Origin of the sequence: Enterobacter sp. MGH119 (assembly GCF_001037675.1) — a bacterium.
In the GTDB taxonomy this organism is placed as follows: Bacteria; Pseudomonadota; Gammaproteobacteria; order Enterobacterales; family Enterobacteriaceae; genus Enterobacter; species Enterobacter hormaechei_C.
The window spans coordinates 226,041-323,867 of the sequence record NZ_KQ089933.1; the positions used below are offsets into that span (position 1 = coordinate 226,041).

Sequence of the window (97,827 nt, forward strand, 5' to 3'; positions counted from 1 at the left end):
GTGACGCCGGAAAATAACCCGCAACGACCGACTCAACATTTAGATTATGAACCCATCAAAAAGATGGATAACGAGCCTGAAGCGCCGAAAGAGCCTGGAACGGCCAGCAAAGCGCTGGGCACCGTGACCGGCATAGCCGAAAAAATTCAGCAGATACCCGCGATTGCTCACCTGATACGCGCCGCTGAGCGCTTTAACGACCGCATGGGAAATCAGTTTGGCGCGGCGATTACCTATTTCTCGTTCCTGTCGATGATCCCCATCCTGATGGTGTCATTTGCCGCCGCCGGTTTTGTGCTGGCGTCTCACCCGACGCTGTTGCAGGACATCTTCAATAAGATCCTGACCAACGTCAGCGACCAGACGCTCGCCACAACGCTCAAAAGCACCATCAACACCGCCGTGCAGCAGCGTACCACCGTGGGTATCGTCGGGTTGCTGATTGCGCTCTATTCCGGGGTGAACTGGATGGGCAACCTGCGTGAGGCTATTCGCGCCCAGTCGCGTGACGTCTGGGAGCGTAGGCCGCAGGATCAGGAGAAGATATGGGTGAAGTATCTGCGCGACTTTATTTCGCTGATTGGGCTGCTGGTGGCGCTGGTCATCACGCTCTCTATCACCTCGGTCGCCGGTTCCGCGCAGCAGATGATTATCTCCGCGCTGTACCTGGATTACATTGAATGGCTGAAACCGGCCTGGCGCGGTATAGGGCTTGCCATCTCCATCTTTGCTAACTACCTGCTTTTCTTCTGGATCTTCTGGCGTTTGCCCCGCCATCGGCCGCGCAAGAAGGCGCTGATCCGTGGGACGTTGATTGCCGCCATTGGCTTTGAAGTGATCAAAATTGTGATGACCTATACGCTTCCGTCGCTGGTGAAGTCGCCCTCCGGCGCGGCCTTTGGTTCGGTGCTGGGGCTGATGGCTTTCTTCTATTTCTTCGCTCGCCTGACGCTGTTCTGCGCCGCGTGGATCGCCACGGCTGAGTATAAAGATGACCCGCGCATGCCGGGTAAAACCCACCGCTGATGTCCTGTCGGGCTGATATTTCAGCCCGATCCGCCATTTCAGCATATAAATCCAGTCCGTAACTTTTATTTAACGCAAAACCAGTTTTAATGACTAATATTTAAAAAGTGTGAAGCATTTCATAGAAGTGTTTTCGCTGGTCTGAAAATTATCCGCTTTTTGTTGCTTTTATGACCACGCCACGCCTTTGTTACAGATTGAAATGTCGCTTTTGCTATGCCTAATATGGCCCTTCGTTCGTCCAAAAATAAGAAAATATTATGCAAGCAACAGCCACCACACTTAACGAAGGGGCGGAACACGTTCCGGTCAACTCGCGCAATAAAGTCGTCGTCGCATCGCTGATTGGCACCGCCATTGAGTTCTTCGACTTTTATATTTACGCCACCGCTGCGGTCATTGTCTTTCCGCATATTTTCTTCCCTCAGGGCGACCCGACGGCAGCCACGCTACAGTCTTTAGCCACCTTTGCTATCGCCTTCGTTGCGCGTCCGATTGGTTCAGCGGTCTTTGGGCATTTTGGCGATCGCGTTGGCCGTAAAGTGACGCTGGTTGCCTCGCTGCTGACGATGGGGATCTCCACCGTCGCCATCGGCCTGCTGCCGACCTATGAAACTATCGGCATTCTGGCGCCTGTGCTGCTGGCGCTGGCGCGCTTTGGTCAGGGTCTGGGGCTGGGCGGGGAATGGGGCGGCGCGGCACTGCTGGCGACCGAAAACGCTCCGGCGCGCAAGCGTGCCCTGTATGGCTCTTTCCCGCAGCTGGGCGCACCGATTGGGTTCTTCTTTGCTAACGGCACCTTCCTGCTCCTCTCCTGGCTGCTGACCGATGAACAGTTCATGAGCTGGGGCTGGCGTATTCCGTTCGTCTTCTCTGCTGTGCTGGTGCTGATTGGCCTGTACGTGCGCGTGTCGCTGCACGAGACACCGGTCTTTGCTAAAGTCGCCGCGGCGAAAAAGCAGGTTAAAGTTCCGCTGGGGACGCTGCTGACCAAACACCTCCGCGTGACCGTGCTGGGCACGTTCATCATGCTGGCGACCTACACGCTGTTCTACATCATGACCGTTTACTCCATGACCTTCAGTACTGCCGCCGCGCCGGTCGGCCTGGGCCTGCCACGTAACGAAGTGTTGTGGATGCTGATGATGGCGGTCATCGGATTTGGTGTGATGGTGCCTATCGCGGGCCTGCTGGCGGATAAATTTGGCCGTCGTTCAAGCATGATCGTCATCACCTCCCTGATTATTCTGTTCGCGCTGTTTGTCTTCCCGCCGCTGCTGGGTTCAGGTAGCCCTGCGCTGGTGATGGCGTATCTGCTGATTGGCCTGAGCCTGATGGGGCTGACCTTTGGCCCAATGGGCGCGCTCCTGCCGGAGCTGTTCCCGACTGAAGTGCGTTACACCGGCGCCTCGTTCTCCTATAACGTTTCGTCGATTCTGGGCGCCTCGGTAGCCCCGTATATCGCCACCTGGCTTCAGGCAAACTATGGCCTGTTCTATGTGGGTGTCTATCTGGCGGCAATGGCAGCGCTGACGCTGATTGCGTTGCTGCTGACGCATGAGACGAAGCATCAGGCGCTGTAAGTGAATGCCGGGGCGAGGCGCGGGGATGCGCCGAGAGGGCGGGTCGCCAGGGTGGTGGCGACTGAGCCACCCTGGCACGTTCACCGGTTATGTTGTGACAGAGTAGTAAGGAACATAACGTGAACGGAATGACCACCAGAGCCGTATGTTCCCCCTCACCCCACCCCTCTCCCTCAAGGGAGAGGGGGCCGTCGGTGCAGGCATTATTTTGTGGGGATCCCTCACCCCACAGGGAGAGGGAGAAACGGGACTACTTCTTCATCTGCGACAAAATCGTCCGACACTGATTCGCTTCGCCTTCTGACGGCGAAATCAACGCCAGCAGCGCCGCCGCAGGGGTGACCAGCGTAGCGAGCGCGGCGGCGACCGCACCACGCGCAATCAGCGGCCCAGCCTTCACGCCCGCCTGCGGATCTTTGAAGGTTCCGCGAACGTACAGCGGCGAGCGCAGGGTGATGATACGAATGCCTTTACTTTCCGGATCGATGGTTAAATCGAGCTGCTCGGACGCCATGCTGGCGGTACCGGTGACGTTGATAACCGCGTTTTCCGTGTCGAAGGCGAAGATCTGCGGACGCGCCACGCCGTTGACCAGATCCAGATTTGCCGCCGCGCAGTTAACGCGTACTTCGTCGTCACCGAAGATTTGCCCGATGATAAAGTTCCCGACGTTCAGCCCCAGGATCTCCATCAGGTTACGGCTCACCAGCCCGTCGTTCATCAGCAGTTTCAGGTTGCCGTTTCCGCTGCCCAGCAGCGCCGCTACGGAGTTACCCGTGCCGCGAATATCCGCGTCGCCGTTCATCTCACCGAGGGTTTTCTGCATCAGTTCCACGTCCGGCATCAGCTCTTTCAGCTTCAACCGACGCGCCTGGATCTCCGCCCTTCCCTGCATCGGCTTTTTATCCCCCTCCAGGTGGATATTCGATGAAATGGTTCCCCCGGCCATGCCAAACTTCAGCGGTTGCAGGCGCAGGTCGGCGTTTTTCAGGATGATATGGGTCGAGAGGTTGCTCAGCGGCAGCGTGCTGCCATGCTCGATTTTACGTCCTTTGAAGCGCACATCCGCATCCATCACGTCCCATTTGTCGGTTTCGAAGCGGTCATAGGGCAGCACTTTACCCGCAGGCTGAACGTCCTTTTTAACCTCTTTAGACTTCGTGCCTTTGCCCGAATCTACGCCAATCAGCGGACCAAGATCGGCCAGACGCAGCTGGCGGGATTCAACGTCCCCCTCCAGTTTCGGGCGCGGTTTACCGGTGGTGTAGGTCAGCGTGCCGTGGATATCGCTGTCGCCGATGCGGCCGTTGAATCCACGGTAGTCAAAGACGGACGATTTTTCGGTGTTGATTTTGGCAACCAGGTGCCCGTCCGTTTCAAACGGCGGAGTATCCGGCAGCAGTACGCCGGTGAGATCGTACAGTTCCCCCAGCGAATCACCGGCAAACTTAAGCTGGAGGTCGACGCCGCCCATGTTCATCGGGTCGTTAACCGTGCCCACGAACGCCACGCGGGTATTGCCGGAGCGAAAATCCGCCTGCACCGGGAACGGCGTGCCCTCGCTCCTGAGCGCCAGCATGCCGCCGATTTTGCCTTTACCGGTGAGCGGCTGGCCGTTGTAGCGCCCTTTCGCCGTCAGGCCAAAGACGTAATCGCCCGCTTTGCTGTCATCGCCTTTGGCTTTGCTGCCCGTTACTTCGCTAAACGGCAGCGGCTTGCCCAGCGGATCGACGAGGATCTCCACGTCAGCCTTACTCATTTTATCGTCAATGGCGATCCGCCCCCGATCGAACAGAATATTGTCGAGGCGGAAAGACCACGAAGAGGGCTGCGCATTCTGATCTTTATCGCCGCTGCTGGCGAGATCGAACGTCCAGTTGTTGTTTTTCTCTGACAGGCGAATCAGCCGCGCGTCGGGCTGCTGGAGTTTGATCCACGGCAGATACACCGTTTTGGTTAACAGGGCTAACGGCGCCAGCGTGGCTTCCACTCGCGGCAGGTGGATCATGGTTACTTCGGGGATGTCGGGCGGGTTACCGAGAATAATATCGTCGGCATGAACGTGCGGCCAGGGCACCCAGCTCCGCCAGCCAGTTTCCTCTTTCTGGCGCTCCCACACGACGCCCAAATCGCCACGTATTGCGAAGGGGCGGTTCAGCTCGGTTGAGACTTTCTGGTTGATGGTCGGTTTGAGGCGGTTCCAGTCAAACGTGGCGATAATGATGATTAAGACCACGATCAGCAACAAGAAAATCCCTGCTGTCCAGGAAATCACCCTGGTTGTTTTTGTCATTGTTGTCCCCTTTCCTGATGAACTTGCCTCTAAAACTATAGTTCAGACAAAGGGAAGCGGGCAGATCAGAGGCTGGTTATCACCTTTTCCAGGGTATCCATGGGGACAGGACGAGAGAGGAAATAACCCTGTGCCGCCGCTGCCGGGGAATTTTGCACGTCGCGCCACTCCTCCAGCGTTTCTACGCCTTCCACAATGACGCCCTGGCAATAGCGGTTCATCAGTTGCAGGAGCATCGTAAACAGGTTCCGTCCCTCCGGCGTCTGGCGCAGCATGATAAACAGATCGCGGGCCACTTTGATGTAGTCATAACGCACTTCGCTCAGGGCGGAGAAGTTGGCCATACCGGTACCGAAATCATCCAGCCACAGCGGGCCAAACTCACACATCGAGGCAAACGAGGAGTCCTGCGGCAGCTGAACATGTTCCACCAGCTCGAAGCGCATCCACGGCAAGGTAGCAATCAGCGCCTGCAACGTCGCATTCTGACGTAACGCCATCAGGGTGGGGCCATCCACGTTCACCGACGCCAGAATACCGTGCTGCTCGAAGAACGCCTGCTTCGTCGCCAGCATTCTCAGCTGCTCTTCCAGCACGTCGATACGCTGACGCACGGCAACCTCCGCAAAATAGCGGTCCGGTGCAATACGCTTTGAAGGATTCGATGGATGAGTGACGACCGTTAACACCTCAATCGCCATTAACCGACCGTCGGTACGGTAGATGGGCTGATAAGTGTACGCTCGCTCACATTGCAGCCAGTAGCGATGCTCCTGCAAGTTCTCAATACTTGCCTCAGGCGTAGTGCTCAGCCGCTGGATAACCTGCTCTGACTTCATTTCGGATGTCCTGTTGTATGGGATAGCCTTTCTGGACTCGTCACTGAGTTATCGGCCCGCCAGGTGAGAACTTTATGTTCAATTCACCGGGAAAATGAAATTAAGATGACAGAAATATGCCGGAATACGCGCTGGCTCAAAAAAAATAATGGAACGTCGTTTTAATATAGTTGACCATAAAAAACACACAGCGCACACTACCCTTAATTACTTTGTTCAGGTTCACGACTATGTCTAAAAAAATTGCCGTGATTGGCGAATGCATGATTGAGCTGTCCCAGAAAGGCGCGGAAGCCAGCCGCGGTTTTGGTGGCGATACATTGAACACCTCCGTTTACATTGCCCGTCAGGTCTCCCCCGACGCGCTGAGCGTGAGCTACGTTACCGCGCTGGGAACGGACAGCTTCAGCCAGCAGATGCTGGAAGCCTGGCAGGGTGAAAACGTTGGGACCTCGCTGATCCAGCGAATGGAAAACCGCCTGCCGGGTTTGTACTACATCGAAACCGACAGCACCGGCGAGCGCACCTTCTATTACTGGCGTAATGAAGCGGCCGCCAAATTCTGGCTGGAAAGCGAGGCCGCCGCTGCCATTTGCGAAGAACTGGCGACCTTCGATTATCTCTACCTGAGCGGGATCAGCCTGGCGATCCTGAGCCAGGAGAGCCGTGAAAAGCTGCTGTCACTGCTGCGCGAATGCCGTGCCAATGGCGGTAAGGTGATTTTCGATAACAACTACCGTCCACGTTTGTGGGCCAGCCGCGAAGAGACGCAGCAGGTCTACCAGCAGATGCTCGAATGCACCGATATCGCCTTCCTGACGCTGGATGATGAAGATGCTCTGTGGGGCGAAAAACCGGTTGATGAGGTCATCGCCCGGACGCAGGCTGCCGGGGTCAGCGAAGTGGTGATCAAGCGCGGGGCGGAGTCTTGCCTGGTGGCGGTTGCAGGTGAAGCCGTGACAGAGGTCCCGGCGGTGAAGCTGGCGAAAGAGAAAGTGATCGATACCACTGCGGCGGGAGATTCTTTCAGCGCGGGGTATCTGGCGGTACGTCTGACGGGAGGTACGCCGGAAGCGGCGGCGCAGCGCGGTCATTTAACGGCCAGCACGGTGATTCAGTATCGCGGAGCGATTATTCCGCGCGAGGCGATGCCTGCTTAAGGACTGGGCGGGCTGATGCCCTCACCCTAACCCTCTCCCACAGGGAGAGGGGACGCAGGGCTTACTGGCCCTGCGGAATATCGCTCGCATCCTGATGTAAATCATCGGCTGCCGTTTGCGCTGGCTGCGGCGCCGTCGCCATGATGGCGTTCCAGGTGGCCTTCAACTCTTTCATGTCATATTCCGGCTCACCTTTCGGCTGTAACAGAATCAACGCCATATCCTGCGACAACTGCTGGCGCAGATCCTGATTCAGCATCTCCACGGTCAGACCGTTCAGGAAGTCCTGACGCAGTTTCTGATACTGCTCCGGCGCGATATCCACCACCTGATTCTGCAAGGAGCGAATGCGCTGGCTGATTAAGATATCGGTATCGGCGCGGGCATAGGTGGCGAACAGTTTCTGCAATTCAAGGGATTTCTGCGCCACCAGCGCGTTAAACTCCTCTTCAGACAGGCCCTCTTTACGCACTTTAGCCAGCTCTTTCGCCACCACGCCGAGATTGGCATTGAGCTTATCGCCCGGCGATTCCACGTTAATGGCGCACTGGGCGCGCTGGAACAGCACACGGCAGTCAAAGCCCAGGCCAATATCTTTCACGTTGTTCTTGCTGAGCGTCTGCTGAACGTGCCAGAACAGCGCTTCACGCGCGAGATCCGCACGCCAGTAACGCAGCAGCGCAGAAGACTCGCGGATCGGCTGCCAGGCCGTATCCCACATCATTGAAAGACGATCCTGACGCACGGTATCCGTCATGATGCTGACCGTCTCAGGACGCAGCGGGGACAAGGTAGGAACAGGGGCAGGCGTTTCACGCTTCCCTTTCAGATCGCCAAAGGCTTTGTTGATCTGCTCTATCACCGCACGGCTGTCCACGTTGCCCACTACAATGAGGGTCATGGCATCCGGGGTGTACCACTGCTGGTAGAAAGATTTCACCTGCTCTGCATCCACCGGCTGTTTCAGCGGTTCTGCCGGGTCGTGGCCAAGCAGCGTGGACCCTTTCAGGCGGTAGCGCCACCAGCCTTCTTTGGTATCCGTCGGCCAGGTCGCCACCATGTCGCTGTTGCTCAACGCATAGTTTACGGTCTCAGGCGTAATCGCCAGTTTGCCGGTGGCATCGGATAGATAGGTAAGCGCTTCTTTAAGCAGATCGTTACGGTTGTTGGGCAGGCTCAGGTTAAACATGGTGTAGTCATAGGAGACCACAGCCGGGGGCAGCGGGCGTTTCGGATCGATGGCCTGTTGCCATAAAGAACGCACCTGAACCGCCTGCAAACTGCCGCTCTGGGTGAGCGCCAGTCGAGGAATAAAGTGGCTTAAGCCGGTCTGCTGGGTGCTTTCAGTGAGGGAGCCGGTATTCACAGAAAGACGGATTTCAATGCGATCGCTCGGACGTTGCGGAGTGGATAATACCTGCCACTGGAAACCGTTCGCCAGTGTTCCCTGTTGCCAGGCCGGGTCTGGCTGGAGCGCATCTGCCTGCACATAACTGGCTGCTGCCATCATCAGCAAACCGCCGGTTAAGAGTCGAATTTTTGTGCCCTGCATGTGAACCCCTGATCAACATTCCTGGTTAAAGAGAGTGTCTCGCGACGTGAGCACTCAAAGATGACGATGAAAACCTTCCGATTAGACAGCGTGTTCAGCTAAACGTCACGGGCGGAAGTGAAATATACCCAAAAAAAATCTTGTCGAATTATGACAGGTATGAACGGTTATTATGCGCAGGTGCCCGCATCCCCACAAGGGAATACGGGCATTTATGAGGGATTAAGAGGATAAACCGGGGGTTTTGTCCTCAGATGTGCGGTTATTCAGCGTATCGTTAAGCTTCTTGTGATCCAGCTCTTTCACCCACTTCGCCACCACAATCGTCGCCACGCCATTGCCGACCAGGTTGGTTAACGCACGGGCTTCAGACATAAAGCGGTCAATACCGAGGATCAGGGCCAGGCCCGCTACCGGCAGATGGCCCACCGCCGAAATGGTGGCCGCCAGCACGATAAATCCGCTGCCCGTTACGCCCGCCGCCCCTTTTGAAGAGAGCAGAAGCACCACCAGCAGCGTAATCTGATGGAAGATATCCATGTGGCTGTTAGTGGCCTGGGCAATAAAGACCGCCGCCATCGTCAGGTATATCGAGGTGCCATCCAGGTTAAAAGAGTAGCCCGTAGGAATAACCAGCCCCACCACTGACTTACGGCAGCCCAGCTTTTCCATTTTATCGAGCATACGCGGCAGCGCGGACTCCGAAGAGGATGTGCCGAGGACAATCAGCAGCTCTTCACGAATGTAACGAATAAATTTGAAGATGCTGAAGCCGGTCGCACGGGCGATGGAGCCGAGCACCACCACCACAAACAGAATACAGGTGATGTAGAAGCAGACGATCAGCTGGCCCAGCTGTACCAGCGTGCCGACGCCGTATTTCCCGATGGTGAAGGCCATCGCGCCAAAGGCGCCAATCGGGGCCAGACGCATAATCATGTTGATGATGCCGAAGATAACCTGCGAGAAGCTTTCAATGACGTTAAAAATCAGCTGGCCTTTGCTGCCAAGACGGTGCAGGGCAAAGCCAAACAGCACGGCAAACAGCAGTACCTGGAGGATGTTTCCGCTGGCGAACGCGCCAATCACGCTGCTCGGGATCACGTCCAGCAAGAAGGCAACAATCCCCTGATCTTTCGCCTGTTCAGCGTAAACCGCCACCGCTTTCGCATCCAGCGTGGCCGGGTCAACGTTCATGCCCGCGCCAGGCTGTACCACGTTGACAATAATCAGGCCGATAATCAGCGCGATGGTACTGACAATCTCGAAGTACAGCAGGGCAACCGCCCCCGTACGCCCGACCGCCTTCATGCTTTCCATGCCAGCGATACCGGTCACCACGGTACAGAAAATGACCGGCGCGATGATCATTTTGATGAGCTTAACGAACGCGTCGCCAAGCGGTTTCATCTGCGCGCCCAGCTCCGGGTAGTAGTGACCGAGCAGAATACCGATGGCGATGGCTGTCAGGACCTGGAAGTAAAGACTTTTGAAGAGTGAGGTTTTCATAGGGTGTCCCTGGAAAGAAAAACTACAGGCTTTGTAAGGTTATGGTTAACCTGCGGCTTTAAAATAACACCCACATAACAGGACAGAAATAAACGGGGTTCAAATTTGAAACACAAATGTTAAGAACTTTGAGCTGGCTCGCACAAGCCAGCAACAAAATTACACTTTTGCGTTATTGCCAGCGTCGGCGAGATAGCGTTGCTCAAAGATATCCGTCGGTACGGCGCGATCAAACAGGAAGCCCTGTCCGCTCTCTACGCCCGCCGCAGCCAGCCACTCACGCTGGGCGTCGGTTTCAATACCCTCGGCAATGACGTGCAGATTCAGGCTGTGCGCCATCTGAATAATGGCCTGCACCAGGCTGCAATCCTCCGGCAGCCCTTCCACAAAGGTTTTGTCGATTTTCAGGACGTCCACCGGCAACGTTTTCATGTGCTGGAGCTGACGCAGGCCGGAATACCCCATACCGAAATCGTCCAGCGCAATGCGGATCCCGGCATTACGCAGCGGTTTCAGGATGGCGACAGCGTCGTCAGGATTATCGATACAACGGCTCTCGGTGACTTCCAGGATCAGCGTGTGGGGCTGGATGCGGTAGCGATGGATCAACTCAAGCATCTCCGGCACCATGGTCGGGTGCATCAGCTGTAGCGCAGAGAGATTCACCGACAGCGGCAGCGTGATGCCCCGTTGTTGCCAGGCCGCAAGCTGGCGGCAAGACTCTTCCAGCACCCAGTAGCCGACGGTGACCATCAGGCCGCAGGACTCGATACGTTCGATCATCCCTTCAGGCAGCTCCCACGTGCCGTCCGGCTGTTGCATACGCAGCAACGCTTCGGCGCTGGTCACTTCACCCGTGCGCAAATTGACCTGCGGCTGTAACCAGAGCGCAAACTGGCGATTGTCCATCGCCGTCAGAATGTCGCTCTCTTCCGTCAGGCGCTGCTGGGCTTTTTCCATCTGCTCCGGATCAAAGAACTGGATCTGGTTTTTCCCTTTCCGCCGCGCGGTGAACGCGGCCGAGAAAGCCCGACGATAAAGCTGCTCGGCGGTCAGCCCCCCGGAGTACATCGCAATACCGATGCTGGCGCTCGGGCGAAGCTGGATACCCTGAATGGGCAGCCGCTCATTAATGACAGTAAGTACTTGCTGACCTAGCGTAATGGCGTGCCACGGCTCTTTAACACCGTGCGCGATCACCACCAGGTCATAGCCGCTGACCTGGGTGAGCACCATGCGCGGCGCCAGAACGGATTTCACCTTTTCCACCAGCGTCAGTAACAGCATTTCGCGCTGGCTCTCTTTCAGCACGCCCGCCGTGTCCTGCAAGGTTTCGCAGGCAATCACCATCAGCGCGGTGGTCTGCTGGCGGGCGACGGTCTGCTCCAGCAAGGCCATTAAAAACGCTTTGTTTGGCAGATCAGATACCGGAAAACGGGTGGCGTTGCTACTGAGCTCTTCCTGCTGACGCAGGACACGCTGCTGGTTGATATTGTAACTGCGGACCAGCATGCCAATTTCATCATCGTGATGCAGGCGCGGCAACGGAAGCTGATGCCCCATGTGCTCCTGTGGAGAGAGGTCGTTCAGCTCCCGGGCTATGCGGCGCAACGGATGCACAATTAACCGGTTGATACACCACGTCAGCGCCACGCTCAGCATTAATGTCAAAAGTAAGTAAGTGGTCACTAATGTAGCAACCCAACTCATGACGAATTTATACATGCGGTACGAGTCGGCCTGTAGCACCAGGTAGGCCAACGGTTGCGGGTTAGCCGGTCTTTCCAGGGAATAGAGAGGCAGGGAAATTTGCACCGGCAGTTCAAACAGGCGCATCACCATCATCGGGACGGAACGCTCCGGGATAAAGCTCATCCGCAGCGCCTGGAACTGGTTCGGCAGTACAACATCCGCGCGGCTCACGATACCAGCGGGCTGAATGCGCTTCAGGATGGATTCCGCCTCGGGGATATCCCCTTTCAGAATCGAGGCTGACAGGGGTTCCCGCACCGAGCGGGCAATACTTTCCAGTTGCGAAGCCGTGTTGTAGCGATTCTGCTGTACGGAGTGAAACAGCAAAATGACGCAGAAGATGAAGACAAACAGCATTGTGACGGCAGACACCATCGCCATCTGTTTGATCGTTAAGGAACGGCTGACACGCAAAATGACTCTCCACAAAACTCGAAGCGCAGGGCGCACCAGGGTGTAAACCTGGTGCGTCCGAGTATACCCGATAGCTGCACTTTTAAGAGAGACTTACAATTAGATTAAGTAAAAATCCGATCACCAGTCTGCATAAGGCACCAGCGGTTCCGGTGGTAAGTCCATATCACCCTGCCAGCCCGCGGCAGAATACCGAACGTAGAGCAGCGCATGGCTCGGGGTATAGTCTTTTGCTTCCTGAATATCGACGCCCAGACCGACAAACCAGTTGGACGTCACGCGGCGTTCAACAATCGCCCTTGCGGTATAACCCGTGCCTGACGAGCTACTTCCGGTTTCCATCACATCTTTATCGGTATAACGGCCTGGCTCATTGTCCGGGATCAGCCCCTGTAACGGATAACGCATCACATCTTTTGTTTTTGAATGAGACCAGGAGACGGAGCCGCCCAGCTCCCATGACCAGTTCTCTGTGCGTTTACGCCAGTTCACCGGTAAGGCGAACGACACATACTCCTGGGGACTGTAGTAACCGCCCTGGCCCAGCGAATAGCCACTTAAATCCTTATCGTAATGCCAGAGCATGTTGGACACGCCCACCGTCAGGCGTTCGTTGTTCTGATTGATGAGCTTGTAGTAATAGCCGGTCATCCAGCGGACGCGCCAGTTATCTTCGACATTCTTCCCGGTGAGGCTGTCGGCACTCAGGCTTGACCAGATACCGTTAGCTTCGCCTTTGTCGTAGCTCATGCTCACGCCGCCACCGGTGGCACGCACGCCGCCCCAGGTGGTGTCGGTATTGGGATCTTTTTGCCCGGCGAAGGCCAGCACCGAGCTGGAAATCGGACGGCGATGGGCGTTCAGGGTGTAGCCAATCGGCCCTAAATCGTTGCTGTAGCTCAGGCTGCCCACCACATCGACCACGTCGAAGCCCATCGGCGTTGTACCGATATCCCACGCCCAGGTTTTGTTCTGCCAGCCGACGGCCACGCTGGCGCCGTTGGCCGACTGGTTCGTGCTGCCGTGACATGGCGTTTCGGCACAGGTACCCCATGTCGGATCGTAAGTTCCGTTATCGGTGTCAAAGGAACCGGCGTTCATATTGACCAGATCGCTACGGAAGAACATACGTCCATCCGACAGCGGCGCATCAACCTGGAGCATGGTGGTGTGCGCTTTCAGGTCGGAATAGCCTCCCGTGCCGCTGGAGCCCCAGTAGTCGTGTTGCAGCGTGACGTTCAGATCCTGCTGACGATAAAGATCGCCTGCATCGCTGCGCACGCCGCGCTTCAGCCAGTCATCTTTCTCATCGTTACGCGTGAGTCGCGTAAAGCTGTCGTTATCGGTGGGACGGGTCGTTGTGATGCCCGATGAGACCATCGCATCTTTCCAGGTGTCCAGCGCCTGCTGAGGCTGACCATTTTGTGCCTGGAAACGGGCGGCATCGCGCATCACCAGCGCACTTTCCATCGAAGGCGGCTGCGATTTGGCCTGCGGAAGAATGGCGTTGAAGGTCTTTTCTGCCGCGGCAGGATCACCCAGTCCGGCCTGCGCCATGGCAAGCCGGCGCTGCATATTGATGGAGAGCGGTTCGCCGTTCTGTGCCGCGGGCAGTTTCGCCAGCGCCGCGCGCGCCGCGTCCTTGTTGCCCTGAGCAAGATAGACCTCGGTCAGGCCGAGGATCGCGTCTTCGTTCTGCGGTTCGCGTTGCAGAATGGTGTTGTAGGCGGTTTTCGCGGCCTCATGATCGCCCCGCTGTTCAGCCCAGTCCGCCAGCGTCAGGTCGATACGGGTGGACGGAGGCTGCTGGCGAAGCAACGTTTCCGCCTCCTGCTCTTTTCCACTGTCGCGCAGGCGGTTGGCGGTTTCCAGCACCTGGTTACTTTGCAGGCGGTCCGCCAGCGCCTGAATGTTGCCGTTCCACTTGTCGCGCGGCAGCGTGTTCAGATGCGCCAGCGCCGCCCGGTCCTGATCGTTACCGGACAGGTACAGCCCGCTGGCGTAAACCTGATCCGGATCGCCCGGTTTCTGACTTGCCAGCTGACGCATCAGGTTATCCGCCTGGCTGCGCTGACCCGCGCTATACAGATCGCGTGACAGTCGGTAGGTGATCCACACGTCGCCCGGGGAAAGCGCAAGGCGTCGGCGCTGAATTTCTGCGGCCTGCGCATATTTCCCCTCGCTTTCCAGCTGTTCAGCCTGGGCTGACAGCTGCTCGTTCGTCAGGCTACGTTCAATATCATCAATGCTGCGGCGCTGACTGGCAGAGAGCGACTGAATAAACTGCGTCGCCTTCTCCGGAGACTGCGCGCGATAAATATTGGCGAGACCGCGCACCGCGTTGCTGTTGCCGCTGTCCATCCGCAACGCCTGGCGGTAATAGCGTTCGGCCGCGTCGTTATCTTTGCGCGCCGCCGCCGCATCACCGAGCCCCAGAACCGCGTAGCTGTCAGTATTGTCGATATTGCGCGCCTGCTGGTAATAGCGTTCGGCCTGGGCCGTATTGTTGGCTTTCAGGGCGTTATCCCCCTGCTGGATCAGCAGCCAGTATCGGTTGACCTTCAGCAGGCTGTCCCATTTGCCCCGGTTATCGCTCTGCGGATCGAGGGCGATCGCCTTTTCAAACTGCGCAACCGCACGCGCGCGATCGCCTTTCTGAGAATAGGCCTGCCCCAGCGCGCCTACAGCTTCACTGTCAGCGTGGTTGGCGCTGACTGCTTTTTGCAACTCCGTTACCGCTTTACTGCCCTGCCCGGCATCCACTGCGGCTAACCCTTCGGCTTTGGCGCGGAACGCCGGATCGGCGAGCTGTTTTTGCTGTGCTTCAAGCTGGGTGCGCGCCGCCGTCACGTTATCGCCATCGCTGAATACGCTCAGGTATTGTTGCAGCGCGGTGACGCTGGCGCTGCTGACCGGCTGATCTTTGATCTGCTGGTACCACATGTCCGACGCCTGACTGCGGCCATTATTCGATTTGGCCATCTCCTGCAACACCGCGAACCCTTCATCGCGCCGTCCGCTCTGGAACAGAAGCTGTGCCAGCGAGGACTGTAGCGGGACGTTGCCCGGACTGCTGGCGTTTATTTTCTTAAGCTGATTAATGGCCAGGTTGCGGCGGGCTGGCTCTTTCGCCACCACGTTCCAGTACTCCGTCGCGATGTCGCCGCTGGGCGGCTTACCGTCAAACAGTTTGTCATACGCAGCAATGGCTTCCTGCGTGTGCCCGGTGGTGGCAAGCAGGCGAGCCTGCTGGAGGGCCTGGCGACCATCCGGCGTGGAGAGCAGCATGGTAGTACGGGAGGACTGGTAGGCACTGGAATCGGGTGCCATTCCTTTCAGGCGATCCAGCTCTTTTTGCGCGCCCGCCGTATCGCCCTGTCGTAACAGGTAGCGGAAGCGCGCGGCAATCACGTCCGGGTTGTTGGGGTCGATCAGCTCAAGGCGATAGAGCGACTGGCGCACTAAATCCTCACGCTGGGTGGATTCCCCCAGACGGACCTGTTCCAGCAGCTGTCTCTGCTGCGGGGAGTTGGCGGCCTGGGCCAGGGGCATTAGCGCCAGGCCAAGCGATAAGGTGAGTAGATTCAGTGTGAACGTGCGCATTCCTGGCCCCAATCCGGTAGTAATTCACCTTGCACGGTGAAACGAAAACGATGCTGATCCCACCCTTGTCCAAAGAGGGTCAGAACGTAGCTGTAATAAGCATTGTTATCGGGAAAACGATCGGCGACGTGCTGGCGTTGCACCGCCTGCGCGTCCCGGTTTTGTAAAAACGGAAGGAGAGAGGCAGAAAACCCTACCGGCCCATCTCCGGTGCGTTTCCCGGTTGCTACATCCACTTTCTCCGGCGGCAAGCCTTGTTTGATTGTGGTGGTCGCCATGGGCTTGAAACGCGCCAGTAGCCGGGCTTTCTGCGGATCGTTATCGTTCATCATCCCTACCCACAGATAGACGCGAATCGCATCGTAGCTGCCGATCAGGGATGCATCCTGCGACAGCTGCCAGCCGCCCTTTTTTTGGTATTTCACCCAGTTCGGGGAAAATCCTTTAGGCGCGGTCTCCAGCAGCAGACGCAGGTTAGTTTCACGGAGCGTCGTCCACGGCGCGCCAAAACGGGTGAAATAGCTCGCAAGCTGCGGCGGCAGGTAGCTGGGGTTAAAGCGCCAGACACTCTCTTCGGCAAAACCGACTTTACCCGGCAGCAGCATAGAACCCAGCCCCGGCACCTTCACCACTTCCTCACTGGCAATGCGCGTCAACAGCGCCTTACCCGTGCGCGTGTAATCGGGATTTTTCCACAGCCGCCCGGCTTCAAGCAGCGACCAGGCAATCCAGATATCGGCATCAGACGCGGAGTTAGGGTCGATAACCGCCCAGGTTTCGTCGTCCTTTTTTCCCCACAGCCAGGCCGGGAGATGTTGGGCTAAATCTCCCTCGGCAAGGTTATCGCGCGTCCATGCCAGCAGCAGATCGAACGCCTTGCGATCGTTTGCCGCGAGGGCAAAGAACAGCCCGTAGCTTTGCCCTTCGGAGGTGGTGATTTTGCGCGCGTCACTGGGATCAATGACCCGCCCACTTTCGCTCATATAATCCTGCTTGAACGTCTCCCAGGCAGGCCAGCGACAGGCAGCGTGAAGATTCGCCGCCGCCAGCATCAACGCTGCGACTACACACCCGCGAAAGATTTTCATCACCGCTTACTCATGGTCCGGGTTAAGACGACGACGGCTGATGATTCGCAGCAGACGCCACAGTACCCACGCCAGCAATACGACGCTGAGCGCAGCCAGCACGGCCAGCAGCACCGGGTGGTTAGACAGGGCGTACCACAGGCGTTCGAACCACGGCAGATGACCGACGTAGTAGACATCCCCCACGCGCAGGCTGTTTACCCCCGACTCACGGATCACCGAGACGGAACCGAACATTGCTGCCCGTTTACCGCTGTCGTTCATGGCCGTGTTGAGCAGCTCATAGCCGCGTGGGCTGTCCGCCAGCAGGGCGATAACGCTGCGCTGGTCGTTATACGGCGACTGGAAGCCGACAATCGCGGCCATCGGACCCGTTGAACTTACGGTCGTCCTGATATTGGCCTGACGATCGCCGCTGTCCGGCATGATGCTCGGGAACTCGGTCTGACGCAGCGGCGTGTTGACCCATGACTGAGCCGCCTGCACCAGCAGATCGACGCGCTTCTCGTCTTTCAGCTTGTCCGGAATGTTGCCGATGACCATGATATCGGCATCTTTGTTCTGGATCTGACTACCGTCATCCGTCACCGTCACGTTGATAGCCGGCAAGCCGGTTTGCGCCCCAACGGTACCCATGGTGTCCAGCAGCGTGGCAACCTGACCTTCGTTGGCCGCTTTTGGCATCACGACAATCGATTCAGAGAGATCAGCCATGCGGCTGAACGGGAAGCTGGCGTTAGCAAAGGCACGCAGATCCGGCATCGCGATAAAGTGGTAATACTTCGAGAAGTCGATCGTGGAATCATCGCCAATCACCACGTGGTTTTGCACCGGCTGGAAGGTAATACAGTTTTCCACCGATCCACCCGGCATGGGGTTCATATACTGGAAGTTAAACCGCAGCTGGTTCACCGCACCGAGCTTCAGCGCCGGGATCGACACATCGGTTTTGCCATCCAGCAGCCCCTGCAATACAGGCAGACGAAGCATCAACCGGTTTGTCTCCTGGCTGCTGGTCAGGCTGAACGATTGCAGGAACTGGTTGTTGAGGCTGATATCCATGCGCGAGCTGTCTTTGGTTGCCGGCGCGGTGTAACGGTAGTTCAGGTTGATATCAATGCCGTTGGTGCGCAGCAGATAGAGATCCGGCGGCAGGTTCAGCGACAGGCTGACAGGAGAAGGTTCAAGCCCGGTTGACTGCAATTGCTCTTCATAGGTTTTCAGCTCGCCAAAGGTGATTGCCCGGTCGGTACGTACCCAGTTCGGCGCATCATAAGGCTTACGCGCCAGCAGCGGTTTCACCTCATCCACCACAACGCTGTTACCGCGGAACAGGATATTTCCCTGCGCAATGCCCTTCGCCGCCTGCACCAGATCTTTGTCATCACGGCCGAAGATCACCAGCAGCTTCACGTACGGATTGTCCGGATGGCTGATCATCTCGATGGTGGGCGCTTTCACCTCCGGATGGTCACGCAGGAAAGCCGGACGTTTGGCGTTGGTGGCAAACACGATCGCGTTTTTGTCCGGCATTTTGTCGTACATGACCGGGAAACTTTGACCACGCCAGCCGGAGCGGGAACCAAACCAGGATGCCACGATAGAGGCCGCCAGCTGTTCGGTCACATCAGGAGAGCCGGCAAAGACCATCGGCAGGTTCAGCGGACGGTTATCACGCGGGTCGAAGAACGGCACCGGGAAGGCGGAGAGATCGTTTTTCAACGCCAGCGGCTGATAGGTCATCTGAAGCGAAGAGTTACGACCGACATCCAGCCACAAGGTGCTGCTGGCCGGGTTTTCACAGACATCGCGGTAGTGGCCGACAAACTCCAGACGCACGCGGTTAAAGTCGGTGATAAACAGCGGGTTAATCGGCACCTGAGCCAGGGTTTTCTTACCCAATTGCTCTTTGGTGACGGGCAGGACGTCCATTAGCTCGTCATTCAGATAGACCTTAAGCTGGGACTGCACCGGCAGCAGCGACGGCGATGGGGTGTATTCCAGGTTGAGCACCGCTTTCGACACGACTTCATCACTGCGCATACCGAATTCGATACCGCCATTTGGGTTGATGCCGCGCAGAACCATACTGCCCGGAGGAGGCGCGATCTGGGCAAACGTCAGCTTAACGTCACGCGACGGCGTATTTTCGGCAACCACCGGCGCACTGGCTCCCGGCACGCCAGGCATGACCTGCCCAACCACCGGGTTGTCGCCGGGCAGCGTATTCCCCGTCGTCGGCTGATTCGGGACAACGTTCTCCGTCTGCCCCGGCGCGGCCGTCACAACCGGATCGGTCGCTTGCGCGACGACAGGCACCGTTGGCGCGGGCGTGGTCGCTGCGTTATCAGGCGCCGCGTTAGCCACTGTTGCAGGGAGCGCACTCATCCCCATTGCCACTGCACATAACCAGGAAAGTTTTGTTTTCATCGCGTTATCATCATTGTTGAGCCATAACCGGGTCCGCCTGCTTCGCTTCATCTCGCTCAGGTCGACGCGGAATGAACGACACGACCCAGGAAACCAGTGAAGTAAGTGACCGGAAAATTAATTTCACCGACGACGGGGCAAATTCTGCAAGGTGACGATAGCCACGGAACCCCAGCTTAAGAATATCCAGCAGGCTTTCCAGAGGCTTATCCTCAGGGAAGCTGTCCTGCCAGAGAGCCCACGTATCCGCGCGGGCAAACGTACACTGCACAAAATCAATGTGTTGTTTTTTGGTCAGCGGCATCAGTTGCAGACCCACTTCATTTCCTCTCACACGCACCACCTGCGTCGGGAAGACATACTCCTGCTGGCCGCGCTTAAGCAGTAGGTTGACCTTCTGCCCCTCCAGCACCTTCGCCTGACCGTTGATCTTGATACCCAGACCGCCATCCGAAAAGTCATGTACGGTACAGGAGAAGAGATGTCCATCGTCGCGGGCAATGGCCGCTGGCATGCTGATTTCGACGCGATGCGCGCGGCGAACCTGCTTGCTCTCCACCGATACCGCCACCGCGCCACCGAGGATAATCAGGTTATAAAACACCCACGCCATACTCACGAAGACCGTCAGAATTTCGTTTTCCGGGCCGTAGAAGTAGCGCCAGATCCCAACAATCACGCCCACAATATTCAGCAGCACCAGGAAGATATAGGGCCGGGAGATCACCCAGTCGACATACTCCTCTTCCACCAGCCCGCCCTTCGCGGTGACGTTGAATTTCCCTTTATGCGGGTTAATCAGCGCCACCATGGTTGGCGGCGCGATGTACCAGGCCAGCACCGTTTCGTAAATTTCACTCCAGAAGGAGTGCCGATATTTCCCCTGAATCTTCGAGTTCGTCAGGCTGGCGTGGATCATGTGCGGCAGAACGAACAGGGCAATCATCAGCGCAGGCGCATAGATGATGTAAGCGTGAAGGAGCAGGAACGCCAGCGGCGCTGTGAGAAAGATAAGCCGTGGAATACCCGACAGGAAGTGGAACATGGCGTTGACGTAGCACAGCCGTTGCGCCAGCTTCAGCCCTTTACCCATCAGCGGGTTATCGAGCCTGAAAATTTGCACCATGCCGCGGGCCCAGCGAATACGCTGGCCGATGTGCGCCGACAGGGATTCCGTGGCCAGCCCCGCCGCCTGAGGAATACGCATGTAGGCCGAGGTATAGCCAAGACGGTGCAGACGCAGCGAGGTGTGCGCATCTTCCGTGACCGTCTCGACGGCGATCCCGCCAATTTCATCCAGCGGTTTCCGGCGGATCACCGCACAGGAGCCGCAGAAGAACGTGGCGTCCCACATGTCGTTCCCGTCCTGCACCAGGCCATAGAACAGCGTGCCCTCGTTCGGGGTCTTACGAAAACGACCGAGGTTACGTTCAAACGGGTCCGGTGAGAAGAAGTGGTGCGGCGTCTGCATCATCGCAAGCTCTTTCTCCTTCAGGAACCAGCCCATGGTCATTTGCAGGAACGAGCGCGTTGGCACGTGGTCGCAGTCGAAAATAGAGACGAACTCCCCTTTGGCATATTTCAGCGCATTATTGATGTTACCGGCTTTCGCGTGTTCATGCGTGGTACGGGCGATGTACTCTACCCCCACTTCGTCCGCGAACTGGCGGAACTCGGCGCGGCCACCGTCATCGAGGATCCAGATTTTGATTTTATCCTTCGGCCAGTCGATACCCAGCGCGGCGTAAATGGTGTTTTTTACCACCGACAGGTCTTCGTTGTAGGTCGGCACGAAGAGGTCCACCGTAGGCCACTGGGTCGTGTCTTTTGGCAGCGGCACCGGCTGTCGATTCAGCGGCCAGATAACCTGGAAGTAACCCAGCACCAGCACGATCCAGGCGTAAGTCTCAGCAAACAGCAGCACTAAGCCGCACACCAGGCTGACCGGATCGTCCCAGTTCAGCGTTGAGGTATATCGCCACCAGATGTAGCGGCAGGAAACGGTCAGCGATAGCACAATCAGCATCAGGGCAGAAAAACGCCCTGGTATGCGCCGCACCAGCAGCGCCACGCCCCACAGCAGGATCAGGAAGGTGAACTGCGCCAGCGGGTTGAAGGGCTGGGTAATACAGACCAGCGCAAGAATCAGCGAGAACACCACAACCACGCCGAGAATAAAACGCCGCAAGCCCGGGTGTAGGTGCCCGAGCTCTTTTTGGTTATCTAAATGACCCGTTTTGTCGCCCACCCGGTCGGGTAGCCGGTCAAGCCACTGGTGGTAGTGTTCACGCAGGTTCTGCACACGATCGAAGCTGCGCCAGCGGGACGTTTTTTTCTCCGCGCCCGTTGAGGTCGTCAGTAGCCAGATGGACTGAATAGCGTAGCGCGCGGGATCCAGCGGACGCGGCTTGTCAGGGTTGATATGCGGATAGAGTTCACCGTGGCGCGCGCGAATGCGTTGCCAGCGGGGATGCTCGAGGGGGATGAACATCCACGCCAGAATCATCCATAAACAGCCCAGCGCTGCGCTCAGCGACGAGGCGCCGTGATGACGGTAATGGCGGTAGCGTTCACTTAAGCGCGAACTGACCGGCGGAATGAGCAGCCAGTTAGTCAGGCGGCTCATACTGAACTCCCGGCAGGCTCCGGCCGTTTAGCAAAGTGCAGCAGACACCAGTTGGCCAGCGTCAGGATCTCTTCCGCCGCCAGTGAATCGCTACGGTACTCCCCGAGGGGTTGTTTGGACGCGAGGCACTCCGCCATCGCTTCGTCACGATGGATCACCATCGGCAACAGGCGGCGCTGACTCTGGAGCCAGACCTGGTAGAGATCGTCCTGGATCTGGCTGCCAATGCGCAGATCGTTGATCAGAATATGGGCATTGGCAGGCATCGGCTGCTGATGCAGACGGATATGACAATTCGCATCTACGTTCGCGATGGAGAGCACATGGTCGCACTGCGCCAGCAGCTGGCGGGTCAACGACGCGGCACCGTGCGGCAGGTCCAGCAGGATCCACTGGTAGTGCCCGCTCTCTTTCAGGCTCTGCAATGCGGTGATGAAGCGAGAGAACAGGCGCTGGTACGCGGCTTCATTCCCGCGCTCGGTTTCGGTCAATTGACCAAAGGGAAGCAAATCGAGCTGGGAGGTATAACGCAAACCCGCATCCCGCCAGTCTTTATCGTCCAGAAGCGCACGTCCCCAGCCGTTTGCATGCGTAAAGTCGACATTGAATGACATGCGCAGCAAATTATCGGAACAGGCATCAATGACCAGTACCGATTCACCTAATACCTGCAATGACCACGCCAGCGCCGCGGTAACGGAAGTTGTACCCACCCCACCACGGACGCCCTGTAATCCTAGTACAGCCATCAATGGCTTCCTTATTGTTGTTGGGCAAACTCAGCTAATAACGGCCAACGTTTAATAGCCGCCGCCAACTGTTCCCGCTGGGAAATATCGGTGTAATCTATTTCAGGCAAAGAAAAAGCCTGCGTGAGTGCCAAAAAATCGTTCTGGAATGTGTAACCCAGACTTGAGTCGACTGGGGTTGCGGGTTCGTTATTTTGCATTCTTTTTTCATCCCTTTGAGTAAAATCATAAGATTCAGATGCAGCGAGGCGTCCTGCCCACTAAATTTCATTTACATGCTAAATCTGATGTTCTTTAATTTCAATGTTAGGTTTATTTCTACGCTTTCGCTAGTAAACTGAGAGACATAGAAATTCGACGAAAAGAGGGACACCGTGGACTCCATATTTTCTATTGGCATCCAGTCATTATGGGACGAATTGCGCCACATGCCAGTCGGAGGAGTCTGGTGGGTTAATACGGATCGTAATGAAGATGCCATCAGTCTGGTAAACCAGACGATAGCGGCGCAGGGGAAGGATTCCCGCGTGGCCATAATTACGATGGGCGAAGAGCCGAAGTCAATCATCAGGCTCGACAGTGACCGTGGACCCCAGACAGTACGATTATTTTCCATGCCTGCGGAGGCTGACAGTCTATACTTTTTACCCCGCGATATTCAGTGTTCTATTGTTCCTGAACACTATTTACTGATTCTAAAATGCTCTAATAACGGCCTGCAAAATATCCCCTCTGAAAAACTGCTGAAATGGCTGGAAAGAATCAACAGATGGGCAAAAAATCAAAATTGCACCTTATTGGTTGTTAACCCAGGCAGTAATAATGACAAGCTTTTTTCACTTTTAATGAGTGAATACCGTTCTCTCTATGGCCTGGCCAGTATTCGTGTCCAGACCGACAGCCATCTTTACGACGTGGCTTTCTGGTGCAATGAAAAAGGGGTGAGCTCCCGACAACAACTTACCCTCAAACATGTCGGGGATGAGTGGCATCTTGCTCAACAGGAAGAGACGGTAGTTCAGCCACGCAGTGATGAAAAACGCGTTCTGAGCCATATTGCGGTACTGGAAGGTGCGCCTGCACTGTCTGAGCACTGGTCACTGTTCGATACCAATGAAGCCTTATTTGATGAGGCGCGCACCACGCAGGCGGCGACCATTATTTTCTCGTTGATCCAGAATAACCAAATCGAAACGCTGGCAAGGCACATTCACACATTACGTCGCCAGCGCGGCAGCGCGTTAAAAATTGTGGTGCGTGAAAATAATACCAGCCTGCGCGCCACCGATGAGCGCTTATTACTGGGCTGCGGCGCGAATATGGTCATCCCGTGGAATGCTCCCCTGTCGCGCTGTCTGACGCTGATCGAAAGCATCCAGGGCCAGCAGTTTAATCGACATGTTCCGGAAGATATCAGCACCCTGCTTTCAATGACGCAGCCGATGAAACTGCGCGGCTACCAGAAATGGGACACCTTCTGCGATGCGGTGGGCAACATGATGAGCAATACGCTGTTACCGGCAGACGGAAAAGGGGTGATGGTTGCCCTGCGCCCCGTGCCGGGTATTCGCGTTGAGCAGGCGCTTACTCTGTGCCGCCCTAACCGTATCGGGGATATCATGACCATTGGCGATAACCGCCTGGTGCTGTTCCTCTCCTTCTGCCGGGTGAACGATCTGGATACGGCGCTTAACCATATCTTCCCGCTTCCTACCGGGGATATCTTCTCGAACCGCATGGTCTGGTTTGAAGATAATTTGATCAGCGCTGAGCTTGTCCAGATGCGTGCCCTGGCTCCTGAAAAGTGGGCGAAACCGTTGCCTGTGACAAGCGGTGCCAAACCGGTTCTGAACGCGAAACATGACGGGCATGTCTGGCGTCGGGTACCTGAGCCGCTACGCTTACTGGATGAGAACAAGGAGAGCGCGCCATTATGAATATCAGCGATATCATCCAACTGGTTGTTCTGTGCGCGCTGATTTTTTTGCCGCTTGGCTACTATGCACGCCATTCCCTGCGCCGTATTCGCGATACGGTCAGATTACTGTTCGTCAAACCTCGCTATATTAAACCCGCCGGAACACTGAGTCGCGCTCCGAACGTCAAGGCAAACCGAAAACATGACTAATTCTACCTATACCTCTTCGGCGCCATCGCCACTCTGGCAATACTGGCGCGGCCTGTCCGGCTGGAATTTCTACTTTCTGGTGAAGTTTGGTCTGCTGTGGGCAGGCTATCTTAATTTCCACCCTCTGCTTAACCTGGTGTTTATGGCATTCCTGCTGATGCCAATCCCGAACCTCAGGCTGCACCGTATACGTCACTGGGTCGCTATCCCCATCGGTTTCGCCCTGTTCTGGCATGATACCTGGCTGCCCGGCCCTGAAAGCATCATGAGCCAGGGCTCCCAGGTCGCAGGTTTCAGTGCGGACTATATGCTCGATCTGGTTGAGCGCTTTATTAACTGGCAGATGATTGGCGCGGTATTTGTCCTGCTGGTCGCCTGGCTGTTCCTGTCTCAGTGGATCCGGGTGACGGTGTTTGTCGTCGCGATTATGATCTGGCTTAACGTCCTGACGCTGACGGGCCCGAGCTTCTCGCTGTGGCCAGCCGGTCAGCCGACGACAACCGTGACCACCACGGGCGGTTCCGCCGCCGCGACCGTCGCGACAGCAGGGGATACGCCTGTGGTTGGGGATATTCCAGCGCAGACTGCACCGCCGACATCCACGAACCTGAACGCGTGGCTCTCCAGTTTTTACGCTGCGGAAGATAAGCGTCAGACGAAATTCCCGGACGCGCTGCCTGCCGATGCTCAGCCGTTTGAGCTGCTGGTCATTAACATCTGTTCTCTGTCCTGGGCTGACGTTGACGCGGCTGGTTTGATGTCGCACCCGCTGTGGTCGCATTTCGATATTCAGTTCAAGGACTTCAACTCGGCCACGTCGTACAGCGGCCCGGCGGCTATCCGCCTGCTGCGCGCCAGCTGCGGACAGCCTTCGCATAAGAACCTCTACCAGCCGGCAGCTAACCAGTGTTATCTGTTTGATAACCTGGCAAAACTGGGCTTTACCCAGCACCTGATGATGGGTCATAACGGTCAGTTCGGTAACTTCCTGAAAGAAGTACGTGAACAGGGTGGCATGCAGGCCCCGCTGATGGACCAGAAAGGGCTGCCGGTTACGTTGCTGGGCTTTGATGGCTCGCCGGTGTATGACGATACCGCCGTGCTTCAGCGCTGGTTAGATACCGTCGGCAAAGAGGAAGGGACACGTAGTGCGACGTTCTATAACACGCTGCCGCTGCACGACGGGAACCATTATCCCGGCGTGAGTAAAACGGCCGATTATAAGGCCCGTGCGCAGAAGTTCTTTGACGAGCTGAACGCGTTCTTCAACGAGCTGGAAAAATCAGGCCGCAAAGTGATGGTGGTGATAGTACCGGAACATGGGGGAGCGTTGAAAGGCGACAGGATGCAGGTGTCTGGTCTGCGCGATATCCCAAGCCCGTCCATCACTAACGTTCCGGCCGGGATTAAGTTCTTTGGCATGAAGGCGCCGCATCAGGGAGCTCCAGTTGAGATCACCCAGCCAAGCAGCTATCTGGCTATCTCGGAACTGGTCGCTCGCGCAGTAGACGGTAAGCTGTTTGTGGAAGATAGCGTGAACTGGGATCAGCTCACCAGCGGGCTGCCGCAGACGGCGGAGGTATCGGAAAACGCCAATGCGGTGGTGATCCAGTATCAGAATAAGCCTTATGTCCGACTGAATGCCGGGGATTGGGTGCCGTATCCGCAGGGATGAGCTGCTACACCCTCTCCCCTGTGGGGAGAGGGTTACTCTGCACTTCGTAACGAAATTTCACCGCCCACCCAGGGCTTAATCACACCATCCTGTTCAAGAAGCAACGCACCCTGCGCGTCAATGCCGCGTGATGTGCCGTAAATCTCTTTATCCCCAATCAGCAGCTTCACCGGTCGGTTAATAAAGTTATCCAGCTTTTCCCAGCGGGACAGGAATGGCGCTAACCCCTCCTGTTCAAAGAGCGTCAGCGAACTACGCAACTCATTGATCATGCGGACGGTAAGCGTATTGCGATCGATGGTGATCCCCGCTTCCTGTAGGTTGGTCCAGGCCTGGTTCACGACATCGTTCTGCACGTTTCGCATCACCATGTTCAGCCCCGCTCCAATAACGATCTGTGCGGCATCGCCTGTTTTTCCCGTCAGTTCGACCAGGATCCCCGCCAGCTTCCGATCGTTGAGATACAGATCGTTGGGCCATTTTACCCGCACCTGATCGGCACCCAGATCGTGCAGCACCTCTGCCATCACAATGCCGATGACCAGGCTCAGCCCGATGGCCGCAGCTGGCCCCTGTTCAAGCCTCCAGTACATGGAAAGGTAGAGGTTGGCGCCAAATGGTGAGAACCACTTACGCCCCCGGCGGCCACGTCCTGCCTGTTGGTACTCGGCAACGCAGGCATCACCGGATTTCAGCTCGCTCAGGCGATCCAGCAGATACTGGTTCGTCGAATCAATGACCGGCAATACCGCGACGTTACCGTGCCCAATCTGGCTGCGGATGATCTCTTCATTCAGTAACTGGATCGGTTCCGGCAGGCTGTAGCCTTTTCCCGGCACCGTAAACACATCCACGCCCCAGTCGCGGAGCGTTTGAATATGTTTATTGATGGCAGCGCGGCTCATGCCCAGCTGTTCGCCCAGCTGCTCGCCAGAATGAAACTCGCCATCAGCAAGGATACCGATGAGAGTTAACGGAATAGTATTGTCCTTCACGCAATGGTCTCCACGGCATTCACTTCGCCCGTTCGGCCAATAAAGCGAACTTCAGGCTCCAGCCAGACGTTGAATTTTTCGCCCACGCGCTGACGAACATGGTGCGCCAGGTTGACGACATCCTCACTTGTCGCGTTGGACTGGTTGATCAGTACCAGCGCCTGCTGACGATGAACAGCAGCGCCACCAAGAGTAGTACCTTTTAATTCACACTGATCGATAAGCCAGCCTGCGGCCAGCTTCACGCTGCCATCCGCCTGAGGATAATGCGGGGCCGTTGGCCAGCCAGCGAGAAATGCTTTTGCATTTTCGCTGCTGATCACCGGGTTTTTGAAGAAACTGCCCGCATTTCCGTTGACTTTCGGGTCCGGGAGCTTGGTCATGCGCATGTGGCATACGGAATCAAATACCTCACGCGGTGTGACGGTAGCCGGGTCAAGACGGGTCAGATCGCCGTAAGTCAGAACGGGTTTCCAGGCTTTCTCCAGGCGCAGACCAACGGCCACAATGACGAAACGATCCTGATAATCGTGCTTGAAAATGCTGTCGCGATAACCAAAGCGGCACTGCTCTGCGGTCAGGCGCTTCGCCGTTCCGGTCGCGAGTTCGATGCAATCGACATATTCGCAGACGTGTTTCAGTTCGATGCCGTAGGCACCGATGTTTTGAATAGGAGATGATCCTGCACAGCCCGGGATCAGGGCCAGGTTTTCCAGTCCGGGCATCCCTTTTTCAAGGGTATATTGCACCAGATGGTGCCAGTTCTCGCCAGCACCCACGTGTAAATGCCAGCTGTCAGCGCTCTCTTTACACTCAATCCCCATGATGCGATTGACGATTACCGTCCCCGCAAAATCATCGAGAAACAGGACATTACTTCCTTCGCCCAGAATAAGTACGGGTTCACCGTTTCCTGTTGCGTTTTGCCATGCATTCAGCAACTGCTGAGCACTTTCGGCACGTACAATTTGATTAGCATTCCGTTGAATACCAAAGGTATTCCAGGGCTTAAGGGAGTGATTCATAGACGCTATCCTGATGCAAAAACCGGGATAGTTTACCGTATATATGGGGGGATAGGTGATTTGTTTATGGAAAGGAAGCAGGTGTAGAAACGCAAAAAGGCCATCCTTGCGGATGGCCTCTTCACTTGTTTGATGCCTGGCAGTTCCCTACTCTCACATGGGGAGACCCCACACTACCATCGGCGCTACGGCGTTTCACTTCTGAGTTCGGCATGGGGTCAGGTGGGACCACCGCGCTAAAGCCGCCAGGCAAATTCTTGTGCTCTGTCCTGTGTCTTTCGCACTGATACTGCGTTGGCTGCTCTCGTAAAGTCAGTCACATACCTCAGTATGCTCCTTCCTTTCCTTCGTTTGCCGCCTTGTCTCAGCGCAAAATCCTTCGGACTCTGAATCTAAGCTGAAAATTCTGTCTCTTCGCCAAAACAGCTTCGGCGTTGTAAGGTTAAGCCTCACGGTTCATTAGTATCGGTTAGCTCAACGCATCGCTGCGCTTACACACCCGACCTATCAACGTCGTCGTCTTCAACGTTCCTTCAGGAGACTTAAGGTCTCAGGGAGAACTCATCTCGGGGCAAGTTTCGTGCTTAGATGCTTTCAGCACTTATCTCTTCCGCATTTAGCTACCGGGCAGTGCCATTGGCATGACAACCCGAACACCAGTGATGCGTCCACTCCGGTCCTCTCGTACTAGGAGCAGCCCCCCTCAATTCTCCAGCGCCCACGGCAGATAGGGACCGAACTGTCTCACGACGTTCTAAACCCAGCTCGCGTACCACTTTAAATGGCGAACAGCCATACCCTTGGGACCTACTTCAGCCCCAGGATGTGATGAGCCGACATCGAGGTGCCAAACACCGCCGTCGATATGAACTCTTGGGCGGTATCAGCCTGTTATCCCCGGAGTACCTTTTATCCGTTGAGCGATGGCCCTTCCATTCAGAACCACCGGATCACTATGACCTGCTTTCGCACCTGCTCGCGCCGTCACGCTCGCAGTCAAGCTGGCTTATGCCATTGCACTAACCTCCTGATGTCCGACCAGGATTAGCCAACCTTCGTGCTCCTCCGTTACTCTTTGGGAGGAGACCGCCCCAGTCAAACTACCCACCAGACACTGTCCGCAACCCGGATCACGGGTCTACGTTAGAACACCAGCCATTAAAGGGTGGTATTTCAAGGACGGCTCCACGCAGACTGGCGTCCACGCTTCAAAGCCTCCCACCTATCCTACACATCAAGGACCAGTGTTCAGTGTCAAGCTATAGTAAAGGTTCACGGGGTCTTTCCGTCTTGCCGCGGGTACACTGCATCTTCACAGCGAGTTCAATTTCACTGAGTCTCGGGTGGAGACAGCCTGGCCATCATTACGCCATTCGTGCAGGTCGGAACTTACCCGACAAGGAATTTCGCTACCTTAGGACCGTTATAGTTACGGCCGCCGTTTACCGGGGCTTCGATCAAGAGCTTCGCGTTGCCGCTAACCCCATCAATTAACCTTCCGGCACCGGGCAGGCGTCACACCGTATACGTCCACTTTCGTGTTTGCACAGTGCTGTGTTTTTAATAAACAGTTGCAGCCAGCTGGTATCTTCGACTGATTTCAGCTCCGTCCGCAGGGGCTTCACCTACATATCAGCGTGCCTTCTCCCGAAGTTACGGCACCATTTTGCCTAGTTCCTTCACCCGAGTTCTCTCAAGCGCCTTGGTATTCTCTACCTGACCACCTGTGTCGGTTTGGGGTACGATTTCGTGTTACCTGATGCTTAGAGGCTTTTCCTGGAAGCAGGGCATTTATCACTTCAGCACCGTAGTGCCTCGTCATCACACCTCAGCGTTAATAAGGTACCGGATTTACCTGGAACCTCCGCCTACATGCTTAAACCGGGACAACCGTCGCCCGGCTGACATAGCCTTCTCCGTCCCCCCTTCGCAGTAACACCAAGTACAGGAATATTAACCTGTTTCCCATCGACTACGCCTTTCGGCCTCGCCTTAGGGGTCGACTCACCCTGCCCCGATTAACGTTGGACAGGAACCCTTGGTCTTCCGGCGAGCGGGCTTTTCACCCGCTTTATCGTTACTTATGTCAGCATTCGCACTTCTGATACCTCCAGCATGCCTCACAGCACACCTTCAACGGCTTACAGAACGCTCCCCTACCCAACAACACATAAGTGTCGCTGCCGCAGCTTCGGTGCATGGTTTAGCCCCGTTACATCTTCCGCGCAGGCCGACTCGACCAGTGAGCTATTACGCTTTCTTTAAATGATGGCTGCTTCTAAGCCAACATCCTGGCTGTCTGTGCCTTCCCACATCGTTTCCCACTTAACCATGACTTTGGGACCTTAGCTGGCGGTCTGGGTTGTTTCCCTCTTCACGACGGACGTTAGCACCCGCCGTGTGTCTCCCGTGATAACATTCTTCGGTATTCGTAGTTTGCATCGGGTTGGTAAGCCGGGATGGCCCCCTAGCCGAAACAGTGCTCTACCCCCGAAGATGAGTTCACGAGGCGCTACCTAAATAGCTTTCGGGGAGAACCAGCTATCTCCCGGTTTGATTGGCCTTTCACCCCCAGCCACAGGTCATCCGCTAATTTTTCAACATTAGTCGGTTCGGTCCTCCAGTTAGTGTTACCCAACCTTCAACCTGCCCATGGCTAGATCACCGGGTTTCGGGTCTATACCCTGCAACTTAACGCCCAGTTAAGACTCGGTTTCCCTTCGGCTCCCCTATACGGTTAACCTTGCTACAGAATATAAGTCGCTGACCCATTATACAAAAGGTACGCAGTCACACCCGAAGGTGCTCCCACTGCTTGTACGTACACGGTTTCAGGTTCTTTTTCACTCCCCTCGCCGGGGTTCTTTTCGCCTTTCCCTCACGGTACTGGTTCACTATCGGTCAGTCAGGAGTATTTAGCCTTGGAGGATGGTCCCCCCATATTCAGACAGGATACCACGTGTCCCGCCCTACTCTTCGAGTTCACAGCATGTGTGTTTTCGTGTACGGGACTATCACCCTGTACCGTCGGACTTTCCAGACCGTTCCACTAACACACAAGCTGATTCAGACTCCGGGCTGCTCCCCGTTCGCTCGCCGCTACTGGGGGAATCTCGGTTGATTTCTTTTCCTCGGGGTACTTAGATGTTTCAGTTCCCCCGGTTCGCCTCGTTAACCTATGTATTCAGTTAACGATAGTGCAACGAATTGCACTGGGTTTCCCCATTCGGACATCGACGGGTCAAAGGTTCATATCACCTCGCCGTCGCTTTTCGCAGATTAGCACGTCCTTCATCGCCTCTGACTGCCAGGGCATCCACCGTGTACGCTTAGTCGCTTAACCTCACAACCCGAAGATGTTTCACTTCTGATTGCGAAAATTTGAGAGACTCGAACACACATGAGCTGTGTGTCGTTTCAATTTTCAGCTTGATCCAGATTTTTAAAGAGCAAAACTTCGCAGTGCACCTTTTCAGGTTCACTCTGAAGTTTTCTTGTGTTCGCAGTAAAAGATGGTGGAGCTATGCGGGATCGAACCGCAGACCTCCTGCGTGCAAGGCAGGCGCTCTCCCAGCTGAGCTATAGCCCCATCGTAGTCACCTCTGTACCGGTAATTTTTGTTGAGGCAAGGCGTGGTGACACGAAGCATACTCAGGTATGTGAGTGTCGCCGCAACGCAGCATCAGCAAAAATTTGGTAGGCCTGAGTGGACTTGAACCACCGACCTCACCCTTATCAGGGGTGCGCTCTAACCACCTGAGCTACAAGCCTGTAGAGGTTTTTTACTGCTGTTTTTCATCAGACAATCTGTGTGAGCACTGCAAAGGCAGGTTCTTTAAGGTAAGGAGGTGATCCAACCGCAGGTTCCCCTACGGTTACCTTGTTACGACTTCACCCCAGTCATGAATCACAAAGTGGTAAGCGCCCTCCCGAAGGTTAAGCTACCTACTTCTTTTGCAACCCACTCCCATGGTGTGACGGGCGGTGTGTACAAGGCCCGGGAACGTATTCACCGTGGCATTCTGATCCACGATTACTAGCGATTCCGACTTCATGGAGTCGAGTTGCAGACTCCAATCCGGACTACGACGCACTTTATGAGGTCCGCTTGCTCTCGCGAGGTCGCTTCTCTTTGTATGCGCCATTGTAGCACGTGTGTAGCCCTACTCGTAAGGGCCATGATGACTTGACGTCATCCCCACCTTCCTCCAGTTTATCACTGGCAGTCTCCTTTGAGTTCCCGGCCTAACCGCTGGCAACAAAGGATAAGGGTTGCGCTCGTTGCGGGACTTAACCCAACATTTCACAACACGAGCTGACGACAGCCATGCAGCACCTGTCTCAGAGTTCCCGAAGGCACCAATGCATCTCTGGTAAGTTCTCTGGATGTCAAGAGTAGGTAAGGTTCTTCGCGTTGCATCGAATTAAACCACATGCTCCACCGCTTGTGCGGGCCCCCGTCAATTCATTTGAGTTTTAACCTTGCGGCCGTACTCCCCAGGCGGTCGACTTAACGCGTTAGCTCCGGAAGCCACGCCTCAAGGGCACAACCTCCAAGTCGACATCGTTTACGGCGTGGACTACCAGGGTATCTAATCCTGTTTGCTCCCCACGCTTTCGCACCTGAGCGTCAGTCTTTGTCCAGGGGGCCGCCTTCGCCACCGGTATTCCTCCAGATCTCTACGCATTTCACCGCTACACCTGGAATTCTACCCCCCTCTACAAGACTCTAGCCTGCCAGTTTCGAATGCAGTTCCCAGGTTGAGCCCGGGGATTTCACATCCGACTTGACAGACCGCCTGCGTGCGCTTTACGCCCAGTAATTCCGATTAACGCTTGCACCCTCCGTATTACCGCGGCTGCTGGCACGGAGTTAGCCGGTGCTTCTTCTGCGGGTAACGTCAATCGCTGTGGTTATTAACCACAACGCCTTCCTCCCCGCTGAAAGTACTTTACAACCCGAAGGCCTTCTTCATACACGCGGCATGGCTGCATCAGGCTTGCGCCCATTGTGCAATATTCCCCACTGCTGCCTCCCGTAGGAGTCTGGACCGTGTCTCAGTTCCAGTGTGGCTGGTCATCCTCTCAGACCAGCTAGGGATCGTCGCCTAGGTGAGCCGTTACCCCACCTACTAGCTAATCCCATCTGGGCACATCCGATGGCAAGAGGCCTGAAGGTCCCCCTCTTTGGTCTTGCGACGTTATGCGGTATTAGCTACCGTTTCCAGTAGTTATCCCCCTCCATCAGGCAGTTTCCCAGACATTACTCACCCGTCCGCCACTCGTCAGCAAAGCAGCAAGCTGCTTCCTGTTACCGTTCGACTTGCATGTGTTAGGCCTGCCGCCAGCGTTCAATCTGAGCCATGATCAAACTCTTCAATTTAAAAGTTTGATGCTCAATGAATTAAACTTCGTAATGAATTACGTGTTCACTCGTTGAGACTTGGTATTCATTTATCGTCCGAGGACGTTAAGAATCCATGTCACTTTGAGTGCCCACACAGATTGTCTGATAAATTGTTAAAGAGCAGTGCCGCTTCGTTTTCGCTGCGGCGCGGGGTGTGCATATTACGCTTTCCCGCTTCAGAGTCAAGCGTTTGTTTTGCTTTTCTCTGCTGACCCGGCGGCTTGCGTGCCGTTGTTCCGTGTCAGTGGAGGCGCATTATAGGGAGTTCTTCTGAAGTGACAAGCACTAAATACAAAAAACTTTTCGTTCGCTCATTTTTCAAACTCAACGCTTATTAAACCCGCGCATCGTCCGTTAAATGCGCAATTTCACGGGCAAAACTGGCGACCTGAGCCCAGTCGGTATAAACCACTTCTTTACGCGTATCCGTTTCCCCGCCCGTCATTTTCATGATCAGGCGGATCATAAAGCGGTCGTACCAGCGGTAACGCGGGTAACGCAGCGCGCCAGCAAAGACAGAACAGATATCGGGCTGCCATGGCGAACTCAGCAAAAACTTACGCGTATAGCTGTTAGTCTGCGGCGTACGCTTCTCTGCTTTACGGGCAACCAGGTTGACCGAGTAAAACGCGCCAGGCAGCTGAGCGAGTTCCGCCGTATGCTTTTTCACAAAGCGATCCAGCGCCGGATGGAAATGGCCGTAACGAATTGAAGCGCCAATGACCACGCGGTCGTAATCCTGCCAGGCAATCTGCTCTGTGCGATTCAGGTTCACCACATCAGAATAAATGCCCAGCTCTTTGAGTTCAGAAGCCAGATATGAAGCAATCTCACGCGTTTGTCCGTCACGCGTTGAGAAAAGAATTAACGTTTTCACCAATGTCTCCTTACTCACGCCAGAATGTTGGGGTAAACAGCACCAGCAGCGTAAAGACCTCAAGACGCCCAAACAGCATATTGGCGATTAAGATCCACTTCGCCACCGGGTTCATACTGGCGAAGTTATCCGCCACGACGCCCAGCCCCGGCCCCAGGTTGTTTAACGTTGCCACCACAGAGGCGAAGGCAGAGAAATCATCCACGCCCGTGGCGATAATCGCCAGCATACTGACAATAAAGACCAGTGCATAAGCGGAGAAGAATCCCCACACCGCTTCGAGGATGCGTTCCGGCAGCGCGCGGTTCCCCAGCTTAATACTGTAAACCGCATTCGGGTGGACCAGACGTTTCAGCTCACGGTTCCCCTGCTTGAACAGCAGCAGAATACGGATCACCTTCAGACCGCCGCCCGTTGACCCGGCACAGCCGCCGATAAACGCAGAGCACAACAGCAGCACCGGCAGGAACAGCGGCCAACGCGCAATACTGTCCGTGGTGAAACCGGCGGTTGTTGCCATCGATACCACCTGGAAGAAGGCCTGGTTCAGGGTCGTGACCGCCGAGTTATAGACATCGTGGAACCACAGTACCAGGGTACAGATGATCACCAGAGTCAGCTGGACGCCAATAAACATCCGGAATTCCGGGTCGCGCCAGTACACCTTCAGGTTCCGTCCGCTAAGCAACGAGAAGTGTAGACCGTAGTTACAGCCTGAGATCAGCAAAAAGATGGCAATGATGGTATTGATTGTCGGGCTGTCGAAGTAGCCGACGCTGGCATCGTGGGTGGAGAACCCGCCGATAGCAATAGTCGCAAAGCTGTGCCCGATGGCATCAAACGCAGGCATCCCGGCAAACCACAGCGCCAGCGCGCAGGCCACCGTCAGCAGGACATAGATAAGCCACAGGGTTTTCGCCGTCTCCGCAATACGCGGGCGCATTTTGTTATCTTTCAGCGGGCCGGGCATCTCCGCCCGGTAAAGCTGCATCCCCCCGACGCCCAGAATCGGCAGGATAGCCACCGCCAGGACAATGATCCCCATACCGCCGAACCACTGAAGCATCTGCCGGTAAAAGAGAATCGCATGCGGGAGCGAATCCAGCCCCACAAGCGTGGTGGCCCCGGTGGTCGTTAATCCGGAGAACGATTCAAAAAACGCATCCGTGACGGTGAGATTCGGTTGTTCGGAGAAGATAAACGGCAGCGCACCCACGCTTCCCAGTACCGTCCAGAACAGGACCACAATCAGAAACCCCTCCCGGGATTTCAGTTCACCTTTCTCACGGCGGTTTGGCCACCACAGCAGGGAGCCAATCGTCAGCGCGACAAAAAAGGTTTGCGTAAATGCACGCCCCGCGCCGTCCCGGTAGATGAGCGCCACCAGTCCGGGAATGATCATTGTCCCGGAGAAAAGTATGACCAGCAATCCAACGATTCGGGTAATGGCACGAAAATGCATCTCTGCCGCTTCCTTAGGTATTCAAAATTGTGAGGTGGGGATTATTCTTCAATCGGCAGTAATTGCAATGAACCGCGACTAAAATCAGCGAGTTTTGCTGAAAAAGCAGCCAGTTCCGCCTGAGGAAGCGCCACGCGTAATTGCACCATTGCCTGATAATCACTCTGTGCGATGACACCGTTAAACTGTTTAAGCAGTGCTTCGATACCCGATAGCTGGGCGTAATCGCATAACAAAGTATATTCCGTAAGTGGCGTTTTGCGGGTTGTTATCAGAAGATTAAGCGCCTGCTGGACACCACCTCCGTAGGCTTTGACCAGCCCTCCGGTGCCTAACAAAATGCCCCCGTAGTAGCGGACCACGACGGCGGTGATTTCACCCACGCCGCTGCCCATCAACTGGGAGAGCATCGGTTTTCCGGCCGTACCCGCCGGTTCACCGTCGTCAGAAAACCCGAGCTGCTGTGAGTCGTCTGGCGGCCCTGCGACCCACGCCACACAGTGATGGCGGGCATCCGGGTGCTGCGCGCGGACGGACTCGACGAACGCCTTCGCCGCCTCCACGCCGTCGGTATGCGCCAACAGCGTGATAAAGCGGCTTTTTTTGATTTCCTCAACAAAGGTGACCGGCTCGGCCGGTATCAGCCAGCTTTCCATCAGGCCAGCTTCAAATCTCGCGTCATGTTCTCAATGCTGTTCTCGTGAATAACCACGTTATCCTCGATACGAATGCCGCCATAAGGCTTCAGCGCTTCAATTTTCTCCCAGTTGAAGTGCTTGCTGAATTGCCCTTCGCGCCACGGCGCCAGCAGGGATTCAATAAAGTAGATGCCCGGCTCGATGGTCAATACCATACGCGGCGCCAGAACGCGGGTGCAGCGCAGATAAGGATATTTAGACGGTGCCGCCAGGTGCGTGCCGGTATCATCCTGCATAAAGCCCGCGACGTCATGAACCTGCAAACCCAGCGGGTGGCCGATACCATGCGGCATAAATGGCCCGGTCAAATCGTTCTCAACCATCGCCTCTTCGCTCATGTCTTTGATAATCTGATGCTTACGCAGCAGTTTAGCAATGCGCTGATGGAACTGGATGTGATAATCCACGTAGCTGGTTCCGGCCTTCATGGTGCCAATCAGCGCCAGCTGTTCGTCGTTCACGTCTTTAATCAATTGCGCAAAATCGGTATCCGCATTCGCCGCCCAGGTACGGGTCAGGTCTGCCGCATAACCATTGTACTCAGCCCCCGCGTCCAGCAGGAAGCTACGCATCTCAGCCGGAACCTGATGATCCAGTTTGGTGTAGTGCAGAACCGAGGCATGTTCATTCAGCGCCACGATGTTGCTGTACGGCACGTCGGTATCGCGGTGGCCGGTCGCCGTCAGGTAAGCCTGATTGATATCGAACTCGCTCATACCGGACTGGAACGCTTCGTGCGCCGCACGGTGGCCATTCACCGCCGTTTTTTGCGCTTCACGCATGCAGTAAAGTTCGTAGTCGGTCTTGTAGGCGCGATAGTAGTGCAGATAATCCAGCACGCCTTTCGGGTTGAGTTTATCTGCCGGAATATCCAGACCCAGCGCGCGCTCAGGAACCGGACCAATGTAGCCGATGTTGCCGCGCGCCGCTGGCAGCTGGCTGCCTATGCCGTCTGCTTTTGGCAGCGCAATCACGTCAATTTCTTCGGTCCAGAATGAGGTCGGCAGCGGCTCCACGTTGTGCCAGTAATCGACCGGCAGGTAGAACCACAGTTTCGGCTTGTTCACGCCATCCACCAGCAGCCAGCAATTTGGAACCTGCGTGACAGGCACCCAGGCTTTAAACTGCGGGTTAACCTTGAAGGGATAAGCATGGTCATCAAGAAAAGTATTCATCAGCTCGCCGGAGTGGATCAGCAGGGCATCCAGCTTGAAGCGGGCCAGTACATCGCGGGTACGTTCCTGTAGGGTAACGATATGATTTTTATAAAGCGAAGCCAGTGAGTCCATCATTCTTCCTTTCGTTTTTTTGACCTCAAGTCATCGCATCTTAGCACACCTCACTCCGGCTGCGTGATTTCCACCGACCGTGATCAGCGCAGCAATTTCTTAATGACTAATTTGCATTTTATTAACATAAATTCCACACTCCGTTTCATCTGGTATGACCAGATCCAATTGCTGGATTCAGGAGACCGACATGCTCTACAAAGGCGACACCCTGTACGTAGACTGGCTGGAAGATGGCATTGCCGAACTGGTGTTCGATGCCCCCGGCTCAGTGAATAAGCTTGATACCGCGACGGTGGCCAGTCTTGGCCAGGCGCTGGATGTACTTGAAAAGCAATCAGATTTAAAAGGGCTGCTGCTGCGCTCCAACAAAGCGGCCTTTATCGTTGGCGCGGATATCACCGAATTCCTGTCGCTGTTCCTGGTGCCCGAAGAACAGCTGAGCCAGTGGCTGCACTTCGCGAACAGCGTCTTTAATCGTCTGGAAGATCTGCCTGTCCCGACCCTTTCTGCCGTCAACGGTTACGCGCTGGGCGGCGGCTGCGAATGCGTGTTAGCCACTGATTACCGTCTGGCGACCCCGGACCTGCGTATCGGCCTGCCGGAAACCAAGCTGGGCATCATGCCGGGCTTTGGCGGCTCCGTCCGTATGCCGCGCATGCTGGGCGCCGACAGCGCGCTGGAGATCATTGCCGCGGGTAAAGACGTCGGCGCAGAACAGGCGCAGAAAATTGGCCTGGTCGACGGCGTTGTAAAACCTGAGAAGCTTGTTGAAGGCGCACTCGCCATTCTGCGTCAGGCCATTAACGGCGACCTCGACTGGAAAGCCAAACGTCAGCCGAAGCTGGAGCCGTTAAAGCTCAGCAAGATTGAAGCCACCATGAGCTTCACTATCGCCAAAGGCATGGTGATGCAGACGGCGGGTAAACACTACCCGGCGCCGATCACGGCGGTGAAAACCATTGAAGCGGCAGCCCGTCTGGGCCGTGATGACGCCCTGAAGCTGGAAAACCAGAGCTTTGTCCCGCTGGCGCACACCAACGAAGCCCGCGCGCTGGTTGGTATCTTCCTTAACGATCAGTTTGTGAAGGGCAAAGCCAAACAACTCACCAAAAACGTTGAAACGCCAAAACACGCGGCGGTACTCGGCGCGGGCATTATGGGGGGCGGCATCGCCTACCAGTCTGCCTGGAAAGGCGTGCCGGTGGTGATGAAGGACATCAACGAGAAATCCCTGACGCTGGGCATGACCGAAGCGGCCAAGCTGCTGAATAAACAGCTTGAGCGCGGCAAAATTGATGGTCTGAAGCTTGCAGGCGTGATCTCCACCATCCAGCCAGTGCTGGAATACAGCGGTTTCGACCGTGTGGACGTGGTGGTTGAAGCGGTCGTCGAGAACCCGAAAGTGAAAAAAGCGGTGCTGGCCGAAACCGAAGACAAGGTGCGTCCGGAAACCGTGCTGGCCTCTAACACCTCCACCATTCCTATCAGCGAACTGGCGAGCGTGCTGAAGCGTCCGGAAAACTTCTGCGGGATGCACTTCTTTAACCCGGTGCACCGCATGCCGCTGGTCGAAGTGATCCGTGGGGAGAAAACCTCCGACGAAACCATCGCCAAAGTGGTGGCGTGGGCGAGCAAGATGGGCAAAACGCCGATCGTCGTTAACGACTGCCCGGGCTTCTTCGTTAACCGCGTGTTGTTCCCTTACTTCGCCGGCTTCAGCCAGCTGCTGCGCGACGGCGCAGACTTCCGCAAAATCGATAAAGTGATGGAAAAACAGTTCGGCTGGCCGATGGGCCCGGCGTATCTGCTGGACGTTGTCGGCATCGATACTGCCCATCACGCTCAGGCGGTGATGGCGGCGGGCTTCCCGCAGCGCATGCAGAAAGACTATCGCGACGCCATTGACGCCCTGTTCGACGCCAACCGCTTTGGTCAGAAAAACGGTCTGGGCTTCTGGCGCTATAAAGAAGACAGCAAAGGCAAACCGAAAAAAGAAGAAGATGCGACGGTGGATGGCCTGCTGGCCGACGTCAGTCAGCCGAAACGCGACTTCACTGACGACGAGATCATCGCCCGGATGATGATCCCGATGATCAACGAAGTGGTGCGCTGCCTCGAAGAAGGCATTATCGCCAGCCCGGCAGAAGCGGATATGGCGCTGGTGTACGGCCTCGGCTTCCCTCCGTTCCACGGCGGCGCGTTCCGCTGGCTGGATACGCTCGGCAGCGCTCGCTATCTCGATATGGCTCAGCAGTACCAGCACCTCGGCCCGCTTTATGAGGTGCCGGAAGGTCTGCGTAACAAAGCGCGTCATAACGAACCCTACTACCCAGCAGTTGAGCCAGCCCGTCCGGTTGGCGCGCTGAAAACGGCTTAAGGAGTCACAATGGAAAAGGTTGTCATTGTTGATGCGATTCGCACCCCGATGGGCCGTTCAAAAGGCGGTGCGTTCCGTAACGTGCGCGCGGAAGACCTCTCCGCGCACCTGATGCGTAGCCTGCTGGCGCGTAACCCGGCGCTGGACCCTGCTGCGCTGGACGATATCTACTGGGGCTGCGTCCAGCAGACGCTGGAGCAGGGCTTCAACATTGCCCGTAACGCGTCCCTGCTGGCGGAGATCCCGCACTCGGTTCCGGCCGTCACCGTCAACCGTCTTTGCGGTTCGTCGATGCAGGCGCTGCACGACGCGGCGCGGATGATCATGACCGGCGATGCGCAGGCCTGTCTGGTGGGCGGCGTGGAGCATATGGGCCACGTGCCGATGAGCCACGGGGTCGATTTCCATCCAGGTATGAGCCGCAACGTGGCGAAAGCCGCCGGTATGATGGGCCTGACCGCCGAGATGCTCTCCCGTCTGCACGGCATCAGCCGTGAGATGCAGGATGCCTTTGCCGCTCGCTCGCATGCCCGCGCCTGGGCCGCCACGCAGTCTGGTGCCTTTAAGAATGAGATCATCCCGACCGGCGGTCACGACGCAGACGGCGTACTGAAGCAGTTCAGCTATGACGAAGTCATCCGCCCGGAAACCACCGTTGAAGCGCTTTCCACCCTGCGTCCGGCGTTTGATCCGGTCACCGGTACGGTAACGGCGGGCACCTCGTCTGCCCTGTCCGACGGTGCCGCCGCGATGCTGGTGATGAGCGAAAGCCGCGCCCGCGAATTAGGCCTGACGCCACGCGCCCGCGTGCGTTCGATGGCAGTCGTGGGCTGCGATCCATCCATCATGGGCTACGGCCCGGTTCCGGCGTCAAAACTGGCGCTGAAAAAAGCGGGGCTGAGCGCAAGTGATATCGACCTCTTTGAGATGAACGAAGCGTTCGCCGCGCAGATCCTGCCGTGCATTAAGGATCTGGGGCTGATGGATCAGATCGACGAGAAGATTAACCTCAACGGCGGCGCGATCGCCCTAGGACACCCGCTGGGCTGTTCCGGGGCGCGTATCAGTACCACGCTGATTAACCTGATGGAACGCAAAGATGCCCAGTTTGGTCTGGCAACGATGTGTATCGGGTTGGGTCAGGGGATCGCGACAGTGTTTGAGAGGGTGTAAATTAATTGAGAGAGTGTAAATAAGGAAAAGTATCTCAAAGCCAATGACGTCAGAACAAGGCGGCAAGCGAGCGAATCCCGATGAGCTTACATTAGTAAGTGATTCGGGTGAACGAGCGCAGCCAACGCAGTTATGGCGCCATTGGCGAAGAGAGACAGTTTAGTTGCCGTTCTTCCCGCCTGTCAGGGGCGGGTTTTTTACGTTATTGCAGCAGCGAAATATCCGCCACGCGCAGGAACAGCTCACGCAGTTTCTCAAGCATCGAGAGACGGTTAATCCGCAGCTCTTTATCTTCCACGTTCACCATCACCTTCTCGAAGAAGGCGTCGATGACGTCACGCAGCTCCGCCAGCTCCACCAGCGCTTCCTGGTAGCGACCTTCCGCGAAATACGGCTCCAGCTTGTCGCGCAGCACCACAACCTGCATCGCCAGAGAAATCTCTTCCGGCTCTTTCAGGGTTGCAGCGTTTACGCGATCGTTCAGCGTCTCGTCGGATTTCGCGAGGATGTTGGATACGCGCTTGTTAGCCGCGGCCAGCGCAGACGCCGCTTCCAGCGTACGGAAGTGGGATACCGCTTTCATACGCGCATCGAAATCTGCCGGACGGGTCGGACGACGCGCCAGCACCGCCTGAATGGTATCAACGGAGTAACCTTCGTCCTGATACCACGCGCGGAAACGACCGAGCATAAAGTCGATAACATCATCCACAACCTTCGCGTTGGTCAGCTTATCGCCGTACAGACGTACCGCTTCTTCGGTTAGCGTTTGCAGATCGAGGTTCAGGTTCTTCTCAACGATGATTCGCAGCACGCCCAGCGCAGCACGACGCAGCGCAAACGGGTCTTTGTCGCCTTTTGGATGCTGGCCGATACCGAAGATACCCGCCAGGGTGTCCATCTTATCGGCAATCGCCACGGCGCAGGCAACCGGATTGGACGGCAGATCGTCACCGGCAAAGCGCGGCTGATACTGCTCGTTCAGGGCTACCGCCACGTCTTCCGCTTCGCCATCGTGACGCGCGTAGTGCATACCCATCACGCCCTGGGTGTCGGTAAATTCGAACACCATGTTGGTCATCAGGTCGCACTTGGAGAGCAGGCCCGCACGGGTAGCGTGGTTAACGTCGGCGCCAATTTCACGGGCAATCCAGCCGGACAGCTCCGCGATACGGTCGGTTTTGTCGCGCAGCGTACCCAGCTGCTGCTGGAACAGTACAGTTTGCAGACGCGGCAGGTTATCTTCCAGACGTTTTTTACGGTCTGTGTTGAAGAAGAACTCGGCATCCGCCAGACGCGGACGCACCACTTTCTCGTTACCGGAGATAATCTGGCTCGGATCTTTCGATTCGATGTTCGCCACGAAGATGAAGTTTGGCAGCAGCTTGCCGTCGTTGGCGTAAACCGGGAAGTACTTCTGGTCACCCTTCATGGTGTAAACCAGCGCTTCTGCCGGAACGGCCAGGAATTTCTCTTCGAATTTCGCTGTCAGTACAACCGGCCATTCGACCAGCGAGGTCACCTCTTCCAGCAGGCTGTCGCTCAGGTCAGCGTTTCCGCCAATCTTGCGCGCCGCTTCTTCTGCGTCCGCTTTAATTTTGGCTTTACGCTGTTCGTAGTCGGCAATCACTTTACCGCGTTCCAGCAGGATCTGTGGATACTGGTCGGCATTGTCGATGGTGAACTCCGGCTCGCCCATAAAGCGATGGCCGCGGATCACGCGATCGGACGCCACGCCCAGAATGGTCGCCGGGATAACGGTATCGCCCAGCAGCAGGGTCACGGTGTGAACCGGACGCACAAAGTGAACGTCGGACGCGCCCCAGCGCATCAGCTTAGGGATTGGCAATTTTGCCAGCGAGGTCGCGATCATGTCAGGCAGCAGCGCTTCGGCGCTTTCGCCTTTCACATGGGCACGATACAGCAGCCATTCACCTTTGTCGGTGGTCAGACGCTCGGCCTGATCAACGGTGATGCCGCAGCCGCGCGCCCAGCCTTCTGCCGCTTTGCTCGGCTTGCCTTCCGCGTCGAACGCCTGAGCAATGGCCGGGCCACGTTTTTCAACTTCGCGATCCGGCTGGGACGCCGCCAGGTTTGCCACTTTCAGCGCCAGACGACGCGGCGCAGCAAACCACTCAATTTTACCGTGCGCCAGGCCAGCGTTATCCAGCTCAGCAGTGACGTTCGCAGCAAAAGATTCAGCCAGGCTGCGCAGGGCTTTTGGTGGCAGCTCTTCAGTGCCGATTTCCACCAGGAAAGTTTTCTCAGACATGGCCGCCTCTTATTTGTTTCGGTTGCACATCGGGAAGCCAAGGGCTTCACGGGACGCGTAGTAAGCTTCTGCAACGGCTTTGGTCAGGGTACGAATACGCAGAATGTAGCGCTGACGTTCAGTCACGGAGATCGCTTTGCGGGCATCCAGCAGGTTGAAGCTGTGGGCAGCCTTCAGAATACGCTCGTAGGCAGGCAGCGGCAGCGGAGTCTCCAGCGCCAGCAGCTGCTGGGCTTCTTTCTCGTACTGCTCGAAGCAGGTGAACAGGAAGTCCACGTCCGCGTATTCGAAGTTATAGGTGGATTGCTCCACTTCGTTCTGATGGAACACGTCGCCGTAGGTGGTTTTACCCAGCGGGCCGTCGCTCCAGACCAGGTCGTAAACGCTGTCTACGCCCTGAATGTACATGGCCAGACGTTCCAGACCATAGGTGATTTCGCCGGTAATCGGTTTACATTCCAGACCACCAACCTGCTGGAAGTATGTGAACTGGGTCACTTCCATGCCGTTCAGCCACACTTCCCAACCCAGACCCCAGGCACCCAGCGTTGGGTTTTCCCAGTTATCTTCCACGAAACGAATGTCGTGAATGGTTGGATCCATACCCAGCTCTTTCAGTGACCCGAGGTACAGTTCCTGAATGTTGTCGGGTGATGGCTTAATCACCACCTGGAACTGATAGTAGTGCTGCAAACGGTTCGGGTTTTCGCCATAACGGCCATCGGTCGGACGACGGGATGGCTGCACATAGGCGGTCGCCATTGGCTCTGGCCCTAACGCGCGCAGGCTGGTCATCGGGTGTGAGGTGCCTGCGCCAACTTCCATGTCCAAAGGTTGAACAATGGTGCAGCCCTGACGAGCCCAGTAATCCTGTAAGGTCAGGATCAGGCCCTGGAAGGTCTTGGTATCAAACTTTTGCATAGTATTTCGTGCTGGATACGTGTGGTTTTAAATGGAAGGGATCAGTATACCCGCTGGCTGCAAGATATACAGTACGAAACGGGGTTGTTTAGGGAAAATTGGGGAATAAGCCCTACAGCCAGAACCTGCGAAGGCTCTGGTTGCTGCTTATACGAGCAATTTAACGCATTGAGAGATGTAAAAACTGGCCGTCTGCATCAAAAGAGCAGACAAAGCCCTCTTTACGCGCCGTATAGCCTTTCAGTTCATAGCTGCCCTGAAAGCGCTCGAAGCCGTTTATATGAATTTTCTGTGCTTCAGAATTATAGCGGTGAGCCGCCTGATCCCTGCACAGCTGTTCCATATTCAGGGAACGCTCCGGGCTCATTTTCCCCTGCTGCGCTTTTTGGACAGGTATCTCCTCAGAAGCACTGCATCCTGTTAATAAGAGCAGCAGAAAGAGTGACACCCCACGCTTCATCATCATTTTTATTACCGCCCTGGTCAGTGGCTGTTATTTTTAGTAGCAACACGTTTATAGATTAAAGTCCGTCATTCTGCGAATCTCGCCAGCTCCCTACAAGTTAGCCTGGCTAAACTCAGAATTTTCCAAGGGAAAAGTTTTACGCAATCGCAGTCACACTTTCTTTATCAGGAATACAGAGGAACTGATGCAGTCAAAAATTAACTGGATTGATAACCTGCGGGGAATAGCCTGTCTGATGGTGGTGATGATCCACACAACGACCTGGTATGTCACGAACGCGCACAGTATCAGCCCTGTTAACTGGGATGTCGCCAATGTTCTGAACTCGGCCTCCCGCGTGAGCGTCCCGCTGTTCTTTATGATTTCCGGTTTTCTCTTTTTTGGCGAGCGTAGCGCACAGCCGAGACATTTCATCCGTATTGTCTCCTGTCTGCTGTTTTACAGCGCGATTTCGCTGCTCTATATCGTCCTGTTCACTTCAATTAACGCTGAACGTTCCCTGCTCAACTTGTTGCAAAAACCGGTGTTCTATCATCTATGGTTTTTCTTCGCGATAATCGTTATTTATCTTGTTTCACCGTTAATTCAGGTAAAAAACGTCAACGGTAAAATGCTGCTGGCGCTGATGGTGGTCATCGGGATCGTGGCCAACCCGAATACCGTCTCACAGAAAATTGATGGCTTTGAATGGCTGCCCGTTAACCTCTATATCACCGGGGATACGTTTTATTACGTGCTGTACGGCATGCTGGGGCGCGCCATTGGCATGATGGAGACGCAAAAGCGAGGAATAAACTGGCTATGCGCGGCCGCGTTTCTCGTCGGTGTGTTTATTATCTCTCGCGGGACGCTGCATGAGCTGCAATGGCGCGGCAACTTTGCCGATACCTGGTATCTGTACTGCGGCCCGATGGTCTTTATCTGCGCAATCTCTCTGCTGACGCTGGTTAAAAACACCCTGAATGCCCGCCCGCTTCCTGTGCTGGGGTTTATCTCTCGCCACTCGCTGGGCATTTACGGTTTTCACGCGCTGGTGATCCACGCCCTGCGCACCCGAGGCGTTGAGCTTAAAAGCTGGCCGGTGCTGGATATTGTCTGGATATTTACCGTTACGCTGGTTGTCAGCCTGCTGCTGTCAATGTTGCTGCAAAGAATCGATACGCGCCGGTTTGTGAGCTAACCCGGTTGAAGGCTGGCAGGCCGGGTAAGCGTTAGCGCCACCCGGCTCCTGTTTATGACATTAGCGGCAAAAGCTGCCGATAAATTTTGCGGAACACGTCTCGTCTTTCAGCATAGCGAGCATGATTTTTCGCATCAGGACGATGCTGCTGTTCAAGCGACAGCTGGGGCAAAAGCTGGGGCAGTGGTTTATCCCGGTTCAGCGCAATTTGCGCCAGCCGTGCCGCACCGAGCGCCGGGCCGACATCGCCTCCCGTACGATAGTCCAGCTGCAACCCGCTGATATCGGAAAGCATTTGCCGCCAGTAGCTGCTTCGCGCACCGCCGCCAATTAACGTAATGCTGGATGGCGTAAGTCCACAGTCATGCACGACATCCATTCCGTCCGCCAGAGCATAGCCAACGCCTTCAAGCACCGCGCGCGCCAGCTCTGCCGGGCCATGCTGATGGGTAAGACCGAAGAACACCCCTTTCGCTTCCGGGTTGTTATGAGGCGTCCGCTCGCCGGAAAGGTACGGTAAAAACCAGACCGCACCGGCATTATCATCCGCCTGCTGTGCCGCTGCGATAAGCGCCGGGACGTCCGCCATTCCGGTTAGTTTTGCCGCCCAGTCGAGGCAGGAAGCCGCGCTCAGCATCACCGACATTAAATGCCATTTACCCGGCAACGCGTGGCAGAAGCTGTGTACGGCGCTTCCAGGATTGCTACGATACCCGTCGCTGACGGCAAAATAGACGCCGGAGGTACCGAGCGAGAGCATAGCCTGTCCTGCCTCGACCATCCCCACGCCGACCGCCCCCGCCGCATTATCGCCGCCGCCGGCGACGACGGGTACGGCTGGCATATTCCAGCGTTCAGCAACAGAAGGCTGCAAAGCGCCCGTGATTTCGCTGCCTTCAAACAGCGCAGGCATATGATCGCGCGTCAGCTGGCAGGCATCCAGCATCGCCTCGCTCCAGTCCCGTTTCGCCACGTCGAGCCACATCGTGCCCGCGGCGTCAGACATGTCGCTGGCAAAATCCCCCGTCATGCGAAAACGCAGGTAGTCTTTCGGCAACAGAACCTTCGCCACCTGGCGAAAAATCTCAGGCTCATGGCGCTGCACCCACAGGAGTTTTGGCGCGGTAAAACCGGGCATCATCAGGTTGCCCGTAATCTCGCGGGACGCAGGCACACGTTCCTCAAGGATCGCGCACTCTTCCGCACAGCGGCCATCGTTCCAGAGAATAGCCGGGCGCAGAACGCGATGCTGGCTATCCAGCAACGTTGCGCCATGCATTTGCCCGGCAATGCCCAGCGCCTTAACGCCGCGCAGGCTGTGCTGCTCGCCTAAGGCTTTCATCGCGCGGTCCGTCGCCTGCCACCACTGCTCCGGATCTTGTTCCGACCAAAGCGGATGCGGGCGTGAAACCTGCAACTTTTCAGTCTGCGTGGCTAACACATCGCCCTGCTCGCTTAACAGGATGGCTTTCACCCCCGACGTGCCAAGATCGATCCCGATATACATGTGGTGACTCCTTTGACAGAAATGCCCGGTGGCGCAGCGCTTACCGGGCATGAATGCTGTTATTTATCGAACAGGTAGTGATTGACCAGGTTTTCCAGCAGCTCCTGATGGCCGCTCTGATGCTGCGGCGCAAGCTGATGCTGTTCAGCGTACTTCGCGATCTCCGCAAGCGATAACTGACCTTTCAAAATTTGCTGGCCCAGCTCACTGTTCCAGCCGCTGTAGCGCTTCGCCACGCGCTTATCCAGCTCACCGTCTTCAATCATACGGGCTGCCACTTTCAGCGCCAGCGCCATGGTGTCCATCGCGCCAATATGCCCGTAGAACAGATCGTATTTGTCGGTGCTCTGGCGACGCACTTTGGCGTCGAAGTTCAGGCCGCCGGTGGTGAAACCGCCCGCTTTGATGATCTCGTACATCACCAGCGCATTCTCTTCCACGCTGTTCGGGAACTGGTCGGTATCCCAGCCCAGCTGTGGATCGCCACGGTTAGCATCGACAGAGCCGAAGATGCCCAGCGCAATCGCAGAGGCAATTTCGTGATGGAACGAGTGGCCCGCCAGGGTAGCGTGGTTAGCCTCAATATTCACTTTGATCTCTTTTTCCAGACCAAACTGCTTCAGGAAGCCATACACGGTGGCGACATCATAATCATACTGATGCTTGGTTGGCTCCTGTGGTTTTGGCTCAATCAGCAGCGTGCCGCGGAAACCGATTTTGTGTTTGTGGTCCACCACCATCTGCATAAAGCGACCAATCTGCTCACGCTCCTGACGCAGGTCGGTATTCAGCAGCGTTTCATATCCTTCACGACCGCCCCAGAGTACATAGTTCTCACCGCCCAGCTGATGCGTGGCGTTCATCGCAGTCACGACCTGGGTTGCCGCCCAGCTGAAGACTTCCGGATCCGGGTTGGTTGCCGCGCCCGCGCCATAGCGAGGGTTGGTAAAGCAGTTAGCCGTACCCCAGAGCAGCTTGACGCCACTTTGCTGCTGTTTTTCAGCCAGTACGTCGACCATCTGCGCGAAGTTGTTCAGATACTCTTTCAGCGATGCCCCTTCCGGCGACACGTCCACATCGTGGAAACAGTAGTACGGCACGTTCAGCTTATGGAAGAACTCGAACGCGACGTCGGCTTTACGCTTCGCCAGCTCAATGGCCTCGCCCGGCTGTTGCCATGGACGGTCAAAAGAGCCCACGCCGAACATATCGGCACCGTTCCAGCAGAAGGTGTGCCAGTAGCAGGCGGCAAAGCGCAAGTGATCTTCCATGCGCTTACCCAGCACCAGCTCATCCGGGTTGTAGTGACGAAATGCTAAAGGATTGGTCGTTTTCGTGCCTTCGAAACGAACGCGATCGAGTTGGTCGAAATAAGCTTGCATATTGAGCTCCATAATCAGGGTATGCGGCGTGGTCTTGCTTCTGGAGTAATAGTGAATAGACATTGGAGGTTGCTCAATTACGTTATTTCACACTGCTATTGAGAGAATGCGCAATTGTGCGCTGGCTCGCAAAATAATGTGCAGACAAACTATTTTTCGGCGCGCATTCCAGAATCAAATGTAATTAATAGGTTACGCTTTTTAAAATCCGATCGCGGTCATAAATTCAGAAATAAACCAAATATCGTAATGAGAAGATAAAAATCTGTAATTGCCAGCAGGCCTTTCCACGTTAAAAATTTGCTGCGTCTCAGCAGTGAATGTTTCTTTTATCTCAGCTACACATACCCCTACAAAAAGGCCTAATAATTATGAAGATAAAGAACCTGACCCTAACGCTCTGCACTACTCTCCTGCTTGCAAGCTTTGCCGGCCACGCCAAAGAGGTCAAAATCGGCATGGCGATTGATGACTTACGCCTGGAGCGCTGGCAAAAAGATCGCGATATCTTTGTTAAAAAAGCGGAATCTCTCGGCGCGGAGGTGTTCGTTCAGTCCGCTAACGGCAACGAAGAGACGCAAATGTCGCAAATCGAGAATATGATCAACCGTGGCGTCGATGTGCTGGTCATTATCCCGTATAACGGCCAGGTATTAAGCAACGTGGTGAAAGAAGCGAAACAGGAAGGCATAAAAGTCCTGGCTTATGACCGCATGATTAATAATGCCGACATTGATTATTATATTTCGTTCGACAATGAAAAGGTGGGCGAATTACAGGCTAAAAGCCTGGTCGCAAAAGTGCCTCAGGGGAATTATTTCCTGATGGGCGGCTCGCCCGTGGATAACAACGCCAAACTGTTCCGCCAGGGACAAATGAAAGTGCTGAAGCCGTATATCGACGAGGGCAAAATTAAAGTCGTCGGCGACCAGTGGGCTGACGGCTGGTTACCGGAAAACGCGCTGAAAATTATGGAAAACGCGTTGACTGCAAATAACAACAAAATCGATGCGGTGGTGGCCTCTAACGATGCCACTGCGGGTGGCGCCATTCAGGCGCTGAGCGCGCAGGGTCTGGCCGGGAAAGTCGCTATTTCCGGACAGGACGCCGACCTTGCGGGTGTAAAACGCATCATCGCGGGTACCCAGACCATGACGGTGTATAAGCCCATTACCGAGCTTGCCAATACGGCCGCCGAAATTGCCGTTGAGCTGGGCAATGGCCAGCAACCTAAAGCAGACGCGACGTTAAATAACGGCCTGAAAGACGTACCTGCTCGCCTGCTTACCCCTATCGAAGTCAACAAAGAGAATATTGACGCCACCGTGGTGAAAGACGGTTTCCATAAGAAGAGTGAACTGTAATCCAGCGCAGCCCCTGCCCGGCAGGGGCGCATCGACCTGCCCTGTACATCTGTCGGGCCATGCGGAGCAGTTATGTCTTATTTACTTGAAATGAAAAGCATCACCAAAGCCTTCGGGGCGGTGAAAGCAGTCGATAACGTAAGCCTGCGGCTGAATCCCGGCGAAGTGATGTCGCTGTGCGGCGAAAATGGCTCGGGAAAATCCACGCTGATGAAAGTGTTGTGCGGGATCTATCCGCACGGCAGCTACGAGGGCGAAATCGTCTTTGCCGGCGAGGTGCTCCAGGCCACGCACATTCGCGATACCGAACGTAAAGGCATCGCTATTATTCACCAGGAGCTGGCGCTGGTGAAGCACCTTACCGTGCTGGAAAATATTTTTCTCGGCGCCGAACTCTCACGCCACGGCGTACTGGATTACGACACCATGACGCTGCGCTGCGAAAAACTGCTGGCCCAGGTGAGCCTGGCTATCTCACCGGATACGCGCGTGGGCGACTTAGGTTTGGGCCAGCAGCAGCTGGTGGAGATCGCCAAGGCGCTGAACAAGCAGGTACGCCTGCTGATCCTCGACGAGCCAACCGCCTCACTCACCGAACAGGAAACCGCCGTTCTGCTCAATATCATCCGCGACCTGCAAAACCACGGTATCGCCTGCATCTATATTTCGCACAAGCTCAATGAGGTGAAAGCTATTTCCGACACCATCTGCGTCATCCGCGACGGGCAGCACATTGGCACGCGTGAAGCAGAAGGCATGAGCGAAGATGACATCATCACCATGATGGTGGGTCGCGAACTCACCGCACTGTATCCCAACGAACCACACACCATAGGCGAAGAACTCCTGCGCGTGGAAAACCTGACGGCGTGGCATCCCGTTAACCGCCACATCAAGCGCGTGGATAACCTCTCCTTCTCGCTGCACCGCGGCGAAATTCTCGGTATTGCGGGTTTAGTGGGTGCCGGAAGAACCGAGGCCGTGCAGTGTCTGTTTGGCGTCTGGCCGGGGCGCTGGGAAGGCAAAATTTATATCGACGGTCAGCCGGTAAAAATCGACAACTGCCAGCAGGCCATTGCCAAAGGCATTGCTATGGTGCCCGAAGACCGCAAAAAAGACGGCATCGTGCCGGTCATGGCGGTGGGAAAAAATATCACGCTGGCGGCGCTCAGCCAGTTTTCCGGCGCGCTGAGCAGCCTGGATGATGCCGCAGAACAGCAGTGTATTCTTCAGTCACTTGCCAGGCTCAAGGTGAAAACCTCCTCGCCGGAACTGGCGATAGGTCGCCTGAGCGGCGGCAACCAGCAGAAAGCGATTCTGGCGCGCTGCCTGTTGCTTAATCCGCGCATTTTAATTCTGGACGAACCCACGCGCGGGATCGATATCGGCGCGAAGTATGAAATCTACAAGCTGATCAACCAGCTTGTGCAGCAAGGGATTGCCGTCATTGTTATCTCGTCCGAATTGCCTGAAGTGCTGGGGCTGAGCGACCGCGTGCTGGTCATGCATGAAGGGAAACTCAAAGCCAACCTGAACAACCAGAACCTGACGCAAGAGCAGGTGATGGAAGCTGCCTTAAGGAGCGAACGCCATGTCGAAAAGCAACCCGTCTGATATCAAAGTCGCTGTTCCGACGCCCGGTGCGTTCGCAGGACTTAAATCGCTGAATCTGCAAGTTTTTGTAATGATTGCCGCCATTATCGTGATCATGTTGTTCTTTACCTGGATGACCGATGGCTCCTATTTGAGCGCACGTAACGTTTCTAACCTGCTGCGTCAGACCGCCATCACCGGGATCCTGGCGGTGGGGATGGTCTTTGTGATTATCTCAGCGGAAATTGACCTGTCAGTAGGGTCGATGATGGGTCTGCTCGGCGGCGTGGCGGCAATTTTTGACGTCTGGCTCGGCTGGCCGCTGCCGCTGACGATTGCGGTCACGCTGGTACTGGGTCTGCTGCTGGGGGCGTGGAATGGCTGGTGGGTGGCCTACCGTAAGGTCCCGTCGTTTATCGTCACCTTAGCGGGGATGCTGGCCTTCCGCGGCATTCTGATTGGGATCACCAACGGCACTACCGTCTCCCCGACCAGCGCCTCGATGTCCCAGATTGGCCAAAGCTACCTCTCTGATGGCGTCGGTTTTACGATCGGCGTGGTTGGGCTGATGGCGTTTGTCGCGTGGCAATGGCGAGGACGCATGCGTCGCCAGGCGCTGGGGCTGGCCTCGCCTGCTTCAACCTCGGTTGTCGGCCGTCAGGCGCTTACTGCGGTGATTGTACTGGGCGCCATCTGGCTGTTAAACGATTATCGCGGCGTCCCAACGCCCGTTCTGCTGCTGGCGCTGTTGCTGTTAGGTGGGATGTTTATGGCCACGCGTACCGCATTCGGTCGCCGTATTTATGCCATCGGTGGCAATCTCGAAGCCGCGCGTTTGTCCGGCATTAACGTAGAACGCACCAAACTCGCCGTCTTTGCCATCAACGGCCTGATGGTGGCCATCGCGGGGCTGATCCTCAGCTCACGTTTGGGGGCGGGCTCCCCCTCTGCCGGTAATATTGCCGAGCTGGACGCCATCGCCGCCTGCGTGATTGGCGGGACCAGCCTCGCCGGGGGCATTGGCAGCGTGGCGGGGGCGGTGATGGGCGCATTTATTATGGCTTCGCTGGATAACGGGATGAGTATGATGGACGTGCCGACGTTTTGGCAGTATATCGTCAAGGGTGCCATTCTTTTGCTGGCAGTCTGGATGGACTCTGCCACCAAGCGGCGCGCCTGATAACAGTATCGTGACTAATTTGGGAAATAAGCCATGTTTGAAAAGCGTCACCGCATTACGTTGTTATTCAATGCCAACAAAGCCTATGACCGGCAGGTGGTTGAAGGGGTTGGCGAATATTTGCAGGCGTCGCAATCCGAATGGGATATTTTCATCGAAGAAGATTTCCGTACCCGTCTGGAGAACATCAAAGACTGGCTGGGCGACGGGGTCATCGCTGACTTTGACGACCCCGTGATTGAACAGTTGCTGAGTGGCGTTGACGTGCCTATCGTGGGCGTTGGCGGCTCTTATCATACACCGGAACATTATCCTCCCGTTCACTACATCGCCACGGATAACCATGCTCTGGTCGAGACCGCCTTCCTCCATTTAAAGGAGAAAGGCGTCCATCGTTTTGCGTTTTACGGATTGCCCGCCACGAGCGGAAAGCGCTGGGCGATGGAGCGTGAGTATGCCTTCTGCCAGCTGGTTGCCCAGGAGAAGTATCGCGGCGTCGTTTATCAGGGGCTGGAAACCGCGCCAGAAAACTGGCAGCACGCACAAAATCGTCTGGCTGACTGGCTGCAAACGCTGCCGCCCCAGACAGGGATTATCGCCGTGACGGACGCCCGCGCCCGCCACGTATTACAGGTGTGCGAACATTTGCATATTCCGGTGCCTGAAAAGCTGTGCGTGATTGGTATTGATAACGAAGAGCTTACGCGCTATCTGTCGCGCGTGGCGCTCTCATCCGTGGCTCAGGGTACCCGTCAGATGGGCTATCAGGCCGCAAAGCTGCTGCACAGACTGTTAGACAACGAATCCCTGCCGCTCCAGCGTCTGCTGGTTCCTCCCGTTCGCGTGGTCGAACGTCGCTCAACTGACTACCGCTCATTAAACGATCCGGCCGTGATTCAGGCGATGCACTACATTCGCAATCATGCCTGCAAAGGGATTAAGGTCGATCAGGTGCTCGATTCGGTCGGCATATCACGTTCGAATCTGGAGAAGCGGTTTAAAGAGGAAGTGGGTGAGACGATCCACGCCGTGATCCATGCGGAAAAGCTGGAGAAAGCGCGCAGTCTGCTGATCTCCACCTCGCTGTCGATCAACGAGATTTCACAGATGTGTGGCTATCCGTCGCTTCAGTATTTCTATTCGGTGTTCAGGAAAGAGTATGACACCACGCCGAAGGAGTACCGTGAACGGTACAGTGAAGTCCTGCTCTAGAAAAAAGAACGCCTTCCAGTGGAAGGCGTTTTTCATTACATATGTGCGGCAATCAGACGCTGGTTATCCTGGTACATGGAGAACAGGTAATTGTTATAACGCTGTCCCTGAGTGGAATAACCTTTCAGCTTATGGATCATCGCCGTGGCCGTCACTTCCTGATCCGCCTTACGCAGCTGAGCGCGTGACTTACGGAACGAGGAATAGGCCGGGTGGGTGTTCAGGTTCACCACGTAGGCATTCACGGAATCTTTCACCGATTCAAACTGTGAATAGCCCTTCACCTTGCCGGGCGCGTTAGTACAACGACCTTTTACGCATTTCATGCCAAACAGATTGTTGTTGTTGCGCGCCAGCTTCGAGGTGCCCCAACCGCTTTCGGCGGCGGCCATTGTCGCGACCATACTGCCTGGAATGATGTCCACACGTTCTAACAGTGAGTTCCAAGGCACGCGACGCGTGTTCCCGCTCCACTTCACTTTATAGCGTTTGGCGATATCTTTCAGGCGAGTGCGCTCAGACGGCGACCAGCGGCTGTCGTACTGTTTGGAGATCAGCCAGTTACGATCCGCAGTAATCGCGGCATTTTGGCTTTTAATGTAAGGCATTACCGTCCGGAGAAACGCTTTTTTCCTTGGTGTCCCGGAAGGGTATTTTCGCAAATCAGGAAGTGAACTACTCTTTGCACTATTGCGAGAATACTCTTGTTTACTGCTAACCTTACTGCTTGTCGTCTTTATTACGTGGGCTTTCTTACTCGTTGTATCCGTGTGCGTCTTTGCAAGCACCTCACCTGAAAATGCCATGGTGAGTAACATGAGTATCGCGGCCCCATATCGTCGAATGGGAGTCGATATCATTAGGTCTCCTGGTCGGATATAAACATTCCAACACCTTATTTTCTTCAAAAATTTGAGAGCGGAATCTCAAATCGTACCAAAAATAGTCTTCAAGAGCACGTCTATAAATAGTCCAATTCCGAAACTATGTCATCCGGAACATGCTCATTAAAGCATCAACGCTGGAAAAATGTGCGCGATATCGCAGATAACTGCCTAATTTTGCGCGGGATCACTCATCCCTTCGCGTCCTCCTGGCAGAAAGCCGTAGAGGAGGAGTTTTTCCCCTGAGCCGAATGGCACACTGGTCAAAAATGCCGCGACAGGAAAATGGAATGAAACGCACTGCATTAGCTGTTCTGATGTTACCCGCATTCGCGCATGCCGACTGGTCATCGCCGGGATTTAACGCGTTTAGCGCTGAAGGTACCGGCGTCTTTACCAGCCAGGCAACGCTTGCGAAGGGTACCCGCCCGCTGACGGTGAGTCTTGATAACGCGTGCTGGCAGCCGACAGGTGCCATTAAACTCAACGAGATGCTGTCACTCAAACCCTGCGAAGACGCCCCACCGCAGTGGCGGTTATTCCGTGACGGCGTTTATCAGATGCGTATTGATACGCGCTCGGGAACGCCGACGCTGATGTTGACAGTACAAAGTGCGGCGCCACAGCCTGTCGCAAACGTTACCCGCCAGTGCCCGAAGTGGGACGGCAAACCGCTCACGATCGATGTCGTTAACACCTTTCCGGAAGGCACGGTGGTGCGTGATTTTTACAGCAAACAGACCGCGACCGTTCAAAACGGCAAAGTAACTCTTCAGCCAGCCGCCAACAGCAATGGCCTGCTGCTGCTTGAACGCGCCGAGACGGACAAACCCGCGCCGTTCAGCTGGCAAAACGCCACCGTCTATTTCGTGCTGACCGATCGCTTCGTAAATGGCGACCCCACCAACGACAACAGCTATGGCCGCCATAAAGATGGTATGCAGGAGATAGGTACTTTCCACGGCGGCGATCTGAAAGGGCTTACCAGCAAACTGGATTACCTTCAGCAACTGGGCGTGAATGCGCTCTGGATAAGCTCGCCGCTGGAACAGATCCACGGCTGGGTGGGCGGCGGCACCAAGGGGGATTTCCCTCACTACGCCTATCACGGCTATTACACTCAGGACTGGACGAAGCTCGACGCCAACATGGGCAACGAAGATGATTTACGCCAGCTTGTCGACGACGCGCACAGGCGCGGTATCCGCGTCCTGTTTGACATTGTCATGAACCACGCGGGTTATGCGACGCTTGCAGATATGCAGGAGTATCAGTTTGGCGCGCTCTATTTGCAGGGCGATGAACTGAAAAAAACCCTCGGCGAGCGCTGGACTGACTGGAAGCCAGGAGCGGGGCAAAGCTGGCACAGCTTCAACGATTACATCAACTTCAGTGACAAAGCCGCATGGGAAAAATGGTGGGGTAAAAAATGGATCCGTACCGATATCGGTGATTACGACAACCCGGGCTTTGACGATCTGACCATGTCGCTGGCCTTCCTGCCTGATCTGAAAACGGAATCTAAGATCCCGTCAGGTTTGCCGAACTTTTATCAACACAAGCCCGACACCAACGCGAAAGTGATGACGAATTTCACGCCGCGAGATTACCTGACCCACTGGCTTAGCCAGTGGGTACGTGACTACGGCATCGACGGTTTCCGGGTCGATACCGCTAAGCACGTTGAGCCTGAAGCCTGGCAGCAACTGAAAAACCAGGCCAGCCAGGCGCTGGCCGCGTGGAAAGCCGCCAACCCGGACAAAAAACTCGACGATGCGCCGTTCTGGATGACCGGTGAATCCTGGGGCCACGGCGTGATGCAGAGCGATTATTACCGCCACGGCTTCGATGCGATGATCAATTTTGACTATCAGGAGCAGGCGGCAAAAGCGGTGGACTGCCTGGCCGATATGGATTTGACCTGGCAGCAAATGGCAGAAAAGCTGCAAAGTTTTAATGTGCTGAGCTATCTCTCCTCCCATGATACGCGTCTGTTCCGTGAAGGGGGCCAGCGCGCCGCTGAGTTACTGTTGCTGGCGCCGGGAAGCGTACAGATCTATTACGGCGATGAATCAGAGCGTCCATTCGGCCCTACGGGCTCCGATCCGCTACAGGGGACCCGTTCGGATATGAACTGGCAGGACGTCACGGGTAAACAGGCGTTAACTGTCGCCCACTGGCAGCTTCTGGGGCAGTTCCGCGCCCGTCATCCGGCGGTGGGTGAAGGCAAGCAAACAACGCTGTCAATGAAAGAAGGCTACGGCTTTGTGCGCGAGCACAAGGGCGATAAGGTGATGGTGGTTTGGGCGGGTAATCAATAGACCCCCCACCCTAACCCTCTCCCCAAAGGGGAGAGGGCCGGGGTGAGGGGTATTCACCAGAATAATTCACCACACAAATACAAATCTACCACATAAAACAACAAATCCGACCACATTCGCCGATTTGCACCAACACGGTGCTGGCGTTATGGTTACTGCCTTTCATATTAAGCCCGACAGATCACCTGCTATGACGTTTTCACTTTTCGGCGACAAATTTACCCGCCATTCAGGCATTACCCGCCTGATGGAGGACCTCAACGACGGGCTGCGCACCCCAGGCGCTATCATGCTTGGCGGCGGAAACCCGGCTCAAATTCCGGAGATGAACACCTACTTCCAGACGCTGCTGGCAGAGATGCTGGAAAACGGTAAAGCAACCGATGCGCTATGTAATTACGACGGCCCTCAGGGTAAAACAGAACTACTGACGCTTCTGGCGGCAATGCTGCGGGAAGCGCTGGGTTGGGATATCGAACCACAGAATATTGCACTGACAAACGGCAGTCAGAGCGCGTTTTTCTACTTATTCAATCTGTTCGCCGGACGCCGCGCCGATGGCACCACGAAAAAAGTGCTGTTCCCGCTGGCACCGGAATATATTGGCTATGCCGATGCCGGCCTCGAAGAAGACCTGTTTGTTTCCGCACGTCCGAATATCGAGTTGCTGCCAGAGGGCCAGTTCAAATATCACGTCGATTTTGAACATCTGCATATCGGTGAAGAGACGGGCATGATCTGCGTATCACGTCCCACCAACCCGACGGGCAACGTGATCACCGACGACGAGCTGATGAAGCTGGATGCGCTGGCGAATCAGCACGGCATCCCGCTGGTGATCGATAACGCCTATGGCGTACCGTTCCCGGGGATCATATTCAGCGAAGCGCGTCCGCTATGGAACCCGAATATCATCCTCTGCATGAGCCTCTCTAAGCTGGGCCTGCCGGGCAGCCGTTGCGGCATTATCATTGCTAACGAGAAAATCATCACCGCCATTACCAACATGAACGGCATTATCAGCCTTTCGCCTGGCGGCATCGGCCCGGCGATGATGTGCGAGATGATCAGGCGTAACGACCTGCTGCGCCTGTCGAATGAGGTGATTAAGCCGTTTTACTCTCAGCGCGTTCAGGAAACTATAGCCATCCTTCGCCGCTACTTACCGGAAGAACGCTGCCTGATCCATAAACCGGAAGGGGCAATTTTCCTGTGGCTGTGGTTTAAGGATCTGCCCATTACGACAGAGCTGCTTTATCAGCGTCTGAAAAAACGTGGCGTACTGATGGTGCCAGGGGATTACTTCTTCCCGGGGCTGGATAAGCCGTGGCCGCACACGCACCAGTGCATGCGTATGAACTACGTCCCGGACCCGGAAAAAATCGAAGCGGGTGTGAAAATTCTCGCCGAAGAGATTGAGAACGCCTGGCGCGAGGCCGGTTAATAAAACCTCAGGCCAGATTACGCAGCCGTTCCGCGCGTAATCTGGCGGGGTCTATGCAGCGCAGCGCGTGGGTGGGACAGGCTTCGACGCAGGCGGGACCGCTCTCGCGATGCGCGCACAAATCACATTTCAGCGCCTGAACGCGATCTTCCACGACCCGAACCTGCATTGCCCCGAACGGGCACGCCACCATACAGCTTTTGCAGCCGATACAGCGCGATTGCTTAACGAGCCAGGCTCCCGCAGCGTGGTGAATGGCCCCCGTCGGGCAGACATTCGCGCAGGGCGCATCTTCACACTGGTGGCAGCCCACCGCCGTAGTGAAGGTTCCCCCCTTAACCACGCGGATCCGTGACGTAAGCGCTTCTGGCGTGGCGCTGCTTTGATGCGACATCATGCACGCTACCTCACAGGTACGGCACCCGATACATTTTTCAGGATCCGCCAGGATAAATCGGTTCATGGATAACGCCTCGCGCAGGTTAAAAGTCAGTTCCGTTGAATTATCGTTAGCGCATCATACCTTGCGTGCGAATCGTTAAGGATGCTGTGGGTCAAAGAGCGGGCGCGGATACTTTTAGCTTACCCGAAGGTGCGCCAACAGGCGGAGGGGATCGGTTATCAGGCGCAGGGCTCTAATGCTACCCTCACTCCGTGGTTTAGCTGGGCAAACCGGCGTGGAGAGGAAATGCGGTTATAGGTGAATGTAGGCATAATTTGAAAAAATAAAATAGCTTTATATATATAATATACTTAATAAGCTCGGCGTTAACGGGCTTATTTTCTTTTATTCAATTTAATCACTCTGTGATCCAAACCCCGGAATCGTTTTTTTTGCTGTTAACTCCCCATGGAGTTCATTGAATGGCATGCATTTTGATGCTATTTCATCAGGACACACAGTATTGAAATAAGGATATCCCATGGAATTTACAGAAAGACTGAATGCATTATCTACTAAAATTAGACAGCAAATTGAAGTAATTAATACTGAAGAAGCAACCAAAACGGCATTTGTTATGCCTTTTATTCATAATGTCTTAGGGTACGATGTGTTTGACCCGTCAGAGGTTACACCTGAATTTGTATGTGATATTGGCACAAAAAAAGGTGAAAAAATTGACTATGCGATAATGAAAAACAATGACGTGCAAATTCTCATCGAATGTAAAAAAATTGGTGAGCCTTTAAATATAAATCATGCATCACAACTTTTTAGATACTTTCATGTTACAAACGCAAGGATATCAATCTTAACGAACGGACAAATATACAGATTTTATACCGATCTCGACGCACCTAATAAAATGGATGAAAAACCTTTTTTAGAGGTCGACCTGCTTGATATTGATGAAAACGTTATACCTGAATTAAAAAAACTCACCAAATCTTCTTTTGATCTTGAATCCATCATAAACGCTGCTGGAGAGTTAAAGTACGTTAGCCAAATCAAGAGAATATTGCATACACAACTTAACAATCCAGAAGACGATTTCGTTAAGTTTTTTGCTTCGCGAGTTTATGACGGTATGCTGACCCAAAAAGTCAGAGAGTCTTTTCAAAATCTCACCAGAAAGGCAGCAAGCCAGTACATAAACGATCAAGTTAATGAGAGGCTTAAGTCTGCCATCACAGGTATCACTCCGGCTACTGTCGAAACTCAAACAGAAACACAGCAAAGTGAGGATGATGAACAAAAGGATGAAAGTGAAATCATAACGACTCTGGAAGAATTGGAAGGTTTTCACATTGTTAAAGCAATCACCCGAGCCGTTCTTGAGGCGCCTCGCATTACCCATAGAGACACAAAGAGCTATTGCGGCATTCTTGTAGACGACAATAACCGCAAGCCTCTTTGCCGACTGCATTTTAATCGAACACAAAAATACATCGGGCTTTTTGATCTGGAAAAAAACGAAACACGGCACCCAATTGCTACAGTTGATGATATTTATTCCTTTGCTGATATCCTGAAAGCAACTGCTGCTCTTTACAACTAATCATCACCGGGGCAGTACACGCCGTGCTGCCTCTGCAAGAAAAGCACTTCGGTTAGTAAATTGTGGATGCTCGCTGACAAAGGAATCAATCTTCACCAGCAAACGGCGAGGTATCGTAATATTGATGCGCTCTACTCTGCCTTCAAACTGTTTCATATTGATATCCACCAGCAACCATTGTCCGCCAATGAAATCCTCCGGATGACTTGCCAGATGCGCTTCAACCATACCCGGAAGTGGCAACATTTCATCCATTTCAAACAACGCTTCAAAATGGGCAGTTAATGCATCACGTGCATCCTGAAAAGCATCATCCAGTGAATCCCCCGCAAAAAAACACCCCGGAACGTCAGGAAAGAAACCACTGGCGCTACCGTCGGAATCAGAATGAATGTAAGCCGGATAAAACATAACTACTCCTGATATCAGTGTTTAATTCCCGCCTGTCGCCAGATTTGTGCGAGAGTGCCTGGTTTAATGTCCTTTTTAGGATGTGGGACGGTAACCAACCCTTTTTGCACTGGATGGCGAAACTGATGATGGCTTCCCTTCGTTCTTACACATTTCCAGCCATGGCTAACCAGAACAGTAATGATATCCGCACTTTTCACATCCCAATCCTTCCCTGATTATACACATGATACACACCATCGCTACTGGGTTGAATGAGACTACCGCATTAAAAACGGCAGCGCAGCCAGACTTTAGCGAAACAGGAAGAGGCATCGAGAAAAGAAGAGGGAAGATTGTCATGTTGCAAATAAAAATGCGGCCACTATCGTAGGCCGGGTAAGGCGAAGCCGCCACCCGGCTTTAACCCGGCTCAGGCCACGCCACCCGGGACGGCCTGAGCCCGGAGATTAAAACAACCCCAGCGGTTTATCGGAGTAGCTGACCAACAGACATTTCGTTTGCTGGTAGTGCTCCAGCATTATCTTATGGGTTTCACGCCCGATGCCCGACTGCTTGTAGCCGCCAAACGCCGCATGAGCCGGATAGGCGTGATAGCAGTTTGTCCATACGCGTCCGGCCTGAATGCCCCGGCCCATTTTATAGGCCAGATTACCGTTACGGCTCCAGACGCCCGCCCCCAGGCCATACTGCGTGTCGTTGGCGAGCTCCAGCGCCTCGTCCATGGTTTTAAACGTGGTGACGGCCAGCACCGGTCCAAAAATTTCCTCCTGGAAAACGCGCATGTTGTTCTTACCGAACAGGATAGTCGGCTCAAGGTAGTAGCCCTCCTGCAAATCGCCGCCCAGCACCTTACGACGACCGCCGGTCAACACATCGGCCCCCTCTTTTTTACCGATATCAATATAGTTGAGGATGGTTTCCAGCTGGCCATGCGATACCTGCGCCCCCATCTGGGTAACGTTATCCAGCGGATTACCGCTGCGAATCGACTCCACGCGCCGGATCGCCCGCTCCATAAAGCGCTCATAAATGGATTCCTGCACCAGCGCGCGGCTCGGACAGGTGCAGACTTCGCCCTGGTTAAACGCGAACAGCGCAAACCCTTCCAGCGCTTTGTCGAAGAAGGCGTCCTCTTCGTCCATCACGTCGGCAAAGAAGATGTTCGGCGATTTGCCGCCCAGCTCGAGCGTGACCGGAATGATGTTCTGGGTCGCGTACTGCATGATCTGCTGGCCCACTTCCGTTGAGCCGGTGAACGCCACTTTGGCGATACGTTTTGAGGTAGCCAGATATTCGCCGATCTCTCCCCCGGCCCCGTTGACCACGTTAATGACCCCCGGCGGCAACAGGTCGCCAATCACCTCCATCAGCAGCAGTACCGAAAGCGGCGTTAAGCGAGCGGGTTTCAGCACAACGCAGTTACCCGCCGCCAGCGCGGGCGCCATTTTCCAGCTCGCCATCAGCAGCGGGAAGTTCCACGGAATAATTTGCCCCACCACGCCGAGCGGCTCGTGGAAGTGATACGCCACGGTATCTTTGTCAACTTCACTTATTCCCCCCTCCTGGGCACGAATGCAGGACGCAAAATAGCGGAAATGGTCAATCGCCAGCGGCACGTCCGCCGCCATGGTTTCCCGGATCGGCTTGCCGTTGTCCCACGTTTCTGCGGTCGCCAGCAGCTCCAGATTCTGCTCCATCCGATCGGCGATTTTGAACAAAATGGCCGCTCTGTCCTGAACGGACGTTTGTCCCCACTTATCTTTCGCCTTATGCGCCGCATCCAGCGCTAAATCTATATCCCGCTTGCCCGAACTGGCAATTTCACACAGCGGCTGGCCGGTAACGGGCGTCAGGTTGGAATAGTATTCACCGTCGACGGGCGCCACCCAGTCGCCGCCGATAAAGTTGTCATAGCGGGGCTTCAGCTTAAGGGGAAAACCATACTCGCCTGGCTGGATACGCGATGAGGGAGGATTGTTTGTCATGACCGTCTCCTTGCAGTAGGTGTACAACAAGGGTAGTTCCGGCTGGTGGTTTTCTCGCCAGTCGGTAACGGGTTTACGAGCCGTATCACGGATTACCGTACTTTACGTTTCGTTTCTGCCGCCAGAGCCATACTTAATAGCTCAGGGGCTCATGAGGAACGATGCAATGCAGCTATTTATCGGCTTTGACGTGGGCGGAACCCACATCAAACACGGCGTGATTAACGAAAACGGCGAAGAACTGACATCCGATGAATATGATACGCCTGACGATGAAAGCACCTTCAAACAGAAGTGGAAAGCGGTGGTGGATAAGTACCGCCAGGAGCATGAGATCGTCGGCATCGGCGTGAGTTTTCCGGGCCACATCAATCACCATACCGGCGAAGCGGCCAAGGCCGGGGCGCTGGATTACCTTGACGGTGAAAACCTGTGCGAGCTTTTCGCACAGCTGACCGATCTCCCCGTAACAACCGAAAATGACGCCAACTGCGCGGCGCTGGGCGAACGCTGGCAGGGCGCCGGCAAGGACTATGAGCATTTTGTCTGCATCACCATCGGCACCGGCATCGGCGGCGGTATCGTCATGGAGGGCGATCTCTACCGTGGGTCGCACTACCGGGCGGGTGAGTTTGGCGTGCTGCCCGTTGGCAACAACGGCGAGCCGATGCACGAAGTGGCGTCAGCCAGCGGCCTGATGAAAGCCTGCCGCCGCGCGCTGGCCGTGTCGGAAGATGAGATGCCTGACGGTGAGGAGCTGTTTAAACGCATGGACAGCGACGTGCATCTGCGTGAGGCCATAGAAGAGTGGGCGCATTTCCTCTCGCGCGGCATCTACAGCGTGATCTCCATGTTTGATCCGCAGGCGGTGCTGATTGGCGGCGGCATTAGCGAGCAGGAGAAAATCTATCTCCTGCTGGATAAATACCTACAGCGATTCGAGGAGTGGGAGGCGCTCCGGGTGCCCATCCTTCCCTGCGAGCTGGGTAACCAGGCGGGAAGGCTGGGCGCGGTCTGGCTGGCTAAGCAGAAACAGGCGCGCAGCGCTTAACGCTTACGGAAATAACTGCGCGTCGCGTAGCACATGGTCATTGCCACGACGACGCGTAAACCCGATGCGGTTGAAATACTCCAGGATCTGAATCGCCAGTTTGCGTCCCACATTCAGCCGATCGCGGAAGTCTGCGGCGCAGGTTGATCCGCGCGCCTGATCCAGCTCCCGGATCAGGTTCGCAAACGCTACGATCCGATCGTTGCGGTAATAACGATCTTTCACGATCGCCACAATCATCCCCTGCTGTGCCGCATGGCGCAGTACCTGACGCATCAGCTGCTCATCGGTATTGGTTTCACGCGCCAGATCGCGCACCCACCACGGTTCATCGCCAAACAGCGCCGCCACTTTTTGCCAGACCGCGTCCTGCTCAGCGGTAAAACCGGCCTTGTGTTCCGGCAGGTGTAGCCAGCCGTGATGACTTGCAATAACGCCGCTTTCACGCATGTTTTCAATCAGCAACAGCACCAGCGCGTCGTCTTCCATGGGCAACGCCATGCGCCGCAGACGTTCACGGCCCGGGCCGGGCTCATCCTGATGCTGTTCATGGTAGGTCGCCAGCGTGCTCAGCACTTTGCGCTGCCAGCGCGCCGCCACCGGCGCGTTCAGCAGGCTGTTCCCGGCCTGAATAAAACCTGGCTCCTGCGTCAGAAGACGCAATCCTTCGCCGCTGAGCTGGCGCGCCCAGGCGAACGCCGCCAGATCCACCGCGCCACGCTCAAGGTGGATATCTAACGCAGACTTATCATCGCGGGTCTGGGCCAGCGCGGCCAGCCACTGTAAATACTCGGGCTTACGTTTGCCGCGACGGGGCGGATCCAGCATGACCACGCGCGCGCCCGCCAGCGTTTCCCGCGCCGAAATATCGCGCAGAACCAGGCGGTCGTTATCCGCCAGCCAGAGCGGGGAGTCGAACACCAGTTCGGCGAGATCGTTTTCCAGCAGCGACACGCGTCCGGTGATGTGGCTGGCCGCGTGGTGGATATGCAGCGGCTGCCACTGGGTCAGCGGCGTATGGGTCTGGAGAGAAACGATAATCCGTTCAGAGGGCTCCGGCGGCGCGTCGGCCAGCAGCCAGTCGCCGCGGTTAAGCTGGTCTTTTTCGGCATCACCGGCAATATTCAGCGCGATACGCTGCCCGGCGTGGGCCTGTTCCACCGGCTGGTTTTGCGCATGAAGCCCGCGCACGCGCATCGGTTTGTTCACGCCCGTGAGCCACAGGGTATCGCCCACGTTCACTTCCCCGCTCAGCGCGGTACCGGTCACCACCAGCCCAGCCCCTTTCACGGTAAACGCCCTGTCGATCGCCAGACGGAAGCGGTGATGGCTGGCCTGTTCACGAGACGGGATCTGCTGCAAATGGTTGCGAAGAGCATCGATACCGCGGCCTTCTGTCGCTACGGTGACAAACAGTGCGACATCCTTAAAACCGTATTCACTCAGCGCCGCCAGCACCTCTTGACGCACCTCGTCGATACGCGCCTCATCCACACGGTCCGCTTTGGTGAGGGCGACGGTCAACTGCGGGTTTCCCGTCAGCTGGAGGATCGCCAGATGCTCGCGCGTTTGCGCCATCACCCCGTCATCGCACGCGACCACCAGCAGAGCGTGATCGATCCCGCCCACGCCCGCGAGCATATTGGAAAGAAACTTCTCGTGGCCGGGCACGTCGATAAAGCCCAGCACGCGACCGTCGGGCTGCGGCCAGTAGGCGTAACCCAGGTCAATGGTCATGCCGCGCTTTTTCTCTTCCGGCAGGCGATCGGCATTCACGCCCGTAATGGCCTGCAATAACGTGGTTTTGCCGTGGTCAACGTGACCGGCGGTGGCAATAATCATTTCAACATCATCTCCAGAAACCGCACTTCATCTTCCAGACAGCGTAAATCCAGCCACATGCGCCCGTCACCGATCCGGCCAATCACCGGCGTCGGTAATGCGCGCCAGCGCGCCGACAGCGCCTCAAGCTGGCTTCCGCGTCCGTCGCGCGGGGTGAACGTCAGCGCTTCGCTCGGTAACCTGTCCACCGGCAGCGAGCCGCTGCCAATTTGCGACAGGCAAGGCTCGATACGAACTTCAAACTCAGGGTAATGAGGAGCAACCTGCGGCAGTAGCGCTTCCGCCTGCGCGCGAACAGAGGCCGCATCACGGCTCAGCAAACGCAACGTGGGCAGGCGGTCAGCCAGTTTCTCCGGGTGGAGATAGAGCCGCAGCGTGGCTTCCAGCGCGGCCAGCGTCATTTTATCGGCACGCAGGGCGCGCTTCAGCGGATGCTGCTGTAGCTGCGCAATCAGTTCGCGCCTGCCGACGATAATACCCGCCTGCGGCCCGCCCAGCAGTTTATCGCCAGAGAAACTAACCAGGCTTACGCCCGCGGCAACCATTTCCTGCACCATTGGCTCTTTTGGCAGACCATACTGGCGCATATCCACCAGCGACCCACTGCCAAGATCGGCAATCACCGGCACGTTTAGCTCGCGCCCGATGGCGGCCAGTTCAGCCTCTTCCACCGTTTTGGTGAAACCCTCAATGTGGTAATTGCTGGTATGCACTTTCATCAGCAGGGCGGTGTTTTCATTCACCGCCGCGCGATAATCTTTTGCATGGGTACGGTTGGTTGTGCCCACTTCATGCAGCGTGCAGCCCGCCTGGCGCATGACATCCGGAATACGAAACGCACCGCCGATCTCCACCAGCTCGCCGCGAGAGACGACAACCTCTTTTCCGCTCGCGGTGGCCGCCAGCATTAATAGCACCGCCGCCGCGTTGTTATTCACAATGCAGGCATCTTCCGCGCCGGTGATCTGGCAGAGAAGATCCGCCAGCGCGCGATCGCGATGTCCGCGCCCGGCGCCGTCCAGATCGTACTCCAGCGTCACCGGCGAGCGCATGGCCCGGGTGACGGCCTCTATTGCCTCTTCTGCCTGCTGTGCCCGGCCCAGATTGGTGTGCAGAACCGTGCCTGTCAGGTTAATAACCGGGCGCAACGCGCTTTGCGCGTGCTTGCTCAACCTCCTTTCAACTTCCTGCGCCCATGCCTCGCACCAGCCGGGTAGCGCGTTCTCAGCCTGAATATGGCGACGCGCATCGTCCTGAAGCTGGCGTAGCATGTCGACCGTTGCAGTATGGCCAAACTGCTCCAGCACCGCAGTGATGCGCGGGTCACGAAGCAGACGATCGGTAGCGGGGATCTGGCTGTAGAGGGAATGATGAGTAGTCATGAATGCGCCTGGCGAGTAAATATCTTCCCCCCTCCCGACGGGAGAGGGAGTTAACATGTGGGGGGATTGTACCGCCTCCCGCCAGGAAGTGTTATAACCCGCATCAAGCCTTTGGCGGTTCAGTCCGGGCGAAACTTTCGCGCTGGAAGAGCGTCTCCGCCAGTTTGACCAGCAGCGGACGATCTACGCACCAGCCCGGCGAGACGCGGCGGAAATTGAGGTAGCCGATGGCGCAGGCGATGGCGATCGTCGCCAGATTCAGGCTATCGCTCTGAATTTTCCCGTCGCGGATCAGCTGTTCGCACATATCCAGGCTGCGGCTGATTTTTTCGCGCTGGCGCAGCAGCTCATTTTCTGACTGCTGGGCGGCGGGCCTTGCCTGCTCGCGTACGGACGTTAATGCCGCATCCATAATGCCATCCGCCAGGGCTTCAATTTGCTTCATCGCCAGCGCTGCTTTTGGATCCGCCGGCAGCATGGCCGGCGCAACGCCAAGCAGCTCGATGTACTCCGCAATGATCGGGGAATCAAACCAGTAGTCGCCCTCGTCCGTTACCAGCGCCGGGACTTTCCCCAGCGGGTTGTACTGCGCAACGCCGTTCTCAGCGTTGTAGGGTTGTTCATTTACGAATTCAAATTCAATCCCTTTCTCCAGCAGGAGAATCGAAATCTTACGCACGAAAGGACTTGTATAACTGCCGATGAGTTTCATTGCTTATCCTTAATGCCCACAAAGAGGTCAGTATGGATCAAGCCGTGGTAAAAGACAGGTGTGCGTATCGCATTCCTGTCGTGAGGGGATACGGGAGAAATCTGCATAAAAATATTTTGTGAATCAAATCACAATCTGAAAACAAACAGCCAACTTAACATTGTGATATTAATCACAAAAACCCGCCCATTTTGGCGTAATTCTGAACGATGTATTTTTTTTACACACTCATTATGTGATCGCGATCACTTCATTAATGTCCTCACCCCCTACATTCATGTGATTCAGATCACACAAAATTTCGCTGTCTGGACAGTTGAACGATTCAGTGCCAGATTTCACAGCATCAGAACAGGGCCCGGCTACCTCTGCCGCCGCACATTAACGATAAACCTCGGGCCACAAGCCTAAGCGTAAACATAAGAAGGGGTGTTTTATGTCATCCGATTTCAAGATCAAAGTGCAAAGCTTTGGTCGTTTCCTCAGCAACATGGTGATGCCAAATATCGGCGCGTTTATCGCGTGGGGTATTATCACCGCATTATTTATTCCGACAGGGTGGTTGCCTAACGAAACGCTGGCGAAACTTGTTGGCCCAATGATTACGTACCTGCTGCCGCTGCTCATCGGTTATACCGGTGGTCGTCTGGTGGGCGGTGACCGTGGTGGCGTCGTGGGTGCCATCACAACCATGGGGGTGATCGTCGGTGCGGATATGCCGATGTTCCTCGGTGCGATGATTGCCGGTCCTCTGGGCGGCTGGGCGATTAAGAAATTTGACGTCTGGGTTGATGGCAAGATCAAATCCGGCTTCGAAATGCTGGTGAACAACTTCTCCGCGGGCATCATCGGGATGATCCTCGCGATTCTGGCGTTCCTCGGCATTGGCCCGGCGGTTGAAGTGCTCTCCAAGCTGCTGGCTGCGGGCGTTAACTTCATGGTGGCGCATGACATGCTGCCGCTGGCGTCAATCTTCGTTGAACCGGCGAAAATCCTGTTCCTGAACAACGCCATCAACCATGGTATCTTCTCACCGCTGGGGATTCAGCAGTCACACGATCTCGGCAAGTCCATCTTCTTCCTGATTGAAGCGAACCCGGGTCCGGGTATGGGCGTTCTGCTGGCATACATGTTCTTTGGTCGCGGCAGCGCGAAACAGTCTGCTGGCGGCGCGGCGATCATTCACTTCCTGGGCGGTATTCACGAAATTTACTTCCCGTATGTACTGATGAACCCACGCCTGATCCTGGCCGTTATCCTCGGCGGTATGACCGGCGTGTTCACCCTGAGCGTACTGGGCGGCGGTCTGGTCTCTCCGGCTTCTCCAGGCTCTATCCTGGCGGTGCTGGCGATGACCCCGAAAGGCGCCTACTTCGCGAACATCGCGGCGATCTGTGCGGCCATGGCGGTCTCCTTCGTGGCCTCCGCTATCCTGCTGAAAACCAGCAAGGTGAAAGAAGACGACGATATCGAAGCGGCAACCCGTCGTATGCATGACATGAAAGCCGAATCCAAAGGCGCAACGCCGCTGGCGGCAGGCGATGTCTCTAACGACCTGAGCCACGTTCGTAAAATCATCGTTGCCTGCGATGCCGGTATGGGCTCCAGCGCAATGGGTGCGGGCGTGCTGCGTAAGAAAGTGCAGGATGCGGGTCTGACCAACATCTCCGTCACCAACAGCGCGATTAACAGCCTGCCGCCGGACGTTGACCTGGTGATCACGCACCGCGATCTGACCGAACGCGCTATGCGTCAGGTACCGCAGGCGCAACACATTTCCCTGACCAACTTCCTCGACAGCGGCCTGTACACGAGCCTGACCGAACGTCTGGTGGCGGCGCAGCGCCATGAAGATAACGAAGTGAAAGTACGTACCAGCCTGCAAGACAGCTTCGACGAGAGCAACGCGCATCTGTTCAAACTGGGCGCAGAAAACATCTTCCTTGGCCGCACGGCGACCAATAAAGAAGAGGCCATTCGCTTCGCCGGTGAGCAGCTGGTGAAAGGTGGCTACGTTCAGCCGGAATACGTTGAGGCGATGCTGGAGCGTGAAAAGCTGACCCCAACCTACCTGGGTGAATCCATCGCGGTTCCACACGGTACGGTGGAAGCCAAAGACCGCGTGCTGAAAACCGGCGTGGTGTTCTGTCAGTATCCTGATGGCGTGCGCTTCGGTGAAGAAGAGGACGACATCGCCCGTCTGGTGATTGGTATCGCCGCTCGCAACAACGAGCATATCCAGGTGATTACCAGCCTGACCAACGCGCTGGATGACGAAACGGTTATTGAGCGTCTGGCCAACACCACCAGCGTTGAAGAAGTTCTGGCCCTGCTTAACAAATAACGGTACTCCTCCCTCTCCCCCCCGGGGAGAGGGCTAGGGTGAGGGGAAAACGTTCCTCACCCCAGCCCTCTCGGGTAAAAACATTGATGAAGGTTAACACTATGAAAGCATTACATTTTGGCGCAGGTAATATTGGTCGTGGCTTTATCGGTAAACTGCTGGCAGACGCGGGCATTACCCTGACATTCGCCGATGTGAATCAGGTGGTTCTGGATGCCCTGAATGCCCGTCATAGCTATCAGGTTCACGTGGTGGGTGAAAACGAACAGGTTGAAACGGTCTCTGGCGTCAACGCGGTAAGCAGCATTGGCGACGATGTTATCGATCTTATTGCCAGCGTTGATCTGGTCACCACAGCCGTGGGTCCGGTAGTGCTTGAGCGTATCGCCCCGGCGGTCGCGAAAGGCCTGGCGAAGCGTAAAGCACAGGGCGTTGAAACGCCGCTGAACATCATCGCCTGTGAAAACATGGTGCGCGGCACCACGCAGCTGAAAGGCCACGTTCTTGCGGCCGTCGCCGACGAAGATAAAGCCTGGGTTGAAGCGCACGTAGGTTTTGTTGATTCCGCCGTGGATCGCATCGTTCCGCCGTCAGCATCCGCCACCAACGACCCGCTGGAAGTGACCGTGGAAACCTTCAGCGAGTGGATCGTTGATAAAACCCAGTTTAAGGGCGCGCTGCCGACCATTCCGGGAATGGAATTAACCGATAACCTGATGGCATTTGTCGAACGTAAACTCTTCACGCTGAACACCGGGCATGCTATAACCGCGTACCTCGGAAAATTGGCCGGTCATCAGACCATTCGTGACGCGATCCTCGATGAGAACATCCGTGCGGTGGTCAAAGGGGCAATGGAAGAGAGCGGCGCGGTGCTGATCAAACGCTACGGTTTTGATGCTGATAAACACGCAGCATACATCCAGAAAATCCTCGGTCGTTTTGAAAACCCGTATCTGAAAGATGACGTTGAGCGCGTGGGTCGTCAGCCGCTGCGTAAACTGAGCGCGGGCGATCGCCTGATTAAACCGCTGCTGGGCACGCTGGAATACGGCCTGCCGCACGCTAACCTGGTGAAGGGAATCGCTGCCGCAATGCACTACCGCAGCGAGCAGGACCCGCAGGCAATTGAGCTGGCTCAGCTGATTGATGACAAAGGCGCGCAGGCTGCGCTGGCGCAGATCTCCGGTCTGGATGCCAACAGTGACGTAGTTGCGGAGGCGGTCAGCGCATACAACGCAACCAAATGATGCAGAGTCCGGCGCAGGTGAGCCTGCGCCCGAATAACAGATTGTCAGATATGCAGGCAATAATGGAACAAACCCAGGCCTTTGAAAATCGTGTGCTTGAGCGTCTGAATGCTGGCAAAACCGTACGAAGTTTCCTGATTACCGCCGTCGAGCTGTTAACCGAGGCGGTAAACATTCTGGTGCTTCAGGTGTTTCGCAAAGACGACTACGCGGTAAAGTATGCTGTAGAACCGTTACTGGACGGAGACGGACCGCTGGGCGATTTGTCGGTACGGCTGAAGCTGATTTACGGTCTCGGCGTGCTGAACCGTCAGGAGTATGAAGACGCCGAGCTGTTAATGGCGCTGCGCGAAGAGCTCAATCATGACGGCAATGAGTACACCTTTACCGATGATGAGATACTGGGGCCCTTCGGCGAACTGCACTGCGTATCCGCGCTCCCTCCCGCACCTCAGTTTGATAACAGCGACCCAGAGCTGTACGCGATGCAAAAGCTGCGTTATCAACAGGTTGTCCGCTCCACCATGGTGCTTTCCCTGACTGAGCTGATTTCTAAAATCAGCTTAAAAAAAGCGTTTCAGAAGTAAGCCCGCACACATTGGTGTATCCTTCCCTGTAAATTCCCCGTTTTCAGAGTTATTTGTCATGAAAGAAGTCGAAAAGAACGAAATTAAACGCCTGAGCGACCGTCTGGATATGATCCGCCATCAGATGGCCGGCCTCTCCCTTGTTGATTCCGCCGAGAAATATGCCGAGCTGGAAAAAGAGTCCGTGAAGCTGGAGGCGGAAATTGAACGCCTGCGCGAAGTGAAAGGCCAGAAGCTGAGTAAAGAAGCGCAGAAGCTGATGAACATGCCGCATCGCCGCGCGATCACCAAAAAAGAGCAGGCCGACATGGGCAAGCTGAAGAAAAGCGTCCGTGGCCTGGTGGTGGTGCACCCGATGACTGAGCTTGGCCGCGAAATGGGCCTGAAAGAGATGACGGGTTTTTGTAAGACCGCGTTCTGATCGTCCTCCCCTGCCGCTGCGGCAGGGGAAACTCAGTTGTAAATCAGGTTAAACGTGGCCATCGCATCCGCTTTTCCCGCCGTCACGTTCGCTTCCGTCTGAATGTAATGCGCATCAAACCAGAAGGTTTGCGTCTGGTTATCCCCTACTTGCCCAAGCGCTGACACCTGCGGGGTGTTCCACGGTACCACCTGCCCCTGAACCGAACCGGTATTGTCACCGTAAAACAGTTCGATCCCGACACCGCTGGCGCTATCCTCCTGCTTCGTCAACGCCAGCGCCCGATCGTTGCCCGGCGTGGTATCGCCAAAGAAACCCATCTTAACCGCCGTGTTATTTTCGCAAGTCACCGGAATGCTGAAGCGTCCGCCCCCGGCGCGGGAGCCGATGCCGTGAAATTCACGCTGGCTCACGCTCCCCATGGGAACAAGAATGCTGCGAGAGCCCACTGAACAGCTGGTACGCCTGACGGTGAAGCTGGCGAGATGAATCTGTACTGGTGTCGCCACGTTGGTGGCGCTGGCTTGATTTTCTCCCGCCTGCAATATCAGCGATCCGACATTTTGCTCCTGGGAGTTGGCGTTATCGTCAGGCATGGGGCTGGTCGTCGGGATTTTGTAAAACACCACCCAGAACTGCAATTTATACGTTGGGGCGCTGGCAAAGGCAGGATTCTGTGAGGCATCGCAGATACGCCGGGACTCGTTGCCATTCACCTGACTTGTGCCGTCAATATAGCGTACCGCATCGGCGCCGCAGTACTGCTGTTCCCGGAACCCCAGCGCGTAGCCGATGCCGTCGATCTGAGTTTTATAGACGTGACGTGACGCGCCGTCTTCACCCACCACGGTGCCGACGGGGTTATCCATGTCGACAAAGCCGATACTACGCCAGGCGTCATTCCCGCCATCACAGCTGTAGAAATCCGCCCCGGTAGACTGTATCGGCGCAGATATCGGCGTCCAGTCAGACGTGCCGGGCGCATACCCAATGGCATAAGGCACCTGAACGACCCACTGATCGCGCGTGGTGCGGCAGGTTGAAGTCTGGGCATGGGCATGAAAACTCAGCATGCCAAAAAGCGAAAGAAGGCTCAGATAGAAAAACCAGTGAATAAAGTGACGCATGATATTCCTCTAGTGGCACTCAAGAGACAGCGTAGCGATGCCGGGGGCCATATGAGCTTTCCCCAGTCTGAAAGGTGTCTGGCATTGCTGCTGCTCCCCGTTTTCATACCAGGTGACGCGCAGGGTGCCGCGCTCGGGTACTCCGCTCAGGTAGGCCTGACCGCCGTCAGCGACCATGCTTCGGTTTGCAGAATGGCGGTTCTGCTCCACCACTTCAGCCTGCGCGCCAAACGGCAACGGTTCACCGTGGTAGCGCAGGGAAAACAGAACGCGATAACCAATGTGGGTTTTGTAATTGGCCAGCACCACCGCGCCGCTGGTGGGAATGAGCGTCAGACCGCTCTGCTCAACGTCGACGTTCTCACCCAGCGTCGCCGTATCAAGGCTGACGGTATTTTTGCGATACGCCGAGAGCGTTGGCATGACCGCATAGCCGCGGCTGTCGGTATGGATCCCGTTGTAACCCTCCGGCTCAACGTTCGCCGCACCGGGCACGCGCAGCAGGGCGACGGTATCGCCCAGCGGCTCGCTAAGCGTGACGCCATACTGCGTGGCGATAACGCCTCCGGCGAGTCCGAGGCTCGCGTTGCTACCGCTTCGGCTGTGGTCATAACCGAGGCTGACGTTGCCGTAGCCACCGTTGTATTGCAGCGCCAGGCTGGTACTGTCGGCTTGTCCCTCGCTGGCCTTACTCTGCTGAACGCTGTAATTAAGGTTGCGATTCGCCAGCGCGCTGCCGTTGAGAGACATCTGCTGCGTGGTCATTCCACGATTGTTGTGGTTGATGAAGTAACTGACCGAGCTGTCCGGTAACCAGTGGCCAAGCGGAACATTGACGTTAAACGACACGGTGCGATCGGGATGCTGCTCACGCGCTGAGTCGGTGTAGTCATATCCCGCGCCCCAGGAAATGCCCCGCCAGCTGGTGTACCAGCCAATGTGGATGGTTTTATCCTGCCCGGACGTATGCCAGTAATCCTGCATCCATGCCGAGACGCTGAGGCTGCCGAACTGACCCAGCGTCTGTGAAAAGGTGACCTGCGAGCGGCTACGGCGATTATTGAGTTGCAGCTGTTGGCTGTCAGACTGATTCAGTTCACTAAATTCATAGTAATTGCGCGAGGCATAGCGATAACTCGCCAGGTTGAAGGCGGTGCCGGTAGCGCTGAAATCTTTCTGATACTGAATGCGCCACGCCTGCCCTATCGCGTTTTTGCCGTCGGGTAAATGGCTTTTTGCCAGCGTATCGTCAATGCCCAGCGAGCCAAATGCGCCAAACCCTCTGCCTATGCCAATTGCACCGGCCTGGTAGTTGCTCGCCGTACGAAAGCCGCCATACACCGTCATCATGGAGAGCAGACCGTAGAAAAAAGCGCCTTCAACAAACTCAGGCGAACGCGCATCGCCGGAGCCGGAGTGAAATCGTCCGGCGTTGAGACTGTATTTCAGGCTGCCCTGGCGTCGCATAAACGGCACCGCAGAATAGGGTTGGGTAAAGACGCGCGTTGAGCCGTCACTTTCCGTGACCGTAACCTGTAGATCGCCGCTTTGTGCGCCGGGGAACAGATCGTTAATGATAAATGGCCCGGCGGCCACCCAGGTTTCATAGATCACATAGCCATTTTGCGAAACGGAGACTTTAGCGAAGCTGTGTGCAACGCCGCGGATGGTTGGTGCGAAGCCGCGCTGGCTGTCGGGTAACATGCTCTCGCTGGACGAGAGCTGAACCCCGCGAAACGCCACGCTATCGAAGACGTCGCCTGCGGTCCAGGCATCGCCGATCCGTAGCTGGCTGTTAAGACGGCGAATATCCCGGATCAGCCAGCTACTTTGCGACTGAAAATGGTTGCCGCCCGCGTCGCTGTGGCTCCAGGCCGAAGTGTTGCGCAACCGCCACGCCCCCAGATTGATGCCGTTACGCAGGCTCAGATAGCTGGATGTCGTGACCCCGCTCTGATGACGGGCCTGACCGCCCGACAGACTGTAATCAGTAAATGCCGCCGGGATACCATCGTCCCACTGCGACTGCGGCACGTAGCCACGGCTGCGGTGTTTCATCGCCGCCTGCGGCAGGTTGAGAAAAAGGCGCTGTTGGTTGAAATCATAGGAGGTTCGCGCTGCCGGAATAAAATCCTCGAGGTGCGTGAACGTTTCTCCCTCCTGCAACCGGGAGAATGCAGGAATGGCCCCTACATTTACTCCAAGCGCTTCCAGCAGCGATACGCTAAAAACGGGTTGCAGGCTGCCTTTCTCATTGACGAAGGTGATCTCCTGATGCCGCTCCTCGCGTCCGTTAATCTCCAGCGTCACGAGCCAGGTGCCTGGCATCTGCCCGCCCTTTTCAGAGAAATAGTGCAGATCCGCCGTTTTCTGTTCAGTAGAGGAAAGCTCCAGCGCGGCGGGATCAAAGTAATCCTCGGCCATCCCCGCACGGCTGAAGCTAAGCAGCAACACTGAAAGCGGCGCGTAACGAAACAGGCGAAAAGGCATGATCTTAAAGAGGCTGGGTGTGGGTGGCGGTGATGGCACCAAAATCATTAATAGCCGACCAGCTTACGCCCCCGGAGGCGGACACAGGCCATTCACGGGTTTCCCCTGGACCGATCATGCCCGGCTGCTCAATTTTATGCCCGCCAACGGTCAGCCGATAAAAAGAGACGTAGTATGGCGTCAGGTTAGCGGCCTTAAGCCCTTTTCCCGTCCGCGAAAACGTTATTTTCTGCCAGGCAGTTGCAGCGTCCCCTTTCAGATTGTCCGGGCGGTAGAAAATTTTAAATTTCGATTTAACGTTAACTTGTAATTCGTTGCTGCTCTCTTTTGGCTTTGGCGCAATCGCTTTAATATCGAGCCAGAATACAGATTCACGATCTGTGGGCAGCGGAGCGCCGGTATATTGAATACGCAGCGTGTTGGTCTGCTCCGGATCAAGTCTGAACAGAGGTGGCGTGACAATAAATGGCGCAGCGTTATTTTTACCCTGCCCATCCCCTTCAACCCACGACTGAATAAGATAGGGAACCGCACTTTCCATATTAGAAACAGAAAATGCCACCTCCTTGCTGTGTTGTGGGTATACGATCCGTGTTCCCCCCATTACAACGCCAGCGGAAACTGACGCAGAACTAACCATTAATGCAGTGAGCATAATATACGATAAACGTTTCATCATTATTATCTCTGGAGGTGGCTGACAGTGAAATCAGTTATAAACCATCAGGAAGTTGGATACGGCGTTAACATCGCCGGCGTTGATTTCTGTGCCATCTTTGTCAAGTGCGGCATAGAAAGTTAATTCAGCATTGCCTTCATCATCCGGTGCGGTTGTTTCAGATACCGTACCCGGTTTAATCGCGGTGCTGCGATCGCTGTTATAAAGCTTCACGCCGACACCCGTCGCCATACCTTCACCTGGCGTAACCTGAAGCAGTGTGTCATTCACCGTATCTTTGGTTCCGTCAAACAGTACCGCAACCGATTCAACCGTCTCCGGGCAGTTTTCCACGTTGATTTTGAACTCGCGCGGCGTCGTTTCGTTGTGATCGTCAAAGTAGCTTTTTGCCCACGCCCCAAGGTCTACCGTTTTGTTTTTAGAGGCCGGAGTAATATCACAGGAAATAAGGGTAATCTTCCCGGTAAAATTGATCACCCCGCCCGTACTTTGCGAACCCGCACCGGTATCCAGAGAAGCATTAACGCCAGAATCACTGCTTGCCAGTACCGATTGAGAAGATAACAGCAGCCCCGCCGCGGCAATCGCCAGCGCCACATTTTTGATTTTCATTTGGAACACTTTCCCCTCTGTAAATTAAACAGATATAGACTTGTTGTACCAGGTACAATAACCGCTATAAGGATTTAAAAACGCCACCGAAAGGGTTTTAGCAGAATGGGTGACGCGACCTTATAGAATAAAGCAGGGTCCATCCCATGGTGATAATCCGTATATTTTCAGAAGGCCATACACAGATATCCTTCAACTGAGGAATGACTTCTGGCCGAAAATAACACTGAATACGTTGTGGTTAGTAATAAATTTAAAATCTTCTGTTACGTTGCTTCTGAATAAATAGTAAATCAAATGCCTTTTAACGTCTACGTATTGAAAAGTAATACGCCGCGCTTGTAAATATTCTGAAATTAACACTCAGCTAACAAATTTAACCCCTTTCCATTGCCCTAATAATTATTAATCTGCTTTTAATACCGCAACTAAATTACAAGAGAGTTAACTGATCATTGTTTGATCAATTTATTTCAGAATATTATTAGCCAAAAAATGTCACTTCAGCAAAAAATTCTTTCACTTTATCCTGAAAAATCACGGTTAAACAGGATATTTCCTTATCGATCAGCAATTGATCGTTTGTAATACACTGTTAAAATCTATATGTGAAATTTACCTTAATTAAAATTTTTTGCTACAGCTTCGATTTCGCATTTTTAACCAAAAAAATTTTTTATTTATTGGAAATATATCACTCTGATCACACATATACAGATTTTCAAAAACATAAATAAAACAAACAAACCTCATTTGATTCACGCAATATTATCACATACCCATTTTATTCAACCTCTTTTACGCGCCGTATCTGCTCAAAAGGCGAATGTAATGCCCTCCACCTGACTACCGCTCCCAACGCACGCGGTGAGTTGAACTTGCGGTTTTGGTCCTACCAATCATGCGTAAAGCTATCCATCGTTCACAGTTTCGATGCTCCACTTCACAAAAGCATTGCTGAATAGCAACACTTGGTTAACCATTTATTGCCATTAACCCTACATCACAATATTGGAAGGACCACTTTTACACTAAGTGTGACGCTGAGATGAGCAGAGACTCACCCGACGAACACCCGTGTGGTCCTCAGGAGACCTGCATGAGCCTCTGGCAACAAAACTACGATCCGGCCGGGAATATCTGGCTGTCGAGCCTGATCGCATCGCTACCGATCCTGTTCTTCTTCTTTGCGCTGATAAAGCTCAAGCTGAAGGGCTACCTTGCCGCAACGTACACCGTTGCCATCGCCCTGCTGGTGGCGCTGTTCTTCTATAAAATGCCGGTCGATCGCGCGCTGGCCTCCGTGGTGTATGGTTTCTTCTACGGCCTGTGGCCGATTGCGTGGATCATCATCGCCGCCGTCTTTGTCTACAAAATCTCGGTGAAAACCGGGCAGTTCGACATTATTCGCTCGTCGATTCTCTCTATTACACCGGACCAGCGTTTACAGATGCTGATTGTCGGTTTCTCCTTCGGGGCGTTCCTTGAAGGGGCGGCAGGATTTGGCGCGCCGGTGGCGATCACCGCCGCTCTGCTGGTCGGGCTGGGCTTTAATCCGCTGTATGCCGCTGGCCTGTGCCTGATTGTGAACACCGCCCCGGTGGCGTTTGGCGCGATGGGCATTCCGATTCTGGTGGCGGGCCAGGTGACCGGGCTGGACAGCTTCGAGATCGGCCAGATGGTGGGCCGCCAGCTGCCGTTCCTGACCATTATCGTGCTGTTCTGGATCATGGCGATTATGGACGGCTGGCGCGGCGTGAAGGAGACCTGGCCTGCGGTGATGGTAGCGGGCGGTTCGTTCGCCATTGCCCAGTATCTCAGCTCCAACTTCCTCGGCCCGGAACTGCCGGACATCATCTCTTCCCTGGTGTCGCTGGTCTGCCTGACGCTGTTCCTGAAACGCTGGCAGCCGGTACGTATCTTCCGCTTTGCTGACATGGGCGCATCGCACGTGGATCAGACGCTGGCGCGCACCGGCTATACCGCCGGACAGATTGTGCGCGCGTGGTCACCGTTCCTGTTCCTGACCGCCACCGTGACGCTGTGGAGCATTCCGCCGTTTAAAGCCCTGTTCGCCCCGGGCGGCGCGCTGTACGACATGGTGATTAATATCTCCGTGCCGTTCCTCGACAAAATGGTCGCCCGTATGCCGCCGGTGGTGCACGACGCCACGCCGTATGCGGCAGTGTTTAAGTTCGACTGGTTCTCAGCCACCGGTACGGCCATCCTGTTTGCCGCTATCCTTTCCGTTGTGTGGCTGCGCATGAAGCCTGCCGCCGCGGTACAGACCTTTGCGGCGACGATTAAAGAGCTGATGCTGCCGATTTACTCCATCGGCATGGTGCTGGCGTTCGCGTTTATTTCGAATTACTCCGGCCTGTCGTCGACGCTGGCGTTAGCGCTGGCGCATACCGGCCACGCGTTTACCTTCTTCTCGCCGTTCCTCGGCTGGCTGGGGGTGTTCCTGACCGGTTCAGATACGTCATCTAACGCCCTGTTTGCTGCCCTACAGGCCACGGCCGCGCAGCAGATTGGCGTCTCGGACGTGCTGCTGGTCGCTGCGAACACCACCGGCGGCGTGACCGGGAAGATGATCTCACCGCAGTCCATCGCCATTGCCTGTGCTGCGGTGGGGCTGGTAGGCAAAGAGTCGGATCTGTTCCGCTTTACCGTTAAACACAGCCTGATATTTACCTGCATGGTGGGCGTGATCACCACATTGCAGGCCTATGTCTTAACCTGGATGATTCCATGATAGTGATGCCCAGACGCCTGTCCGACGAGATTGCCACTCGCGTACGGGCGCTGATAGAAGAACAACAGCTGGAAGCGGGCATGAGATTGCCCGCCGAGCGTCAGCTTGCCGCTCAGCTTGGCGTGTCGCGCAACTCACTGCGCGAGGCGCTGGCGACGCTGGTTAGTGAAGGGGTGCTGCTGAGCCGTCGCGGCGGCGGCACCTTCGTGCGCTGGCAGCATGACGACTGGTCCGAACAAAACATCGTGCAGCCGCTGAAGACGCTGATGGAAAACGACCCGGACTACAGCTTCGACATCCTCGAAGCGCGTCACGCCATCGAAACCAGCACCGCGTGGCACGCGGCGATGCGGGCAACCGACGCCGACAAAGAGAAGCTCAAAGCCTGTTTTGAAGCCACGCAAAGCAGCGACCCGGACATCGCCTCCCAGGCGGACGTGCGGTTCCATCTGGCGATTGCCGAGGCCTCGCACAACGTGGTGCTGCTGCAAACCATGCGCGGGTTCTTCGACCTGCTGCAATCCTCCGTCAAGCAGAGCCGCCAGCGCATGTATCTGGTGCCGCCGGTGTTTGCCCAGCTGACCGAACAGCACGAGGCGGTGCTCAACGCCATTCTGGCCGGAGATGCCGAAGCCGCGCGCAAGGCGATGATGGCGCATCTCGGCTTCGTGCATACCACCATTAAACGATTCGATGAAGATCAGGCCCGACAGGCGCGTATTACCCGTCTGCCTGGCGAGAGTGATATTTCCAGGGAGAACAAAGCATGATTATTTCAGCAGCCAGTGACTATCGCGCCGCGGCGCAGCGCATTTTGCCCCCGTTCCTGTTCCACTATATCGACGGCGGGGCGTATGCCGAATATACCCTGCGCCGTAACGTGGAGGATCTGTCGGAAGTGGCCCTGCGCCAGCGCGTGCTGAAAAATATGTCTGACCTGAGCCTTGAGACGAAGCTGTTTAACGAGACGCTCTCCATGCCGGTAGCGCTCGCACCTGTCGGTTTATGTGGCATGTATGCCCGTCGCGGTGAAGTGCAGGCCGCCGCCGCCGCAGATGCCAAAGGCATTCCGTTTACCCTTTCCACCGTGTCCGTCTGCCCGATTGAAGAAGTCGCCCCGACCATCAAGCGCCCGATGTGGTTCCAGCTGTACGTCCTGCGCGATCGCGGTTTTATGCGCAACGCGCTGGAGCGCGCCAAAGCGGCGGGCTGCTCAACCCTGGTCTTTACCGTCGACATGCCGACCCCCGGCGCGCGCTACCGCGACGCCCACTCCGGCATGAGCGGCCCTAACGCGGCCCTGCGCCGTTACTGGCAGGCGGTGACGCACCCGCAGTGGGCGTGGGATGTCGGGTTGAACGGCCGTCCGCACGATCTGGGCAATATTTCGGCCTACCTGGGTAAACCGACCGGGCTGGAGGACTACATTGGCTGGCTGGCGAACAATTTCGATCCGTCGATCTCCTGGAAAGACCTGGAGTGGATCCGCGAATTCTGGGACGGCCCGATGGTGATCAAAGGGATCCTCGACCCGGAAGATGCCCGCGACGCGGTGCGTTTTGGCGCCGATGGGATCGTGGTCTCTAACCATGGTGGCCGCCAGCTTGATGGGGTGCTCTCCTCCGCCCGCGCCCTGCCGGCCATTGCCGATGCGGTGAAAGGCGATATTGCGATCCTGGCCGATAGCGGCATCCGTAACGGGCTGGACGTGGTGCGCATGATTGCGCTCGGCGCCGACAGCGTGCTGCTGGGCCGTGCTTACCTGTACGCGCTGGCCACCAGCGGCCAGGCGGGCGTGGCGAATCTGCTGAACCTGATCGAGAAAGAGATGAAAGTAGCGATGACCCTGACCGGGGCGAAGTCGATTAGCGAAATCAACAAAGACTCGCTGGTGCAGGAGCTCAGTAAGCTGCCTGCGGCGCTGGCCCCTCTTTCTCAGGGAAACGCGGCCTGATCTCCCCCGGTTAGCCTCCCCTTCTTCCGCGCCCGACTTTCCCCTCGGGCGCTTTTTTTGTCGAAAATAACACCTGCGTAACATTCTTGATAAGAAAATTTGACACACCCCGCCCCTCCGCAATTGTATAGACAAGCAAATACAAGAACACAAAAACAACATCACATCGGAGGGGAACGTATGACGTATTCAGGTCGGGTGGATATTCAGCAGGTGATCGATGAAAGTCCCTTTTCAGGGTTTCACTGGCTTCTTATTGTGCTGGGCTTTCTGGTGCTGGCGATCGATGGGTTTGATACCGCAGCGATGGGTTACATTGCGCCTACGCTGTCGACGGAGTGGGGAATACATAAACAGGATCTGGGGCCGGTGCTGAGTGCGGCGCTGCTGGGGCTGTCGCTGGGAGCCCTGATTGCAGGTCCGGTATCGGACCGGATGGGACGCAAGCGCGTGCTGGTCTTTTCGTGTCTGTTCTTCGGCCTGGCGAGCCTGGGCACGGCCTGGGCGCAAAGTCTGAATACCCTGACGCTATGGCGATTTCTGACCGGTCTCGGGCTGGGCGCCGCGATGCCTAACGCCATCACGCTGATCTCAGAGTTTGCCCCCCAGCGCTGCCGCGCCATGGCAATTAACACCATGTACTGCGGCTTTCCGCTGGGTGCGGCGGGCGGCGGGGCGATCTCGTCCTGGCTTATCCCTCACCATGGCTGGCGAAGCGTGCTGCTGACCGGCGCGATTGCGCCGCTGATTTTAACGGTGCTGCTGGCGCTGCTGTTGCCGGAGTCGGTGAAGTTTCTGGTGCAGCGCGGGAAAGACATCGCCCAGGTTCGCCGCATCGCCAGCCGGTTCGCCCGCAGCACGCTGGATAGCGTCACGGGCTTTTTCCTGACAGAGGAGAAAGTCGCGTCGAAAAAAGGCAGCGTGTCGCCGCTGTTTTCCATGCCCTGGCTACCCGGCACCCTGATGCTGTGGGTCACCTACTTTATGGGACTGGTGATTTATTACGTCCTGCTGAGCTGGATGCCGACGCTGATGCAGGGGATGGGGTATGCGCTGGCGGAATCCGCCTGGCTCACCTCGCTGTTCACCTTCGGCGGCACCGCTGGCATTTTGCTCGCGGGCTGGATGATGGATCGCTGGGAAGCGCACAAGGTGGTCGCGTGTGGTTTCGTGCTGACGATGGGCCTGATTCTTTTACTCGGCATTGAGCATAACCATATCGCCCTGTTTGGCGGGTTAATTTTCCTGATGGGGATCGCGATGAACGGCGCGCAGTCGGGCATGCAGACCCTGGCCGCCACCTTTTACCCTACCGAGTGCCGCGCGACGGGTATCGCCTGGATGCAGGGGATCGGCCGCTTCGGCGGCGTGGCGGGCACCATGACCAGCGCCCAGCTTCTTTCCATGCAGTGGCAGGCAGACAGTATTTTAATGATCCTCAGCGTGCCTGCTCTCGTGGCCGCGGCGGCAACCGTCTACAAAATGCTGTATAGCCGCGCGCAGGAGCCGGGCGTCGCCTAGTCCCTCTCTTTTCTGCTATTCTGCCCCCGCAATTAAGGGGGCAGCATGCTTAACATCGTCTTATTCGAACCAGAAATTCCGCCGAACACCGGCAATATTATCCGCCTGTGCGCCAACACCGGTTTTCGTCTGCACATCATTGAGCCGATGGGCTTTACGTGGGACGACAAACGTCTGCGCCGCGCGGGGCTGGACTACCATGAGTTTACTGCCGTCGTTCGTCATCACGATTACGCCGCGTTTCTGGACGCAGAGAAGCCGCAGCGCATGTTCGCCCTGACCACCAAAGGTACGCCAGCGCACAGCGCCGTAAGCTATCAGGACGGGGATTATCTGATGTTTGGTCCGGAAACCCGCGGCCTGCCGGCCACCATTCTGGATGCCCTGCCAGCCGAGCAGAAAATTCGTATTCCGATGATGCCGGACAGCCGCAGCATGAACCTGTCGAATGCGGTGTCAGTGGTGGTGTATGAGGTGTGGCGCCAGCTGGGTTATCCCGGCGCGATACTGCGTAACTAAAACAGTTCGGGTGGCTTGCGCCACCCGATTCATCGTGTTTAGCCTGCTACCGCGATACGTTTCATATCGGTCATGTAGCCACGCAGTTTCTGGCCCACTTTCTCGATTTCGTGGCTGCGGATCGCTTCGTTAACGTCACGCAGCTGCGCGTTATCAACCGCACCTTCCGCAATCGCCTGGCCCAGATCGCCCGCTTGCAGGGTGGTCATGAACTCTTTCAGCAGCGGTACGCAGGCGTAAGAGAACAGGTAGTTACCGTACTCGGCGGTATCGGAGATCACCACGTTCATCTCATACAGACGCTTACGGGCGATGGTGTTTGCGATCAGCGGCAGCTCGTGCAGCGATTCGTAGTACGCAGACTCTTCAATGATGCCGGAATCCACCATAGTTTCGAACGCCAGCTCAACGCCTGCTTTCACCATCGCAATCATCAGGACGCCTTTATCGAAGTACTCCTGCTCGGTGATCTTGCCGTCGTACTGTGGTGCGGTTTCGAACGCGGTTTTACCGGTCTCTTCACGCCAGGTCAGCAGTTTCTTATCGTCGTTCGCCCAGTCTGCCATCATGCCGGAGGAGAACTCGCCGGAGATGATGTCGTCCATATGTTTCTGGAACAGCGGCGCCATGATGGTTTTCAGCTGTTCAGAGAGTGCGAACGCGCGCAGTTTTGCCGGGTTGGACAGACGGTCCATCATCAGCGTAATGCCGCCCTGCTTCAGCGCTTCGGTGATGGTTTCCCAGCCGAACTGAATCAGTTTTTCCGCGTATGCCGGATCGGTGCCTTCCTCCACCAGCTTGTCGAAGCACAGCAGAGAGCCAGCCTGGAGCATGCCGCACAGGATAGTCTGCTCGCCCATCAGGTCAGATTTCACTTCCGCAACGAAGGAAGATTCCAGTACGCCCGCACGATGGCCGCCGGTGGCCGCTGCCCAGGCTTTGGCAATCGCCATGCCTTCGCCTTTCGGATCGTTTTCCGGGTGAACGGCGATCAGCGTCGGTACGCCGAAGCCACGTTTGTACTCTTCACGCACTTCGGTGCCCGGGCACTTCGGTGCCACCATCACCACGGTGATGTCTTTACGGATCTGCTCGCCCACTTCAACGATGTTGAAGCCGTGGGAGTAACCCAGCGCGGCGCCGTCTTTCATCAGCGGCTGTACGGAACGCACAACGTCAGAGTGCTGCTTGTCCGGCGTCAGGTTCACCACCAGATCCGCCTGCGGGATCAGCTCTTCGTAGGTACCTACTTTGAAGCCGTTTTCGGTCGCTTTACGCCATGAAGCGCGCTTCTCGGCAATCGCTTCTTTGCGCAGGGCGTAGGAGATATCCAGCCCGGAGTCACGCATGTTCAGGCCCTGGTTCAGACCCTGTGCGCCACAGCCGACAATGACCACTTTTTTACCCTGAAGGTAGCTCGCGCCATCAGCAAATTCATCGCGCGCCATGAAGCGGCATTTGCCCAGCTGCGCCAGCTGCTGGCGCAAGTTCAGTGTATTAAAGTAGTTAGCCATGGGTGATACCTCGTGATGTTGTGTGTCTTATTGTTCGGTTCGCCTTTCAGCGACAATGTACCCACATTACAACAGGAAATTTATTGCGGAAATTGATATATTCACAACGTCACATTGCAATTTATGCAATGTAAAAAGAGGGAGTGGAATCGGTGGATTTACGCGATCTGAAAATGTTCCTGCACCTGGCGGAAAGCCGTCACTTTGGCCGCAGCGCCCGGGCGATGCACGTCAGCCCGTCCACGCTTTCGCGCCAGATCCAGCGCCTTGAGGAAGACCTCGGCCAGCCGCTGTTCGTGCGCGATAACCGCACCGTCACCCTCACGGAAGCCGGCGAAGAGCTGCGCATCTTTGCCCAGCAAACCTTGTTGCAGTATCAGCAGCTGCGGCACACCATCGACCAGCAGGGGCCGTCGCTTTCCGGCGAGCTGCATATTTTCTGTTCCGTGACCGCTGCCTACAGCCATCTTCCCCCCATTCTTGACCGCTTCCGCGCGGAACATCCGTCGGTTGAAATTAAGCTCACCACCGGCGATGCCGCCGACGCGATGGAAAAAGTGGTCACGGGCGAAGCGGATCTCGCGATTGCCGGGAAACCGGAAACCCTGCCGGGGGCGGTGGCGTTCTCGATGCTGGAGAATCTGGCGGTGGTGCTGATTGCCCCGGCGCTGCCCTGCCCGGTGCGCAACCAGGTCTCGGTGGAGAAACCGGACTGGTCGACGGTGCCGTTTATCATGGCCGATCAGGGGCCGGTGCGCCGCCGCATCGAGCTGTGGTTCCGCCGTCAGAAAATCAGCAACCCGTCGATTTACGCTACCGTCAGCGGCCATGAGGCGATGGTGTCGATGGTGGCGCTTGGCTGCGGCGTGGCGCTGCTGCCGGAAGTGGTGCTGGAAAACAGCCCGGAACCGGTGCGCAACCGCGTGATGATTCTGGAGCGCAGCGACGAGAAGACGCCGTTTGAGCTGGGCGTGTGCGCACAAAAAAAGCGGCTGCATGAGCCGCTTATTGATGCGTTCTGGACGATATTGCCGAACCACTAACCAGCCAGAAAGAACCTGAAAGCCGGGTTATGGGTTTCGTCATGACATTCATAGCCCAGTTCGTTCAGGCGCGTTTCGAAATCCGGCTCGTGCTCGCCCAGTTCGAACGCCGCCAGCACGCGCCCGTAGTCGGTGCCGTGGCTGCGGTAGTGGAACAGGGAGATGTTCCAGTGCGTGCCGAGCGTGTGCAGGAACTTGAGCAGCGCGCCCGGTGATTCCGGGAACTCGAAGCTGAACAGGCGTTCCTGGAGCGGCTTGGAAGGACGGCCGCCGACCATGTAACGCACGTGCAGCTTCGCCATCTCATCGTCAGAGAGATCGACCACGCTGTAGCCGCCGTCGTGCAGCAGGCTGAGGATCTCTTTGCGCTCCTCCACGCCACGGCTCAGACGCACGCCGACAAAAATGCAGGCATCTTTGGCATCGGCAAAGCGGTAGTTGAACTCTGTTACCGAACGGCCGCCCAGCAGCTGGCAGAACTTCAGGAAGCTGCCCTTCTCTTCCGGAATGGTCACCGCCAGCAGGGCTTCACGCTGCTCGCCCAGCTCACAGCGTTCGGACACGTAGCGCAGGCCGTGGAAGTTCACATTGGCGCCGGAAAGCACGTGCGCCAGACGCTCGCCGCGAATGTTGTGCTGGGCGATGTATTTCTTCATCCCCGCCAGCGCCAGCGCGCCGGAGGGTTCCGCCACCGCACGCACGTCTTCGAACAGATCTTTCATCGCCGCGCAGATAGCGTCGCTGTCGACGGTGACGATATCGTCGAGATACTCCTGGCACAGGCGGAACGTTTCGTCGCCAATGCGCTTCACCGCCACGCCCTCGGCAAACAGCCCGACGCGCGGCAGATCCACAGGATGCCCGGCATCCAGCGCCGCTTTCAGGCAGGCGGAGTCTTCCGCTTCCACGGCAATGACTTTGATCTGCGGCATGAGCTGTTTGATCAGCACCGCCACACCAGCGGCTAAGCCGCCGCCACCCACCGGGACGAAAACGCGGTCGAGATGGGCGTCCTGCTGCAACAGCTCCAGCGCCAGCGTACCCTGCCCGGCAATCACCATCGGGTGGTCGAACGGCGGCACCCAGGTGAACCCCTGCTGCTGCGCCAGCTCAATCGCTTTGGCTTTGGCTTCGTCAAAGTTAGCCCCGTGGAGCAAGACTTCTCCGCCGAAACCGCGCACCGCGTCGACCTTGATATCGGCGGTAGCAACCGGCATCACGATCAGCGCCTTCAGCCCCAGACGCGCCGAGGAAAACGCCACGCCCTGCGCGTGGTTGCCCGCCGACGCGGTAATCACGCCGCGCGCTTTCTGCTCGTCGGTCAGCCCGGCCATCATCGCGTAGGCTCCGCGCAGCTTGAAGCTGTGCACCGGCTGCCTGTCTTCACGCTTCACCAGGATGACGTTGTCGAGGCGCGAAGAGAGTTTTTCCATTTTTTGCAGGGGCGTGACCTGCACGGCTTCATAGACCGGCGCGCGTAGCACCGCTCTCAGGTATTCCGCCCCCTCAGGGGCGGCGGATAAGGGTTGTGACTCGGCCATCGTTAGCCCCCCAGTTTAGATTTATCGCGCACCGCGCCTTTATCTGCACTGGTTGCAAGGCTCGCGTAGGCGCGCAGGGCGAAGGAGACTTCGCGCTGGCGATCTTTCGGCGTCCAGGCTTTGTCGCCGCGGGCTTCCTGCGCTTCACGACGGCCCGCAATCTCCTGGTCGCTCAACTTCAGCTGAATGCCGCGGTTTGGAATGTCGATTTCAATCAGATCGCCATCTTCGATGATCGCGATATTGCCGCCGCTTGCCGCTTCCGGGGAGACGTGGCCGATGGAGAGACCAGACGTGCCGCCGGAGAAACGACCATCGGTGATCAGCGCGCAGGCTTTGCCGAGGCCCATCGATTTCAGGAAGGTGGTCGGGTAGAGCATCTCCTGCATGCCGGGACCGCCTTTCGGTCCTTCGTAGCGAATGACCACCACGTCGCCTTCCACCACTTTGCCGCCGAGGATGGCGTCTACCGCCTCGTCCTGGCTTTCATACACTTTTGCCGGACCGGTGAATTTCAGGATGCTGTCGTCCACGCCAGCGGTTTTCACGATACAGCCATTTTCCGCAAAGTTACCGTACAGCACGGCCAGGCCGCCGTCTTTGCTATAGGCATGTTCCAGCGAGCGAATGCAGCCTTCGGCGCGATCGTCATCAAGCGTGTCCCAACGGCAATCCTGCGAGAACGCCTGGGTGGTACGGATGCCCGCCGGACCGGCGCGATACATGTTTTTCACCGCGTCGTCTTTGGTCAGCATCACGTCGTACTGCTCCAGCGACTCCGGCAGCGTCAGGCCGAGCACGTTTTTCACGTCGCGGTTAAGCAGCCCGGCGCGATCCAGCTCGCCGAGAATACCAATCACGCCACCCGCACGGTGGACATCTTCCATGTGGTACTTCTGGGTACTCGGCGCGACTTTACACAGCTGCGGCACTTTGCGGGAGAGCTTGTCGATGTCGCTCATGGTGAAGTCGATTTCAGCTTCCTGCGCGGCGGCCAGCAGGTGGAGAACGGTGTTGGTGGAGCCGCCCATGGCGATATCCAGCGTCATGGCGTTTTCGAACGCCGCTTTACTGGCGATGTTGCGCGGCAGCGCGCTGGCATCGTCCTGCTCGTAGTAGCGTTTGGTCAGCTCAACGATGCGCTTGCCCGCGTTAAGGAACAGCTGTTTACGGTCGGCGTGGGTCGCCAGCAGCGAGCCGTTGCCCGGCTGAGAAAGGCCCAGCGCTTCGGTCAGGCAGTTCATGGAGTTGGCGGTGAACATCCCGGAACAGGAGCCGCAGGTCGGGCACGCGGAGCGTTCCACCTGGTCGCTCTGCTCGTCAGAGACTTTCGGGTCCGCGCCCTGGATCATCGCATCGACCAGGTCGAGCTTGATGATTTTGTCGGAAAGCTTGGTTTTCCCCGCTTCCATCGGGCCGCCGGAAACGAAGATCACCGGAATGTTCAGACGCAGGGAGGCCATCAGCATCCCCGGGGTGATTTTGTCGCAGTTGGAGATACAGACCATCGCATCGGCGCAGTGGGCGTTAACCATATACTCCACCGAGTCGGCGATCAGCTCGCGCGACGGCAGCGAATAGAGCATCCCCCCGTGGCCCATTGCGATACCGTCATCCACCGCAATGGTGTTGAACTCTTTCGCCACGCCGCCGGAGGCTTCGATTTGCTCGGCAACCAGCTTACCGAGATCGCGCAGGTGCACGTGGCCCGGCACAAACTGGGTGAAGGAGTTCACCACGGCGATAATTGGCTTGCCGAAATCGGCGTCGGTCATTCCGGTGGCGCGCCACAGCGCGCGGGCACCGGCCATGTTACGGCCGTGGGTGGTGGTGGCTGAACGATACTTAGGCATGCTTTATTTACTCCCGTCTGACTATTTAATGGGACGGTGCGTGCCGTCCCAAATTTATATTTAGTGATTAACCTGATCCAACCAGCCGTATTTATCTTCTGTCTCGCCGGTGAAGAGGCCAAAGAACGCTTGCTGAATGCGTTTGGTCACCGGGCCACAGCGGCCTTCGCCCACCTGAATGCCATCGACGCTACGCACCGGCGTAATTTCAGCCGCGGTACCGGACATAAACACTTCGTCAGCCAGGTACAGGGATTCGCGGGACAGCACCTGCTCGCGCACTTCGATACCCAGATCTTTTGCCAGCTTGATGATGGCGTCACGGGTGATGCCTGGCAGCGCGGACGAGGTAAACGGCGGGGTGAACAGAATGCCGTCTTTTACTTCAAACAGGTTTTCGCCCGCACCTTCGGAGATGTAGCCATTCACATCCAGCGCGATACCTTCCTGGTAACCGTGACGGCGCGCTTCGCTGCCGACCAGCAGTGAGGACAGGTAGTTACCGCCCGCTTTAGCCGCAGTCGGGATAGTGTTTGGCGCCACGCGGTTCCAGGAAGAAACCATTGCGTCGATCCCCTGATCCAGTGCTTCCGCGCCCAGGTAGGCGCCCCACGGGAACGCAGCAATAATCACATCGGTGTTATAGCCAGCGGGCGGGTTGACGCCCATGCCGACATCACCCACGAAGACCAGCGGACGAATATAGGCGCTGGTCAGTTTGTTCTGGCGAATCACCTCGCGGCAGGCTTCCATCAACTCATCAACGCTTTGGGAGACCGGGAAACGATAAATTTTGGCTGAGTCATGCAGACGCTGCATGTGTTCACGGTGGCGGAACACCACTGGTCCTTTGTGAGAGTCGTAGCAACGGATCCCTTCAAACACGGAGGTGCCGTAGTGCAGCGCGTGGGACATCACGTGAACTTTCGCGTCTTCCCAGCGAACCATCTCACCATTGAACCAAATATAATCAGCTTTTTTTGTCGTCATTTTTTCGTCCTGTCACGCTTAAGCGCGGATTTGTTGTGATGTGGTTGTGCTCTGGCAGATGGCAACATGGGCAACGTCTACCAGTTTTGATAACTGACTAAACAGTAAGTCGACCGGCCGCGGGCTGGCAACGGTTAATTCGATACTGATGTTCTGTGCGTCGGTAGCCGTTTCCATATTCACAGAGCAAATCTGAAAGCCACGGTGGCGAACCACGCGCAAAACGCGTTCTAACGTTTCCGGGTTGAAGCGAGCCTGCACGGCGACCTGATGTTGCATCATGATAATTTCTCCAGCATTTGTGAGTTACTGGCACCGGGCGGTACCAACGGCCAGACGTTCTCAAGCTCATCGATTGAGACATGAAGCAGGTATGGCCCTTCGCTTGACAGCATAGTGTCGAGTGCCGCTTCAACCTGGTTTTTACGGGTGATGTGCTGGCCAGGAATGCCGAAGGCGCTGGCCAGGGTGAGGAAATCGGGGTTATCGGTCAGGGTGGTTTCACTGTAACGTTCCTGGAAGAACAGCTGTTGCCACTGGCGAACCATCCCTAAACGCTGGTTATCGAGCAACACGATCTTCAGCGGTAACTGCTTGCGCTTCACGGTGCCGAGCTCCTGAACGTTCATCATGAAGGAGCCGTCACCGGAGATACAGATAACGGTATCGTTCGGGCGGGCAACCTGTGCACCAACGGCGGCTGGCAGACCGAAGCCCATCGTCCCTAACCCGCTGGACGTGATGAAGTTTTCCGGACGGGTGTAGGTCATGTGCTGGGCAGACCACATCTGATGCTGGCCGACATCGGTCGTCACCACGCTGTCGGCGGGCTTACGGTCGGACAACTGCTTCAATAGCAGCGGCGCGTAGATGGCCTCGCCGGGGTGGTCGTAACGCCAGGCGTGTTCAGCGCGCATATCGGCGGTGTGCTGACGCCATGGGTTAATATCCAGCGGCTGCTCCAGGGCCGGTAACAGCGCGTTAAGATCGCCCTGCAACGCGACATGCGCCTGACGCAGTTTGTTCATCTCCGCCGGGTCGATGTCCATATGGATCACTTTGGCGTTTGGCGCGAAGGTGTTCAGCTTGCCGGTGACGCGGTCGTCAAAACGGGCGCCGACGGCGATGAGCAGGTCACACTCCTGCACCGCCAGGTTTGCCGCTTTGGTACCATGCATCCCCAGCATGCCCAGATAGTAGGGGTAATCAGCATCTACCGCACCCAACCCTTTCAGCGTGCAGGTGGCAGGCATTTGCGTTGCCGCGATAAATTCGCGCAGGGCAGGAACCGCCTGCGCCATACCTACGCCACCACCAACGTACAGCATCGGTTGTTTGGCCTGCACCATCATCTGACGCGCCTCTTCCACCTGTGCATGCGGGAACGCATCATCGCTTTTCACGGTAGAGAAATGCGGTTCCAGATCGCCGAGTGCAACCTGGATATCTTTCGGGATATCAACCAGAACCGGGCCAGGACGGCCAGAGCTGGCAACCTCGAACGCTTCGGCCATCACCCGCGGCAGCTCTTCGAGAGACTGAACGAGGAAGCTGTGTTTGGTGCAGGCTAGCGATAAACCGAGCACATCCACTTCCTGGAAGGCATCGGTGCCGATGAACGGAGAGGCAACCTGTCCGGTGATGGCAACAACGGGAACAGAATCCAGCAGTGCATCAGCCAGACCGGTGATCAGGTTCGTTGCGCCCGGACCTGAGGTCGCCATACAGACACCGGTTTTACCGGTGGCACGGGCATAACCGATGGCGGCCATCGCTGCGCCCTGCTCGTGTCGGCACAACAGGTGCTCCACGCCGCCGTCATACAGTGCATCGTAAATCGGCATAATTGCGCCACCCGGATAACCGAATACTGTCTCGACTCCCTGCGCGCGCAACGCATGTACTACCCACTGTGCCCCATTCATAGTTAGTTCCCCGTCATAAATCGGGAGAAACAGAATTTTGTGCTACTTGTCATTCTCTGCTCCTCATTTCCGTTTTTTAGTCATAAAAAAACCCCCGGACCTTTCGGTGCGGGGGTCTTAGTTCGTTAAGGCTTGATTTCTAAGCCTTTCCTCGTCCAAGTGCAGCCCCGCACGGTGGGATAATAATCACCACCACGCTAATCACGACCAGGCTAATCACTCGTAGAAGGGCTGTCATTTTCAGTTCTTTTTGCATCTTGTTCGAAGGAATACCTAAAGAGTTACCACAGATATTTCATCTGACACAAGATTTTTTTATGACCTGTTTCTGTAGCAGGCGAACTATTTCTTTCAAAATCGTTGTTTTATATAGGGAAAAAATAGAAATGAAGATTTTTCATTTTTTTTGTCCTGTTTCATCAGGCAAGGCGCGCATGATTCCTTTTCTGCGAGGCCGATTCCACCGACATGTAATGATTACATTTAGGCGCTAAAAGGCTGGAACGAGCGCCGTAATTCAGTGAATTAGCGCTAAACAGGAAAAAATGATGCTGGCATAGTCACCGCCAAGGAGGGCTTATGTCACTGTCAGTTGTTTATACACGCGCGGCCATCGGCGTGAAGGCACCGCTTATTTCTGTAGAGGTTCATTTAAGTAATGGACTGCCCGGACTGACGCTGGTCGGCTTACCAGAAACGACCGTTAAAGAGGCGAGGGATCGCGTGCGCAGCGCAATTATTAATAGCGGTTATGCTTTTCCGGCGAAGAAGATCACCATCAACCTTGCGCCCGCCGATTTGCCAAAGGAGGGAGGGCGATATGATTTACCTATTGCTATAGCGCTTCTCGCGGCTTCTGAACAGCTCAATACGCCAGGGCTAAGCTCGTGCGAGTTCGTGGGTGAATTAGCGCTTACAGGCGCGTTAAGAGGCGTTCCCGGAGCAATCTCGGGTGCGCTTGAAGCCATACGCGCGGGAAGACAAATCATTGTGGCCAATGAAAATGCCTCTGAAGTAAGCCTTATCGCCGAAAAGGGATGTCTTGTCGCGGGACATTTGCAGGAGGTTTGCGCCTGGCTGGAAGGCCGACACGAGCTTGCCGAGCCGCAGGAGAATGACGAGGTGGCGCCAGATTCGCCCGAGGATCTCAGCGATATTATGGGTCAGGAACAGGGTAAACGAGCGTTAGAGATAACGGCCGCGGGTGGGCATAACCTGTTACTGATAGGTCCGCCAGGCACGGGGAAAACGATGCTGGCGAGCAGATTGAGCGGCCTGTTGCCACCCCTCAATAATCACGAAGCGCTGGAAAGCGCCGCGATATTTAGCCTGGTCAGTTCTACGTCGCTGCATAAACAGTGGCGCCGCCGTCCCTTCCGCTCTCCACACCACAGTGCGTCTCTTACCGCGATGGTGGGCGGGGGTTCGATCCCCGGGCCGGGTGAAATCTCACTGGCGCACAACGGCATTCTGTTTCTGGATGAATTGCCAGAGTTTGAACGCCGCGTGCTGGATGCATTGCGGGAGCCGATTGAATCCGGCGAAATCCATTTGTCTCGTACACGGGCCAAAATAAGCTACCCTGCGCAGTTTCAGCTGGTCGCCGCGATGAACCCTAGCCCTACGGGTCATTATCAGGGCAATCATAACCGCTGTACGCCGGAGCAGACGCTGCGCTATCTAAGTAAGCTGTCCGGCCCCTTCCTCGACCGTTTTGATTTATCTCTCGAGATCCCCCTGCCACCGCCCGGTCTGCTGAGGCAAACCGGTATTAAGGGCGAAAGCTCAGCAACTGTGCGTGAACGGGTTATTGCGGCGCAGGCGCGGCAGTATGTTCGTCAGAACAGGCTGAATGCCCGGCTGGATAACAGCGGGATCCGACAGTTTTGTTCTCTCAACGCTGAAGATGCGGGCTGGCTGGAAGAGACACTGACGCGGTTTGGGCTATCCATTCGCGCGTGGCAGCGTTTGTTGAAAGTTGCGCGCACGGTCGCCGACGTGGAGGGCTGCCCCGGAATAGAGAGGCGGCATTTGCAGGAGGCATTAAGTTACCGTGCGATCGATCGGCTGCTGTTGCATCTGCAAAAAATGCTGGCGTAAAAAAAAAGGGGCCGTAGCCCCTTCTCTTCTTAATCGTCAGACTCGGTGTAGTCTTCTGCACCTTCCATCTGCGGCTTGCCGCCAGACAGCGTATGGAAACGCTTAGGACGCTTAATGCGAGCCATATACTTGATCCATACACGTTCTGCATCAGATTGCGGCTCACGCTCACCACGGCAAACAGAGACAAACTGTTTTTCATCTTCGGTTGCCGGTTCACGTTTACCCAGATCCAGCTCGTTAAAGGCATAACCATGGCGCTCAAGAAGTTGAGCTTCTTTGATAGTGAAATCGCCGTGACGAGAGAACCCGCGCGGATAATGTTTATTGTCGAAAAAACGATTAGTCGTCGTAAAGCTTTCCGCCATCCTACACGCTCCTAATTCTTTGGCCGAGCTATTTATGGCGCGGAGTATTAGTTACGCTTGACAGAGTGTAAAACAAAACATTTAAATCATAACGACAAATAATTTTGCGGAGAAAGATGTGGATACGGAATTGCTAAAAACTTTCCTCGAAGTGAGCAGAACGCGACACTTTGGGCGAGCAGCTGAAGCCCTCTACCTGACGCAGTCAGCAGTCAGTTTTCGTATTCGACAGCTGGAAAATCAATTGGGTGTGAACCTTTTTACCCGCCATCGCAACAATATTCGTTTAACCCCGGCCGGTGAAAAGCTATTGCCTTATGCAGAAACCCTGATGAATACCTGGCAGGCAGCGCGGAAGGAGGTTGCGCACACCTCCCGGCATAATGAATTCTCGATCGGTGCCAGCGCTTCACTATGGGAATGCATGCTCAGCCAGTGGCTTATGCGGCTATATCGCTCACACAACCATCTGCAATTTGAGGCGAGGATTGCGCAACGCCAGTCGCTGGTTAAGCAACTCCACGAGCGGCAGCTTGATCTCCTGATCACCACAGAAGCGCCCAAGATGGACGAATTTAGCAGCCAGATTGTTGGACAGTTTAGCCTGGCGCTCTATGCATCCGAGCCTGCAATGATGAAGGCCGACCTGAATTATTTACGCCTGGAATGGGGGCCTGATTTTCAGCAGCACGAGACGGGGTTAATTGCCAGCGATGATATCCCGCAACTCACGACAAGCTCTGCGGAGATCGCATGCCAGCATCTTCCCGCATTGAAAGGCTGTACATGGTTACCTGTTCGCTGGGCGGATAATAAACCCGCACTCCATGTTGTCACCGATTCGACAACTCTCTCCAGGCCGCTGTATGCCATTTGGCTGCAAAACAGCGATAAGCAGTCGCAGATAAAAGATCTGTTAAAAACCAGCATACTGGATTAACGCAAAAGCCTGCGGAAACGCAGGCTGCTTATTCTTCAGGAAGGTGTTGAGCTGTTTTGCAGGCAAAAAAAAATCCTTTGCCGAAGCAAAGGATTCTATATGGCAGGGGCGGAGAGACTCGAACTCGCGACACCCGGTTTTGGAGACCGGTGCTCTACCAACTGAGCTACGCCCCTAAAGTTTTTGCCATTAAGCCTGCCGAAAGGGCAGGCTTAATGTCTTAATAAGTGGCGGAACGGACGGGACTCGAACCCGCGACCCCCTGCGTGACAGGCAGGTATTCTAACCGACTGAACTACCGCTCCACCGAATACTTCTGTAACCACCGGATTAATGCACCGGCTTGCTACTTAATTTGATGCCTGGCAGTTCCCTACTCTCACATGGGGAGACCCCACACTACCATCGGCGCTACGGCGTTTCACTTCTGAGTTCGGCATGGGGTCAGG

72 protein-coding genes, 4 tRNA genes and 4 rRNA genes are annotated in these 97,827 nt (G+C 55.9%); 29 read left to right on the forward strand and 51 right to left on the reverse strand.

Translation table 11 applies throughout. The features are described 5' to 3' along the window. Entirely contained in the window at nt 1-1,026 is a 1,026-nt protein-coding gene (gene yhjD, locus SK53_RS19790) for an inner membrane protein YhjD (RefSeq protein ID WP_003861199.1), read from the forward strand. Nucleotides 1,027-1,286: 260 nt separating this feature from the next. Further along, entirely contained in the window at nt 1,287-2,609 is a 1,323-nt protein-coding gene (locus tag SK53_RS19795) for an MFS transporter (protein WP_003861198.1), read from the forward strand. 250 nt (nt 2,610-2,859) lie between these two features. On the opposite strand, the gene SK53_RS19800 is transcribed toward SK53_RS19795, so the two are convergent. Then, complete coding sequence (locus tag SK53_RS19800) at nt 2,860-4,902, reverse strand: AsmA family protein (RefSeq protein ID WP_045344335.1); 2,043 nt, start codon at nt 4,900-4,902, stop codon at nt 2,860-2,862. Between the two features lie 65 nt (nt 4,903-4,967). Next, a complete protein-coding gene (pdeH, locus tag SK53_RS19805; protein WP_023314999.1) occupies nt 4,968-5,741 on the reverse strand; it encodes a cyclic-guanylate-specific phosphodiesterase in 774 nt (257 codons plus the stop codon). Between the two features lie 230 nt (nt 5,742-5,971). Between pdeH and SK53_RS19810 the strand changes: the two genes are divergently transcribed. Then, complete coding sequence (locus SK53_RS19810) at nt 5,972-6,901, forward strand: 2-dehydro-3-deoxygluconokinase (RefSeq protein ID WP_048209914.1); 930 nt, start codon at nt 5,972-5,974, stop codon at nt 6,899-6,901. 61 nt (nt 6,902-6,962) lie between these two features. On the opposite strand, the gene SK53_RS19815 is transcribed toward SK53_RS19810, so the two are convergent. The 9 genes from SK53_RS19815 to bcsR form a co-directional block, all read right to left on the reverse strand. Beyond that, complete coding sequence (locus SK53_RS19815; RefSeq protein WP_003861190.1) at nt 6,963-8,453, reverse strand: M16 family metallopeptidase; 1,491 nt, start codon at nt 8,451-8,453, stop codon at nt 6,963-6,965. A gap of 222 nt (nt 8,454-8,675) precedes the next feature. Beyond that, on the reverse strand, nt 8,676-9,962 hold the full coding sequence (gene dctA, locus SK53_RS19820; protein ID WP_015571524.1) for a C4-dicarboxylate transporter DctC: 1,287 nt from the start codon (nt 9,960-9,962) through the stop codon (nt 8,676-8,678). Nucleotides 9,963-10,121: 159 nt separating this feature from the next. Further along, nucleotides 10,122-12,128, reverse strand: a complete 2,007-nt coding sequence (gene hmsP, locus SK53_RS19825) for a biofilm formation regulator HmsP (RefSeq protein WP_032608094.1) — start codon at nt 12,126-12,128, stop codon at nt 10,122-10,124. A 120-nt stretch (nt 12,129-12,248) separates the two neighbouring features. Next, nucleotides 12,249-15,731 carry a cellulose synthase complex outer membrane protein BcsC gene (gene bcsC / locus SK53_RS19830; RefSeq protein WP_048209915.1) on the reverse strand — a complete coding sequence of 1,161 codons (3,483 nt, stop codon included), beginning with the start codon at nt 15,729-15,731 and terminating at the stop codon, nt 12,249-12,251. After that, entirely contained in the window at nt 15,713-16,819 is a 1,107-nt protein-coding gene (bcsZ, locus tag SK53_RS19835) for a cellulose synthase complex periplasmic endoglucanase BcsZ (protein WP_003861183.1), read from the reverse strand. The genes bcsC and bcsZ overlap by 19 nt, the downstream gene beginning before the upstream one ends. A 6-nt stretch (nt 16,820-16,825) precedes the next feature. Then, a complete protein-coding gene (gene bcsB / locus SK53_RS19840; RefSeq protein ID WP_071787994.1) occupies nt 16,826-19,249 on the reverse strand; it encodes a cellulose biosynthesis cyclic di-GMP-binding regulatory protein BcsB in 2,424 nt (807 codons plus the stop codon). A gap of 10 nt (nt 19,250-19,259) precedes the next feature. Further along, a complete protein-coding gene (gene bcsA, locus SK53_RS19845) occupies nt 19,260-21,875 on the reverse strand; it encodes a UDP-forming cellulose synthase catalytic subunit (protein WP_022652015.1) in 2,616 nt (871 codons plus the stop codon). Next, nucleotides 21,872-22,624 carry a cellulose biosynthesis protein BcsQ gene (gene bcsQ, locus SK53_RS19850; RefSeq protein WP_003861177.1) on the reverse strand — a complete coding sequence of 251 codons (753 nt, stop codon included), beginning with the start codon at nt 22,622-22,624 and terminating at the stop codon, nt 21,872-21,874. Before bcsQ ends, bcsA begins: the two co-directional genes overlap by 4 nt. 11 nt (nt 22,625-22,635) lie before the next feature. Continuing rightward, nucleotides 22,636-22,824 carry a cellulose biosynthesis protein BcsR gene (bcsR, locus tag SK53_RS19855; protein WP_003861175.1) on the reverse strand — a complete coding sequence of 63 codons (189 nt, stop codon included), beginning with the start codon at nt 22,822-22,824 and terminating at the stop codon, nt 22,636-22,638. A 174-nt stretch (nt 22,825-22,998) separates the two neighbouring features. On the opposite strand from bcsR, the gene bcsE reads away from it, so the two are divergent. Genes bcsE through bcsG form a run of 3 tightly spaced genes read left to right on the forward strand, consistent with a single transcriptional unit; the run spans nt 22,999 to nt 26,427 of the window. Then, a complete protein-coding gene (gene bcsE, locus SK53_RS19860; protein WP_022652017.1) occupies nt 22,999-24,561 on the forward strand; it encodes a cellulose biosynthesis c-di-GMP-binding protein BcsE in 1,563 nt (520 codons plus the stop codon). Beyond that, on the forward strand, nt 24,558-24,752 hold the full coding sequence (gene bcsF / locus SK53_RS19865; protein ID WP_003861172.1) for a cellulose biosynthesis protein BcsF: 195 nt from the start codon (nt 24,558-24,560) through the stop codon (nt 24,750-24,752). The genes bcsE and bcsF overlap by 4 nt, the downstream gene beginning before the upstream one ends. Next, the gene (gene bcsG, locus SK53_RS19870; RefSeq protein ID WP_048209916.1) at nt 24,745-26,427 is read left to right on the forward strand and encodes a cellulose biosynthesis protein BcsG; all 1,683 of its coding nucleotides are present in this window, start codon (nt 24,745-24,747) and stop codon (nt 26,425-26,427) included. The genes bcsF and bcsG overlap by 8 nt, the downstream gene beginning before the upstream one ends. 32 nt (nt 26,428-26,459) lie before the next feature. On the opposite strand, the gene birA is transcribed toward bcsG, so the two are convergent. The 11 genes from birA to pepQ all read right to left on the reverse strand — a co-directional run bounded on the left by birA (nt 26,460) and on the right by pepQ (nt 38,180). Next, nucleotides 26,460-27,422, reverse strand: a complete 963-nt coding sequence (gene birA / locus SK53_RS19875) for a bifunctional biotin--[acetyl-CoA-carboxylase] ligase/biotin operon repressor BirA (protein WP_048209917.1) — start codon at nt 27,420-27,422, stop codon at nt 26,460-26,462. Next, nucleotides 27,419-28,447: a UDP-N-acetylmuramate dehydrogenase gene (gene murB / locus SK53_RS19880; RefSeq protein WP_003861168.1), complete on the reverse strand. Its 1,029-nt coding sequence runs from the start codon at nt 28,445-28,447 to the stop codon at nt 27,419-27,421. The genes birA and murB overlap by 4 nt, the downstream gene beginning before the upstream one ends. Before the next feature lie 134 nt (nt 28,448-28,581). Further along, nucleotides 28,582-28,697, reverse strand: a 5S ribosomal RNA gene (gene rrf / locus SK53_RS19885). A gap of 188 nt (nt 28,698-28,885) precedes the next feature. Next, a 23S ribosomal RNA gene (locus SK53_RS19890) occupies nt 28,886-31,790 on the reverse strand. Nucleotides 31,791-31,960: 170 nt separating this feature from the next. Beyond that, nucleotides 31,961-32,036 (reverse strand) — tRNA-Ala (locus tag SK53_RS19895). Between the two features lie 105 nt (nt 32,037-32,141). Next, a tRNA-Ile gene (locus SK53_RS19900) sits at nt 32,142-32,218 on the reverse strand. 70 nt (nt 32,219-32,288) lie between these two features. Beyond that, a 16S ribosomal RNA gene (locus SK53_RS19905) occupies nt 32,289-33,830 on the reverse strand. A gap of 358 nt (nt 33,831-34,188) precedes the next feature. After that, on the reverse strand, nt 34,189-34,731 hold the full coding sequence (hemG, locus tag SK53_RS19910) for a menaquinone-dependent protoporphyrinogen IX dehydrogenase (RefSeq protein ID WP_003860122.1): 543 nt from the start codon (nt 34,729-34,731) through the stop codon (nt 34,189-34,191). A 10-nt stretch (nt 34,732-34,741) separates the two neighbouring features. Further along, nucleotides 34,742-36,193: a Trk system potassium transporter TrkH gene (gene trkH / locus SK53_RS19915; RefSeq protein ID WP_045895516.1), complete on the reverse strand. Its 1,452-nt coding sequence runs from the start codon at nt 36,191-36,193 to the stop codon at nt 34,742-34,744. A 41-nt stretch (nt 36,194-36,234) separates the two neighbouring features. Next, nucleotides 36,235-36,849, reverse strand: a complete 615-nt coding sequence (locus SK53_RS19920; protein WP_023323863.1) for an IMPACT family protein — start codon at nt 36,847-36,849, stop codon at nt 36,235-36,237. Beyond that, on the reverse strand, nt 36,849-38,180 hold the full coding sequence (gene pepQ, locus SK53_RS19925; protein WP_003860124.1) for a Xaa-Pro dipeptidase: 1,332 nt from the start codon (nt 38,178-38,180) through the stop codon (nt 36,849-36,851). Before pepQ ends, SK53_RS19920 begins: the two co-directional genes overlap by 1 nt. Nucleotides 38,181-38,370: 190 nt before the next feature. Here pepQ and fadB point away from each other — a divergent pair, with 190 nt between their 5' ends. After that, complete coding sequence (gene fadB / locus SK53_RS19930; protein WP_048209918.1) at nt 38,371-40,560, forward strand: fatty acid oxidation complex subunit alpha FadB; 2,190 nt, start codon at nt 38,371-38,373, stop codon at nt 40,558-40,560. A gap of 9 nt (nt 40,561-40,569) precedes the next feature. Next, nucleotides 40,570-41,733 (forward strand): acetyl-CoA C-acyltransferase FadA, encoded by a 1,164-nt coding sequence (gene fadA / locus SK53_RS19935; protein ID WP_000416981.1) that lies wholly within the window; start codon nt 40,570-40,572, stop codon nt 41,731-41,733. Between the two features lie 202 nt (nt 41,734-41,935). On the opposite strand, the gene glyS is transcribed toward fadA, so the two are convergent. The 3 genes from glyS to SK53_RS19950 form a co-directional block, all read right to left on the reverse strand. Next, nucleotides 41,936-44,005, reverse strand: a complete 2,070-nt coding sequence (gene glyS / locus SK53_RS19940; RefSeq protein WP_022652021.1) for a glycine--tRNA ligase subunit beta — start codon at nt 44,003-44,005, stop codon at nt 41,936-41,938. A gap of 9 nt (nt 44,006-44,014) precedes the next feature. Then, nucleotides 44,015-44,926 carry a glycine--tRNA ligase subunit alpha gene (glyQ, locus tag SK53_RS19945; RefSeq protein WP_003860141.1) on the reverse strand — a complete coding sequence of 304 codons (912 nt, stop codon included), beginning with the start codon at nt 44,924-44,926 and terminating at the stop codon, nt 44,015-44,017. Between the two features lie 160 nt (nt 44,927-45,086). Then, nucleotides 45,087-45,392 carry a YsaB family lipoprotein gene (locus tag SK53_RS19950; RefSeq protein ID WP_017693801.1) on the reverse strand — a complete coding sequence of 102 codons (306 nt, stop codon included), beginning with the start codon at nt 45,390-45,392 and terminating at the stop codon, nt 45,087-45,089. A 184-nt stretch (nt 45,393-45,576) separates the two neighbouring features. Here SK53_RS19950 and SK53_RS19955 point away from each other — a divergent pair, with 184 nt between their 5' ends. Beyond that, a complete protein-coding gene (locus SK53_RS19955) occupies nt 45,577-46,572 on the forward strand; it encodes an acyltransferase (RefSeq protein ID WP_032608574.1) in 996 nt (331 codons plus the stop codon). 52 nt (nt 46,573-46,624) lie between these two features. Here the strand turns inward: SK53_RS19955 and xylB are convergent, their stop codons facing one another. After that, entirely contained in the window at nt 46,625-48,079 is a 1,455-nt protein-coding gene (gene xylB, locus SK53_RS19960; protein ID WP_048209919.1) for a xylulokinase, read from the reverse strand. Nucleotides 48,080-48,138: 59 nt separating this feature from the next. Continuing rightward, the gene (xylA, locus tag SK53_RS19965; RefSeq protein ID WP_026080557.1) at nt 48,139-49,461 is read right to left on the reverse strand and encodes a xylose isomerase; all 1,323 of its coding nucleotides are present in this window, start codon (nt 49,459-49,461) and stop codon (nt 48,139-48,141) included. Nucleotides 49,462-49,832: 371 nt separating this feature from the next. Between xylA and xylF the strand changes: the two genes are divergently transcribed. From xylF to xylR, 4 genes are all read left to right on the forward strand, one after another. Next, nucleotides 49,833-50,825, forward strand: coding sequence for a D-xylose ABC transporter substrate-binding protein (xylF, locus tag SK53_RS19970; protein ID WP_006808602.1), 993 nt, complete (start codon nt 49,833-49,835; stop codon nt 50,823-50,825). Between the two features lie 72 nt (nt 50,826-50,897). Further along, complete coding sequence (locus SK53_RS19975) at nt 50,898-52,439, forward strand: xylose ABC transporter ATP-binding protein (RefSeq protein ID WP_015572746.1); 1,542 nt, start codon at nt 50,898-50,900, stop codon at nt 52,437-52,439. Beyond that, nucleotides 52,417-53,598: a xylose ABC transporter permease XylH gene (xylH, locus tag SK53_RS19980; protein WP_003860151.1), complete on the forward strand. Its 1,182-nt coding sequence runs from the start codon at nt 52,417-52,419 to the stop codon at nt 53,596-53,598. The genes SK53_RS19975 and xylH overlap by 23 nt, the downstream gene beginning before the upstream one ends. 33 nt (nt 53,599-53,631) lie before the next feature. Then, a complete protein-coding gene (gene xylR, locus SK53_RS19985; protein ID WP_003860152.1) occupies nt 53,632-54,810 on the forward strand; it encodes a D-xylose utilization transcriptional activator XylR in 1,179 nt (392 codons plus the stop codon). Nucleotides 54,811-54,845: 35 nt separating this feature from the next. Here xylR and SK53_RS19990 read toward each other — a convergent pair whose 3' ends face one another. Further along, nucleotides 54,846-55,670 (reverse strand): protein bax, encoded by an 825-nt coding sequence (locus SK53_RS19990; RefSeq protein WP_022652025.1) that lies wholly within the window; start codon nt 55,668-55,670, stop codon nt 54,846-54,848. 314 nt (nt 55,671-55,984) lie between these two features. Between SK53_RS19990 and SK53_RS19995 the strand changes: the two genes are divergently transcribed. Both SK53_RS19995 and avtA read left to right on the forward strand, forming a co-directional pair. Then, nucleotides 55,985-58,015 carry an alpha-amylase gene (locus tag SK53_RS19995; protein WP_048209920.1) on the forward strand — a complete coding sequence of 677 codons (2,031 nt, stop codon included), beginning with the start codon at nt 55,985-55,987 and terminating at the stop codon, nt 58,013-58,015. 190 nt (nt 58,016-58,205) lie between these two features. Continuing rightward, the gene (gene avtA, locus SK53_RS20000) at nt 58,206-59,459 is read left to right on the forward strand and encodes a valine--pyruvate transaminase (RefSeq protein WP_015572749.1); all 1,254 of its coding nucleotides are present in this window, start codon (nt 58,206-58,208) and stop codon (nt 59,457-59,459) included. A 7-nt stretch (nt 59,460-59,466) separates the two neighbouring features. Here the strand turns inward: avtA and SK53_RS20005 are convergent, their stop codons facing one another. Beyond that, entirely contained in the window at nt 59,467-59,922 is a 456-nt protein-coding gene (locus tag SK53_RS20005; protein WP_023323869.1) for a 4Fe-4S dicluster domain-containing protein, read from the reverse strand. 460 nt (nt 59,923-60,382) lie between these two features. On the opposite strand from SK53_RS20005, the gene SK53_RS20010 reads away from it, so the two are divergent. Continuing rightward, entirely contained in the window at nt 60,383-61,459 is a 1,077-nt protein-coding gene (locus SK53_RS20010; protein ID WP_023323870.1) for a type I restriction endonuclease, read from the forward strand. Between the two features lie 3 nt (nt 61,460-61,462). Here SK53_RS20010 and SK53_RS20015 read toward each other — a convergent pair whose 3' ends face one another. The 3 genes from SK53_RS20015 to aldB form a co-directional block, all read right to left on the reverse strand. Next, on the reverse strand, nt 61,463-61,870 hold the full coding sequence (locus SK53_RS20015; protein WP_023315016.1) for a type II toxin-antitoxin system HicB family antitoxin: 408 nt from the start codon (nt 61,868-61,870) through the stop codon (nt 61,463-61,465). A 14-nt stretch (nt 61,871-61,884) separates the two neighbouring features. Beyond that, the gene (locus SK53_RS23030) at nt 61,885-62,070 is read right to left on the reverse strand and encodes a type II toxin-antitoxin system HicA family toxin (RefSeq protein ID WP_057979982.1); all 186 of its coding nucleotides are present in this window, start codon (nt 62,068-62,070) and stop codon (nt 61,885-61,887) included. 249 nt (nt 62,071-62,319) lie between these two features. Continuing rightward, on the reverse strand, nt 62,320-63,858 hold the full coding sequence (aldB, locus tag SK53_RS20020) for an aldehyde dehydrogenase AldB (RefSeq protein WP_048209921.1): 1,539 nt from the start codon (nt 63,856-63,858) through the stop codon (nt 62,320-62,322). A 166-nt stretch (nt 63,859-64,024) separates the two neighbouring features. On the opposite strand from aldB, the gene SK53_RS20025 reads away from it, so the two are divergent. Next, nucleotides 64,025-64,909: an ROK family protein gene (locus tag SK53_RS20025; protein WP_003860164.1), complete on the forward strand. Its 885-nt coding sequence runs from the start codon at nt 64,025-64,027 to the stop codon at nt 64,907-64,909. 3 nt (nt 64,910-64,912) lie between these two features. On the opposite strand, the gene selB is transcribed toward SK53_RS20025, so the two are convergent. The 3 genes from selB to SK53_RS20040 form a co-directional block, all read right to left on the reverse strand. Then, the gene (gene selB, locus SK53_RS20030) at nt 64,913-66,751 is read right to left on the reverse strand and encodes a selenocysteine-specific translation elongation factor (RefSeq protein ID WP_023315017.1); all 1,839 of its coding nucleotides are present in this window, start codon (nt 66,749-66,751) and stop codon (nt 64,913-64,915) included. Next, a complete protein-coding gene (gene selA, locus SK53_RS20035) occupies nt 66,748-68,133 on the reverse strand; it encodes an L-seryl-tRNA(Sec) selenium transferase (protein WP_022652040.1) in 1,386 nt (461 codons plus the stop codon). Before selA ends, selB begins: the two co-directional genes overlap by 4 nt. Before the next feature lie 103 nt (nt 68,134-68,236). Next, a complete protein-coding gene (locus SK53_RS20040) occupies nt 68,237-68,845 on the reverse strand; it encodes a glutathione S-transferase (RefSeq protein WP_015572763.1) in 609 nt (202 codons plus the stop codon). Nucleotides 68,846-69,281: 436 nt separating this feature from the next. On the opposite strand from SK53_RS20040, the gene SK53_RS20045 reads away from it, so the two are divergent. The 4 genes from SK53_RS20045 (at nt 69,282) to SK53_RS20060 (ending at nt 73,447) form a co-directional block, all read left to right on the forward strand. After that, nucleotides 69,282-71,189 (forward strand): PTS mannitol transporter subunit IICBA, encoded by a 1,908-nt coding sequence (locus SK53_RS20045; RefSeq protein ID WP_023315019.1) that lies wholly within the window; start codon nt 69,282-69,284, stop codon nt 71,187-71,189. 101 nt (nt 71,190-71,290) lie between these two features. Continuing rightward, a complete protein-coding gene (mtlD, locus tag SK53_RS20050) occupies nt 71,291-72,439 on the forward strand; it encodes a mannitol-1-phosphate 5-dehydrogenase (RefSeq protein ID WP_017382581.1) in 1,149 nt (382 codons plus the stop codon). After that, a complete protein-coding gene (mtlR, locus tag SK53_RS20055; RefSeq protein WP_023315021.1) occupies nt 72,436-73,026 on the forward strand; it encodes a mannitol operon repressor MtlR in 591 nt (196 codons plus the stop codon). The genes mtlD and mtlR overlap by 4 nt, the downstream gene beginning before the upstream one ends. A gap of 58 nt (nt 73,027-73,084) precedes the next feature. After that, on the forward strand, nt 73,085-73,447 hold the full coding sequence (locus tag SK53_RS20060) for a YibL family ribosome-associated protein (protein WP_022652042.1): 363 nt from the start codon (nt 73,085-73,087) through the stop codon (nt 73,445-73,447). A 32-nt stretch (nt 73,448-73,479) separates the two neighbouring features. Here the strand turns inward: SK53_RS20060 and SK53_RS20065 are convergent, their stop codons facing one another. The 4 genes from SK53_RS20065 to SK53_RS20080 are packed head-to-tail and all read right to left on the reverse strand — an operon-like array spanning nt 73,480 to nt 78,355. Then, entirely contained in the window at nt 73,480-74,574 is a 1,095-nt protein-coding gene (locus SK53_RS20065; protein WP_048209922.1) for a fimbrial protein, read from the reverse strand. Nucleotides 74,575-74,583: 9 nt separating this feature from the next. Further along, entirely contained in the window at nt 74,584-77,064 is a 2,481-nt protein-coding gene (locus SK53_RS20070; RefSeq protein ID WP_053070170.1) for a fimbria/pilus outer membrane usher protein, read from the reverse strand. Between the two features lie 4 nt (nt 77,065-77,068). Continuing rightward, entirely contained in the window at nt 77,069-77,743 is a 675-nt protein-coding gene (locus SK53_RS20075) for a fimbrial biogenesis chaperone (protein WP_048209923.1), read from the reverse strand. Between the two features lie 30 nt (nt 77,744-77,773). Continuing rightward, entirely contained in the window at nt 77,774-78,355 is a 582-nt protein-coding gene (locus tag SK53_RS20080) for a fimbrial protein (protein ID WP_003860173.1), read from the reverse strand. 1,099 nt (nt 78,356-79,454) lie between these two features. Here SK53_RS20080 and lldP point away from each other — a divergent pair. The 5 genes from lldP to trmL all read left to right on the forward strand — a co-directional run bounded on the left by lldP (nt 79,455) and on the right by trmL (nt 85,104). Next, on the forward strand, nt 79,455-81,110 hold the full coding sequence (lldP, locus tag SK53_RS20085; protein ID WP_003860175.1) for an L-lactate permease: 1,656 nt from the start codon (nt 79,455-79,457) through the stop codon (nt 81,108-81,110). Next, on the forward strand, nt 81,107-81,880 hold the full coding sequence (gene lldR / locus SK53_RS20090; RefSeq protein WP_006808630.1) for a transcriptional regulator LldR: 774 nt from the start codon (nt 81,107-81,109) through the stop codon (nt 81,878-81,880). The genes lldP and lldR overlap by 4 nt, the downstream gene beginning before the upstream one ends. Beyond that, the gene (gene lldD, locus SK53_RS20095) at nt 81,877-83,064 is read left to right on the forward strand and encodes a quinone-dependent L-lactate dehydrogenase (RefSeq protein WP_032665644.1); all 1,188 of its coding nucleotides are present in this window, start codon (nt 81,877-81,879) and stop codon (nt 83,062-83,064) included. Before lldR ends, lldD begins: the two co-directional genes overlap by 4 nt. 180 nt (nt 83,065-83,244) lie before the next feature. Continuing rightward, nucleotides 83,245-84,585, forward strand: a complete 1,341-nt coding sequence (locus SK53_RS20100) for an MFS transporter (protein ID WP_045350923.1) — start codon at nt 83,245-83,247, stop codon at nt 84,583-84,585. Nucleotides 84,586-84,630: 45 nt separating this feature from the next. Then, nucleotides 84,631-85,104 (forward strand): tRNA (uridine(34)/cytosine(34)/5-carboxymethylaminomethyluridine(34)-2'-O)-methyltransferase TrmL, encoded by a 474-nt coding sequence (trmL, locus tag SK53_RS20105; protein ID WP_048209924.1) that lies wholly within the window; start codon nt 84,631-84,633, stop codon nt 85,102-85,104. Between the two features lie 38 nt (nt 85,105-85,142). Here trmL and ilvC read toward each other — a convergent pair whose 3' ends face one another. Next, nucleotides 85,143-86,618, reverse strand: coding sequence for a ketol-acid reductoisomerase (gene ilvC, locus SK53_RS20110; protein ID WP_006808634.1), 1,476 nt, complete (start codon nt 86,616-86,618; stop codon nt 85,143-85,145). 152 nt (nt 86,619-86,770) lie between these two features. Between ilvC and ilvY the strand changes: the two genes are divergently transcribed. Next, on the forward strand, nt 86,771-87,661 hold the full coding sequence (ilvY, locus tag SK53_RS20115) for an HTH-type transcriptional activator IlvY (RefSeq protein ID WP_022652050.1): 891 nt from the start codon (nt 86,771-86,773) through the stop codon (nt 87,659-87,661). On the opposite strand, the gene ilvA is transcribed toward ilvY, so the two are convergent. The 7 genes from ilvA to ilvL form a co-directional block, all read right to left on the reverse strand. After that, a complete protein-coding gene (ilvA, locus tag SK53_RS20120; protein WP_032660750.1) occupies nt 87,658-89,202 on the reverse strand; it encodes a threonine ammonia-lyase, biosynthetic in 1,545 nt (514 codons plus the stop codon). The two genes, ilvY and ilvA, sit on opposite strands and share 4 nt — an antisense overlap. A 2-nt stretch (nt 89,203-89,204) precedes the next feature. Then, nucleotides 89,205-91,055, reverse strand: a complete 1,851-nt coding sequence (gene ilvD, locus SK53_RS20125; RefSeq protein ID WP_032608561.1) for a dihydroxy-acid dehydratase — start codon at nt 91,053-91,055, stop codon at nt 89,205-89,207. 60 nt (nt 91,056-91,115) lie between these two features. Further along, complete coding sequence (gene ilvE, locus SK53_RS20130) at nt 91,116-92,045, reverse strand: branched-chain-amino-acid transaminase (protein WP_003860182.1); 930 nt, start codon at nt 92,043-92,045, stop codon at nt 91,116-91,118. 18 nt (nt 92,046-92,063) lie between these two features. Next, nucleotides 92,064-92,327: an acetolactate synthase 2 small subunit gene (ilvM, locus tag SK53_RS20135; protein WP_045346813.1), complete on the reverse strand. Its 264-nt coding sequence runs from the start codon at nt 92,325-92,327 to the stop codon at nt 92,064-92,066. Further along, nucleotides 92,324-93,970, reverse strand: a complete 1,647-nt coding sequence (ilvG, locus tag SK53_RS20140; protein ID WP_048209925.1) for an acetolactate synthase 2 catalytic subunit — start codon at nt 93,968-93,970, stop codon at nt 92,324-92,326. The genes ilvM and ilvG overlap by 4 nt, the downstream gene beginning before the upstream one ends. Nucleotides 93,971-93,972: 2 nt before the next feature. After that, a complete protein-coding gene (gene ilvX / locus SK53_RS23845; protein WP_192930497.1) occupies nt 93,973-94,023 on the reverse strand; it encodes a peptide IlvX in 51 nt (16 codons plus the stop codon). An 86-nt stretch (nt 94,024-94,109) separates the two neighbouring features. Beyond that, nucleotides 94,110-94,208, reverse strand: coding sequence for an ilv operon leader peptide (gene ilvL / locus SK53_RS23035; protein ID WP_001311244.1), 99 nt, complete (start codon nt 94,206-94,208; stop codon nt 94,110-94,112). A gap of 341 nt (nt 94,209-94,549) precedes the next feature. Between ilvL and SK53_RS20145 the strand changes: the two genes are divergently transcribed. Next, nucleotides 94,550-96,070, forward strand: a complete 1,521-nt coding sequence (locus tag SK53_RS20145) for a YifB family Mg chelatase-like AAA ATPase (protein ID WP_045337103.1) — start codon at nt 94,550-94,552, stop codon at nt 96,068-96,070. Between the two features lie 29 nt (nt 96,071-96,099). Here the strand turns inward: SK53_RS20145 and SK53_RS20150 are convergent, their stop codons facing one another. After that, nucleotides 96,100-96,438: a MaoP family protein gene (locus tag SK53_RS20150; protein ID WP_006808641.1), complete on the reverse strand. Its 339-nt coding sequence runs from the start codon at nt 96,436-96,438 to the stop codon at nt 96,100-96,102. A 118-nt stretch (nt 96,439-96,556) separates the two neighbouring features. Between SK53_RS20150 and hdfR the strand changes: the two genes are divergently transcribed. Continuing rightward, nucleotides 96,557-97,378 (forward strand): HTH-type transcriptional regulator HdfR, encoded by an 822-nt coding sequence (hdfR, locus tag SK53_RS20155; protein ID WP_003860190.1) that lies wholly within the window; start codon nt 96,557-96,559, stop codon nt 97,376-97,378. Between the two features lie 100 nt (nt 97,379-97,478). Here the strand turns inward: hdfR and SK53_RS20160 are convergent. The 3 genes from SK53_RS20160 to rrf (SK53_RS20170) form a co-directional block, all read right to left on the reverse strand. Then, a tRNA-Trp gene (locus SK53_RS20160) sits at nt 97,479-97,554 on the reverse strand. Between the two features lie 52 nt (nt 97,555-97,606). Beyond that, a tRNA-Asp gene (locus SK53_RS20165) sits at nt 97,607-97,683 on the reverse strand. Between the two features lie 55 nt (nt 97,684-97,738). Beyond that, nucleotides 97,739-97,827 (reverse strand): 5S ribosomal RNA (gene rrf, locus SK53_RS20170); the annotation flags it as partial.

Excerpts from the sequence above, each read along its gene's own strand:
- bcsG (WP_048209916.1), top strand. The coding sequence starts at position 24,745 with ATGACTAATTCTACCTATACCTCTTCGGCGCCATCGCCACTCTGGCAA.
- dctA (WP_015571524.1), bottom strand. The coding sequence starts at position 9,962 with ATGAAAACCTCACTCTTCAAAAGTCTTTACTTCCAGGTCCTGACAGCC.
- SK53_RS20065 (WP_048209922.1), bottom strand. The coding sequence starts at position 74,574 with ATGCGTCACTTTATTCACTGGTTTTTCTATCTGAGCCTTCTTTCGCTT.
- bcsF (WP_003861172.1), top strand. The coding sequence starts at position 24,558 with ATGAATATCAGCGATATCATCCAACTGGTTGTTCTGTGCGCGCTGATT.
- ilvE (WP_003860182.1), bottom strand. The coding sequence starts at position 92,045 with ATGACGACAAAAAAAGCTGATTATATTTGGTTCAATGGTGAGATGGTT.
- selB (WP_023315017.1), bottom strand. The coding sequence starts at position 66,751 with ATGATTATTGCCACCGCCGGTCACGTTGACCACGGCAAAACCACGTTA.
- SK53_RS19795 (WP_003861198.1), top strand. The coding sequence starts at position 1,287 with ATGCAAGCAACAGCCACCACACTTAACGAAGGGGCGGAACACGTTCCG.
- SK53_RS20045 (WP_023315019.1), top strand. The coding sequence starts at position 69,282 with ATGTCATCCGATTTCAAGATCAAAGTGCAAAGCTTTGGTCGTTTCCTC.
- SK53_RS20010 (WP_023323870.1), top strand. The coding sequence starts at position 60,383 with ATGGAATTTACAGAAAGACTGAATGCATTATCTACTAAAATTAGACAG.
- SK53_RS20005 (WP_023323869.1), bottom strand. The coding sequence starts at position 59,922 with ATGAACCGATTTATCCTGGCGGATCCTGAAAAATGTATCGGGTGCCGT.
- SK53_RS19800 (WP_045344335.1), bottom strand. The coding sequence starts at position 4,902 with ATGACAAAAACAACCAGGGTGATTTCCTGGACAGCAGGGATTTTCTTG.
- SK53_RS20025 (WP_003860164.1), top strand. The coding sequence starts at position 64,025 with ATGCAGCTATTTATCGGCTTTGACGTGGGCGGAACCCACATCAAACAC.
- SK53_RS20070 (WP_053070170.1), bottom strand. The coding sequence starts at position 77,064 with ATGCCTTTTCGCCTGTTTCGTTACGCGCCGCTTTCAGTGTTGCTGCTT.
- bcsZ (WP_003861183.1), bottom strand. The coding sequence starts at position 16,819 with ATGAAAATCTTTCGCGGGTGTGTAGTCGCAGCGTTGATGCTGGCGGCG.
- xylR (WP_003860152.1), top strand. The coding sequence starts at position 53,632 with ATGTTTGAAAAGCGTCACCGCATTACGTTGTTATTCAATGCCAACAAA.
- trkH (WP_045895516.1), bottom strand. The coding sequence starts at position 36,193 with ATGCATTTTCGTGCCATTACCCGAATCGTTGGATTGCTGGTCATACTT.
- SK53_RS20040 (WP_015572763.1), bottom strand. The coding sequence starts at position 68,845 with ATGAAACTCATCGGCAGTTATACAAGTCCTTTCGTGCGTAAGATTTCG.
- xylF (WP_006808602.1), top strand. The coding sequence starts at position 49,833 with ATGAAGATAAAGAACCTGACCCTAACGCTCTGCACTACTCTCCTGCTT.
- fadB (WP_048209918.1), top strand. The coding sequence starts at position 38,371 with ATGCTCTACAAAGGCGACACCCTGTACGTAGACTGGCTGGAAGATGGC.
- ilvD (WP_032608561.1), bottom strand. The coding sequence starts at position 91,055 with ATGCCTAAGTATCGTTCAGCCACCACCACCCACGGCCGTAACATGGCC.
- SK53_RS20100 (WP_045350923.1), top strand. The coding sequence starts at position 83,245 with ATGACGTATTCAGGTCGGGTGGATATTCAGCAGGTGATCGATGAAAGT.
- aldB (WP_048209921.1), bottom strand. The coding sequence starts at position 63,858 with ATGACAAACAATCCTCCCTCATCGCGTATCCAGCCAGGCGAGTATGGT.
- mtlD (WP_017382581.1), top strand. The coding sequence starts at position 71,291 with ATGAAAGCATTACATTTTGGCGCAGGTAATATTGGTCGTGGCTTTATC.
- ilvC (WP_006808634.1), bottom strand. The coding sequence starts at position 86,618 with ATGGCTAACTACTTTAATACACTGAACTTGCGCCAGCAGCTGGCGCAG.
- bcsA (WP_022652015.1), bottom strand. The coding sequence starts at position 21,875 with ATGAGCCGCCTGACTAACTGGCTGCTCATTCCGCCGGTCAGTTCGCGC.
- xylH (WP_003860151.1), top strand. The coding sequence starts at position 52,417 with ATGTCGAAAAGCAACCCGTCTGATATCAAAGTCGCTGTTCCGACGCCC.
- SK53_RS20060 (WP_022652042.1), top strand. The coding sequence starts at position 73,085 with ATGAAAGAAGTCGAAAAGAACGAAATTAAACGCCTGAGCGACCGTCTG.
- SK53_RS19990 (WP_022652025.1), bottom strand. The coding sequence starts at position 55,670 with ATGATATCGACTCCCATTCGACGATATGGGGCCGCGATACTCATGTTA.
- SK53_RS19920 (WP_023323863.1), bottom strand. The coding sequence starts at position 36,849 with ATGGAAAGCTGGCTGATACCGGCCGAGCCGGTCACCTTTGTTGAGGAA.
- bcsB (WP_071787994.1), bottom strand. The coding sequence starts at position 19,249 with ATGAAAACAAAACTTTCCTGGTTATGTGCAGTGGCAATGGGGATGAGT.
- ilvA (WP_032660750.1), bottom strand. The coding sequence starts at position 89,202 with ATGGCCGAGTCACAACCCTTATCCGCCGCCCCTGAGGGGGCGGAATAC.
- murB (WP_003861168.1), bottom strand. The coding sequence starts at position 28,447 with ATGAATCACTCCCTTAAGCCCTGGAATACCTTTGGTATTCAACGGAAT.
- glyS (WP_022652021.1), bottom strand. The coding sequence starts at position 44,005 with ATGTCTGAGAAAACTTTCCTGGTGGAAATCGGCACTGAAGAGCTGCCA.
- trmL (WP_048209924.1), top strand. The coding sequence starts at position 84,631 with ATGCTTAACATCGTCTTATTCGAACCAGAAATTCCGCCGAACACCGGC.
- SK53_RS19955 (WP_032608574.1), top strand. The coding sequence starts at position 45,577 with ATGCAGTCAAAAATTAACTGGATTGATAACCTGCGGGGAATAGCCTGT.
- lldR (WP_006808630.1), top strand. The coding sequence starts at position 81,107 with ATGATAGTGATGCCCAGACGCCTGTCCGACGAGATTGCCACTCGCGTA.
- SK53_RS20075 (WP_048209923.1), bottom strand. The coding sequence starts at position 77,743 with ATGATGAAACGTTTATCGTATATTATGCTCACTGCATTAATGGTTAGT.
- bcsC (WP_048209915.1), bottom strand. The coding sequence starts at position 15,731 with ATGCGCACGTTCACACTGAATCTACTCACCTTATCGCTTGGCCTGGCG.
- avtA (WP_015572749.1), top strand. The coding sequence starts at position 58,206 with ATGACGTTTTCACTTTTCGGCGACAAATTTACCCGCCATTCAGGCATT.
- ilvG (WP_048209925.1), bottom strand. The coding sequence starts at position 93,970 with ATGAATGGGGCACAGTGGGTAGTACATGCGTTGCGCGCGCAGGGAGTC.
- SK53_RS20015 (WP_023315016.1), bottom strand. The coding sequence starts at position 61,870 with ATGTTTTATCCGGCTTACATTCATTCTGATTCCGACGGTAGCGCCAGT.
- SK53_RS20145 (WP_045337103.1), top strand. The coding sequence starts at position 94,550 with ATGTCACTGTCAGTTGTTTATACACGCGCGGCCATCGGCGTGAAGGCA.
- pdeH (WP_023314999.1), bottom strand. The coding sequence starts at position 5,741 with ATGAAGTCAGAGCAGGTTATCCAGCGGCTGAGCACTACGCCTGAGGCA.
- xylA (WP_026080557.1), bottom strand. The coding sequence starts at position 49,461 with ATGCAAGCTTATTTCGACCAACTCGATCGCGTTCGTTTCGAAGGCACG.
- bcsR (WP_003861175.1), bottom strand. The coding sequence starts at position 22,824 with ATGCAAAATAACGAACCCGCAACCCCAGTCGACTCAAGTCTGGGTTAC.
- lldP (WP_003860175.1), top strand. The coding sequence starts at position 79,455 with ATGAGCCTCTGGCAACAAAACTACGATCCGGCCGGGAATATCTGGCTG.
- ilvM (WP_045346813.1), bottom strand. The coding sequence starts at position 92,327 with ATGATGCAACATCAGGTCGCCGTGCAGGCTCGCTTCAACCCGGAAACG.
- SK53_RS19975 (WP_015572746.1), top strand. The coding sequence starts at position 50,898 with ATGTCTTATTTACTTGAAATGAAAAGCATCACCAAAGCCTTCGGGGCG.
- glyQ (WP_003860141.1), bottom strand. The coding sequence starts at position 44,926 with ATGCAAAAGTTTGATACCAAGACCTTCCAGGGCCTGATCCTGACCTTA.
- fadA (WP_000416981.1), top strand. The coding sequence starts at position 40,570 with ATGGAAAAGGTTGTCATTGTTGATGCGATTCGCACCCCGATGGGCCGT.
- SK53_RS20150 (WP_006808641.1), bottom strand. The coding sequence starts at position 96,438 with ATGGCGGAAAGCTTTACGACGACTAATCGTTTTTTCGACAATAAACAT.
- mtlR (WP_023315021.1), top strand. The coding sequence starts at position 72,436 with ATGATGCAGAGTCCGGCGCAGGTGAGCCTGCGCCCGAATAACAGATTG.
- selA (WP_022652040.1), bottom strand. The coding sequence starts at position 68,133 with ATGACTACTCATCATTCCCTCTACAGCCAGATCCCCGCTACCGATCGT.
- SK53_RS20080 (WP_003860173.1), bottom strand. The coding sequence starts at position 78,355 with ATGAAAATCAAAAATGTGGCGCTGGCGATTGCCGCGGCGGGGCTGCTG.
- SK53_RS19950 (WP_017693801.1), bottom strand. The coding sequence starts at position 45,392 with ATGATGATGAAGCGTGGGGTGTCACTCTTTCTGCTGCTCTTATTAACA.
- xylB (WP_048209919.1), bottom strand. The coding sequence starts at position 48,079 with ATGTATATCGGGATCGATCTTGGCACGTCGGGGGTGAAAGCCATCCTG.
- SK53_RS19995 (WP_048209920.1), top strand. The coding sequence starts at position 55,985 with ATGAAACGCACTGCATTAGCTGTTCTGATGTTACCCGCATTCGCGCAT.
- lldD (WP_032665644.1), top strand. The coding sequence starts at position 81,877 with ATGATTATTTCAGCAGCCAGTGACTATCGCGCCGCGGCGCAGCGCATT.
- SK53_RS19815 (WP_003861190.1), bottom strand. The coding sequence starts at position 8,453 with ATGCAGGGCACAAAAATTCGACTCTTAACCGGCGGTTTGCTGATGATG.
- ilvL (WP_001311244.1), bottom strand. The coding sequence starts at position 94,208 with ATGACAGCCCTTCTACGAGTGATTAGCCTGGTCGTGATTAGCGTGGTG.
- pepQ (WP_003860124.1), bottom strand. The coding sequence starts at position 38,180 with ATGGACTCACTGGCTTCGCTTTATAAAAATCATATCGTTACCCTACAG.
- SK53_RS19810 (WP_048209914.1), top strand. The coding sequence starts at position 5,972 with ATGTCTAAAAAAATTGCCGTGATTGGCGAATGCATGATTGAGCTGTCC.
- bcsQ (WP_003861177.1), bottom strand. The coding sequence starts at position 22,624 with ATGGCTGTACTAGGATTACAGGGCGTCCGTGGTGGGGTGGGTACAACT.